Annotated in this window: 103 protein-coding genes, 2 tRNA genes and 13 pseudogenes; 66 read left to right on the top strand and 52 right to left on the bottom strand. The window is 48.3% G+C overall.

All coding sequences use genetic code 11. From position 1 onward, the window contains the following. Nucleotides 1-216: 216 nt before the first annotated feature. Nucleotides 217-426: pseudogene (locus tag LBCZ_RS16665) on the top strand (hypothetical protein). On the opposite strand, the pseudogene LBCZ_RS02235 reads toward LBCZ_RS16665, so the two are convergent. Then, nucleotides 423-1364 (bottom strand): annotated as a pseudogene (locus LBCZ_RS02235) (Dyp-type peroxidase). The pseudogenes LBCZ_RS16665 and LBCZ_RS02235 overlap by 4 nt on opposite strands. 251 nt (nucleotides 1365-1615) lie before the next feature. On the opposite strand from LBCZ_RS02235, the gene LBCZ_RS02240 reads away from it, so the two are divergent. Together LBCZ_RS02240 and LBCZ_RS02245 are read left to right on the top strand one after the other, a co-directional pair. Continuing rightward, on the top strand, nucleotides 1616-2281 hold the full coding sequence (locus LBCZ_RS02240) for an MgtC/SapB family protein (RefSeq protein ID WP_032958545.1): 666 nt from the start codon (nucleotides 1616-1618) through the stop codon (nucleotides 2279-2281). Nucleotides 2282-2381: 100 nt separating this feature from the next. Then, the gene (locus LBCZ_RS02245; protein WP_025012756.1) at nucleotides 2382-4025 is read left to right on the top strand and encodes an ABC-F family ATP-binding cassette domain-containing protein; all 1644 of its coding nucleotides are present in this window, start codon (nucleotides 2382-2384) and stop codon (nucleotides 4023-4025) included. On the opposite strand, the pseudogene LBCZ_RS16670 reads toward LBCZ_RS02245, so the two are convergent. Continuing rightward, nucleotides 3998-4229, bottom strand: a pseudogene (locus LBCZ_RS16670) (hypothetical protein). The gene LBCZ_RS02245 and the pseudogene LBCZ_RS16670 overlap by 28 nt on opposite strands. A 188-nt stretch (nucleotides 4230-4417) precedes the next feature. On the opposite strand from LBCZ_RS16670, the gene LBCZ_RS02250 reads away from it, so the two are divergent. The 8 genes from LBCZ_RS02250 (at nucleotide 4418) to celB (ending at nucleotide 13332) form a co-directional block, all read left to right on the top strand. Further along, on the top strand, nucleotides 4418-6094 hold the full coding sequence (locus LBCZ_RS02250; RefSeq protein ID WP_025012755.1) for a MutS-related protein: 1677 nt from the start codon (nucleotides 4418-4420) through the stop codon (nucleotides 6092-6094). Continuing rightward, nucleotides 6091-6672, top strand: coding sequence for a uracil-DNA glycosylase family protein (locus tag LBCZ_RS02255; protein WP_039639565.1), 582 nt, complete (start codon nucleotides 6091-6093; stop codon nucleotides 6670-6672). The genes LBCZ_RS02250 and LBCZ_RS02255 overlap by 4 nt, the downstream gene beginning before the upstream one ends. Nucleotides 6673-7088: 416 nt before the next feature. Then, nucleotides 7089-8522, top strand: a complete 1434-nt coding sequence (locus tag LBCZ_RS02260; RefSeq protein WP_039639563.1) for a 6-phospho-beta-glucosidase — start codon at nucleotides 7089-7091, stop codon at nucleotides 8520-8522. 58 nt (nucleotides 8523-8580) lie between these two features. Continuing rightward, nucleotides 8581-8895: a PTS cellobiose transporter subunit IIB gene (locus LBCZ_RS02265; protein WP_010493446.1), complete on the top strand. Its 315-nt coding sequence runs from the start codon at nucleotides 8581-8583 to the stop codon at nucleotides 8893-8895. Nucleotides 8896-8978: 83 nt separating this feature from the next. Next, nucleotides 8979-10967 (top strand): BglG family transcription antiterminator, encoded by a 1989-nt coding sequence (locus LBCZ_RS02270; RefSeq protein ID WP_039639561.1) that lies wholly within the window; start codon nucleotides 8979-8981, stop codon nucleotides 10965-10967. A gap of 6 nt (nucleotides 10968-10973) precedes the next feature. Beyond that, nucleotides 10974-11333 (top strand): PTS cellobiose transporter subunit IIA, encoded by a 360-nt coding sequence (locus LBCZ_RS02275; protein WP_025012754.1) that lies wholly within the window; start codon nucleotides 10974-10976, stop codon nucleotides 11331-11333. Next, entirely contained in the window at nucleotides 11308-11832 is a 525-nt protein-coding gene (locus tag LBCZ_RS02280; protein ID WP_025012753.1) for a hypothetical protein, read from the top strand. The genes LBCZ_RS02275 and LBCZ_RS02280 overlap by 26 nt, the downstream gene beginning before the upstream one ends. A gap of 138 nt (nucleotides 11833-11970) precedes the next feature. Continuing rightward, the gene (gene celB, locus LBCZ_RS02285) at nucleotides 11971-13332 is read left to right on the top strand and encodes a PTS cellobiose transporter subunit IIC (RefSeq protein ID WP_025012752.1); all 1362 of its coding nucleotides are present in this window, start codon (nucleotides 11971-11973) and stop codon (nucleotides 13330-13332) included. A gap of 166 nt (nucleotides 13333-13498) precedes the next feature. Here the strand turns inward: celB and LBCZ_RS02290 are convergent, their stop codons facing one another. The 4 genes from LBCZ_RS02290 to LBCZ_RS02305 all read right to left on the bottom strand — a co-directional run bounded on the left by LBCZ_RS02290 (nucleotide 13499) and on the right by LBCZ_RS02305 (nucleotide 18589). Continuing rightward, a complete protein-coding gene (locus LBCZ_RS02290; protein WP_025012751.1) occupies nucleotides 13499-14206 on the bottom strand; it encodes an MIP/aquaporin family protein in 708 nt (235 codons plus the stop codon). 14 nt (nucleotides 14207-14220) lie between these two features. Continuing rightward, nucleotides 14221-16074, bottom strand: a complete 1854-nt coding sequence (glpO, locus tag LBCZ_RS02295; RefSeq protein WP_039639559.1) for a type 1 glycerol-3-phosphate oxidase — start codon at nucleotides 16072-16074, stop codon at nucleotides 14221-14223. A 49-nt stretch (nucleotides 16075-16123) separates the two neighbouring features. Continuing rightward, nucleotides 16124-17641: a glycerol kinase GlpK gene (gene glpK, locus LBCZ_RS02300; protein ID WP_025012750.1), complete on the bottom strand. Its 1518-nt coding sequence runs from the start codon at nucleotides 17639-17641 to the stop codon at nucleotides 16124-16126. A gap of 228 nt (nucleotides 17642-17869) precedes the next feature. Further along, the gene (locus tag LBCZ_RS02305; protein ID WP_025012749.1) at nucleotides 17870-18589 is read right to left on the bottom strand and encodes a glycosyltransferase family 2 protein; all 720 of its coding nucleotides are present in this window, start codon (nucleotides 18587-18589) and stop codon (nucleotides 17870-17872) included. A 355-nt stretch (nucleotides 18590-18944) separates the two neighbouring features. Here LBCZ_RS02305 and LBCZ_RS02310 point away from each other — a divergent pair, with 355 nt between their 5' ends. From LBCZ_RS02310 to LBCZ_RS02360, 11 genes are all read left to right on the top strand, one after another. Continuing rightward, nucleotides 18945-20111 (top strand): galactokinase, encoded by a 1167-nt coding sequence (locus LBCZ_RS02310; RefSeq protein ID WP_025012748.1) that lies wholly within the window; start codon nucleotides 18945-18947, stop codon nucleotides 20109-20111. A gap of 65 nt (nucleotides 20112-20176) precedes the next feature. Beyond that, nucleotides 20177-21172 (top strand): UDP-glucose 4-epimerase GalE, encoded by a 996-nt coding sequence (galE, locus tag LBCZ_RS02315; RefSeq protein ID WP_025012747.1) that lies wholly within the window; start codon nucleotides 20177-20179, stop codon nucleotides 21170-21172. Then, on the top strand, nucleotides 21169-22626 hold the full coding sequence (locus tag LBCZ_RS02320; RefSeq protein WP_025012746.1) for a UDP-glucose--hexose-1-phosphate uridylyltransferase: 1458 nt from the start codon (nucleotides 21169-21171) through the stop codon (nucleotides 22624-22626). Before galE ends, LBCZ_RS02320 begins: the two co-directional genes overlap by 4 nt. Nucleotides 22627-22668: 42 nt before the next feature. Beyond that, nucleotides 22669-23664, top strand: a complete 996-nt coding sequence (locus LBCZ_RS02325) for a LacI family DNA-binding transcriptional regulator (protein WP_025012745.1) — start codon at nucleotides 22669-22671, stop codon at nucleotides 23662-23664. Nucleotides 23665-23934: 270 nt separating this feature from the next. Further along, nucleotides 23935-25116, top strand: coding sequence for an RNA-guided endonuclease InsQ/TnpB family protein (locus LBCZ_RS02330; RefSeq protein WP_041084707.1), 1182 nt, complete (start codon nucleotides 23935-23937; stop codon nucleotides 25114-25116). 175 nt (nucleotides 25117-25291) lie between these two features. Further along, nucleotides 25292-26302: an aldose epimerase family protein gene (locus LBCZ_RS02335; protein ID WP_025013200.1), complete on the top strand. Its 1011-nt coding sequence runs from the start codon at nucleotides 25292-25294 to the stop codon at nucleotides 26300-26302. Nucleotides 26303-26956: 654 nt separating this feature from the next. Further along, on the top strand, nucleotides 26957-27451 hold the full coding sequence (gene agaB / locus LBCZ_RS02340) for a PTS galactosamine transporter subunit IIB (protein ID WP_025013201.1): 495 nt from the start codon (nucleotides 26957-26959) through the stop codon (nucleotides 27449-27451). A 30-nt stretch (nucleotides 27452-27481) separates the two neighbouring features. Next, entirely contained in the window at nucleotides 27482-28288 is an 807-nt protein-coding gene (gene agaC, locus LBCZ_RS02345; RefSeq protein WP_039639554.1) for a PTS galactosamine transporter subunit IIC, read from the top strand. After that, nucleotides 28275-29096 carry a PTS galactosamine transporter subunit IID gene (gene agaD, locus LBCZ_RS02350; protein ID WP_080769577.1) on the top strand — a complete coding sequence of 274 codons (822 nt, stop codon included), beginning with the start codon at nucleotides 28275-28277 and terminating at the stop codon, nucleotides 29094-29096. The genes agaC and agaD overlap by 14 nt, the downstream gene beginning before the upstream one ends. Before the next feature lie 33 nt (nucleotides 29097-29129). Next, nucleotides 29130-29558: a PTS sugar transporter subunit IIA gene (locus tag LBCZ_RS02355; RefSeq protein WP_025013202.1), complete on the top strand. Its 429-nt coding sequence runs from the start codon at nucleotides 29130-29132 to the stop codon at nucleotides 29556-29558. Between the two features lie 113 nt (nucleotides 29559-29671). Next, nucleotides 29672-30151, top strand: a complete 480-nt coding sequence (locus tag LBCZ_RS02360; protein WP_025013203.1) for a hypothetical protein — start codon at nucleotides 29672-29674, stop codon at nucleotides 30149-30151. Between the two features lie 247 nt (nucleotides 30152-30398). On the opposite strand, the gene LBCZ_RS02365 is transcribed toward LBCZ_RS02360, so the two are convergent. From LBCZ_RS02365 to LBCZ_RS02405, 9 genes are all read right to left on the bottom strand, one after another. Next, nucleotides 30399-31166 (bottom strand): sulfite exporter TauE/SafE family protein, encoded by a 768-nt coding sequence (locus LBCZ_RS02365; protein WP_025013204.1) that lies wholly within the window; start codon nucleotides 31164-31166, stop codon nucleotides 30399-30401. Between the two features lie 120 nt (nucleotides 31167-31286). Then, nucleotides 31287-32312: a serine hydrolase domain-containing protein gene (locus LBCZ_RS02370; protein WP_025013205.1), complete on the bottom strand. Its 1026-nt coding sequence runs from the start codon at nucleotides 32310-32312 to the stop codon at nucleotides 31287-31289. A gap of 82 nt (nucleotides 32313-32394) precedes the next feature. Beyond that, on the bottom strand, nucleotides 32395-33075 hold the full coding sequence (locus tag LBCZ_RS02375; protein WP_025013206.1) for a DUF4867 family protein: 681 nt from the start codon (nucleotides 33073-33075) through the stop codon (nucleotides 32395-32397). A 20-nt stretch (nucleotides 33076-33095) separates the two neighbouring features. Next, nucleotides 33096-34034, bottom strand: a complete 939-nt coding sequence (lacC, locus tag LBCZ_RS02380) for a tagatose-6-phosphate kinase (protein WP_025013207.1) — start codon at nucleotides 34032-34034, stop codon at nucleotides 33096-33098. A 126-nt stretch (nucleotides 34035-34160) separates the two neighbouring features. Continuing rightward, complete coding sequence (locus LBCZ_RS02385; protein ID WP_025013208.1) at nucleotides 34161-35162, bottom strand: tagatose-bisphosphate aldolase; 1002 nt, start codon at nucleotides 35160-35162, stop codon at nucleotides 34161-34163. Between the two features lie 57 nt (nucleotides 35163-35219). Beyond that, nucleotides 35220-35738 (bottom strand): galactose-6-phosphate isomerase subunit LacB, encoded by a 519-nt coding sequence (lacB, locus tag LBCZ_RS02390; protein WP_025013209.1) that lies wholly within the window; start codon nucleotides 35736-35738, stop codon nucleotides 35220-35222. Nucleotides 35739-35783: 45 nt separating this feature from the next. Beyond that, nucleotides 35784-36212: a galactose-6-phosphate isomerase subunit LacA gene (lacA, locus tag LBCZ_RS02395; RefSeq protein WP_010493495.1), complete on the bottom strand. Its 429-nt coding sequence runs from the start codon at nucleotides 36210-36212 to the stop codon at nucleotides 35784-35786. A gap of 144 nt (nucleotides 36213-36356) precedes the next feature. Then, nucleotides 36357-37121, bottom strand: a complete 765-nt coding sequence (locus LBCZ_RS02400; protein WP_025013210.1) for a DeoR/GlpR family DNA-binding transcription regulator — start codon at nucleotides 37119-37121, stop codon at nucleotides 36357-36359. A 499-nt stretch (nucleotides 37122-37620) separates the two neighbouring features. Continuing rightward, nucleotides 37621-38247, bottom strand: coding sequence for an HAD family hydrolase (locus LBCZ_RS02405; protein WP_025013211.1), 627 nt, complete (start codon nucleotides 38245-38247; stop codon nucleotides 37621-37623). Between the two features lie 65 nt (nucleotides 38248-38312). On the opposite strand from LBCZ_RS02405, the gene LBCZ_RS02410 reads away from it, so the two are divergent. The 5 genes from LBCZ_RS02410 (at nucleotide 38313) to LBCZ_RS02430 (ending at nucleotide 44168) form a co-directional block, all read left to right on the top strand. Beyond that, nucleotides 38313-39437, top strand: coding sequence for an exonuclease SbcCD subunit D (locus LBCZ_RS02410; protein WP_025013212.1), 1125 nt, complete (start codon nucleotides 38313-38315; stop codon nucleotides 39435-39437). Continuing rightward, nucleotides 39434-42559 carry an AAA family ATPase gene (locus LBCZ_RS02415; RefSeq protein ID WP_025013213.1) on the top strand — a complete coding sequence of 1042 codons (3126 nt, stop codon included), beginning with the start codon at nucleotides 39434-39436 and terminating at the stop codon, nucleotides 42557-42559. The genes LBCZ_RS02410 and LBCZ_RS02415 overlap by 4 nt, the downstream gene beginning before the upstream one ends. A gap of 123 nt (nucleotides 42560-42682) precedes the next feature. Beyond that, nucleotides 42683-43012, top strand: coding sequence for a helix-turn-helix transcriptional regulator (locus LBCZ_RS02420; RefSeq protein WP_025013214.1), 330 nt, complete (start codon nucleotides 42683-42685; stop codon nucleotides 43010-43012). 158 nt (nucleotides 43013-43170) lie between these two features. Further along, nucleotides 43171-43314: a hypothetical protein gene (locus LBCZ_RS16025; RefSeq protein ID WP_005684115.1), complete on the top strand. Its 144-nt coding sequence runs from the start codon at nucleotides 43171-43173 to the stop codon at nucleotides 43312-43314. A gap of 377 nt (nucleotides 43315-43691) precedes the next feature. Further along, nucleotides 43692-44168 (top strand): Hsp20/alpha crystallin family protein, encoded by a 477-nt coding sequence (locus LBCZ_RS02430; RefSeq protein WP_025013215.1) that lies wholly within the window; start codon nucleotides 43692-43694, stop codon nucleotides 44166-44168. Here LBCZ_RS02430 and LBCZ_RS16675 read toward each other — a convergent pair. Then, nucleotides 44162-44388 (bottom strand): annotated as a pseudogene (locus LBCZ_RS16675) (hypothetical protein). The gene LBCZ_RS02430 and the pseudogene LBCZ_RS16675 sit on opposite strands and share 7 nt — an antisense overlap. Before the next feature lie 207 nt (nucleotides 44389-44595). Between LBCZ_RS16675 and mutY the strand changes: the two are divergent. From mutY to LBCZ_RS02465, 7 genes are all read left to right on the top strand, one after another. Next, entirely contained in the window at nucleotides 44596-45711 is a 1116-nt protein-coding gene (gene mutY / locus LBCZ_RS02435; protein WP_025013216.1) for an A/G-specific adenine glycosylase, read from the top strand. A gap of 114 nt (nucleotides 45712-45825) precedes the next feature. Then, a complete protein-coding gene (locus LBCZ_RS02440; protein ID WP_025013217.1) occupies nucleotides 45826-46617 on the top strand; it encodes an alpha/beta hydrolase in 792 nt (263 codons plus the stop codon). After that, nucleotides 46614-47282 (top strand): NAD(P)H-dependent oxidoreductase, encoded by a 669-nt coding sequence (locus LBCZ_RS02445; RefSeq protein WP_025013218.1) that lies wholly within the window; start codon nucleotides 46614-46616, stop codon nucleotides 47280-47282. Before LBCZ_RS02440 ends, LBCZ_RS02445 begins: the two co-directional genes overlap by 4 nt. Beyond that, on the top strand, nucleotides 47279-47458 hold the full coding sequence (locus tag LBCZ_RS02450; protein WP_025013219.1) for a hypothetical protein: 180 nt from the start codon (nucleotides 47279-47281) through the stop codon (nucleotides 47456-47458). Before LBCZ_RS02445 ends, LBCZ_RS02450 begins: the two co-directional genes overlap by 4 nt. Before the next feature lie 78 nt (nucleotides 47459-47536). Then, on the top strand, nucleotides 47537-48061 hold the full coding sequence (locus LBCZ_RS02455) for an HdeD family acid-resistance protein (protein ID WP_025013220.1): 525 nt from the start codon (nucleotides 47537-47539) through the stop codon (nucleotides 48059-48061). A gap of 224 nt (nucleotides 48062-48285) precedes the next feature. Continuing rightward, nucleotides 48286-48561, top strand: coding sequence for a type II toxin-antitoxin system RelB/DinJ family antitoxin (locus LBCZ_RS02460; protein WP_025013221.1), 276 nt, complete (start codon nucleotides 48286-48288; stop codon nucleotides 48559-48561). A gap of 176 nt (nucleotides 48562-48737) precedes the next feature. After that, complete coding sequence (locus tag LBCZ_RS02465; protein ID WP_025013222.1) at nucleotides 48738-49370, top strand: hypothetical protein; 633 nt, start codon at nucleotides 48738-48740, stop codon at nucleotides 49368-49370. A gap of 104 nt (nucleotides 49371-49474) precedes the next feature. On the opposite strand, the gene thiD is transcribed toward LBCZ_RS02465, so the two are convergent. The 3 genes from thiD to LBCZ_RS02480 form a co-directional block, all read right to left on the bottom strand. Further along, complete coding sequence (thiD, locus tag LBCZ_RS02470) at nucleotides 49475-50296, bottom strand: bifunctional hydroxymethylpyrimidine kinase/phosphomethylpyrimidine kinase (protein ID WP_025013223.1); 822 nt, start codon at nucleotides 50294-50296, stop codon at nucleotides 49475-49477. A gap of 63 nt (nucleotides 50297-50359) precedes the next feature. Further along, nucleotides 50360-51421 (bottom strand): hypothetical protein, encoded by a 1062-nt coding sequence (locus LBCZ_RS02475; RefSeq protein ID WP_025013224.1) that lies wholly within the window; start codon nucleotides 51419-51421, stop codon nucleotides 50360-50362. Then, a complete protein-coding gene (locus tag LBCZ_RS02480; RefSeq protein WP_025013225.1) occupies nucleotides 51414-52250 on the bottom strand; it encodes a hypothetical protein in 837 nt (278 codons plus the stop codon). Before LBCZ_RS02480 ends, LBCZ_RS02475 begins: the two co-directional genes overlap by 8 nt. Nucleotides 52251-52425: 175 nt before the next feature. Between LBCZ_RS02480 and LBCZ_RS02485 the strand changes: the two are divergent. Then, nucleotides 52426-53079: pseudogene (locus tag LBCZ_RS02485) on the top strand (NAD(P)H-binding protein). Nucleotides 53080-53743: 664 nt separating this feature from the next. On the opposite strand, the gene LBCZ_RS02490 reads toward LBCZ_RS02485, so the two are convergent. Further along, nucleotides 53744-54796 carry an IS30 family transposase gene (locus LBCZ_RS02490; RefSeq protein WP_041084708.1) on the bottom strand — a complete coding sequence of 351 codons (1053 nt, stop codon included), beginning with the start codon at nucleotides 54794-54796 and terminating at the stop codon, nucleotides 53744-53746. A gap of 368 nt (nucleotides 54797-55164) precedes the next feature. Here LBCZ_RS02490 and LBCZ_RS02495 point away from each other — a divergent pair, with 368 nt between their 5' ends. The 5 genes and pseudogenes from LBCZ_RS02495 (at nucleotide 55165) to LBCZ_RS02515 (ending at nucleotide 62247) form a co-directional block, all read left to right on the top strand. Beyond that, entirely contained in the window at nucleotides 55165-57552 is a 2388-nt protein-coding gene (locus tag LBCZ_RS02495; protein WP_039639548.1) for a beta-glucosidase family protein, read from the top strand. A gap of 443 nt (nucleotides 57553-57995) precedes the next feature. Continuing rightward, nucleotides 57996-58809, top strand: a pseudogene (locus LBCZ_RS02500) (ABC transporter substrate binding protein). A gap of 661 nt (nucleotides 58810-59470) precedes the next feature. After that, a pseudogene (locus tag LBCZ_RS02505) lies at nucleotides 59471-60439 on the top strand (ABC transporter substrate binding protein). Between the two features lie 31 nt (nucleotides 60440-60470). Continuing rightward, nucleotides 60471-61442, top strand: a complete 972-nt coding sequence (locus LBCZ_RS02510) for an ABC transporter permease (protein ID WP_025012269.1) — start codon at nucleotides 60471-60473, stop codon at nucleotides 61440-61442. Nucleotide 61443: 1 nt separating this feature from the next. Continuing rightward, entirely contained in the window at nucleotides 61444-62247 is an 804-nt protein-coding gene (locus tag LBCZ_RS02515; RefSeq protein WP_025012270.1) for an ABC transporter ATP-binding protein, read from the top strand. A 148-nt stretch (nucleotides 62248-62395) separates the two neighbouring features. On the opposite strand, the gene LBCZ_RS02520 is transcribed toward LBCZ_RS02515, so the two are convergent. From LBCZ_RS02520 to LBCZ_RS02540, 5 genes are all read right to left on the bottom strand, one after another. Continuing rightward, nucleotides 62396-63355, bottom strand: a complete 960-nt coding sequence (locus LBCZ_RS02520) for an acrylyl-CoA reductase family protein (protein ID WP_025012271.1) — start codon at nucleotides 63353-63355, stop codon at nucleotides 62396-62398. 87 nt (nucleotides 63356-63442) lie between these two features. Beyond that, nucleotides 63443-66088: a cation-translocating P-type ATPase gene (locus tag LBCZ_RS02525; RefSeq protein ID WP_225421659.1), complete on the bottom strand. Its 2646-nt coding sequence runs from the start codon at nucleotides 66086-66088 to the stop codon at nucleotides 63443-63445. A gap of 213 nt (nucleotides 66089-66301) precedes the next feature. Further along, on the bottom strand, nucleotides 66302-67279 hold the full coding sequence (locus tag LBCZ_RS02530) for a glycosyltransferase family 2 protein (protein WP_025012272.1): 978 nt from the start codon (nucleotides 67277-67279) through the stop codon (nucleotides 66302-66304). 32 nt (nucleotides 67280-67311) lie between these two features. Continuing rightward, the gene (locus LBCZ_RS02535) at nucleotides 67312-69459 is read right to left on the bottom strand and encodes an ArnT family glycosyltransferase (protein ID WP_025012273.1); all 2148 of its coding nucleotides are present in this window, start codon (nucleotides 69457-69459) and stop codon (nucleotides 67312-67314) included. Beyond that, nucleotides 69446-69853: a GtrA family protein gene (locus LBCZ_RS02540; protein ID WP_025012274.1), complete on the bottom strand. Its 408-nt coding sequence runs from the start codon at nucleotides 69851-69853 to the stop codon at nucleotides 69446-69448. Before LBCZ_RS02540 ends, LBCZ_RS02535 begins: the two co-directional genes overlap by 14 nt. Nucleotides 69854-70065: 212 nt before the next feature. On the opposite strand from LBCZ_RS02540, the gene LBCZ_RS02545 reads away from it, so the two are divergent. Next, nucleotides 70066-70761, top strand: a complete 696-nt coding sequence (locus tag LBCZ_RS02545; protein WP_025012275.1) for a response regulator transcription factor — start codon at nucleotides 70066-70068, stop codon at nucleotides 70759-70761. Continuing rightward, nucleotides 70758-72050, top strand: a pseudogene (locus LBCZ_RS02550) (sensor histidine kinase). The gene LBCZ_RS02545 and the pseudogene LBCZ_RS02550 overlap by 4 nt, the downstream one beginning before the upstream one ends. Before the next feature lie 122 nt (nucleotides 72051-72172). Here LBCZ_RS02550 and LBCZ_RS02555 read toward each other — a convergent pair. Beyond that, complete coding sequence (locus LBCZ_RS02555; protein ID WP_025012277.1) at nucleotides 72173-72553, bottom strand: iron-sulfur cluster biosynthesis family protein; 381 nt, start codon at nucleotides 72551-72553, stop codon at nucleotides 72173-72175. Nucleotides 72554-72649: 96 nt separating this feature from the next. Next, nucleotides 72650-74137 (bottom strand): PucR family transcriptional regulator, encoded by a 1488-nt coding sequence (locus tag LBCZ_RS02560; protein ID WP_025012278.1) that lies wholly within the window; start codon nucleotides 74135-74137, stop codon nucleotides 72650-72652. 186 nt (nucleotides 74138-74323) lie between these two features. On the opposite strand from LBCZ_RS02560, the gene LBCZ_RS02565 reads away from it, so the two are divergent. From LBCZ_RS02565 to LBCZ_RS02580, 4 genes and pseudogenes are all read left to right on the top strand, one after another. After that, nucleotides 74324-75184 carry an SDR family NAD(P)-dependent oxidoreductase gene (locus LBCZ_RS02565; protein WP_025012279.1) on the top strand — a complete coding sequence of 287 codons (861 nt, stop codon included), beginning with the start codon at nucleotides 74324-74326 and terminating at the stop codon, nucleotides 75182-75184. 29 nt (nucleotides 75185-75213) lie between these two features. After that, a complete protein-coding gene (locus tag LBCZ_RS02570; protein ID WP_025012280.1) occupies nucleotides 75214-76059 on the top strand; it encodes an acetoacetate decarboxylase family protein in 846 nt (281 codons plus the stop codon). 45 nt (nucleotides 76060-76104) lie between these two features. After that, nucleotides 76105-76764 (top strand): nitroreductase family protein, encoded by a 660-nt coding sequence (locus tag LBCZ_RS02575; protein WP_025012281.1) that lies wholly within the window; start codon nucleotides 76105-76107, stop codon nucleotides 76762-76764. Between the two features lie 50 nt (nucleotides 76765-76814). Then, nucleotides 76815-77834, top strand: a pseudogene (locus tag LBCZ_RS02580) (alpha-hydroxy-acid oxidizing protein); the annotation flags it as partial. Nucleotides 77835-78008: 174 nt separating this feature from the next. Here LBCZ_RS02580 and LBCZ_RS02585 read toward each other — a convergent pair. From LBCZ_RS02585 to LBCZ_RS02605, 5 genes are all read right to left on the bottom strand, one after another. Continuing rightward, nucleotides 78009-78081 (bottom strand) — tRNA-Ala (locus tag LBCZ_RS02585). Nucleotides 78082-78106: 25 nt separating this feature from the next. After that, nucleotides 78107-78179 (bottom strand) — tRNA-Ala (locus tag LBCZ_RS02590). A 100-nt stretch (nucleotides 78180-78279) separates the two neighbouring features. Continuing rightward, nucleotides 78280-79290 (bottom strand): permease prefix domain 1-containing protein, encoded by a 1011-nt coding sequence (locus LBCZ_RS02595; protein WP_025012282.1) that lies wholly within the window; start codon nucleotides 79288-79290, stop codon nucleotides 78280-78282. 34 nt (nucleotides 79291-79324) lie between these two features. After that, on the bottom strand, nucleotides 79325-79645 hold the full coding sequence (locus tag LBCZ_RS02600) for a PadR family transcriptional regulator (protein WP_025012283.1): 321 nt from the start codon (nucleotides 79643-79645) through the stop codon (nucleotides 79325-79327). Between the two features lie 173 nt (nucleotides 79646-79818). Next, complete coding sequence (locus LBCZ_RS02605; protein WP_010493599.1) at nucleotides 79819-80124, bottom strand: SemiSWEET family transporter; 306 nt, start codon at nucleotides 80122-80124, stop codon at nucleotides 79819-79821. 152 nt (nucleotides 80125-80276) lie between these two features. Here LBCZ_RS02605 and LBCZ_RS02610 point away from each other — a divergent pair. Continuing rightward, nucleotides 80277-80576, top strand: a pseudogene (locus LBCZ_RS02610) (hypothetical protein). Nucleotides 80577-80612: 36 nt separating this feature from the next. Here the strand turns inward: LBCZ_RS02610 and LBCZ_RS02615 are convergent. After that, nucleotides 80613-81644 (bottom strand): zinc-binding alcohol dehydrogenase family protein, encoded by a 1032-nt coding sequence (locus LBCZ_RS02615; protein ID WP_025012284.1) that lies wholly within the window; start codon nucleotides 81642-81644, stop codon nucleotides 80613-80615. A gap of 265 nt (nucleotides 81645-81909) precedes the next feature. Between LBCZ_RS02615 and LBCZ_RS02620 the strand changes: the two genes are divergently transcribed. Then, on the top strand, nucleotides 81910-82272 hold the full coding sequence (locus tag LBCZ_RS02620) for a hypothetical protein (protein ID WP_010493605.1): 363 nt from the start codon (nucleotides 81910-81912) through the stop codon (nucleotides 82270-82272). A gap of 88 nt (nucleotides 82273-82360) precedes the next feature. Here the strand turns inward: LBCZ_RS02620 and LBCZ_RS02625 are convergent, their stop codons facing one another. Both LBCZ_RS02625 and LBCZ_RS02630 read right to left on the bottom strand, forming a co-directional pair. Beyond that, complete coding sequence (locus tag LBCZ_RS02625) at nucleotides 82361-82840, bottom strand: hypothetical protein (RefSeq protein WP_025012285.1); 480 nt, start codon at nucleotides 82838-82840, stop codon at nucleotides 82361-82363. After that, on the bottom strand, nucleotides 82833-83999 hold the full coding sequence (locus tag LBCZ_RS02630; protein WP_025012286.1) for an AI-2E family transporter: 1167 nt from the start codon (nucleotides 83997-83999) through the stop codon (nucleotides 82833-82835). Before LBCZ_RS02630 ends, LBCZ_RS02625 begins: the two co-directional genes overlap by 8 nt. 474 nt (nucleotides 84000-84473) lie before the next feature. Here LBCZ_RS02630 and LBCZ_RS02635 point away from each other — a divergent pair, with 474 nt between their 5' ends. Together LBCZ_RS02635 and lexA are read left to right on the top strand one after the other, a co-directional pair. Then, a complete protein-coding gene (locus LBCZ_RS02635) occupies nucleotides 84474-84668 on the top strand; it encodes a hypothetical protein (RefSeq protein WP_010493614.1) in 195 nt (64 codons plus the stop codon). A gap of 126 nt (nucleotides 84669-84794) precedes the next feature. Further along, entirely contained in the window at nucleotides 84795-85421 is a 627-nt protein-coding gene (gene lexA / locus LBCZ_RS02640) for a transcriptional repressor LexA (protein ID WP_010493617.1), read from the top strand. A 99-nt stretch (nucleotides 85422-85520) separates the two neighbouring features. Here the strand turns inward: lexA and LBCZ_RS02645 are convergent, their stop codons facing one another. From LBCZ_RS02645 to LBCZ_RS02670, 6 genes are all read right to left on the bottom strand, one after another. After that, the gene (locus LBCZ_RS02645) at nucleotides 85521-85985 is read right to left on the bottom strand and encodes a hypothetical protein (protein ID WP_171020825.1); all 465 of its coding nucleotides are present in this window, start codon (nucleotides 85983-85985) and stop codon (nucleotides 85521-85523) included. 31 nt (nucleotides 85986-86016) lie between these two features. After that, nucleotides 86017-86964 carry an AEC family transporter gene (locus tag LBCZ_RS02650; RefSeq protein ID WP_025012288.1) on the bottom strand — a complete coding sequence of 316 codons (948 nt, stop codon included), beginning with the start codon at nucleotides 86962-86964 and terminating at the stop codon, nucleotides 86017-86019. Nucleotides 86965-86985: 21 nt separating this feature from the next. After that, on the bottom strand, nucleotides 86986-87603 hold the full coding sequence (locus LBCZ_RS02655) for a flavin reductase family protein (protein WP_025012289.1): 618 nt from the start codon (nucleotides 87601-87603) through the stop codon (nucleotides 86986-86988). 219 nt (nucleotides 87604-87822) lie between these two features. Then, nucleotides 87823-88764: a hypothetical protein gene (locus LBCZ_RS02660; RefSeq protein ID WP_025012290.1), complete on the bottom strand. Its 942-nt coding sequence runs from the start codon at nucleotides 88762-88764 to the stop codon at nucleotides 87823-87825. A gap of 191 nt (nucleotides 88765-88955) precedes the next feature. After that, the gene (locus LBCZ_RS02665; RefSeq protein ID WP_032958305.1) at nucleotides 88956-89516 is read right to left on the bottom strand and encodes a 5-formyltetrahydrofolate cyclo-ligase; all 561 of its coding nucleotides are present in this window, start codon (nucleotides 89514-89516) and stop codon (nucleotides 88956-88958) included. 6 nt (nucleotides 89517-89522) lie between these two features. After that, entirely contained in the window at nucleotides 89523-89879 is a 357-nt protein-coding gene (locus tag LBCZ_RS02670) for a DUF488 domain-containing protein (RefSeq protein ID WP_025012291.1), read from the bottom strand. Between the two features lie 83 nt (nucleotides 89880-89962). Between LBCZ_RS02670 and LBCZ_RS02675 the strand changes: the two are divergent. After that, nucleotides 89963-90898: pseudogene (locus LBCZ_RS02675) on the top strand (magnesium transporter CorA family protein). 79 nt (nucleotides 90899-90977) lie between these two features. On the opposite strand, the pseudogene LBCZ_RS02680 reads toward LBCZ_RS02675, so the two are convergent. After that, nucleotides 90978-91715, bottom strand: a pseudogene (locus tag LBCZ_RS02680) (LysR substrate-binding domain-containing protein); the annotation flags it as partial. Nucleotides 91716-91934: 219 nt separating this feature from the next. Between LBCZ_RS02680 and LBCZ_RS02685 the strand changes: the two are divergent. Then, nucleotides 91935-93602 (top strand): malolactic enzyme, encoded by a 1668-nt coding sequence (locus LBCZ_RS02685; RefSeq protein ID WP_025012293.1) that lies wholly within the window; start codon nucleotides 91935-91937, stop codon nucleotides 93600-93602. Between the two features lie 4 nt (nucleotides 93603-93606). Then, nucleotides 93607-94592, top strand: a pseudogene (locus tag LBCZ_RS02690) (AEC family transporter). A 93-nt stretch (nucleotides 94593-94685) separates the two neighbouring features. Here the strand turns inward: LBCZ_RS02690 and LBCZ_RS02695 are convergent. After that, complete coding sequence (locus LBCZ_RS02695; protein WP_025012294.1) at nucleotides 94686-95183, bottom strand: thiol peroxidase; 498 nt, start codon at nucleotides 95181-95183, stop codon at nucleotides 94686-94688. Nucleotides 95184-95409: 226 nt separating this feature from the next. On the opposite strand from LBCZ_RS02695, the gene LBCZ_RS02700 reads away from it, so the two are divergent. Beyond that, a complete protein-coding gene (locus LBCZ_RS02700) occupies nucleotides 95410-95919 on the top strand; it encodes an NADPH-dependent FMN reductase family protein (RefSeq protein ID WP_025012295.1) in 510 nt (169 codons plus the stop codon). 82 nt (nucleotides 95920-96001) lie between these two features. Here the strand turns inward: LBCZ_RS02700 and pepF are convergent, their stop codons facing one another. Further along, a complete protein-coding gene (gene pepF / locus LBCZ_RS02705) occupies nucleotides 96002-97816 on the bottom strand; it encodes an oligoendopeptidase F (protein WP_025012296.1) in 1815 nt (604 codons plus the stop codon). A gap of 135 nt (nucleotides 97817-97951) precedes the next feature. Here pepF and LBCZ_RS02710 point away from each other — a divergent pair, with 135 nt between their 5' ends. Next, the gene (locus LBCZ_RS02710) at nucleotides 97952-98302 is read left to right on the top strand and encodes a hypothetical protein (protein WP_010493644.1); all 351 of its coding nucleotides are present in this window, start codon (nucleotides 97952-97954) and stop codon (nucleotides 98300-98302) included. 104 nt (nucleotides 98303-98406) lie between these two features. On the opposite strand, the gene ndk is transcribed toward LBCZ_RS02710, so the two are convergent. Both ndk and LBCZ_RS02720 read right to left on the bottom strand, forming a co-directional pair. After that, nucleotides 98407-98847 carry a nucleoside-diphosphate kinase gene (gene ndk / locus LBCZ_RS02715; protein WP_025012297.1) on the bottom strand — a complete coding sequence of 147 codons (441 nt, stop codon included), beginning with the start codon at nucleotides 98845-98847 and terminating at the stop codon, nucleotides 98407-98409. An 88-nt stretch (nucleotides 98848-98935) separates the two neighbouring features. After that, nucleotides 98936-101284, bottom strand: a complete 2349-nt coding sequence (locus LBCZ_RS02720; RefSeq protein ID WP_025012298.1) for a cation-translocating P-type ATPase — start codon at nucleotides 101282-101284, stop codon at nucleotides 98936-98938. 166 nt (nucleotides 101285-101450) lie between these two features. Between LBCZ_RS02720 and LBCZ_RS02725 the strand changes: the two genes are divergently transcribed. From LBCZ_RS02725 to LBCZ_RS02745, 5 genes are all read left to right on the top strand, one after another. Next, nucleotides 101451-102374: a proline iminopeptidase-family hydrolase gene (locus LBCZ_RS02725; RefSeq protein ID WP_025012299.1), complete on the top strand. Its 924-nt coding sequence runs from the start codon at nucleotides 101451-101453 to the stop codon at nucleotides 102372-102374. A gap of 52 nt (nucleotides 102375-102426) precedes the next feature. Then, a complete protein-coding gene (locus tag LBCZ_RS02730; RefSeq protein WP_025012300.1) occupies nucleotides 102427-102774 on the top strand; it encodes a hypothetical protein in 348 nt (115 codons plus the stop codon). 157 nt (nucleotides 102775-102931) lie between these two features. Continuing rightward, nucleotides 102932-103456, top strand: coding sequence for a GNAT family N-acetyltransferase (locus LBCZ_RS02735; RefSeq protein WP_025012301.1), 525 nt, complete (start codon nucleotides 102932-102934; stop codon nucleotides 103454-103456). 24 nt (nucleotides 103457-103480) lie between these two features. Next, the gene (locus LBCZ_RS02740) at nucleotides 103481-104635 is read left to right on the top strand and encodes a cation:proton antiporter (protein ID WP_039639540.1); all 1155 of its coding nucleotides are present in this window, start codon (nucleotides 103481-103483) and stop codon (nucleotides 104633-104635) included. Between the two features lie 82 nt (nucleotides 104636-104717). Beyond that, nucleotides 104718-105389, top strand: coding sequence for an HAD hydrolase-like protein (locus LBCZ_RS02745; protein ID WP_025012302.1), 672 nt, complete (start codon nucleotides 104718-104720; stop codon nucleotides 105387-105389). Between the two features lie 88 nt (nucleotides 105390-105477). Here LBCZ_RS02745 and LBCZ_RS02750 read toward each other — a convergent pair whose 3' ends face one another. After that, complete coding sequence (locus tag LBCZ_RS02750; RefSeq protein ID WP_010493661.1) at nucleotides 105478-105936, bottom strand: MarR family winged helix-turn-helix transcriptional regulator; 459 nt, start codon at nucleotides 105934-105936, stop codon at nucleotides 105478-105480. A 123-nt stretch (nucleotides 105937-106059) separates the two neighbouring features. Here LBCZ_RS02750 and LBCZ_RS02755 point away from each other — a divergent pair, with 123 nt between their 5' ends. Then, entirely contained in the window at nucleotides 106060-106992 is a 933-nt protein-coding gene (locus LBCZ_RS02755) for an alpha/beta hydrolase (protein ID WP_025012303.1), read from the top strand. 8 nt (nucleotides 106993-107000) lie between these two features. Here LBCZ_RS02755 and nrdI read toward each other — a convergent pair whose 3' ends face one another. Both nrdI and LBCZ_RS02765 read right to left on the bottom strand, forming a co-directional pair. After that, nucleotides 107001-107474 (bottom strand): class Ib ribonucleoside-diphosphate reductase assembly flavoprotein NrdI, encoded by a 474-nt coding sequence (gene nrdI / locus LBCZ_RS02760; RefSeq protein ID WP_025012304.1) that lies wholly within the window; start codon nucleotides 107472-107474, stop codon nucleotides 107001-107003. 235 nt (nucleotides 107475-107709) lie between these two features. Further along, nucleotides 107710-108534, bottom strand: a complete 825-nt coding sequence (locus LBCZ_RS02765) for an aldo/keto reductase (protein WP_039639538.1) — start codon at nucleotides 108532-108534, stop codon at nucleotides 107710-107712. Nucleotides 108535-108752: 218 nt separating this feature from the next. Here LBCZ_RS02765 and LBCZ_RS02770 point away from each other — a divergent pair, with 218 nt between their 5' ends. Continuing rightward, nucleotides 108753-109550 carry a hypothetical protein gene (locus LBCZ_RS02770; RefSeq protein ID WP_171020826.1) on the top strand — a complete coding sequence of 266 codons (798 nt, stop codon included), beginning with the start codon at nucleotides 108753-108755 and terminating at the stop codon, nucleotides 109548-109550. A gap of 155 nt (nucleotides 109551-109705) precedes the next feature. Next, the gene (locus LBCZ_RS02775) at nucleotides 109706-110551 is read left to right on the top strand and encodes an alpha/beta hydrolase (RefSeq protein WP_039639536.1); all 846 of its coding nucleotides are present in this window, start codon (nucleotides 109706-109708) and stop codon (nucleotides 110549-110551) included. A gap of 8 nt (nucleotides 110552-110559) precedes the next feature. Here the strand turns inward: LBCZ_RS02775 and LBCZ_RS02780 are convergent, their stop codons facing one another. Together LBCZ_RS02780 and LBCZ_RS02785 are read right to left on the bottom strand one after the other, a co-directional pair. Next, entirely contained in the window at nucleotides 110560-111207 is a 648-nt protein-coding gene (locus tag LBCZ_RS02780) for a DUF421 domain-containing protein (protein WP_025012306.1), read from the bottom strand. A gap of 9 nt (nucleotides 111208-111216) precedes the next feature. Next, on the bottom strand, nucleotides 111217-111678 hold the full coding sequence (locus LBCZ_RS02785) for a DUF3290 family protein (RefSeq protein WP_025012307.1): 462 nt from the start codon (nucleotides 111676-111678) through the stop codon (nucleotides 111217-111219). 489 nt (nucleotides 111679-112167) lie between these two features. Between LBCZ_RS02785 and LBCZ_RS02790 the strand changes: the two genes are divergently transcribed. After that, nucleotides 112168-113301: a vitamin B12 independent methionine synthase gene (locus tag LBCZ_RS02790; RefSeq protein WP_025012308.1), complete on the top strand. Its 1134-nt coding sequence runs from the start codon at nucleotides 112168-112170 to the stop codon at nucleotides 113299-113301. 111 nt (nucleotides 113302-113412) lie between these two features. Beyond that, nucleotides 113413-113886 (top strand): S-ribosylhomocysteine lyase, encoded by a 474-nt coding sequence (locus LBCZ_RS02795; RefSeq protein WP_025012309.1) that lies wholly within the window; start codon nucleotides 113413-113415, stop codon nucleotides 113884-113886. Nucleotides 113887-113991: 105 nt separating this feature from the next. Here the strand turns inward: LBCZ_RS02795 and LBCZ_RS02800 are convergent, their stop codons facing one another. Continuing rightward, complete coding sequence (locus tag LBCZ_RS02800; RefSeq protein WP_010493681.1) at nucleotides 113992-114588, bottom strand: TVP38/TMEM64 family protein; 597 nt, start codon at nucleotides 114586-114588, stop codon at nucleotides 113992-113994. Between the two features lie 89 nt (nucleotides 114589-114677). Here LBCZ_RS02800 and ruvA point away from each other — a divergent pair, with 89 nt between their 5' ends. Beyond that, entirely contained in the window at nucleotides 114678-115274 is a 597-nt protein-coding gene (ruvA, locus tag LBCZ_RS02805; protein WP_025012310.1) for a Holliday junction branch migration protein RuvA, read from the top strand. Nucleotides 115275-115343: the final 69 nt, after the last annotated feature.

Below are 115343 nucleotides of genomic sequence, written 5' to 3' on the forward strand. Positions count from 1 at the left end.
GCGTTAGGTTATGTGACACCAGAACTTGACGGTCGATGGGGACAATTGATTTTCGACACATTGGTCTATATAAATTTGAGGTAAAAGAACGAAATTGCTAGGAAAGTGGCTGGGGCAGAATTCAAAATGGCAATATAAAACGAACATACTCCATTGGTGAGCTGTGAGTATGTTCGCTATTTGTTTCACTAAGAGTAATTCGTTAGGGACATCGCTATGTCAGCGCCAAAGCGGAGCAATCGTAGGCCAGAGGGGGCTCAGCTGTGAAATTGGTCTTAAACGGGTGGTTTTCCCTTTTTAGGCCAAGGCCGAGCTTTGAAACCGCGGTTTTTGCGGGTTCAAAGTCGTGCCCACAGCGTTCCAGCCCCCTCTGGCCGGAGATTGCGGAGTTTGGCACGGCAAGGATTAAAAAATTCAGATTTTTAAAGCTCACCATCCGCAATCTGCCCAAGCACGGATTTAGACGGAATAAAGAACAGTTCACCGGTCAATGGCGTCGAGAAGTCGAGTAAGCGGTCGGAGTTGTCGAACATACCTTGCAACATCCGCTTGGTGACGGCCCAGTGACGGGCATAGCCGATGAAATAAGTACCGTTGATTTTTTCGGCAGGATTGCTGAAGGGGACGTTCATGCGCACGATCTTATGCTCCACGCCGCCTTCGTTGTCTTGAGACACAACGTTGTGCGAGTTGACCAGTTTCTCTTCATCGGCTAACTCAAAATCATTGAACTTCTTACGACCGATGGCTTTTTCCTGATCCTCCGTTTTGAGTTTGTTCCAGGCATCGAGGTTATGTTGGTATTTCTGGGCGAAGGCATACGAACCATTTTCAAACGCCGGATCTTCATCGCCGATCACCGCGTATTCCGGTGTGTCCAGTGCACTGGGATTTTACGTGCCGTCGACAAAACCAATGATGGCGCGCCCTTCAAAGTAGCGGAAGCCATGGGTTTCATCGAGGGTGACTGTGTTGTCGCCGATGATTTCCATGATTTCGGACATCAATTCAAATGGCACGGCGGAGTTTTGTGACCGGATATGGAAGAATAGATCCGCCGGGGTGGCAACAGCGGTGTATTTAGGTCCCACAATTGGCTGGAATGCTTCTAACTCTTTTGGCCGTTCGGCATCGGGGAAAAGATAATCCCACGCCTTCCGCGAAAAGCCGAAAGCCGTTGCCAGTTTTGCATCAGGATAACGAATATTCAGACTATTAATGAACGCCGACAGATGATCCGCCAAATTGGCAATCATCTCCTTGTCGCTTGCGACGTCTTCCCGCTTAAGATCAAACGTTGCAAAGATAATGTCTGACCCTGCATCTTTATACACATCCTGTACATCCCGTAAATCAATTGCCATTCTTTCTCCTCCAAACTAGAATCATTTTAATCTGGTTTTAGTTTAGCATAGCAGGTAGGGATTGCAACGATTTTCACCTGGACAGGAGGATTTGGTTAAGAAGCTGTAGTGACGGTCGTGAAGGCTGTCAGTAGCCGCTATCATTGAACTTTTTTCGTTAAACGTCCACGCAGAGTCGGGGGCCCCATTCGTGCGTTTTAAACCGTTGCCATGGGTGGTAAAGTAAGAACAAAGGTTGTGATGTTTTGACAATGACAATAATGGATCAAGTCGAACTCGTCATTCGACTGCTGGTCGCAGCGTTTTGCGGGTTTGCCATTGGGTTTGAACGCAAAAATCGCTTTAAAAATGCCGGTATCCGAACGCACATGATTGTCGCGCTGGGTTCGGCACTGATTATGATTGTTTCTAAGTATGGTTTCTTTGATATTTTGAATTTGAAAAATATTGCGTTGGATCCTTCCCGGGTCGCGGCGCAGATCGTCAGCGGTGTCAGCTTTCTTGGTGCCGGCGCGATTCTGGTGCGGCACAACAACGTCAATGGCTTGACGACCGCTGCTGGTGTCTGGACCACGGCTGCTGTCGGGATGGCGATTGGTGCCAAACTGTATATTCTGGGTTTGTCGGCGACGGCGCTCGTCTTGGGCATTCAGGTAGTCCTGCATCACCATTATCGTTGGCTGCCAAGTGGCGACAATGGGGTTTTGACGATTCGGATTCGCAATGAAGGCTTTGATATGGAACACATGCGCCAAACGCTTGGCAAGTATCATATCAAAGTCTTGAATGTCTCCATCAAGCACGAAGGCGATGAAGTGAAAATGAGTTTACATGTTGAAAGCAGGGCCAACGAAGATATGCGGCGACTGCTGATGTTCTATGCTGACAACCCTAATATTATTTCCATCGAGTTTTAGCCAGTTGGCCGAACTGATAGCGTTTGGCGAAACAGCGTTATTTGTGAAACCCGCGATAATCTGATAATATATGTAGAAATCTTTTAAGCGAGGTATGAAATTGCTCACAGTAAACAATGTTTCGATGACGTTCTCGGACCGGAAGCTGTACGAAGACGTTAACCTGAAATTCACGCCCGGTAATTGTTATGGCATTATTGGTGCCAACGGGGCGGGAAAATCGACTTTTCTCAAAATTCTTGAAGGCGAGCTGACGCCGACGACCGGATCTGTCAGTCTATCACCTAATGAACGCATGAGCAGCCTGAAACAGGATCACTTTGCGTTCGATGATCAGACTGTTATGAACACTGTTTTACAGGGTTGGGAACGCCTGTACCAAGTGATGACGGAAAAAGACGCGCTTTACGCTAAAGCGGACTTCAGTGAAGCAGACGGGAACAAGGCTGCCGAACTTGAAGGCGAGTTCGCGGAAATGGACGGCTGGAACGCGGAAAGCGACGCGTCGCAATTGTTGCAGTCGCTGGGTATTCGGGAAAGCGAACACCAGAAACTCATGGCCGATCTGCCTGAAGGGGAGAAGGTCAAGGTGCTTTTGGCGCAAGCGCTGTTCGGTAAGCCGGACGTCTTGTTGCTGGACGAGCCGACTAACGGTCTTGATCCCCAAGCAATTAGCTGGCTGGAAGACTTTTTGGCGGACTATGAGCATACCGTGTTGGTCGTTTCACATGACCGGCATTTTCTGAATGCGGTTTGTACCATGATGTGCGATGTTGATTTTGGCAAGATCGAACTTTACGTCGGCAACTATGACTTTTGGAAGCAGAGTTCCGAGCTGGCGTTGCAGCTGCAGAGTCAGGCTAATGCCAAAAAAGAAGAACAAATCAAGCAACTGCAGGAATTCGTTGCCCGCTTTTCGGCCAATGCATCCAAGTCGAAGCAGGCTACTTCGCGTAAGAAGCAGCTTGAAAAGATTACCTTGGACGATATTCGGCCGAGCTCCCGTAAGTACCCGTATATCAAGTTTGAACCTGAGCGGGCGATCGGGAACGACTTGTTGCGGGTGGAGAATGTTTCCAAGACGATTGACGGCCAGCAGGTACTGAAAGATGTCAGTTTCATTTTGCGGCCGGGTGATAAAACCGGCATTATCAGCCGCAGCGATGTGACGGCAACGGTGCTGATGCAGTTGCTGGCAGGTGAGATGGAGCCGGATAGCGGCACGATTACCTGGGGTGTCACAACCAGCCGTGCGGCGATGCCTAAGGATTTAAATCCTGAATTTGATCACGCTGACCTTAATATTCTGGATTGGTTGCGCCAATTTGCGCCGCAAGATGAGCAGGATAATACGTTCTTGCGCGGGTTCCTCGGGCGAATGCTTTTCTCCGGTGATGAGGTGCTTAAGCAGTTGAATGTCTTGTCTGGTGGCGAAAAGGTGCGGTCGTATCTGGCGAAGATGATGCTGAGTAAAGCCAATGTGTTGATCTTGGACGATCCGACCAACCATCTTGATTTGGAAAGTATTACTAGCCTGAATGATGCGTTGATTGATTTTAAAGGTTCCGTGATTTTCACTAGTCATGATCACCAGTTCATCCAGACCATTGCGGATCATATTATCGAAGTCGGGCCATTGGGTGTTGTTGATCGGGCTGACACGAGTTATGACGAGTTTATGCAGCATGAGACGGCGCAGAAGCAAGTGGAAGCTATTTATCCGGAGTCGTTGCGGCAGGCATAAGGTTTAGGCAATGAGTTCCGTGTCGTGCCAAACTCCGCAATCTCCGGCCAGATGGTGTGGCGACGCGAAGCTAGAGCGGAGACGGCGCTTTGAGCCAGAAAACCGCTGTCTCAAAGTCGCCTAACAACATCAGCGACAAAATCGGTCGCTGTGTTGTTTCCACTGCTGAGCCCCATCTGGCCTCCGATTGCTCCGCCTTGGCACTGTTGCTTTTTAGGAACACAACAAAATATTCTTTAGGAACAGACGAATTAACCCTCCGCAAATATTAGCGGAAGTTGATTCGTCTATTTTTTTGTCTTTTATCTTTGCACGAGGGATAATATCATTAGATTTGTGTGATAATGACCGGCATAGACCCGTGACCTGGTGCATAAGAAGGGATGATCGATATGACCCAACCCGTGATAATCTTGCTTGGTGTTGGCGGCTTTGCTGTTGCCGTCGTTGTGCTTAATCTGCTGTTGGCGTGGCGGCGTCAGGCGAAGTTGAAGCAGCAGCTGCTTGCTGACTGGGGGACGTTGCCGGTTAAGCGTGGTGGTAGCGAGCGTTATTTGAAGGCGGCGTATCTTGATCACGAGGCGCAGGTTGAGCATGACTGTCTCATTGATGATTTGACGTGGCGGGATTTGGACATGTTTGAGGTGTTCAAACAGCTTAACGCCACGCAGAACAGCGTTGGTGCGGAGCGGGTGTATGCCCAGTTGCGGGCTTACGACTTGGGCAAGCCTGATGTTAACGAAACGTTGATTGACTTTTTTCGGACGCACGCCGAGGAGCGGCTTAAAGTTCAGCTTGCGTTTGCCGGTTTGGGCACGGAAGCGGCGAATAATAGTCAGCATTATCTCCGCACCACGACACAAGCGGCCCTGCCTCATGCTTGGCGCTTTAAGGTTTTAGGCGGGCTGCCGGTTGTGGGCTTGCTCCTGATTCCGTTGTTGCCAGCAATTGGGGTGGCACTGGCGACGTTGAGCCTCATGGTGAATCTTTTTTATTACGTTTTGAAAAGAGAGGCACTGGACGCCGAAGTGATGGCGATGGAGTATCTGGTGCGCACGATTGTGACGGCCGAGCATCTCGTTAAAATTACCCAACCAACGCAGGCTGCTTTGCGCACCGCGTTGAAGCCGATGCGCGGAATCACGCGGCTTGCCTTTGTTTTCCGCACGCGTGATAACAGCAGTGCCGATATGATGACCGAATATTTTAGTAGTATGTTTATGCTGGGGTTTATTGCCTATAACAACGTGCTGACGCATTTGCACAATCGGCATGCCGAGGCGTTAACTTTGTGGCAGGCGTTAGGTGACTTGGAGTTGGCGATTGCAATTGCTAATTTTCGCGAGGCGCACGCTAGCAGCAGCCAACCTGTTTTTGCGGATGGCGGGCTGACGGCGAAGGAGCTGGTCCACCCGTTGCTCAAGCATCCGGTGGCTAATCCGGTTGATTGGCAGAAGAACGCCTTGATTACCGGTGCCAACGCGTCTGGTAAATCAACGTATGTCAAAAGCATCGCCGTCAACGCGATTCTGGCGCAAACGATCAATACAGTTTTGGCGAAGGACTTCTCGATCCAACCGGGTTTGGTGATTACGGCCATGGCGATTCGGGATGATTTAAGTGAAGGCGACAGCTATTTTGTGGCTGAAATCAAGGCGATTCATCGGCTTTTAAATGCGGTTGCCACCAACAAGCGAATTTACGGCTTCACTGACGAAATTCTGAAGGGCACCAACACGGTCGAGCGGATTGCCGCATCGGCCAGTGTGATCAACTGGTTGAGCCACTATCCCAGTTTGGTGGTGGTCGCGACGCATGATAACGAGCTGACCGATATCATGGGCGAACAATGCGTCAATTGGCATTTTCAGGAAAAGGTAACCAAAAAAGATGGCGTTGTCTTCGATTACCTGCTGCATCAAGGCCCGGCAACCTCGCATAATGCGATCACCTTATTGGCCACAATGGCGTATCCGGAGACGTTGATCAAAGACGCGCGGACGCTTGCGGCTGATTTTGAACGGACCAAAGCATGGCCGAGATATCGACAAGGAGGCATTCAGGCGTGACAATAGCCAATCAAATTTTTGAAGCAGTTCGGCGTGATCCGGCCAACGCAGACTTCACTGCGCAGGGATGGGATCCGCTTTACCACATCGAGCCAGACGCAACCATTCTGATTGCGAGTCAGGCGCCAGGACGGAAAGCGCAAACCACGAAAACTTATTGGAATGATCCAAGCGGTGATCGTTTGCGCACTTGGATGGGCGTGACGAACGACCAATTTTATCACAGCGGCAAAATCGCCGTTCTGCCGCTGGACTTTTATTATCCAGGAAAAGGCAAGTCAGGGGATTTACCGCCACGTAAAGACTTTGCGGCTAAGTGGCATCCCCCGTTGTTGGCACTGATGCCACACATCCAATTGACCATTGTGATCGGTGCCTATGCGCAGAAGTACTACCTAGGCAAACGCCGGGAAAAGACGCTGACGGCGACCGTCAAAAACTTCCGGGCATATCTGCCGACCCACTTTCCCATCGTCCATCCTTCGCCGTTGAATTACGGCTGGGTGAATCGCAATCCGTGGTTCATGGATGAGGTCGTGCCGGCGCTGCAGGAGCGGGTGGCGCGGTTGATGAAGTGATTCGGAACTCAAAAAATGACAGCAAGTACCGAAAATGATAATGTGTTTTTAGAGTAAAGTATAAGTGCCATTTGAAGATCACCGCGGCTTAGTCACCCGCAATGTTGACAAGATCGTTCGAACGGTTGGCGGCTCCCTTCTAGGAAGCCGTTTTTTAGTGCCAAAAACAAGATTATAATGTGGTCAGACTAGTTGCCTAATATTATTTTTCGCCATTGAGGAACATAGCTAAATGCCTAGGGCCGATTCTTAGTGGCCGTAACACGCTTCATTCACAGATGTGGGGCAGAAGAATCGTTTAATAATACGGCAGTTTCATTTTCAATCGGCTTTTTCCTCATCAATGCGGAAAAAGCCGATATGGTCGTGAAACCGGTTACATATTATGCTGGTTCATGTAAGGAGGAGGATCAAACATGACAACAGGGTTGCCTAAAAACTTTTTATGGGGCGGTGCAGTTGCTGCCCATCAGCTGGAAGGTGCTTGGCAAGAAGACGGCAAAGGGGTCAGTGTTGCCGATGTTATGACGGTGGGTGGTCCGAAAAAAGCGCGGACAATCACGGACGGCGTGGTTCCGGGAGAATACTATCCGAACCATGATGGGATCGATTTTTATCATCGCTACAAGGAAGATATTGCTTTGTTTAAGGAAATGGGCTTCAACAGTTTTCGAACCTCGATTGCGTGGACGCGGATTTATCCAAATGGAGACGAGACTCAGCCAAACGAAGCAGGTTTAAAGTTTTACGATGATCTCTTTGACGAACTATTGAAGAACGGCATTGAACCGGTTGTTACCTTGTCACATTTTGAATTACCGTACCACCTTGTAACTGAATATGGCGGGTTTAGAAATCGCAAGTTAATTGAATTTTTTGTTCGATTTGCTACTACCTGTTTCGAACGGTATAAGAACAAGGTTAAGTACTGGATAACATTTAACGAAATTAACAATCAGGCAAATTTTGTCGATGATTTTGCACCATTCACCAACTCGGGTTTACGTTATCAACCTGGTGATGATCGGGAGGCTATCATGTATCAGGCGGCCCACAATGAATTGGTTGCCAGTGCAGAGGCCGTTCAAATCGGTCACGCGATCAATCCAACGATGCAAATCGGCTGCATGATCGCGATGGGTCCGATTTATCCTTACAGCATGAATCCTGAAGACGTGTTGTTGGCGCAAAAGGCGATGGAGCACAATTACTACTTTGCTGACGTACACGTGCATGGTGACTATCCGGCAACGTTGCTCAAGTATTGGGAGCGCAAAGGCATTACGCCTGAGATCAGTGCTGAAGACCGCCAGATTCTGAAAAATGGCACAGTCGATTATATTGGGCTTAGTTATTACATGTCGCACGCTGTTAAAAAGGACTCTGCTAGATCCTTTGACGATCTCGATTTAAAGCAAGTGGTCAAAAATAATTACCTGAAGGCTAGTGATTGGGGTTGGCAAATTGATCCGCGCGGGTTGCGTCACGCGCTGAATTGGCTGACAGATCGGTATCGCAAACCGTTGTTCATTGTTGAGAATGGCTTCGGCGCGTATGACAAAGTTGAAGCGAATGGTCAGATTCACGATTCATATCGCATCAATTATTTACGCGCACATATTGAACAAATGAAACTGGCAGTGGCTGAAGATGGTGTCGATTTGATAGGTTACTTACCGTGGGGCCCGATTGACCTAGTTTCTGCCGGAACCGGCGAAATGGACAAACGTTATGGCTTCATTTACGTTGATAAGGATAACCAAGGCGAAGGAACGCTTGCTCGTAGCCGTAAAGATTCATTTTTCTGGTACAAACAGGTCATTGCGTCAAACGGTGAGAATCTGAATTAAGGTAATGGCGGTCGACAGTGTGATCGCTGGCCGTCAAGTAGGGAAGGAAGACTGTATCGTGAAAAAAGCATTGATCATCTGTGCAGCAGGAATGTCGTCATCCATGATGGCAAAGAAAACCACAGATTACTTTAAGGCACACAGCAAAGACATTCAGTTAGATGCTGTCACAGCAACTGAAGGTGAAGATGAAATCCGCAACGGCGACTTCGATCTTTTCCTGATTTCACCACAGACCAACATGTATCTGGATAACTTCCAGAAAGTTGGCAAAGAGGTAGGAAAACCAGTTGTCAGCATTCCATTTGATGCTTACATTCCAATTCCAATGGGGATCGAGAAAATGGCAAAGTTGGTTGAAAAAAATCTCTGAAGTTATCTTTTCTTCAGGTCGGCAATGACAACACGCTTATGTAAAAAGCCGCGAAGCAAAGACTGGATTGAGGAGGCGTCAGTATGAAACAGAAAGAGCGCGAGTTATTGCTTTATCTCGTTGAGAATCAGGATCAATATGTCACGAGTAAAGACTTGGCAAACACACTTTTGATGACGCCTAGGACGGTCCGAAGCTATGTTAAAAGTTTAAAAGCCATGATTGAGAAATATGGTGCGAGTCTTGAAGCGAAGCCGAGTTTCGGTTATCGCTTACATATTCTCCACCCGGTCGCGTTTGATCTGTTTTTAAATCAGCATAAGGTGTTAAGTCCAAAAGTCAATGATACTGTGACGGCCTCCGAGTCGATTGATCGCCAGAATTATATTCTCAATAAGCTGCTAATCGAAGACGAGGCCTTACTCATGGATGATCTCGCTGAACGGCTATTCGTCAGTCGCTCGACGCTTTCAAAAGACTTGATTTCTGTTCGTGAAAAGTTGGAGCCTTATGCGCTGCATCTTGAGAGTAGGGCGAACAAGGGCTTTTATGTTGTCGGAACGGAACGCAATCGCCGGCATTTCATTCTGGATTATTTCTTTAGCCATGGCCAGAATAACTTTCAACGGTTTATGGAAAATAAGTCTTTCTTTGCCGATGTCAGTTTTGAACAGCTGACGATCGTCGTGATTGATGAATGTCGGGAAGCTAGTCTGCGTTTGTCGGATTTTATCATTCAAAATATTGTCTTGTACCTGGCACTCAGCATCGAGCGGGTCCGAAAAGGAAACAGTTTGCCTCCTGTAAAGGTTGAACAAGCGCCAGAACATCAACGGCATTATGCGGTGGCTGAGCGGATCATGGAACGGATCGCCAGAAGTACCGGGTTGCAGTTTTCGGAAAGTGAAGTTGCCTATTTAGCGATTCAGCTTGTTGCGATGGCAAAGGGAAGCCCGCAAGACTCGAACGACCAGGCTCTTTGGAAGGACATGGATCAAGTACTCAGGCGAATCGAAGCCGAGACAGGTTATCCGGTGAGCACGGATTATTCATTAAGAAAAAGTCTGGCCGAACACATCAAGCCGATGTTAGTACGGCTGCAGCAAGGCATTCAGCTAAAAAATCCATTGTTAAAAGAAATCAAGACCCACTGTCCGCAATATTTTGCTGACACCAAGCGCTTTCTAGGAATGTCAAAAATATTGTCTGCGTACACGATTAACGATGACGAAACGGCCTATATGGCAATGCATCTCATGGCAGCAGTCGAAAAGTATCATAATGCTCATAAACTACGGACCTTGATTATCTGTGCCACCGGTTATGGCAGTGCGGAGTTACTTAACAATCGCGTGCAAAAGGAGTTTGGCGAGACGCTGAATATTGTCGGGGTCAAAGGTTATTACGAAGTCGATGACGAAAGTTTGGCTGACGTTGATCTGATCATTTCAGCGATTGATTTATCGACCCAGGTGCTGCGTGTCCCAGTCATCCAGGTCAGTGTCTTCTTGGGTGAAATGGATGTCCGGGCGATTCGTCAATTTTTGGAGACGCATAATCGCCCACATGGGAAAGCAACTTCAAAAGTCGAGGCTATTGCTGCTGTCGATAAAAGCATTTTTGATCAATTTACAGATTCTAGTCGATTTGTACGGTGGACAGAGCCAGTTAATCGAGAAACTGTTTTAAATCGACTCTGCGCCCAAGTAGCGCTTCTTGAGCCGGCTAATTTTGCAGACGAGTTAAAAGCTCAAGTACATCAACGCGAACAGATGAGCAGCATTACATTTAGTCAAAAAATCGTTGTTCCTCATCCGGCGATGCCAATCGGCCAATTTACCCAAATTGCCATTGGCATCATTCCTGCGGGATTAAAATGGTCCGAAAGCTTCCCAGCTGTCCAGCTCGTGTTTCTTCTGTCACCTTCTTATTTGGGGAATCGAGGGCTGACCTCAATCACCCAGACAATTGTTGCGTTGACTGACCATGCGGATTGGCAAGCGTCATTAGTGGCAGCCTCAGATTTCAAAAGTTTTCGTCACCGCTTTTTACAAATGATGGAGGAGGAATAAGTGCCGATGAATTCAGATGATATTCAATTAATTGCATTTGAAATTATTTTGCATAGCGGTAATTCACGAACCATGATTCATGAGGCGTTCGCGGCTATGCGTGTTGGCGATTTTGACAAAGCCGATGAACGATTGAAGGCTTCAAATGACGAATTATTACTAGCACACCAATCACAAAGCGATCTCTTAAAGAAATATGCCGGTGGCACAAAGATCGAGATGGAGATCATTTTAGTTCATGCCCAGGATCACTTGATGACCACGATGACATTACGCGAAGTTGCGTTGGAAATGGAGCATCTTTATCGTAATCAGGCTGCTGCAGGGGAGTTGAAAAACAATGAACCGGAAGATAAAGGCAAGTGAGAACGTACAAACACAAACAACGACTATTGATAAAAATCGCCAAGCACTTAGTTTGCAAAGTATGCGGTTCAATCGATTTTTGGGTATTCGCTATCTAACCGCTGTGTTCTTCTTTGCTAATCTTTGGTGGGCAATTATTGCTAACAATCTTTGGAGCAAGTGGCTGCCAGTGGGGTTGATGATGCTTGCAATTCCGGTGATTTATGAACAAATTAAACTCTTTGGAACCCCTACGCATTACTTGCCATATACCACGCTTTATTTCTGGTGCCAAACAGGGGTGAACATTGGCCTCAGTATTTTGATCGTGACGCCACTATTTAATGCGTTATACCCCTTCATTCGCGATACGAATAACAATCGCGGTGTTGTTCTTTTGATTTTGATGGTCGGTATTGGCCTTGGCGGCTGGTCTTTACGGCGACTGAATTTGATTAAACAGGACAAGGATCGATTTTATGGTCGCTTGAAGGCTTATCAAGCAACACTTCACAAGTAACAAACTTTGCGGCGCAGAAGCTTTTCAACACAAGATGGTTAAATGTCGGTCATGAGATTTAGGACCATTAGGTGTCATTCTTGATGCCACCGCAAGTGTCACCGCGTTGGCTCGCTCATAAACGAGGAGGAATCAGTAATGGAAAATAACGGGCGCTTTTTCAACTTTATGACGAAGACCTTACTTAAACCCATGTCGAAGGTTGCCCAGTATCGGATTGTACGTGCGGTCATGGCAGCCGGCATGGCAAGTATTCCTTTCACAATTGTCGGCTCAATGGTATTGGTTCTTAATGTTATTCCCTTAGTTTGGCCGGTGACAGCCGGTTTTTGGAATGCCACCTTTATGAAGTTCAGTGATCTTTATATGGTTATCAACACAGCGACCATGGGCATCTTAGCAATGTACTTTGCACTGGCGATCGGCTATGAGCTGACCAGAATCATTCAAACAGAGGATAAGCTAAAAGTTGCACCACTAAATGGTGCGTTCTTGTCACTTTTTGCCTTTTTCATGTGTTTACCTGAACTGGTTGTCAAGGGCGGAAAGATCATTCTACTCAACTCTATTACTTCAAAAGAGAAAGTGATCAATGGGTTTCGAATGACGGCAACGATCGATCGTTTGGGAACTTCAGGCATTTTCACAGCAATTATTATGGCGATTGTGGCTGTCTATTTATACAAGTTTTGTGTCAAGCATAATTGGACGATTAGAATGCCGGAAGCTGTCCCTGAAGGTGTTTCCCGTTCTTTCACTGCTTTGATTCCAACCGCTGTCATTGCCCTTGTTGTGATGGTCATCAATGGTTCGCTTGTCTTGTTGGGGACGGATATTTTCAAAATGATTTCAATTCCGTTTAGTTTTGTCACCAATCTGACGAGTACATGGATCGGCGTCATCATCATCGAATTCTTGATCCATGCCCTGTGGATTGTCGGTATTCATGGTGCAAACATTATCAGTGCCTTTATCACTCCAATTTTATTGACGAATATGGCCGCTAATGCAAAAGGTGCACATATTCCGTTTGCCGGGGAATTCAACAACTCATTTGCCATTATGGGTGGCTCCGGTGCCACACTCGGCCTTTGCCTTTTCATTGCCTTTGCTGCACGCTCGGAACAGCTGAAGGTTTTGGGGAGAGCGTCTTTGGCACCAGCATTTTTCAACATCAACGAACCGCTGATTTTCGGCTTGCCAATTGTTTATAATCCATATCTGGCGATTCCATTTTTCTTGGCACCGATGGCAAGTGCTTCATTGGCCTACGCCGCCTTTTATTTCCGATTAATCAATCCGATCATCACACAGGCACCATGGCCATCACCAATTGGCTTCGGCGCATTGATCAGTACCGTTGATATACGAGCGGTGATTGTAGCCATCTTGTGCGGCATCGTGGCATTTCTCATTTGGTTTCCGTTTATTAAACTGTACGATGCTAAATTGGTCAATGACGAAAAGCAGGTTGCTGCTGGAAAAGAGGCTGAAGCATAGCACTCTCAATCGCATGACTATCGTTGTATAGCCAAAAGGAAGCTGTTCGCAAGATGCTGGAACAGTTTCAGCTTATTAGGAGCATGCTTTTTAGATGATTCAAACGTATACAAAAAACCGACATCAATCGCGATGTCGGTTTTTGTGGTTCAAATCAAGTGATAGATTATGGCAAAGCTGCAAAGATCAGCGCGCCAGCCACGCCGCCTGCCAGTGGGCCTAAAACCGGTACCCAGGCATATGGCCAGTCGGAGTCGCCTTTGTTGGCAATTGGTAAAATGGCGTGCGCCAACCGCGGGCCAAGGTCTCGGGCCGGGTTAATGGCATAACCGGTGGTGCCGCCAAGTGATAAGCCAATCGCGGTGATCAGGATGCCGACGCCGATTGGATTCAGACCATCTGTCCATTTGCCTTTGGTGAAGGCTAACAGTCCGAAAATCAAGACGGCAGTTCCAATGAACTCGGAAATGAAGTTGGCCGCGTAACTGCGAATGGCCGGACCGGTAGCAAAGACGCCTAAGGTTGCTGCGGGATCCTTGGTGGCTGCCCAGTGCGGGTAGTAATGCAACCAGACAGCAGCTGCTCCGAGCAACGCACCCAGTAACTGGGCGATGATAAATGGCATGACCCATGCCCAGGGGAATTTGCCAATCGCAGCAAATGCTACGGTGACTGCGGGGTTAAGGTGTGCCGGTCCTAAGAAAGCTGCGGTATAAACGCCCATGGTCACGGCCAATCCCCACCCTAAGGTAATGGCAACCCAGCCAGCACCATTAGCTTTGGATTTGTTCAGTGACACGCCTGCGACGACACCATCGCCGAGGAGGATTAAAACGAAGGTACCAATGAATTCACCTAATGCTTGTGTCCACATATGCGTGCCCCTTTCTAGGCTTGAGGAGCCGAAGCCGGCGCCTTCTTCAAGTCATCCAACCGACTCTCACTGATCGCTTGTTCCAAATCAGCCAACTGTTGTGCCTTTGTGGCTTCGTCCCAACCCAAGATGCGGGCCATTTCGTCTACCACCGGCTGTTTCAAGTCAGCCAGCGTTTCGGCATGGAAAAGAATGGCATTGGTCCGGCGCAACAGGTAATCAACCGGCGTCAGCGTCATTTCTTCATTGATTGAATAGCGCAGACTCATGGTTTCCTTGAGACTCAGACCCGGTGCCGGCTGGCCGTCAGCATACGTGACCACGCGACTGATGTTGGAGCCGTAGCGATTGGCAAGGTCGGCTGCGTCTTTTTCCGGCATTCCGGCGTCAATTCCAATCCGGGTGTAGAAAGCAATCGTATCGTCAACGTTGGTCGGATCAAAATGACCGCCGGAGACTTGAAGCTTTTTAGAATCAACGGTGCGGGTTTCGGTCGCAAATTTTTCAGCCAAGACACGACGAATCAAGGCGAGGGCGCCAGCCGCCATTTTCCGGTAGTCGGTAATTTTTCCACCGGACAGCGTGATCATGCCGTCATCGGCTTGGTGAAGCGAACTGCCGCGGGAAATCTGGGATGGGCTCAAGGACGCTTCGGCATGGGCGGTTTCTAGTTTGGAAATGGCGTGCTCAACATCGGAGCGGGTTGCCTGGTTGTCTTCGTAATCGTTAACGACTTTGACCAAGGCTTCGAACGAATCATCGGAAACTTTACCGGTATTGGCGCCACCGCCGTTATAATCGGAGCTGCCGTTATTGGCAATCAGTGGACGCAGACCGGCCCAGCTGGCTTCGATGTCGTCAATTGTAATGTGGCTTTCCGGGAAGCGCTTGTTGATCACTTTCAGCAGATAATCCACATCGGCTTGTTCTACGCGTGGATGCTTGAAGTCGCCGGTATAATCGGTATCGGTCGTGCCAAAATAAGTCTTGCCTTCACGTGGTACCACGAAGAACATCCGGCCGTCATTCAAACCGGTATCCATGTAGGTCGGTTGCGGTACCGGCAGACGGGAACCATCGACAACCAAATGAACCCCTTTAGTTGGGCGCAGGGTTGGGGCCTGATTTTCGTTCTTATCGAGCGCTTTAAACTTGTCGGACCATGGCCCGGTGGTGTTGATCACGAGTTTGGCATGAATATCGAATTCGCTGTCATCCAAAAGATCCTTAACACGCAAACCGATGACTTGGCCAGCATCATTGTGCAAGACGCCGATCGCCTTCACGCGGCTAGCCATGAGCCCACCGAGTTCAGCCGCTTCTTTGATGTTTTCGATAACCAGGCGAGCATCATTGTTTACGAAGTCGAGGTAAACGCCACCGCCTTGCAGGCCATCTTTTTCCAGCTGCGGTTCACGCTGTAGAATTTCATCTTTCGTAACGGTGTAGTTGGCGTATTGCGAGCCTTCAACGTTTGCCAGTCGATCATAAAGATCCATTGCGATTTTGATGCTGAACATGTCGAAAGTGCTGCCAGGTTCTTGGAAAATCGGCAGTAACATCGGGAATGGCCGTGGAATGTGTGGGGCAATGCCTTGAACAACCGCGCGTTCCTTGACAGTATCGGCAACCACACCAACATCAAACGTCTTGAGGTAACGAATGCCGCCATGGACCAGTTTGGTCGAACGTGAGCTAGTTCCTTCAGCAAAGTCCTGCATTTCGATCAAGCCGGTCTTGATGCCACTTGCGGCCGCCTGAATCGCAACCCCAGCACCGGTAATGCCGCCACCGACAACCAGAAGATCCAGTTCGTTTTGCTTTAATTGTTCAATCGTTTGTTTGCGGGTTTCACTTGAAAATGCCATTTTAATAAGCTCCTTTTGAATAATGATTGAATGATATTTTTAAAAAGAATTAGTTGTGTTTGTCCGTATGCTTGTACATCTGGGTGGCGGCAACGGCTTGCTTCCAGCCTTCGTACAGATAATCACGGTCGACGGCGTCCATTTGTGGTTCGAACCGCTTGCCGACCTTGACAATGCTTTGCAGTTCATCGGTGTTGTTCCAGAAACCTGTGGCTAAGCCGGCAAAGAAAGCAGCGCCCATCGCGGTGGTTTCAAGGTTAGCGGCCCGTTCGATCGGAATCCCTAGAATATCGGCCTGGAATTGCATCAGGTAATCATTATTGGCAGCCCCGCCATCAACGCGCAGTGCCGGAATCGGCATACCGGTATCGGCGTTCATTGTGTCGACAACATCGCGGGATTGATATGCAAGCGATTGCAAAGTTGCCTTAATAAAATCTTCGCGGGTCGTGCCGCGGGTAATACCAAAAATGGCACCGCGGGCATCGGAATCCCAGTAAGGAGCCCCTAAGCCGGTGAAGGCAGGAACCACATAGACTTCATTTTGACTTTTTGATGCCAAAGCGGCGGCTTCCGAATCACTTGAGCGTTCAATCATTTTCATCGCGTCGCGCAGCCATTGAATGGCACTTCCGGCAACGAAGACCGAGCCTTCAAGTGCGTAAGTGACTTTGCCATCAAGACCATAGCCAATAGTGGTCAGCAGGTTGTGATTGGAAAGGGTTGGTTTGTCGCCGGTGTTCATGACAATGAAGGCACCGGTTCCGTAAGTGTTCTTGACCATACCTGGTTGAATCGCCAACTGACCGAACAAAGCGGCTTGCTGATCCCCGACCATGCCGGCGATCGGAACCGTGCTGCCGAAGAAGTGATAAGCAGCGGCATCGCCATAAATTTCCGAGTTACTGCGGACTTCCGGCAACATTTGCTTAGGAATGTTTAGAATGTGCAGAATCTCGTCGTCCCAATCTAACTTATGAATGTTAAATAGCATGGTTCGGGAGGCGTTGGTGTAATCCGTCACGTGAATAGCACCACCGGACAGCTTCCAGGAAAGCCAGGTGTCGATCGTTCCAAAAAGCAGTTCACCTTTTTCCGCACGTTCCTGGGCACCCGGAACGTGATCCAGAATCCAGCGAATTTTGGTTGCTGAGAAGTAAGAATCAATCAGCAGGCCTGTAGCATCGTGAATAAGATCGTCGTATCCATCGGCTTTGAGCTGATCAGCAATCTCGCTGGTTTGCCGTGATTGCCAGACAATGGCGTTATAAATCGGTAAGCCCGTTTGCTTATCCCAGACAACCGTGGTTTCCCGCTGATTCGTGATGCCGATTCCGACGATTTGCCGCGGCTGAATATGTGATTCAATGAAAGCCGTGGCGATCGTTGATAGGGCAGCGTTCCAGATTTCGTTAGCGTTATGCTCTACCCAACCGGGATGCGGAAAATACTGCGGAAACTCGCGTTGTGCATCCGCCACTTTTTGCCCATTATGGTCGATGATGATGGTCCGGGTGCTGGTCGTTCCTTCATCAATCGCTAAAATATATTGTTGTTCGTTTGTCACGATTAGCTACCTCCAGTGAAATATAATTGCACACAATGAAAACGTTTCCGGTAATAGTTATACCCGATCGCCGGGACGAATGCAAGTATTATGCTTATATAAATCATAAGTTATTTTAACCATAAGACCTATATTCGCTATTGAGAATATAGATTGCTTGTTTTTCGGTGAAACTGCGCCCCGACTAAACAGAAAACCCGGCATGGCGGCCGGGTTAGGTAGGGCTGATTAGATGAGTTGTTTGAGTTGATAAATGTGATCAAAAATCTTGTCTTCCTGTCGCCGGTCGTCCCAAGAGAAGTTGTGCATGGTGCTGTTCGGCCGGTTGATTTTTTTGTACAGAACCGTTGGATTGTAAGCATACTTGCCGCGGGTATGGGCAACATATTCGGCGGTGAAGTCATAGTCTTCAGCAATCCGAAACTGCTCTTTGTAGCGAATGTTGCCGGCGTCCAAAGCGGTGTGGGAAAAGGCTTTGTTCCAGATATACCCGCCGATTTCCGTTCCGTGATGGGAAACCTGTTCAAACATTTCGGCCTGGGACAATAAGCGGAAGCGATCAGGACCGCCGCGGCTGCGATGCCACCAATCGTAACCAACCGCGGTCGCAACGACGCCTGGGGTGAAACCGCGCACGAGTGTCTCGGCAAAAGTCGGCGCGATCAAATCGTCACCATCAACGAAAGCAATAAACCGACCACTGGCATGATCAATCCCAAAGTTGCGGGCTGTGCCAATACCACGATGACGATCAAAAGCCGTAGCATGGTAATTTGGCACGCCGCGCACAAAATCGGCCGCTGTTTGAGCCGTCCGATCTGTTGAAGCATCATCGATGAGCCACAGTTCCACATCAATTGTTTGTTCCTGAATGGTTTTAAGGGTAGCCGGCAGATACCGGCCAAGATTGTACGTTGGCACAATGATGGTTAAATCCAAATTTGTCATAAAAACCAAAACCTCTTTGGCGGCACCGCAATCATTCACGGCGCCTAAGCGGTTGAATCATTGCAATATTGGATCTTTGCTTTGATCATTATCGTCAGATTTTGGTAGGCGTCAATTAAAACGACTTGGTTGCCCGCAAGCACGCTGATCAACTTGGCATAAGCAGCAGTGGGATATTAAAATTTTAGTAAAACACAACTAGATAACACAGCAAGGGACGGACATATGCCTCAATCCAAATAAAATATTTTGACAATAGCGCTTCCATTTGCGCAACTTTTTTAGTAAAATAAAAACGGTTACAAAAATCGCGAACAAATTGACTTATCTGTTTTAAATATAGGAGGAATTCAGAGTGAACAGTACAGATGTCACGAAAGGTTTTACGGAGCAATTTGGTAAGCAGGCGGAGCATACGTTCTTCGCGCCGGGACGGATTAACCTGATCGGCGAACATACCGATTACAATGGCGGGCACGTTTTCCCTTGCGCGATTTCGCTTGGTACTTATGCCGCAGTTGGTGCGAATGAAGACAATGCGTTCCGGTTGTATTCAGCTAACTTCCCGAAGGTTGGTATTATCGACATTCCGTTCCCGAATCTTTTCCAGGAAAAGCGCGGTTTGTGGACGGATTATTTCCAGGGTATGGCGCGCGTGATGAAGACGGCGGGGATTAATTATACCCACGGCCTGAACGTTTATATTAATGGTAATTTGCCGGATGGCGCCGGCTTGTCGAGCTCAGCTTCATTGGAAATGCTGGTCGGCACGATTCTGAACAATCTTTTTGATGGCGGATTCGCCCCGTTGGATTTGGTTAAGTTCGGTGTGAAAGTCGAAAACGATTATATCGGCGTTAACTCCGGGATCATGGATCAGTTTGCCATCGAAATGGGCCGCGCCAACCAAGCAACCTTGCTGGACACGAACACGATGAAATACGAGTATCTGCCGGTTGAAATGGGCGATAACGTCATCGTCATCATGAACACCAACAAGCGTCGCGAATTGGCTGATTCCAAGTACAACGAACGCCGCAGTGAATGCGAAAAGGCTTTGGCGATGCTGCAAAAAGGCATCAAAGTAAAGAGTCTAGGTCAGCTGACTGAAGACGAATTTGACGAAAATACCTACCTCATTTATGACCCGATTCTGATCAAACGTGCCCGCCATGCGGTTTTTGAAAACCAACGGACACTGACGGCAGCACAAGCATTGCAAAAAGGCGACCTGACGACCTTCGGCAAGCTGGTTTCCGCCTCTGGGGTTTCCTTGGCCTTTGATTATGAAGTTACCGGCGTTGAACTCGATACTTTGGTAACCAACGCCTTGAAACAGCGCGGCGTCTTAGGGGCACGGATGACCGGTGCCGGTTTTGGCGGCTGCGCGATTGCGATTGTCAACAGCGCTGACGTTGAGGACTTTATTAGTAACGTTGGCAAGGCTTATACTAAAAAGATCGGCTATGATGCCCACTTCTATGTGGCAGACATTGCCGACGAAGCTAAGCAGTTAAACTAGCGCTGACAAGATATCAGTCAACGCAGACGGATGCGGAAGCAAAAAGTAAAGGAGAAAATATTAACATGACAATTGCAGTTTTAGGTGGCGCAGGCTACATCGGTTCACATACGGTTAAGCAACTATTGGCTGACGGGGAAGATGTTATTGTTTTAGACAACTTGATTACCGGTCATCGCAAGGCGGTTGATCCGCGCGCCCGGTTTTATCAAGGCGACATTCGCGATTACCACTTCCTGAGCCAAGTCTTCAGCAAGGAAAAGATCGACGGCATCGTGCACTTTGCGGCCTTTTCGATTGTGCCGGAATCCATGAAAGATCCGCTGAAGTATTTTGACAACAACACCGGTGGCATGATCACGCTGCTTGAAGCGATGAACCAGTTTGGCATTAAAAAGATTGTCTTCTCATCGACCGCTGCTACTTATGGCGAACCGAAGCAGGTGCCGATTAAGGAAACCGATCCGCAAGTGCCAACCAACCCATACGGCGAAAGCAAACTGGCCATGGAAAAGATCATGCATTGGGCCGACATTGCTTATGGTCTGAAGTTTGTTGCGCTGCGGTACTTCAATGTGGCTGGGGCAATGCCGGATGGTTCGATTGGTGAAGATCACCATCCGGAAACGCACTTGATTCCAATCATCTTGCAGGTTGCGGCAGGTACTCGTACCGGTCTGCAAATCTATGGCGATGATTATCCAACCAAGGACGGCACCAATGTTCGTGATTATGTGCATGTCGTTGATTTGGCTGATGCGCACGTGCTGGCATTGAAGTATCTGAACGCGGGCAATCAGTCATCGGCCTTCAATATCGGCTCCGCTCATGGCTTCTCGAACTTGGAGATTTTGAATGCTGCCCGTAAAGTAACCGGACAGAAGATTCCGGCAACCATGGCACCGCGGCGTGCAGGCGACCCAAGTACCTTAATCGCCAGTTCAGACAAGGCCCGCGATATTTTGGGCTGGAAACCGAACTATGACGACATCGACAAAATTATCGAGACTGCCTGGAACTGGCATGAGAATCATCCGGAAGGCTTTGGTGACCGTAATTGACCGCAATTACCAATCATATTGAGACCATTATTAAGCTGAATCCTGATTATACCCACATGGACGCCGTGTACCTGACCAACAAGTTGCTGAACCTAATCGGGGATGCGGCACTGGACCTGCCAGGTGATGAGGATCCGTTGAAGAATCTGGATTTGATGGTTCAAGCTGCCCAGGATAACGGTAAAATTCCGGATTCACAGTCAGCCCGCCAGATTCTTGAAGCGCAGCTGATGGATTTTGCCACACCGACTCCGAGTCGCGTCAACCAAATGTTCTGGGATAAGTATCAGGCGGGTCCACGGGTCGCAACTGACTGGTTCTTTGCTTTAAGTCGGGCGAATAATTACATTCAAACCCGGGCGATTGCCAAGAACCTGGTCTTTCCGGCCAAAACCGAGTATGGCGATCTGGAAATCACGGTCAACCTCTCCAAGCCGGAAAAGGATCCGAAAGATATTGCCGCAGCAGCGCATGCTCAGTCTGGTTATCCGGCATGTGCGTTGTGCCTGCAAACGGAAGGTTATGCGGGTCGCAGTAATTTTGCCGCACGTACCAACCACCGGATTATCCGCTTCCTGTTAGGTGGGAAAACCTGGGGCTTCCAGTACTCGCCTTATGCGTATTTCAATGAGCACGCGATCTTTTTGGATGCCATTCATGAACCGATGGTGATCGATCAGAGCACGTTTGAAAATCTGCTGGCGATTGTGGCCATGTTCCCGACGTATTTTGTCGGCTCCAACGCTGACTTGCCAATTGTTGGCGGTTCGATGCTGGCTCACGAGCATTATCAAGGTGGCCGGCATACGTTTCCGATGGCTAAGGCACCGATTGAGACCCAAGTCGAGATTAGTGGACATCCACATGTTTTCGCCGGTATCGTGAAGTGGCCGATGAGCGTGATTCGCTTGGTCAGCGCTGATCGCGAAGAACTGGTGAATGCTGCAGAGCATGTTCGGCAGGTATGGGATCAGTATACGGATGAATCCGTTGACGTACGGGCGTTTGTGGACGGTAAGCCGCACCACACCGTAACGCCGATTGCCCGTCGTGTCGGCTCCGAATACCAGTTGGATTTGGTTTTGCGTGACAATCAGACCAGTAAGCAGTATCCTGACGGTATTTTCCACCCGCATCAGGATGTCCAACATATTAAAAAGGAAAATATCGGACTGATTGAAGTGATGGGACGTGCCATTTTACCGGCACGGCTCAAAACAGAATTGGCTGAAGTGCAAAAATATTTGTTGGGTGAAGCCAACGACATGAAGCCGATGCACAAAGCCTGGGCGGACCAGCTCAAGGCCAAATACCAGTGGACGCCGGAGAATGCAGAGGCCCAGCTGCAAGAAGCCGTGGGCCGCGTCTTCGCCCGCGTGCTGGAAGATGCCGGCGTGTTCAAACGCGATGAAATCGGCCAGGAAGCGTTTGGCCGCTTCTGCCGCACACTTTAAGCGCACCTTTTGGCAGCACAGTCAGGGAAACGGAGGGAATCGATGACCACGATTACAGATATTGCGAAGGCGGCGGGGGTGTCGATCGCTACGGTTTCGCGAATTTTGAATTATGACGCGACGCTGGCTGTGACGCCAGAAACGCGGCAGCGCGTTTTGAAAACCGCTGAGAAACTAGCGTATAAACCGCGACGACGCAAACGGGTGCCCACTCAGACAACGATAGCCCTTGTCCAATGGCGCAGTGAGCAGGAAGAACTGAATGATCTTTATTACCTGCAAATTCAATATGCGATTGAAGCCAAGGCGGCCGGTGTCGGCTACCATTTGCAGAATTTTCACCTTGAACAGCTGGATAGCGACAGTGTTGCCAACATCCAAGGCATCATTGCTTTAGGTAAATATGATGCAGGCGAAGTGGCTAAAATGAAAGCATTGGGCTTTCCGGTGGTCTTTGTCGATCAGAACATGCTAGCGTTCGACTGCGACTCGGTCACCGCCGATTACGCCGGGCCGATTAAAGAGATCATTGAGCATTTTCGTAAAGTCGGCATTGACGATATTGGCTTTCTCGGCGGACTTGAGACGAGTCGCAGCGGCCGCGAGCAGTTTCAGGATGTACGCACGGTAACGTTTGATCGTGTGGCGAAGGACGCCGAACTCGCACGCCCTGAGTTTCGGTTAATCGGCGAATTTACGCCGGATTCAGGCTACCGCTTGATGAAAAAGGCGATCGAAACGTTAGGCGATCAATTGCCGCACGGCTTCATTATCGCCAATGACACCATGGCGGTCGGCGCGTTGCGGGCGTTGAACGAGGCTGGCTTAGCAGTGCCGCAACGGGTGTCTGTCATCAGCTTTAACGATGTGGCGGTCGCCAAGTTCACGACCCCGCCACTGTCCACGGTTCATGCGGCCACGGATCAAATGGGACAGACTGCCGTTGAGTTACTGCAGGCAAGGCTGAGTGATGCCAAGCGGGTGCCGCGCCAAGTCAATTTTAAGAGTGAGCTGGTGATGCGGGCTAGCAGTTTGTAGCGTCTGCATCACTGATTAAGGAGGGTGTTAACAGCACTCAAATATGTCGAATAGTATGGAATCAAGCGGTACAACATGGACAGAATAATTAAGTGGAAGCTGTTCGTGTGTTCAAACCAAGCTAATCTGCGAAATGTATTGACAAGAGCCTGAATCGGTAATGTATGATGGTTCTTACCAAAGTTCCGCAGCTAGCATTGGCTTGAACGCTTACTCTGAGCTTTCTCTCAAGTGGCGTTTAACCAACTAATTGAGAGGAGGTGACAACTTTTGATTAAAACGCATAAGATTAAACTCTATCCCAACGCAACCATGCGGCGTGAACTGGAACGATTGTTTAACTATCGCCGGTTTTGCTGGAATCAGGCCCTCGAAACTTGGAATGCCATGTACGACGCATCTCTGGTGATGGTGGACAAAACACTGCGACCTAATGAACGTAAAGTACGGGACGAACTGGTTTGGAACAAAACCGACTGGCAGTACGAACAGTCAGCCCGAGTTTTACAGCTCGCCGTTAAAGATCTAGATAAGGCTTGGAAGAACTACTTCAATCCGAAGATGCCAGATCACGATAAGCCCAACTGGAAATCTAAGAAACGATCTCGCAAAACTTTCAAGACGGATCGCGCGCAACTTGTGACTGGCAAGTTACGTTTAGATAAACCTCATGGTGCTGGTGTCTGGTATGACATCAAACTGGCCGAGCAACCGCGTTGGCAGGGCGAACTGAAACAAGTTTGTATCGTTCAAGACGCTGACGGTTACTATGCTTCCTTTTCAATTGAGGTTCAGACTTCTGTTGAAAAGCGGCCGGTTCTAACTGTCACTGGGGTTGATGCCAACATTGGCAAGTTTGACTATCAAACGTCAACTGGCTATGCGACTCAACCCACCTTGCCTGACCGTCTGCCATTGCTTTACACCCGCATTGCTCATTATCAGCGCCAATTAGCCCGCAAACGGAAAGTAAATCCCAAGCATTTTAACTCCGCGGCTTATCGCACAATGAGAACCAAGTTGAAGCGTCAGTACCAACGAGTTGAACGGATTCAAACGGATTTGCTGCAAAAGTTTACGACGAGGCTTATCACTGATTATGATTTAATTGGGATTGAGGATCTGGATAATCGCCATATGCGCATGAATAAACGTCTCGCGAAGAACCTGCATCGATCATTGTTTGGTAAGTTCAAAGTGATCATGCAGTACAAGGCTGACTGGTATGGCAATACGTTGGTGCTGGCGGATCGTTTTTACCCCAGCACCCAGCGTTGTTCACGATGTGGTTATGTGAAAACCGCTGATGAACGCATCACGCTGAGAGGCAACTTGAAACATCGTACCGGTCACGATGACTATCATTGTTACCGGTGCGGGGTGAAGCTGCGGCGAGACGAAAATGCGGTTGAAAATCTAACTGCTTATGCGAAATCGAAGGTTACGGGGTAGGCTATACCCTTAAAGTTCAGGAGACGGTCACTGTCGGGCTGATTTATTTCAGTGTGGGAATACCGTTGTTGACGGGACTAAATGAAATGTAGGATTGTCAATCAAGAAAGGAAATATGTAAAACCTTTATTGGTGTCAAAGAGACATTCTTCCACGTTTTATATAGCAGGGTATGATGGACGTTTCAGTTGAACAATACGGTCAGTACCAAGGACACGACTTGTATGAACTAACCTTGACCAATGATCAGGGAATGGTAGTCAAACTGTTGAACTACGGCGCTACTTTGGAAAAAGTGCTGCTGCCGGAAGCTGACGGGTTGCACAATATGATTCTTTCGCTGCCAAGTCGTGAGGATTACTCAAAAGAGCGTAATTTTCTAGGAGGGACGGTTGGCCGCATTGTCGGCCGGATCCGCGGTCACGTTTGGCAACATGGCGATGTCAAAGTCGACTTGCCCATGAATGAAGGCAACAACCATATTCATGGCGGGGATGACGGCCTCGATCGGCAAGTTTACAATTTTCGCATCGAAAAAACGGCAACGACCGCCAGCGCCAGCTTCACGTTTGTCGATCCGGACGGTCACAACGGCTATCCCGGCAATCTCAAGTTGCAAGTCACTTACACGCTAACCAACACGAATGCCTTAAAGTATCGGGTCGATGCGCTAAGTGACACGGAAACGCTCTTCAATCCGACTAACCATACTTACTTCGCGTTGGATCAACCAGCCACGATTGATGACACGACGTTGACGATTCCAGCTGATGACTACAAGCCATTAGACGCCGAACACCTGCCATATCAAGGCTGGCAGCCGGTATCCGGCACCGTGTTCGATTTTCGGCAAGGCCAAAAACTCGGCGATGTCATCCACACCCGCGCCGATCAAATCACATCTGAACGCGGTATCAACCATCCATTTCTTTTGAAAAACGGCAAAACACTGGCGGCCAAGCTTCAAACAGCCAAGCACACCATGACTTTAGTCACAACCGCGCCAAGCATAGTTGTTTACACCGCCAATCACTTCGATGGTACGGGTATTCCTCACAACATCAAACAATTCGACGGTGTGGCCCTTGAATGCCAGTTTGCGCCGGTTAGCGGGGATGACCTCTCGGCGATTACGTTGTTGCCGGGGGAGCCATTTACGTTGGCGAATACTTGGACGTTTGAATAAGACATAGTGGTTTTTAACTAGTGGGTTATTTGCACAGGAGGAAGCTTTCCTTGATTAGGAAGGCTTTTTTCTTGTGCTTAGGTGTTAATGGCATCAGGTTATGCATCATAGATGACAAAAAGCGAAATCAATGGTTGCCAATTAAATTGAGGTCTATTTGTTTTAATTTGTTCTTTTTTGTTAGGGAAAATTCTGCCGTAAATAATCTACGTCATTAATTTGCAAAGTTTTATAGATTGTCTAAGTACTTGCACAACGAGGGGTTAAACTCTCGATAAAATTTATTCAATAATTTGCCAACCTTTTTGAGGATTTTCTTGACTACTGAAAACGCTTGTTTATAATTAAAAGTGAACAGGAACAAACAATAGTTAACAAGTGGCTGACAAATGATTAAGCGGTGGCCGACGTAACTTTTTCATTCAAAATTGGCATTTCCCCAGATGTTGTTCATTTAAAAAATGCCCGATCGATTTTGTAATGCCGCTCAGTCAGACTGGTTTTTGATCTAGTTTTTGAAAGCGCTATAAAAGGCCTATCCAGGTTTACTTTGTGAGGAGGATCAGGTTTACAAATAGCATGACGCAGAGCAAAAACACACCGTCAGTTTCTGTTCACGCTGCGAATAATATTTTTTTAAGGAGGTGAAAAGTGATGGCTGCAAATATTGTTTTTACACGAATTGACAACCGTTTGGTTCACGGCCAGGTTGGGGTTACATGGACACGCGCCGTTAATGCAAACTTGATTCTGGTTGCTAACGATCAGGCTGCTAATGATCCGCTTCAGCAGAAATTAATGGCAACGACAGCTGATTCGTCAGGTGCAGGTATTCGTTTCTTCACGGTGCAACATACTATCGACATTATTGGTAAAGCCGCTGATCGTCAGCACATCTTTATCGTCATTAAGACCCCAGCTGATGCTCGTAAGTTAGTTGAGAACGGTGTGCCAATCAAAGAAGTCAATGTTGGTAACATGCATTTTGCTCAGGGCAAGACAGAGATTACTAAGAAAGTCTATGTCGATGAACAAGACAAAGAGGATCTGTTAGCAATTGTGAACGCTGGCGTCAATATTTTCATTCAGGACTATCCGGGTGATAAGAAGACACCAATTACTGCTGACTTGTTAAAGAATGTCAAATAGTCAATAGATTAAATTGGAGGTGTCAGGTTCATGGATGTTACCTTAACTCAAGGGGTGTTAATCGCGCTTTGGGCAATGATATCAGGTCTTGACTGCTGGCTACAGGCGTTCTTCATTTTCCGCCCGATTATTGTCTGCACAGTCACTGGCCTTATTCTGGGCGATTTACAGCTCGGAGTCATTGCTGGCGGGTTAACTGAACTAGCTTTTGCCGGATTGACTCCTGCCGGCGGGACACAACCGCCGAACACGGTTCTTTGCGGGATTATGACGGTGGTTATTGCGGCAACTAACAAAACAGCTCCAGCAACGGCAATTGGTCTTTCATTACCGTTCGCGATGTTAATGCAATATATTCTGCTGTTCTTCTACTCCAGCTTTTCACTGTTTTTGCCGAAATTCGATCAATATGCCGCAGAAGGAAATGCAGGGGCGTTTAAACGTCTGAATTTCATTCCGCTCACGATCGTTACATTGTCCTTCGGGATCATGGCTTTCCTGAGTGCATATGCAGCACAGGGCCCAATGAAGGCACTTGTTACTTCAATGCCTCACTGGTTAACACATGGTTTTGAATTAGCTGGCGGTATTTTACCAGCTGTTGGGTTTGCAATGTTGTTGAAGGTTATGTTAAAAGGTCAATACTTTGCATATCTGCTTTTGGGATTCGTTATGGCTTCAATGATCCCATTCTCAAATGTTCTGCCAGTTGCTTTGGTTGGCGCAGTATTTGCACTGATCGAGTTCTATCGCAGCCGTGATCAGATCAAGTTAGAGAAGCAAGTTAAGGAAGTTCAAAATCAATCTCAAGGAGGAGGCATGAATGATGGCATCTGATGACAAGAATGATAAGACACAAAAGAAAAGCTTGTTTACCAATCATGAAATCTCCATGCTTGGGATTCGGTCTAACTTAGTTCAGGCATCCTTCTCATATGAACGAATGCATTCACCAGGTTGGACTTGGGCGCAGCTGCCATACTGGCAAAAGATCTATAAAGATGATCCTAAGGGCCTTAAAGCCGTTATGACCGATAACATGGAATTCATCAACAGTTCACCGCCACTGTATCCTATCCTGATGGGATTGCTACTGACGATGGAAGAAGGCCATGTTGATCGGACAACCATTAAAGGTTTAAAGAACGCATTGTTCGGTCCTATGGCCGGCATTGGTGATGCGATCTTCTGGTTCACCATTATGCCGATTGTCGGTGGTATTTCTGCCTCAATCGCGAAGAACGGGAACGTTTTTGGACCAATTCTGTTCTTCCTGGTTTACCTGTTCCTATTCTGGTCTCGTATTCCATTGGCACACTTGGGTTATAACCTTGGTACGCGAGCGATTGATGTCATTCAGGAAAACTCTCGAATCATTTCACACGTTGCTTCTATCTTGGGCTTGACCGTTATCGGTGGTTTGATCGCCAGTTATGTCAAGATGTCACTCACCATTAAAATTGGTGCCGGGAATACGGTTATCAACTTGCAAAAGCAGTTGCTGGATAAAATCTTCCCGAACATTCTGCCATTTGCCTTTGTCTTCTTGCTGTACTGGCTGTTGAAGAAGAATGTTAACCCAATTTGGTTAATTGTCGTAACCTTTGCACTTGCCATTGTTATGGCGGCCATCGGTTGGATGTAGCTGTTAGTAAATGATTTGAGGAGGAATTAGACATTGAGTAAAGTTCAAGTGATCGTCACCGGGCATGGTACTTTTGCCGATGGGTTCAAAGGTGCGCTACATCTTCTGGCTAGCGTTCCAGACAACTGGTCGTTCGTAAACTTTTCAGAAGGTATGAGTGATAAACAACTTCAAGCTAAGTTTGAAACGATTCTTGGATCTGATCCCAAGCCGACACTGTTTTTTACAGATTTAGCTGGCGGAACCCCGTATAAAGTGGCGGCAACTCTAGCAAGCAAAAATCCGCAATTGGCGGTTGTCTCTGGCTGTAACCTAGGGTCGTTACTTGAATCTGTATTCAGTGACTATGACAATGCCGATGCCTATGCTGATGCGATTATTGCTGCATCAAAACAAGGCACGCAAAAGTTTACGCTGGATATGCCAGACAATATGGCTACTGGCTCTGATGACGGTATCTAGTTGTCGCTGACTTATCTAGGAGATACAGTTATTGAGGAAGGGGCGTGGCTTTCTAGTCACACCCCTTTTCTTACAAATTTGCATGGTAGAATCAGTTACATGAGGTGAATGATATGGCGACTAACATTTCGATTCTTGTTTTAGCAATGATTGCGGCCGGTATGGGCATTATGCTCTACCAACGACGTAAGTACTTCTATTTGGGAACATTCTTCATAGGACACGGTATGACAAGCACTGTCATCAATTTAAAAAACAGTGGGCATTACGTCATCAATATCACTAATGTTAGTGAAAATCCCCAAGCGCCTGCTAGCTTTAAAATAGAAGAGGGATCGTTCCGCAAAGATGGAACAGTCATTGACTTGAAGCCGGAAAAATTATCAACTTTTACCTATCCAAATTCGCAGGCTTTAATGACAAATGATTGGGGTGGACATGAGGAGTCGGAATCAGAAAGTCACCAGATATCATTGCAAAACCATGCTCTGATGCTCTCTGGAGAAGAACTTCAACCACTTAATCAGGGAAAAGTCGTGACAGTTAAGCAATTTATGCAGAATAAGAAGAAGCCAAAGTCTGCTAAAGTGTGACTGGTTGAGTCAATGCTTTGGGGTCTGCGTTTGTCAGTAAGATGGAACGAAAAAACAGCTAATCTGTCTATGCGGATTAGCTGTTTGCGTATGGTTTCCTTTGTGGCGGCTTTTGAGGCTTGAAGGGATCAACTTGTAAAAGTGAAAGTACCTATCTTTCCTGAATCTGATGCTGATTGCCTGTAACGCCTCCGTCTGGCTTAAGTCTAATAGCGTATTTTAATTAATTGCTGGCTCAATGGATCAACTAAAAATAAGCCTGCACAAACAAATCCACCGCCAACCCAAACGCAGCAAACGCAATTAAAATCCGAAGTAACTTAACCGGAACATGCCGCACAACGATCGGACCACAGTAGCCGCCAATCAGAAAACCGATACCGAGTGGGAGGACGACGAGCCAATCGATTTTACCGGTCCATGCGTAAATAATTGTCGCCACTGCATTAGCCATGAAAGCCATGACGTTCTTGAAGGCGTTGAGAACTGCAAATCTTTGGGGTAGGCTGAGCGTTAAAATTGCGAGGATAATGACGCCGCCTGCCGCACCGAAGTATCCGGTGTAGGCACCGATCAAGAAGAGACCGATAGCTTTTAAAATCAGGCCGAACTTGTTCTGATCGCGTAAGGCAGGTACATTCTTCCGGTCCGCTTGGTGTCCGCTGACTAAGAGGAGAACACCGGCTGACAGAATGAAGAAGGGGACGACGTGTTCGAATGTGGACGCCGGTTCAATAAGTAAAAGTGCAGATCCTAGAATGCCGCCTGCTAGCGTGAGGGCGGTTAAGCCGGTGACCAGTTTGCCTTCACCACGAAGTTCGCGGGATGATGATGCGGTTGCGCCGATACCGGAGAGCACGAGTCCGGCTGTATTGGTTACGTTGGCAATGACTGGCGGGATGCCGGCTATGAGGAGTGCTGGGTAGGAAACCAACGAAGCTAAGCCAGCAATCGAAGCCAATAAGCCACCGAGGATGCCGGCGCCGATAAAGTAAATGAATAACCAAAATGTCATGGTTGCGTCCCATCTGATTTCAAATTTTTTCTTTGTCAGTGTCTCGCTAAATTGTACTGAATGTCAAGAAAACCCCGGTTGAAGTTGGTGGCTTCAGCCGGGGTTTCTTGTCTATGAAGTTTAAAGCTCTTGTGCAGCCCGCTGAATTTTATCAACGAATTCTGTCATATCAGCTTGCGGCTTTAGAACATTCGTCAGGGCGACCGCAGCCTTTTTCTGCTTGCGGTTGATGCTGAGTAAGCCGGTATAACCGAGGACACTGCCACTGTTGCCTAACCAGCCGTCAGCAAGCTTGTGCCAGCCGAATCCGTAGCCACCTTCAGCAGCCTTGAAGATGGTTTCCCAGCTTCCTGCTTTGAGTAACTTGCCTTTCAACACAGCTTGCGCAAACTTTTCAAGATCGTCGACTGTTGTGACTAAGCCGCGATCTGCCTGATTTTCGTCACCTTTACCAGCGAGGTTCGGGTTGCCGGCAATCCAGTGATAGCTTTCCGCAAAAGCGTGTGAGGTGCCGATTTTGGTATGTGTCAAAGCCAAAGGATCGTAAATGCTTTCCTTCAAAATGGCTTCAAGCGTGCGTTCCTCAGTGAGCCGATCAAGCACTTCGCCTAGCAAAATGGCGTTGGTGGCGCTGTAAGCAGTCTGGCTACCTGGCTTGAAGGCTAACGGTTGATCATCAACGACATCCAAGACTTTGGCCAGATCCATGTCCGCGGCATTGTGTTGGTTGATTTGTAAGGCTAGGCGCTCACCTGGTAAGGTTGCCGGAGCGTTCGCCTTGAATGGTTCAGCCATGAGCGTTAAGTAATCGGGAATCCCACTTTGCATCGTGGCGAGCTGGCCGATGGTGATTTTGTCAGCTTGCTTATATTCAGGCACGTATTGTGATAGTTTGTCGGTCAGTTTTAGCGCGCCTTTTTCGACAAATTGCATGAGCAAAACGCCAAAGAATTGTTGCGTGACAGTTCCGGCACCGCTGAGTGTATGTGATGCGAATGGAACCTTCATATCGATATGGGCAAAGCCTTGCGAATCTGCTGCTAACTCTTTGTCGGCAGTCACCACTGCGACTGCGCCGTTATAGTGTTCGGTTTGTAAGGAACGACTTAATGGTGATTCATCTTTAACTGATTCTAGTTCTACCATGTATAAACGCCTCCAAAAATGAACGATCGGTCGAGTCTTAGCTTGTGCTTGTTGGGGCATCGGCGTCGTCGGCCATGATTGATTAATCTAGATGTGCCACTTTGACGAGCTCGCCTGTCACGCCGACTTGGATCCTTTGCTTGATTTTATCGGTGCGGGTGGCATGAACGACTTGGAACTTATTTTGTTTAACGATCAGCTTGTTGTCAGTGTGGTAATCAGCTGGTAAGGGTTGATTACTGCCGCGGATCAGCATCACGATAAACTTGAACCCACTGGCATGGGCTTCACATGGGCTGTAGTGCAACGTGTCGCTGAAGAATTCAACCACGGTGCCAGCTGGAACGAAGAACAGTTTAGCATCCTTTTCCGCGTTGAATTTGCCAGCGTGCATTTGGCCGCGCTTGCCGATGACCATGACGACATCTGTGAAAAAGACGTTCACTTCACTGCCTTGGTGGAATTCCACGGCGGTTAAAGCTTCGGCGTGGCCAGCACATTCGCCTGCTTCGATTGGCAGGCCAGCGAAAACATCGCGGCCGATTTGCTGAACAACCGGAATCTTTTCCATGTCCGGGTTTGACGGAACATAGAGGTTGGCTGCGGTTGGGGCAGGAATCTTGACGTTTTGGTCCATGAACGTTTTGAGCTCACTGACGTCGTATTGCGGGTAAGTGACGCCGTAATCGGCAAACGCCGGATCCGTTAGCTGATGAATCTGCTTATCTGGATTCAACTGCTGAATCTTTTCAAAAGTTGACATTTGATGGCTTCTTTCCAAAATTAGTAATTTTCAATCGTGACTTTGGCAAAATAGGTATCGAACTTCGCCGGGTTGACGAAGCCGGTTTCTGCTTCCATCGTGTTGAGCATCCCAGTGGTCATCGCCGTCTTCATAATGTCTTCGTCAGACTTGCCATCGTGAATGCCCATGGCGAGCCCGGCTAAGGTTGAATCACCAGAACCAACCGGATTGACGACCTGAATCTTAGGAATGGCGGCGTGATAGAACTTGTCTTGATGCTTAACAAAGGCGCCTGCCGATCCCAAGGAAACGACAATCCAATCAACGCCATCAAAAATCGGATCCTGGAGGTCTTGTTTCAACGCGGCATAATCGGTTTTATCGACTTCGCGGTTAAGCAAGCCGGCAAGTTCTTCTTCGTTTGGTTTGATCAAAAGGGGCTTCACTGGCGCTTCGAGTGCGGACTTCAAAGTAGCGCCGGATGTATCAAGCAAGACTTTAACGTTTTTGGCGCCGGCGTGGGCGATCATTTGCGTGTAATAGTCTTCCGGAAGTCCTTGCGGCATGGAGCCGGAAATCGTCAGCAGATCGGCCTGATCCAGCAACTTGTCAAAGTGATCGAGAAACTTTTGTGCATCTTCAGGGGTAATTGTTGGTCCGGCTTCAAGAATCTCGGTTTGCTTGCCGCCATCATGAAGCATCGCGATGGAACTACGGGTTTCCGCATCGATCGGCAGAAAATCATGGGCGATGCCATCGCGATCCAATTGATTCTCCAACCATTTGCCAAAATAGCCGCCAATAAAGCCAGTCGCAGTAAGATCGTGATCCAGCATGTGAATTACCCGGGAAACATTCAGCCCCTTACCGCCAGCGGTCTTGCGAACATTTTTGACGCGATTCACCGTGTCGATTTTAAGATGTTCGAGTGGGTAGGAAACGTCGATTGAGGGGTTTAAAGTGACGGTTAAAATCATTTGTTCTTCTCCTTCTGAGCGAGAGCTGGCGTGCATTCATTCAAACGTAACACTGCACTGCCGCCAGTCGTTCATTTAATAAAAGCCGATTCCCTGGGGAGTCGGCTTTTATGGCCTACACACGAACTAATCGTGAGTAACCTTGTCCGTCCAAGGGGTGGCAGTCTCAGCCAAAACCTTGTTCAAACGATCGATGTTAGCTTTGCCTTCGGTTTCCAGCCACTTCTTGCCGGCAGCTTCGCCTTCAGCAGCAAATGGCTTAACGCCTGGCTTCCAGGTTGCCCGACCGCAGAGAACACCATTAAAGGTTGAGCCTGCTTCCTTAGCGAATTTGAGTTCTTCGAGGAATAATTCATTTGAAACGCCTGCCGAAAGGAAAATAAACGGCAGATCGGTGGCATCGGACTGCGTCTTGTAGTACTTAGCGGCTTCTTCCTTGGTATAAACTGGGGTTACACCTTCATCAGTAAAGCCTTCAACAAACTTCTGGTCAACCGGAACTTCAACTTTGAGGACAGAAACGTTGTACTGTGGCTTGCTGAATTCCTTGGTGATCTTGATAACCTTTTCTGGCTTGGCCTTGGCCCATGCAGCAGTGCCGGTTTCGTTGGTCTTGCCATCATAGGAGACCAATTCAAGGAACAGCGGCAGGTCGTTGGCCTTAGCTTCAGCACCGACACGTTCAACGAAGGCATATTTGCGATCGTTGATTGAGTCTGGTTCGTCTGGATCAATGTACAGCAAGAACTTGACCGCGTCGCCGCCTTCGTTCTTGATGCGCAAGGCACTCTGGTTGTCGATCAAATCAGGGAAGCGGCCAGGTTCGGTGGCATCGTAGCCAGTCTTTTCGTAAGAAAGCAACAGGCCGGCTTGAGGTGCCCGAACTTTTGCAGCTGGCAAGCCATATTCCGGATCCAGCAAAATGGAGCTAGCGTACTTGGTTAATTCTTCAGATACAGCTTTTTTGAAATCAACAATCGTAGTTTCGTCAGCCGGTTTGTTGGCAGCAGCTGCCAGCATTTTCTTCAGGGAACCACGTTGGTCAATGGCCAAAGCGGAGATAACATTGTTGTCATCGGAAAGTTTTTGTAAGTGCTTAAATTGACCAGCAGTAAGGGTAACAGTCATATGAAAATTCCTCCATTAGTAAGGGCTAGTGAGCGCGTTAACGCTCATGAAGCCAAATTAATCGTGATAAACGCCTTCGTCCCACTTTTCGAGTTCAGCATCGAAGAAGTGCGGATTGTCTTTTTGTTCTGGGTTAGGCTTAGCAATTTTGTCAATCTTGTCGATGATCTTCTTGTTTTCCGGAGTTTCCTTGTAAGTTGCGTCAAGGAAAGCTTTAACCGTATCTTCAATCAAGTGGATACCGGTAACGGCACCGCCAATGCCTAACACGTTGGCATTCAATTGTTCACGTGCATAAACTGCTGAAGTTGCGTCATTGGCCATCGCGGCACGGACGCCTTCGTTTTTATCGGCAGCAGTTGAGATACCGATGCCGGTTCCGCACATTACGATACCTAAATCTGCGCGCCCATCAGCAACGTCTTCGGCAACGCGTTTGCCATAAATTGGGTAGTGGGTACGGTGCGTGTCATAGGTACCTTCATCAATTACCTTGTAGCCCATGTCTTTCAGCATGTTGGAGACTTGGATTTTTTCATTGGTGACAATGTGGTCATTTCCGATTGCAATAATCATTAGGATGAAACTTCCTTTCTTGGCTTAAATAAACGGAGACGTAACTTAGATCATTTTTTCCAACATATCTAACCGAATCTGATGACGGCCGCCAGCATATTCGGTGTCGAGGTAACGTTGAACGATCGCAATGGCACGATCAGGGCCGGTGATGCCGGTACCGATCGCAATTGCCTTGGCGCCATTGTGTTCAGCGGTCATGTGCGCCGTGTTTTCTTCTTGAACAACGGCAGTGACCATACCCTTAACCTTATTAGAAGCCATAGCTGAGCCAACGCCATAGCGGTCGAACATAATCGCTTTGTGAGCGTCGCCGTTCAGCAACTTCTTTGTAACTGCCAAAGCAGATTCAACAAAATCTTCAGCAGGTTCAGGGGTTACATCAGCAACTTGATACTGATGATCCTCCAAATACTTCTTAACCTGTTCCTTCATTGCAAATCCGTCTTTGTCTGCACCAATAATGACATCCATGATATACTATTCTCCTTCTTTGTTTGTGAGCGTGAGCTGGCACGGTTAGGAGCCGGACTATAAGTGGCCTTGGGCGTGTGATGGCCGGGCTTTGGCCATTGCGACCCAGGCTCTTATACGCAGGCTTCTGTGCCAGCGAACGCGTTATGATTTTCCTACGATAACAGAGGTATACTCGCTAAAATGCTGCTTATCGTCAGCGCTGATACCATCATCCGTGATGAGGCCATCAGTCTGATCGAGGTCATAGAAGCTGTAAAAATCTTGCCGATTCAGTTTAAAATGATCCGCAGCAACAAACTTCATGCCGGCATTGTTGAGGGCAATCCGCTGGGTCTGCCCCTCTTCAGGACTGGCATTGCTGATATGGTTGTCGGCAATCCCGTTGACACTGATAAACGCCTTGGTAGTCGTGAGGTGAGCTAACATCTCATTAGCCAAGCTGCCAATGAAAGCACCGGAGCGCTCTCGCAGCTGCCCACCAATCAGTTTCAGTGAAAAATAATCTGCACGATCCTGAAAACTCTGAAAAACAGGAAGGCTATTGGTAATAATGCGTACTTCCGGTTTTTTGAGGTACTGGGAAATGAGTTCCATGGTCGTGCCGGGGCCGATGTACACCGTATCTCCTGACGTAATGATGTTTGCGATGGTCGCAGCAATTTTGCGTTTTTCGTTGACATGAATGGATCGCTTCTCGTTTCGGGATAATTCGGTTAGCGGCTTAAAATGCGTGCTTTGGGCACCGCCGTGAATACGGATTAACTCATTTCGATCGGCGAGCTCTTCCAGATCCCGGCGCACGGTCATGGTTGAAACACCTAAACTATCACCAATTTCGTTAACGGTCACAATCCCCTTGCGATCCACTAAGTTACGGATTGTCAGCAAGCGCTCGTCTTTTAACATTGAATCACCTCACATGATCTGTTCGTTGTTGTTTGTTTTTGTTCCTTATTACAGTTTTAAGTTACCACCGGGGACATCATTCGTCAAGCTCATAATGACAATGTTTTCCGTTGGCTATATGGTTTTGACGACTTGTTTGAATCTTTAAGAAATTGGTTATTACCTGAATAAGCTCACAAATTGCACGAAAAAGTGAACAGAATATAACAGATTTTAACGTTCGGTATATACCGTTCGAGTAATTCCTGCTTGGCATACGGCTGCGATAGGCTAGAAGCCATTTAAAAATGAACTTTTCTGGTGAAGGAGAATGTGCGTCATCTGCTGCACCAATCAGTTGATAAAGCCAAAGAAAAGTCGAACCCTACGGACAAAGTTTGTCGCGGGTCGGCTTTTCCAAAAGTTCATATATAGTAGTGATCGATTTTATGTCCATTTTTTGGGCCTTTTAAAATGATGTTAGCGTAACAAATGCGTAGTATATAATAGAAACAACCGTCTATCCTAAGTCCGGAAGCTTCAGCAAATCGTCAGCTCGCTGCAAGACGGCGATGCGTGGGGCGACAGCTGGTGAAGGCGGCGTTGTCCACCCAGCGAGTGCAAAAGCGACATTCGCGTTGGCAGCTGCTTGGGCATCGGTCGAGGTATCGCCGATATAGACCGTTGTTTCTGGGTTGCCACCTAGACGTTCGCGAGCCAATGTAATCGGATCGCCAAATGGCTTGTTGCGTTTGGCTTCACCAGCGACAACTACCGTCTGAAAATAAGGACTGAAGTGATATTTCTTGTCCTCTTCAAGAAACTGCGGTTTATCTTTTGATGTGACAAGACCGAGTTTATATTGCCGACCTAGCTGTTTAAGAACGGCTTGCATATTAGGAAACCAGCTAACGTCAGTCAAGAAAGCCTTTGAATCTTCCCGCCACTCTTCGTGAACCACGGGAACTTCTTCATCGCTGAAGCCTAGTTCTTTCAAGCTATCAACGCCTGCACGGCCATTGGTCCAAGTCAGATCCTGGATAGGGACCTTGCGACCGTGCCGCCGCAGCGTTTTCTGTAAACCGTAAAGATAACCCTCCACATTATCGAGTAAGGTTCCATCGATATCAAAGATAAACGTGTTCATAAATTTTCCTCCTAAACAACCAATATTATTGTAGCAAGTAAGCGGTAACAAAGAAAGGCGGTCAAATGCGATTCTTACACACAGCCGATTGGCATATTGGCAAAAAATTAAATGATTTTGACTTATTAGCAGACCAACAGGCGGTTTTTGAACAGCTGGTGGCGGTTGCGCAGGCGCAACAGGTAGACGCCATCGTGATTGCCGGCGATTTATATGATCGGGCACTGCCGAGCGAAGCAGCGGTGGCGGTGCTGGACCAGATGCTCGTGAAGTTGAATCGCGACTTGCATTACCCGTTGTTGGTGATCTCGGGCAACCACGATTCGGCGGTGCGTTTGCGGACGGGCCGTTCCTGGTTTTCCGCCACCCAAATGTTTGTTAATACGCAGTTAGCCGAAGCATTCACGCCGATTGAGCTGGATGGCGTTCAATTTTTCCTGCTGCCGTATTTTGAGCCGTTTGCGGTGCGCGATTATTTTCATGATCAGACCATTACGAACGTCGCGCAGGCGATTCGGCCGATCGTTACCAAGATGAAGACGCTGTTCAAACCGAACATGCGGCATATTTTAGTGAGTCATTTCTTTGCGGCTGGCAGTGACCATAGCGCTTCAGAAACGAAGGTGAATGTCGGCGGCTTGGACGCGGTACCGATCGATGATTTGGCGGCGTTTGATTATGTTGCGCTGGGACATTTACATAATCACAATGCGCTGCATGGCGAGCCGAAAATTCAATACAGCGGCGCGTTGCTGAAGTATGCAGACGGCGAGGCGAAGCAGGAGAAAGGTGTTTATATTGTCGACACCGAAACGATGCAGCGGGAATTTGTGCCGCTGAAGCCACAGCATGACTTACTGGAATTAAAAGCCAGCTATGCTGATTTGACCGATCCGGTGTATTACCAAAAGCAGGATCGAGATGCCTACATCGGGGTTGATTTAACCGATACCCAGGTGATTCCCAATGTGATGGCTCAGTTGCGGCAGATTTATCCACGCATCATCAGCTTACGCCGCGAAAATGGCGTCCAGGCAGTGAAGCCATTACAACAGCGGCAACGTGATCTGGATCCGGTCAGCTTGTTGAAGGCTTTCTATGAAGAACTGATGCAAACCGAGCTGACGGCTGATCAACTGAAGTGGGCAAAAGCCGGTCTTGCCGCGGCAGAAAGCGAGCAGAAGCAATGAAACTAAAACAATTACACATGCAGTTTTTTGGCCCATATGCAGATGAGACCGTTGATTTTGATGATTTTCAGACCAGCCCCTTGTTTCTGATCAGCGGTCCGACCGGTAGCGGGAAAACCACCATTTTTGACGCGCTGGTGTATGCCTTGTATGGCGAAACTTCTGGCGAGCGGGATGGCGTTCAGATGCGGTCGAATTTTGCCAGCCATCATGATTTGACGAAAGTGACGTTGACGTTTGAACATGATGGCAAACATTACTCGGTCACGCGGCAGCCGCAACAGTTGCAACAAAAAAAGCGCGGGGATGGGCTTACCGAGGTTAAGGCTAAGGTCGTGCTGGCGATCGCGGATGGCGATAAGCAGGTAGCGGAATATACCAAGAAGAATCAGGTGCAGGCGCAGTTAGATGCGGTTTTGCATCTGGATGCCAAACAGTTTCGCCAGATTGTGCTATTGCCTCAAGGTGATTTTCGGCACTTTTTGGATGCGGACAGCAATGCTAAGGAAGATTTACTACGTGATTTATTTGGCACGCAGCTCATTCAGCGCTGGCAGACAGCGATGTTAGCCAAAACCAAAGAGCAGGGCGCGGAAATTCAGGATCAGGAACGCATGCTCAACTTGCTGACATCCCAATTTGACTTTGAAGTTGAGCCGGATGAAAATGCCACCCCAGCGGACAAGTTGGACTTGATGCGGGAAAATGTCGAAAAACAAGCGGTGACAGTTGCGGCACGACAAAAAGCTGCCGATAGCAGTCATCATGCCTATCAGGTTGCACAGGCAGCGCTTCAAGCAGGCAGACAGTTGGCGCAAGCGTTCAAAGATCGCGAACAGACCACCGCTGCCCTGACGGAACTCGCTGAGCAGGAACCGGCTCAACAAGACCGACTGAAACGCATGGCTCAATTAACCTGGGTTCAGCAACATGAAGCCGCTGCGCAACGGGTCGAAACCACAGCCCAGGACTTGACAGCCGCGCGGAAGCAAGCAACGCAGACCCAGGCAACTTTGGTGACGATCCAACAGTCCATGGATCAGGCTAAAGCAAGCTTAGCCGAGCTGCAGCAACAAGAGACGGCGATCAACGCGAAGCAAAAACAGCTTGATCAGCTGCAGGCGGTTCGCGAACAACTTGTCAACATGACCGCGCAAAAACAGCAGGTAGCAGTCCGAACAAATGCGGTCACGAAAGCAAGCGCTGCACTGGCGCAGGCACAGCAAAGACTAGCAGACGATCAACAGACCCTTACCCAGAAGCAGACTGAATTAGCCGACTTGTCAGTGACCGACTTAGCAAATCAAGCAGCCGAACATAAACAGTTATTGGCGATCCTGACACCAATTGCGGCGAACTACCAGGAAGCGCAAAAAGATGCCATTACTTTTGGAGAAAAGTTAGCAAAAGTTAAAGCTTCGTTGGAAAAAGCGACACAGACCAGCAAAACGACAGCGCAACAACTAAATGACCTGCAACAAACCCAAATTAAACAGCAAATTGCCCGGCTGGCGGCTAGGCTGGAACCAGGGACACCTTGTCCGGTATGCGGCAGTCTCAAGCATCCCCACCCAGCCGTTGCCACGACCGAACCATTGGTAACCGAGGCGGCCATTAAGCAGGCGGAACAAGCGCGTCAGCAGGCTGCGGCAAAAGAAACAACTCTTCAAACGCAGCTTAAAAATCTTGAAGAGCAACAGGCAACGGCGACCCGAAAAGCTAGTGTTGCCCAACGTGACTTTGTGGAAAAACTGGCCCAGCAGTCAAATCTCATGAGTTCTAGTGCTGACAATGCCGATATTTTAGCTCAATTGGATGCGTTTGAAGCTGAGACTACTAAAATCGTGAAGAAGCTGGCAGTGGCCGAGGCAAAACAAACAGCGCTTGAGACAGCATTGAAATCGGTGCAAACCGCTGTCACGAAGGATACGGACAAGGTTCAAGCCGCTCAAGATGCAGTTAATACTGCCAAACTTGAGGCCGCTACGGCTACGAGTGCGCTGACAACGATGCAAGCGGCGCTGCCTGAAGGGACCAGCGATTTGGCAACTGTGACCGCACAGTCAGCGGAACTGACCCAAGCGGTTGACACCTATCAGAAAAACCGCCAAGCCGCACAAGACAAAGTAAGCGACTTGGATCGCCAGCTGGCTGGACTACATGCTGATGAGCGCCACGCCACAGAGCAAATTGCCAAACTGGAAAAGGACCATCAGGAAGCAGCGGCGGCCTTTTTACAAGCAGTAACAGAATATTTTGGTGCAGATGGGTCCAAACAATTTACTGCACTAAAAGAACAGTTGGATCAGTTGCCGATTTTGCAGCAACAGACTCAAGATTATAAGGATGCGGTTTTGAAGCAAAAGACGTTATTGGAATCCAGCAATAAAACCATTGGCGATCAGTCCGAGCCAGCGCTTGATCAACTTGAAGAACAGGCTGCTTCGACGGAAGCTGCAGCAACCAAGGCCCAGACCGCATTGATTGAAGTGCAGCAGGCGCATGACACGGCCAAGAAGCTGTTGAAGCAGGCTGCGGACATTTTAGCAAAAAATCAAGCTGCTTTGGTTGCATATGCTGACTTACAGACGTTGACAACAGTGATGAACGGCAATGGGCCGAAGAAGCTGAGTTTGGAGCGGTATGTTCTGCAAGCCTATCTTCAACAAATTCTGGACGTCGCCAACACGCGGCTGCAGGTTCTATCAAATCAGCGCTATCAGTTTGTGCTGCACACCGATCTGGGTACGCAGAAAATTCATTCCGGTTTGGAAATCGATGTTTATGATGATCAGGTTGGCGAACAGCGCGCGGTTCAGACGCTATCCGGCGGTGAAAGCTTCATCGCAGCCCTTAGTCTGGCGCTAGCATTAGGCGAGGTGATTCAACAGGAAAGTGGCGGCATCAACATTGATGCGTTGTTTGTTGATGAAGGATTCGGCAGTTTGGACACCAATAGCCTTGATGTGGCCATGAACGCCCTTGAGTCGTTGGAAGGCGAATCGCGGCTGATCGGGATTATTTCTCACGTCACGGAATTACGCGATAATATTCCCGATCAACTCCAGGTACAACCGGCAGGCACTGGGCGCAGTCGGCTGAAAGTGTTGCATATGGCTTAGTTAAGGATGTTGAGCGCGGTGCGACAAAAGTTTTACTTGATAGGAATATACCCATATGGTAATGTTCAGTGAAACGATTGGTATTTTTGCAAGCACTGAACATGCTCATTAACAGGGGGATTTATGTTTGAAGTAGACTTTAATGATTCAGTACCTATGAACATTGTGCCAACGACTTCGGCAGCTGATGCGCTGAAGGAATTGATGGCGTATCACAATATTACGCAGTCTGAGTTTGCAGAGCACATTGACGTTTCACAAAAGCAGCTCTCATTTATTTTGAATCGGCATGCGTATATGAGCATCAATGTTGCGCGGAAAATTGAGCAAGCCACTGGTCTTAGTGCTAGATGGCTTTTACAGCTTGACTTTAATTATCGGTTGTCACAGGCTGAGACCGATGACCTTGCTCAGGTTAAACGGTTTGAGTGGGCGAAACCCCAAAAGAATTAAGCTTGAAAAACATATGCTAGAAGGCCAAAAATTCATTTGTTCTTCTCCTGAGTCGGTGATCAGATTAAAATTTGGTGTGTCAAGGTGCCATTTAAGTGGTATAACAGAAGTTGAAAGGGTCAAACCTTCTAACTCACACCAAAAAGAGGCGACATCACATGGCATCATTGAGCAAAGAACAGAAGAAAGCTTTGATCGCTAAGGTCGAAAAGGAGCGCCAAGAACATCCTGAAAAGAAACCTAAGAAGTCAGGTTTCGAAACGATTGACGAAGAAGCAGAACGCCTTGAAAATGAAAACTAATTTTTAGCTAAGTCACGGATCCTAAACAAGAAATTGTTTAGGGTCTTTTTTTGAGCGCGTTATAGAAAACAACAGTCCAAACTATGTTTACAGACAATAGAACCAACACCGAACGCCGCCAAGATCACTTGCCGCCAAAAATACAGGCACTTCGATCCAACAAAGGTATAGGTAAATACACAAGCTGAAAATACAATAATGACACCTAACAACAACCGCTAACCAAAATTTTTTCAAAAAACTTTAGCACTCGGCGTTCACAAGTGCTAATTTGTGGTATAACTATAGGTGGAGCGAGGGAGAAGGAACAAAGGCTCCGGAGCTAAGATCGTTCTCCTGAATCCCCAAAGTCTCTGATTGAAAGGAAGTTATCTGTTATGGCTAATGAAGTTATGAATCGTCGTAATAATGAGTTGATGAATGATGTTAATGATCCGTTCTTTGACAACTTGGCGCGTCGGTTCTTCGGCCCGGTATCTGACTGGATGGATTGGGCAACTCCTTCCATTGCCAGCACGGCCGTCAACGGATTGCTGACTGACGTTAAGGAGACCAAGGACGCTTACGAAGTTCATGTTGATGTTCCTGGGATCGATAAGAACAACATCAAGTTGAACTACCATGATGGTATTTTGAGCATCAATGTTCACAAGGATGACATCACAGATCACGCCGACAAGAGCGGCAACGTCATGATGTCCGAACGCAGCTATGGCACGATGAGTCGGAGCTATCAACTGCCAAACGTTGATGACAGCAACATCAAGGCAAACTACAAAGATGGTGTTCTTAACATCACATGCCCAAAGTTGACTGAATCAAAGGAGTCTGGTCACAACATTGAAATTCAGTAATGGATTGAGTAGTGTTTGTCGTCAGGCGGCTCAAGACTCACGAACTGCATTGCAAGCATGATCAGAAGCGGCACCACTGTCGTTGATGGGCAAAACCCAGTAGTAAGCAAAACGAATCGATGAGAATTGCAGCAGTTGCAGTGATCATTGAACCGTAAAAAGGAATCACCTCTGCGATACGTATGATCGTAGGGGTGATTTTTTTGTGAGCGTAAGCCAGCCCGCTTAGAAACCGGAGTGTAAGTGGTCTTGGGCGTGATGGCGGTCTTTGCCATTGCGTCCAAGGTCCTTACACGCAGGTTTCTGGGCTGGCGAGCGCGTTATAGAACGCGAAAGTCAGCCATTCAATTGCCTCAAATAGAACAATCCCGATCAAGCCACCAAACAGTTTTCCAACACCAAACTCCATGGTAAGCTAACTTCTATGATGACAAACAACAAATTAATGGATTGGCCGCCAGAAAAAGTAGCGGCATTTCAACATGCACTTTTAGATTGGTATGACGGACACGCGCGAACGCTACCGTGGCGGCAAGACCACGACCCTTATCATGTGATGGTGAGCGAATTAATGCTCCAACAGACGCAAGTGCAGACAGTCATTCCGTATTACGAACGCTTCATGACACAATTTCCAACTGTCGAGGCACTAGCCGCGGCGCCGGAAGCCACAGTTTTGAAGGCTTGGGAAGGTTTAGGTTATTATTCACGGGCACGGCGCCTACAGCAGGCAGCGAAACAAATTGTGAACGATTATGGCGGAAAATGGCCGCAGACGTCAGCCGAGTTACAAACATTGGCTGGCATCGGCCCTTATACAGCCGGCGCGATTGCTTCCATTAGTTTTGGCGAAGTTGTGCCCGCCATTGACGGCAATGCGTTTCGGGTATTTGCCCGCTTGTTCAAAGTAGATGCCGATATTGCACGGCCGCAAACGCGCCAAGTGTTTTACGATCTGATTCGCCCATTAATCCCCAAAGATCGTCCTGGTGATTTCAATCAAGCCGTGATGGATCTGGGTTCAAGCTATATGTCCGCCAGTCACCCGGATCCCGAGCACTCGCCTGTGCGTGACTTTGATGCAAGTTATCGCGATGGCGTTGTGGCAGATTATCCGGTTAAAACGAAAAAACCGCGACCAGTTGTGCATCGCTATTTTGCTTTGGTCGTGCGCTCTGATGCCGGTTATTTGTTCGAACAGCGTCCTAGTACCGGGATGTTGGCAGATCTATGGATGTTTCCATTGATTGATATGGCAGATCTCGAAGCAACCATGATGAGCGATCAACTAGATGAAGTGAGCCGGATTTTTGCCGCATCATCAGGCTTGGCCTTAACTTTCGCCGATCTTGGCGTCAAACAGGTTCAGCATACGTTTACCCACCAACGCTGGCAGATGACGTTAATCGGGGCCGATGCCAAGGCCGAGGAGCTGAAGTTTATCCCTGCACGTTGGGTGGCGCCTAAGGATTTTGGCAAAATAGCACTGCCAACCGTCCAGAAGAAGTTGAATCAGGCGTTAGGACTGGGTGATTGGGATTAGATTTCGGGCCGTTTATGTCAAGCTTCGCAGCAAGCTGAAGCGGGCCAATTTTTAGCTGTTTTATAGAAAAGGGCGTTATACTGTGGTCATCGTGATGATTGAGAGGCGATTATTTTGACATTTAAAGTCACCAAAGATATTGCTTATGGCGATGCTCCTTTACAGAAACTCGATTTCTATGAGCCGGACAAACCAAATGGTGCCGCGATTCTTGATATTCATGGCGGCGGTTGGTTTCGCGGTGAAAAGAACAAGGAAGGCAGTATGGCCGAACGTTTCGCGGCGCTTGGCTATGCGGTTGCCGTTCCGAACTATCGATTAGCGCCGGAAGCCTTTTTCCCGGCAGCGCGGGATGATGTTTTAGCGGCTTTTTCGTGGTTGCGTGATCATGCCGAAACAAAAAAGCTCGGCGTGTTCGGATCGAGTGCCGGTGGTTCTCTATCGGTTGACGTTGGCTTGGCTGAAGGCGTGCCGATGGTTTCATGGTCGGGGATTTTTGACATTCAACAGTGGTTTGCGGCGCATCCAAACGTCGTGGCGCAACCTGATACCAAAACCGATTTTGTGAACACCGCGAGCGCTAAAATTGACCAAGGTGGCCGGAATGATCCATTTTACAAGTGGTTCATTTTGAATTATGTGGATGCAGATGAGACCAAGTTTCCGCAAGTCGAACCGTTTGAACGCTTGACAGCGCAGGCCGGTCCGATGTATCTGGCTAATTCACAAGAAGAGATTATTCCGGTGAGCGGCATCTATCAGCTTGGCCAGGCGGCTGCGACGTTGGGCGTGCCGGTGACATTGCAGGTCATCCCCGGCGGCCAGCATGCAGAAGGTTATCTTGCCGAAGCGTGGCCGGAGACAGTCGCATTCTTGGCGCAACATTTACTGAAGGGGTCAAATTGAAGACATTAGTGGTTGTTAGCCATCCGAATATTGAAAAAAGCGACACACAGCAGTTTCTAAAAGCCAGTGCCGCTTCTTTGTCGCAAGTTGTGTGGCACCATTTAGATGCGAACTTGCCGTTTGATGTCGCCGCCGAGCAGCAAATGATTCAGGAAGCTGACCGGATTGTCTTGCAGTTTCCGTTGTATTGGTACATGGCGCCGGCAAGCTTGCATCAGTGGTTGACAGAAGTTTGGGTGAAGCAATTCGTTTATGATGCACATGGTGGCCTTTTGAAAGGAAAGTCGTTGGGTCTCGTGGTGAGCTTTAGCCAACCGGAATCGGCGTATCAACTTGGCGGCCAGGTAGGGTTTAGTTTGAGCCAATTTTTGGCACCTTATGCCGCGTTGGCAGAAAAGACCGGCTTGCGGCTGTTGGCGCCATTGGCCATTGCCCGATTCGCCAACCAAAATGATACGGAACACCAGCAATTACTGATCCACTATCAGCAATATTTGACGTTGCAGCATCCTGATAACTTTGAAGCGCAGGCGCAGTGGTTTATCAATCGGCTGCAGGAAGACCCCAAGACGACCATGTTAGCTGACCAACTGGCTACACAAACCGATGAAATCGACCGCTTGCGTTTGACACTGCATGAGTTGAAGGCAGGTGAGTCTGAGTGACTACCGACGAACAATGGCTGATTAACGCGGCTGCCCAGCATGAAAAAGACGCCGTATCTTATGAAAAGGCGGCGTTCTTTGCGGCTTTGCAGACCTTTGTCGCGCAACAAGCCGAGCGCCGCGAACAACTGGAAGCAGAAATCGACGGTCGCAGCTGGAATCATGAACAGTGGTAAAGTTCGGTCTGACGACGGAGGGGCATTGCCGGGCAATATGCTATGCTTTAAGCAGCAAAACAAGGGAGCATCGGATATATGCAAGCAATGTTTGATCGTCTTCAACGGTGGTCGTGGTTACGCGGCCTGCTTATGATTCTGATCGGAGCTTGGATTTTAATTGAACCCAATCAGGTTTATCATAGTTTTCTATGGATCGTGGCCGCAGTTTTGATAGTTGCAGCCATTCCCAAGCTGGTCGACGGTTTTTCGGCTAAAAAACGTTCCGGAACTTATAGCACATCGCTTTTTACAGGCATCGTCTATCTGTTAGTAGCCCTGCTATTACCGGCGATTGTCATGCCACTGATGAGCATGGGGCCGTTTATCATCGGCATCGTGTTGATCGTTTATGGCATCAATAAAATTATGAGCGCCCGTCATCAGCAGCAATATGTAAATGTCGCACCGTGGCCAACTGTCGTCTATGGGGTTGCCCTCATCATTATCGGGGCGATCATGGTGATTAACCCATTCAGAACTGTGATGATGGTCTTCTCGCTGTTTGGCGGATTGCTGGTTGTGATGGGGATTCTGCAGTTGTTTGGTAGTAAGCAAAAATAAAACCTATGCGTAGAAAAGTCGCGGATCATGATGTCCGCGACTTTTTGTTTACGATCAGAATTTATTAGCCATTGTGGCATGCACATGCATGATCGGGGTGCGTATTGCTCACAAACAGAATTCTTCATCAACTCAGTATCACTTACGATTGGCATTTGTTATTGTAGTCTAATAAGCATTGTGCAGTGTATGTGTATCAGGGGGAACAACGTGGAGGTGAAGGTTTGCAAGATAGTGGGAAAAAGAAAGTGACCATCGCGGTTAAGGTTAGCCAAGCCGATCAGCAGCGAGCTGCAGGAATATTTGAAAGTCTAGGCCTTGATTTAGCAACAGCTATAAACATTTTCATCAAGAAGAGTATTGATGAAGGTGGATTTCCTTTTGAGATCAAGGATCCATTTTATAGTGAAGCTAATCAGGCGGAACTTAATCGCCGTTTCAAAAAGGTCGCCAACAATCAGGGTATCCATTCTCGTCAGCTATCGGAAAATGAGGACTAATGATTGAGGTCAATCGTGTGCTTACGCGAAATAAGAGGCGCTTTTTACTTTTTGTTTCACTAGCAACCAAAACCGCACTAACTCAATCCCCAGACAAATTAATTGTGTTTCACCGCCAACATCGCTAAACTCTGTGGCAGGAATGTGATGAGCGCTTACAGAGAGGGGACAATAAAATGAGTGAATTCAATTGGGAGGAAGTCGAACAGGACGAATATTCACGTTCGGCAACACCAAGTTTTGTTAAATTAACCACTCGGAGTTATATCACGGCGATGGGGGTTGCACCGAATCGGTTGGCCGATGCAACATTCACCGATTTAGCAGCGGCGGTTACGGCAGTAGCCAAGCAAATCAGCGAAGGTCCTAACGTTGGCATCAAGATTCCGAATTTTAAGGCATACCGGCCTTATCCGTTGCAGGCAGTTTGGTCAGGCGGTGACAAAATCAGCAATCGCCATGTTTTCCGGATATGGCTCAAACAACCGTTGTTTATTGAAAAGGCACAATTTACGGATGCCTTGGCGCAACTTGATTTTGATCCTGCCATCGCTAAACAGCTGCATTTTGAACAATTGGCAGAAGGCTTTGAGATTCAGAGTTTCAGTGACACGCCGCTGGACGATAGCGCAGCTGCTTTGAAGCGGATTCAAACAACGATTGCGGACAATCAGCTGGTGCCGAAGTACAATGATCGTCATCGTGAAGTATATGTGGCGGGGTATTCGAAAACAGCACCTGTCCTTTTGCGAGTGGCGTTAGACGAAAACTTTGGACAGATTGATGAAGAGCATGTCGTCTATAACTAATCGATAATTGTGGTATTAAACGGTTAAGGTGGCCAAACTAAAATCGGTGCAGGAAACTGTTTGAGTTTCCTGCACCGATTTTGTTTTGCCATTCTGCGTTTTGATCATTTTTGCGGATAAACGATCTGATTGGCCCAGTGATTAATCGGACCATATTGGTGACCAACGGCAATGGGATGACCGATCGCCTGGTTCGTAAAGCGTTTGGCAATGCGAATGGCGTCTTCGATCGTGTTACCCTTACCGATTTCGGCGGTAATGACGGCCGACAGTGTATCGCCGGTGCCGTTGACCCGATCGGTATTGTGGTAAGGTTCGCTCAGCCAGAAGGTTTTGCCGCTTTCCAGCAACACGAAGTCGCGAACTTCTTTTTGCTCAGGATTATCGTGTGCGCCTTTTAGAACAACATTCTTAGCTCCGGAATCTTGCAGTTGATGCGCGGCTGCCTCGATGTTGGCGTCCGTATCAAGCTTCATGCCGGTCAGGTGCTCGGCTTCGTAGTGATTCGGCGTCACAACAGTTGCCAGCGGGATGAGATCATTTTTGACGGCGTCGTACGCGTCTTGTTCCAGTAACATGGCACCGTGTTTGGTGATAATGACTGGGTCAACTACCAACGCGCCAAAATCATATTGCTGCCAGTTCTTGATAATGTCCTGTACCAAAGCGCGATCAGCCAACATCCCGGTTTTGGCCGCGCGGATCTTCAGGTCAGCGGCCAAGGACTTGAACTGGGCATCAATAAACGGCAATGGCATCACCATGCTGTCCTGAATGCCATAGGAGTTGCCGGCAATAGCAGCGGTCAAAACGGTAGCACCATACACACCGCGCATAAAGAAACTATGCAAATCGGCTTGAACGCCGGCACTGCCGTCGCTATCCGTACCGCCAATCGTCATTACTTGCGGAAATTCATTAGCCATGGAAAAACCTCCCAACAAATTGTGAGCGAACACGTTAAGCTGCTTGATTTGTGATGATTAACCTTAATTAAACGCCCGTTTCTGCGGCAACACGGCTTTGAGCCATTCGCCAATAAACGGATATTGCCGGTTTAATTCAATTACCTGAGTTTCCGGATCCGGATACTTCAGATAAACCATATTATTATCAGGATCAATCAGAACTGTAAAGAGTTTTTGATTTGGCAGCGGTAATTCGTAGACACCTTTTTGTTTGCCTTGCCGCATTAAAATCGCATTGTTTGACGCAATGACAAATAGTTCGTCTAAAGCAGGAGAGTTATTGCCGGCAGCAACCCGCACGACTAATTTGAGATGGTGATTGACCAGTTCTTCCGGAATTGTCGTCGATGCCCATTCGAAGCGATCACTTTTCACATCTTCCGAACCCAGATCTTTCCAATCGTGGCCGTCCTCATCCAGAATCTGATAATCGAGCACTTTGCTTTCAAGATCTAAGGTGACATTAATGCTAAAGGCGCCTGCTTTGACAACCGTCTTTTTGGCAACTAATGGCTTGAGGTTGTCAAAACGGGTCTTAAAGTGTAGCCCGTTGACAGGTTGTAAAACTGTTTCATCAATTGATGAGAACTGGTAGCCACCTTGGTTAAGTGCCTTGGTCAACGCAGAAAGTGCCTTGACTTCATCGTCATCGTACGGCAACGCATGGCTGTCGCTTGCGGTTATCTGCAATAAGGTTGGCAGATTGACCGCTTTGAGCGTCGCATCGGCGCTTAAAGGATTCACAATCGTCAATAAGGTGTTATTGTCGTTTTCGGTTGCCTGAATGAGAGTGATTTCGCTGTGCTGTGAATCGGTCGTTGTATCTTTGAACCACAACGTTTGCAAAAAGTTGGCCGGAATTGACGCCATGTTTTGCAACGTCTGATAGAGCTTATCGCGCATGAGGCCGGTGTAGCTGGCTAATAATGCCGTCAAAGCGTCGTCATTGGCGCCCCATAGTGGGGAATCAGCCAGACGGTCGGTTTCGGTTTGATAAGCGGTACTAATTTGTTGCCGTAATTGGGAAACAGATAAGGGCTTAGCAATTAAGGCAGCCAGATGTGTGTCATTCAGATTAAGCATTCGTGCGGCCTCCTTCAAGCTTTAATGACTGCATGAAATCGTCCTTTAGATTGGCAAGGACATTTTCAAATTCAGCAACGGAACTGTAAGTATTCATGACGGCCTGATATTCATAGCGCGTGATGGCTGCAGAAACTTCCAGTTCACGTTTGCGCTTGTCGAAGGTGTCATCAGCGGCCAGCTTTTCTTTGTCAAAGCGGGCTTTGAGTTGTGAAGCGTCTGCGGCTGAGGTTCGGGATGTCGGTGCCGGATCATCGTCGTCGTTTGGATCGATGAAGTTCTTCAGCAACCCCCGGAATCCGCTGCCGCCTTGTGTGGGCTGGTCGCGTTCCGGCGCAACTTCGGCTTCGAGATTATCGATTTGCGTGTGCAGCGAATCAACATCGCGATACACTTCCTTGCGCATCGCGTCTAGTTGTCGATCTAAATAATGATCAGGATCAGCGGAAAAGGCTTCTAATTGCGGCAGAATTTTGCGCTGCTCATCGGTCGACTGGGTGATAGCGCGTAAAATAACATTGATATGACCGAAGTCACGACGGTGGTACCAGTTACCAAAATAGACGGTTCCTTGGTCGTTGACCTCAAAAAAAGGGATGTGCTGACGCAAAAAATCAATGAACCCGATTTGTAAAAAGTCGTGCAACTCGGCTTGGGCGCTTTTGTCGTAGGCTAAGATGTAACCAGGGGCTTCTTCGATGTCTAGCCGCAAGTTTTCGGCGGTTGCATCGATTCCCTGATATAAGCGATAACGTGATTTTTTATGCCAGGCATCGGTAAAATCACTGAAGAATTTTTTTTGGTAAGTTAGACTCGTTTCGATTGACATTTAATATCCTCTCACATTCTATCCGGTTATTTTAAGTGTACCGCATAAACAGGCATATAAGGAAGTTTTATTCTCATTTTTGCCACAGAGAAGGTTGAATCAGCCGCTTTCATCAAATGCATGCTAGAATGAAATCAAATCTGGTTGGTAAGCGTAAACGAAATGAGGTAGGAAGATGAAAATAGCTGTTTTAGGTGCGACTGGCCGGGCTGGGAGCGCGATCGTTGCCGAGGCGCAGCGGCGTGGCCATGAGGTGTTGGCAGTCGTTCGGGATACGCAAAAAGCGGCCAGTCGACTTGGGCAAAATGTCCCGACATTGGTGAAGGCGCCGCTTGAATTGACGGAAGCCGATTAAGATAACGTTGATGCCGTTGTGGATGCGCTGAGTGTACCGTGGGGATCCGGTCGCGGGTATTTGCATTTGGACTTTACGACCCACCTGATTAGTTTGTTACGGAATACGGATACTTTAGCGGTTTTCATTTTGGGTAGCGCAAGTCTGTCGATGCCAGGTGCGGATCATCCCATGATTCTTGATTTTCCTGAGAGTGCTGCAAGCCAGCCGTGGTATGACGGCGCTAAATATCAGTATTATGAATATCGCTTCTTACAGATGACCGATAACGTTAACTGGATCGGGATTTCAGCGAGCGAGGCGTTTCCGACTGGGCCGGCCACGAGTTATGTTGCCGGTAAGGATACCTTGTTGGTTGGCGAAGATGGACAGAGCCACATTACCACAGGGAATATGGCATTGGCGATTCTTGATCAACTGGAACGGCCGACTGCGCTGCAGGATCGGATTACGGTGCGTGATGCGGATGCGTGATGGTGTGGTTGGTTGTTTGGGTGAGTAAAACAAAACACGATCCTTGGTTCGATGGTTGGCCATATGGTGTGGCTGGTCATCGGGCGGGAGTCGTGTTTTTTGGTTTGTAAGTATGTAGGGGGACTGTTGTGTTCTGCAAGGCGGTTGCTGGTGTAGGGGCTGCTTGTAAAGGCTTCGAATGGTTGAAGCAGCGTTAACGGGGGAATGCTTTCTATTATGGGCAAGTATGTCGTCAGAGTTTCGTGTTCTATAACGCGCTCACCAGCCCAGAAACCTGCACATAAGGACCTTGGTCGCAATGGCAAAGACCGCCATCACGCCCAAGGCCACTTACACTCCGGCTTCTAATCGCGCTGGTTCGCGCTCACATAAAAAAAGCCCCACGCATTGGGGGTGCGCGGGGTTTCCGTGTCAGTGCCATTGGGGGTGGTACTGACTTATTTTTACTTTGGAGGAGTAAAAATGAAAAAAGTTGGGTTGGGGTAGTAGTAAGAAGGGGGTAAACTTCCTTGCTACGGTTAAAAGAATAATCCGTAAATGTGAACTTTTTATGACGATCTGACACAAAATTTTAGAACCGTAAATTGCAAGAACAAGTTAGCCAGTCGTTGAGGACAATCCCAGAACAGGCCGTTATCAAATAGAAGTTGTGGCGCTAGAGAGACTACTGGGCCATGCGGCGAACGCGCCGAGCTTCGGCCTCAAAGTTTTGCTGGGGTGTGCAGTAGCCCTGTTGTTTGCGAGGCAACTGATTCAAGCGGTCTTGCGTGGCCTGCACTTGACTAGGGCTAATGTCATCTAGGGACATGCCCTTAGGGAAGTCCTGGCGGATCATCCGGTTATGTGCCTCGTTGGTGCCACGGTCGCAGGACGTGTAAGGATGGGCGTAGAAGATCTCAGTTTCCGTCCCAGCAAAAGCAGTATTTAAGGCGGTGAACTCGGGTCCGTTGTCGGCTGTGATGGTCTTGATGCAAGCTCCCCATTCGCGCTTGATTCCACGCAATGCATAGCTCACAGAGTCTGCATCTCGTCCTTCGATCAAGCGGAGAAGTTGGCAACGGGTCTTGCGCTCAATCAGAGTCAAGATGACGCTCTCCTTGCCATTGCGTTTACCGACAATGGTATCCATCTCCCAGTGACCGAACTGCCTGCGTCGTTCAACGACCTTAGGCCGTTCCTCGATACTGCGGCCAGCCAGGCGCTTAGCCTTGGTGTGGTGCTGGTGAGAGGTCTTCCGCTTAGTCTTCTCCAACAGGTCGATATTTCGAATCTCTAGGCGTTGGTCGTCAATGTACTGGTACAAAGTCGAGGCACAAACAAGCTCTTCAGGAGTAAACAGCTTGTGTCGCTTGGCATAGCCGAATGAAGCATCCGGCGACCATTTGTCCTGCTTAGCTCGCTGTACGTACCAGGCTAAGAAGACCTGTACGCTGGCGAACTTGTCAGGACGATGGCAGCTCAAGCGTGCAGTCTCGTAACGAGCCTGAGCAGCCTCTGGCAGGTATTGTCGATGGTAGACGCGCTTGCCATTACTCTTCTTGACCTGATCTACTGTACCTCGCTTGATTTCATTATTAATGGTCTGCGGGCAGACGCCAATTTCAGCAGCAATCCAACGATTGGACTTCCCAGCTTGGCGGAATCCGGCCACTTTTCCGCGCTCGAGTGATGTTAAGTGCTGACCTTTTTGGCGGTGTGTGCTATCCTGTTTCTGCATCAAGACAATATCCTCTTCCATTGTTTGGGTAGGAACTTCAATGATACAGGATATCTGTTCTTGATGTTTTTTATTGTCCAAAAAATTTTGAGACAGTGGCTAACTTGATTCTAAAATGCGCGAAAATTTTAGAACACGTGTTTTTTCGCTGGTTTTTTGGTAACCACCAGCGTTTATTTGGGAATAAGCGGCAGATTGTCACTTTCCGTCAAAAATAGTCAATTAATTCGATAAGCCTTGGCAAACGTGACATTTCGCTGGCCTTTTTCCCCAAAAATGAGGCCATTAACGGGAAATTTTGGGCGAAAAACGTTAATATTTAAAGAAGACAAAGATGCCAGTTAGAAATTTGAAAATGGGGTAATTTGATGGATCATTCAGTGTCGCCAGTTAATCTTAATAGTCTGACTACTGAAGAAAAAGTGAAATTGACTTCAGGAAAAGACTTCTGGTCTTCCGAAGCGTTTCCTGAGCACGGTATTCCTAGCATTCGGATGAGTGACGGGCCGCATGGTTTGCGTTATCAAGCTGCGGAAGCCGATCACTTGGGCATCAATGACAGCGTGCCGAGTACTAGTTTTCCGACGGCTAGTGCCAGCGCTTCGTCTTGGGATCCTGAACTCATTGCCGCAATGGGTGAGGCGATCGGACTCGAAGCACGGAGTCTGGGCGTTGATGTTGTGTTGGGGCCGGGCGTGAATATGAAGCGCAATCCTTTGTGTGGCCGAAATTTCGAATATTTTAGCGAAGATCCGTTCTTGGCGGGGAAACTCGGTGCGGCTTGGATTCAAGGTATTCAAAAGCAGGGTGTGGCGGCTTGCCTGAAGCATTTTGCGGCGAATAATCAGGAAAATGGCCGCCTGTCGTCTAATTCGATGATTGATCCGGTTGCGTTGCACGAAATCTATCTGGAAGCCTTTCGCATTGCGGTTACTGAAGGGCATCCGGAATCGGTGATGTGTTCTTACAATAAAGTAAATGGTCGTTATGCCAGTGACAATCATTATTTGATGACGCAGGTTTTGCGCAACCAGTTTGGTTTTGACGGCGCCGTCATTACGGATTGGGGCGCACTTAACGATAAGGTTGCTTCGCTGAATGCCGGTACGGATTTAGAAATGCCCGGGGATCAGCACCTTTTTGACAAAGAGGCGTTGAAGGCTTATCAGACCGGCGAGTTGCGGCCTGCCAGTCTGGATCGCGCCGCTGCCAATATTGCCAAAATGGCGCGTAAACAGCGACCTAAGTTCACTGGCTCACGTGAGGACTTACTACATCAGCATGCCCAATTAGCGCAAAAAATTGCGGAAAGTGCCATCGTGCTGTTGAAAAACGATGACGGAATTTTGCCTTTAGCTGCTAATGAGCAAGTAGCAGTGGTCGGCGAGTTGGCCAAAGAGACCCGATTCCAAGGTGCCGGTTCATCGCATATTAAGGCGGCGGAACAGGTGCCGATTTTGACTGGACTCAAGCAAGCTGGCATCGCTTATGATTACGCGGCGGGCTATCGACTGGATGATCAAGTCGATGAGGAAGCAATCGCTCAGGCACTGGAACTGGCCCGCACCCACGACAAGGTCATTTTTGTTGCCGGATTGCCAGATAACTATGAGTCTGAAGGTTTTGATCGCCAAAACATGGCCTTGCCGAAAGTTCAAAATGATTTGCTGCAGGCGATTGCTGCAATTAATCCGCATGTCGTCGTTCTGTTGGTTGCCGGCGCACCGGTTGAGCTGCCATGGTTGGATCAGGTACAGGCGGTTTTGGATTTGTATTTAGGCGGTGAGCAAATCGGCGCGGCAACTGGTCGGGTGTTAACCGGGCAGGTGAATCCAAGTGGTAAGTTGGCCGAAACTTACCCGATTCATTATGCGGATATACCATCTGCGGAGCTTTGCGATCACCGGACGCGCTCCGTACCCTACGTCGAAAGCACGTATATTGGCTACCGTTACTTCGACAAAGCTCAGGTGCCGGTGGCATTTCCGTTTGGCTTTGGCCTAAGCTATACCTCTTTTGCCATTAAAAATGCGCGCCTCACTGACGATCACGTCACCGATGACCAGCCAGTGACGGTACAGGTGGAGTTGACGAATACCGGCAGTCGCGATGGTGCAGAAGTGGTCCAGGCTTACGTTCAGGAACAAACCGCGCGTCCTTTGCGCCCAATCAGAGAACTGAAAGCCTTCAAAAAGGTGTTCGTTAAAGCTGGTGAAACGGTGACGGTTACGTTGGCACTTCCAGCGCAGGCGTTTAAAGAGTGGCATGAACAAACCCAGACATGGGAATTGCCTGATGCCGCAAAAGCCGTGGCCATCGGGACAAGTTCTGCGGATATTGTCAGTGTCTTGCCGGTTCAAGTTCACGGACAGGCCTTTACGAATTTTGAAAATGTCCCTGATTGGTATACCACACCGTCTGGCAAGCCGACCGTGTATGATTTTGAACAACTCATTGGTCAAAAGGTACCGCCGCATCATGAGTTTGTTCCTGGTGAGTTCACGCGTCTGAATACGCCGCGGGAAATGCAGAAATATTCGTGGCTGCTGCGCTTGGTCGCACGGACGGTCATTAAAATGCGTACCAAGGATTACATTGACAAAGACGGTCCAGAGGCCAAGTTCCAGCAGGCGATCGTGTTGGACACACCGCTTATTCGGTTGGCCCAACAAGCAAGTGGCGCACTTAGACTAAGTATGGTAGATCGATTGGTAGCGGCCGCCAATCATCAGTACCTTAAAATGATTTTTAGATAACAAACGTATTGTAAAAAGATTAAAAATTTTTCTTGACGAACGTATCTTCCATTCGGTATTCTTAATTTCATACAAAACCGAAGGAAGTGTTGACCGTGATGAATCATCGGCAAACACAACTGAATACCTTTTTTGGCAGCTTTTTTGGATAGCGGTTTGCAGTCAGATGCAAACCGCGCAAGCAACGGTTTGCATCCATAAGGCTGTCACATTAAATGTGTCAACAACGCCGCATGGATGAACAATAATCCATGCGGCTTTTCTATACCGAAAACACGGGCCAGTCGCATGGAAAAAATGTGACTGGCCCGCTTTTTATTAGGCGAATGTGTTTACGGGCAGGCCAAGGTCAAACTTCCGTGTGTACCCAGTCATCTGCTAAAAAAGGTCTTCACGGTTTTGTCACAGGGTAAGTACGCAACGTCACTTCAAGGAGGACTATCATGAAAAAACATCTTTTACTCGCATTGGCTGGCATGGCGCTGATTGGCTTAACGTTAACGGGTTGTGGCAAGCAATCGAAAGCTGCCAGCAAAGAAACTGTTAAAGTCGGTATTTTGCAATTAATGGATCAGACCGCGTTGACCGAGGCACGCAAAGGGTTTGAGGCGGAACTCGCCAAGGCCGGCTACAAAGGAAAGCGCATCAAGATCGATTATGTGAACGCGCAAGGCGATCAGGCGAATCTCAAAACCATGAGCGATCGGCTGGCGCGCGGGAAGAATGACGTGAATCTCGCCATTGCCACTCCGGCCGCCCAAGCGTTGCAAAAAGCCGACAAGAAGACACCGCTGCTTTTCACCGCTATTACGGATCCAAAGTCAGCCGGATTGGTGACGAACCTGACGAAGCCGGACAAAAATGCCACTGGCGTTACCGATTTAGTTGCCGTTAGCGACCAGATTGACTTACTGCACAAAACATTTCCGCAAGCCAAAACGATTGGGCTGATGTACAACGCCGGCGAGCCCAACTCGGTCTATCAGATCAAGCAAGCTAAAGCACATCTCAAGAAGCTGGGCCTGCGTTACCAGATCAAGACAGCCGCCACGACTACCGATGGTCAAAGACGGTGGCACGATTACCAAAGGCATTGATTATCGCGATCTTGGTAAACAAACCGCCAAAATGGCAATCAAACCGCTGAAAGGCACTCCGGTCAAAAAACTCGCCCTCGAAAAACCGGCCAATGTTAAAACCGTGAAAAATGACGCCATGTTAAAAGTGGTGAAACAAAAAGTTAACTTACCGAAGTAACCGGTATAACAACCTTCTTTGACATTTTAAACCGAGCAAAACCTGAGATAGTCAAAATAATCGTGAAAATATGTGTTGACAAGATGAAATTATGAGGATACCCTTAGAAACTAGCCAGAAGGAACAAACTTTTGGACACAAGGAGTGTTGATCATGAGACAAAGCAAAACAACACAACTTAATCACGCGTACTATTACGGCTATTTCGGATAATGGTTTGTATCTCATGGATACAAGCCAATCAGGTTTGTATCCATGATGGCCGTGAGTATTTCACTTGCAATTAACCGCCACATGGACGAATTCATCCATGTGGCTTTTTCTTTCCCGGGAAAAAAGTAAGAGGCCCGCCACACGGATGAGTAAATCCGGTGGCGGGTCTCTTTTTAGAGCAGAGCGAGAGCGTGGCCGGTTAGAAACCGGAGCATAAGTGGCCTTGGGCGTGATGGTCCGGGCTTAGGCCATTGCGACCAAGGCCCTTACACGTAGACTTCTGCGTCAGTGAACGCGTTTCAAATTAGTGTCGGCGCCTTTGCAGTGTTTTCTATATGTACTGCAAGCCAGAGCCCGACGCTGTCCTGCTCACAACCGTGCGCGGGTACCTTAACCACCCGCCCAAACCAGCACGTCGATTCACCAAACATCTCAGGAGGAAGAAAAAATGAAACTCAAACGAATCGCTGCCGTCGCAGCAACCGCACTAGCCATCATGACGTTAGTTGGCTGTGGCAAGTCAACCAAAGCCGCGGCTGACAAGAGTCAGGTAAAGGTCGGCGTTTTACAGCTCATTGACCAACAGGCTTTAACTGCGGCCCGCAAAGGTTTTACGGACGAACTTGCTAAGGCCGGTTACAAAGGCAATAAGATCAAGCTGGATTACGTCAATGCCCAAGGCGACCAATCGAATCTTCAAACCATGAGTCAGCGTCTTGCCCGCGACAAGAATGATCTTAACTTGGCCATTGCGACTCCCGCTGCTCAAGCGTTGCAAAAGGCGGATACCAAAACGCCAATGCTGTTTACGGCGATCACTGATCCTAAGTCAGCTGGATTAGTCACTAATCCAGAGAAACCAAATAAGAATGCCACCGGCGTCACCGATAAAGTCGATGTGGCGGGCCAGATCAAGTTTATTCATAAGGTCTTTCCGAAGGCCAAAAAGATCGGCCTACTCTTCAACGCCGCGGAGCAAAACTCGCAAGTTCAAGTTAAGCTAGCCAGAGCTGCGATTAAGAAGCTCGGGCTGACAGCCGTTGAAAAAACGGCAGCGACAACCAATGATGTTGAGCAAAGTGCATCGGCATTGATGAAACAAAGCGATGTCATCTACATTCCAACCGACAACACGATGGCAGCTTCCATGGCGACGATCGGTAAAGTCAGCACCAAAGAAAAGATTCCCGTGGTTCCGGCAGACGCGACCATGGTTAAGCTGGCTGGAGTTGCCACTGTGGGCATCAACTACGAAGATCTTGGCAAGCAAACCGGCAAACTAGCCGTGCAGTTGCTGAAGGGTAAGAAGGTTAAAGATTTGTCGGTTGAATAACCATCCAAGACGCGATTGGTGATTAATCCGGAACGGATGCGGCAATTCGGGCTGACAAAAGCCATGTTAGAAGAAGCAGAATAAACAAACGATTTAAAAAACGAGGGGATTCGTTATGGACATTGTGACATCGAGTATTGCCCAAGGATTATTATGGTCGGTTATGGCAATCGGCGTGTATCTGACTTTTCGTATTTTAGACATTGCAGATATGACAGCAGAAGGGAGTTTTCCTTTAGGGGCAGCGATTACCGCCCATGCCATTGTATCGGGGACAGGACCGATTGTGGCAACACTAATGGGATTTGTTGGTGGCGCTTCAGCTGGGGCAGTTTCCGGATTTTTGACCACCAAGCTGCATATTCCGGATTTGTTAACCGGTATTTTGACGATGACGGGCTTATATTCGGTGAACCTGTTCATTATGGGCAAGGCGAATATCAGCTTAATTGGCACCGTCAAAACAGTTTTCAATTTGACTGACAGCGGTGACGCGACGACGATCGGCATCATGGTTGGGGCGATCGTGGTAGCAATGGTCATCGGCATCTTGGTGTTCTTTTTCCATACTGAAATGGGATTAGCGGCGGCCGCAGTTGGTAACAATCAGGATATGGCGGCGGCGAATGGGATTAACAATGACGCCATGAAGATCATCATTTATATGCTAAGCAACGGGCTCATTGCCTTGTCGGGCAGTCTCATGGCGCAAACCAATGGCTATGCCGACTTATCGATGGGGATTGGCACGATTGTCATCGCCCTTGCTGCCATTATCATTTCAGAGATTCTGGTTCGCGGCGTCCCGCTGTGGGCCCGGTTGTTGATGATCATTGTCGGTGCTGTGATTTATCGGTTGATTATTGCGGTGGTATTGGACATGGGCGTGGATCCGAACTACTTGCGCTTCTTCTACGCACTTATGTTGACGGTCTTCCTGTCCTTGCCATTACTGAAGAAGAAACTTTTCCAACTAAAAGTGCGGCATGGCAATCGGCGTCCGGTCAAGCAAAGTCAGACAACGACATCAAAGGCGGCAGAAACGATGACCGTTTCGCCGCTGGAACAGCAAAAGGAGGCGCGGTAAGATGGCAGTTCTTGAAGTACACGGTTTGCATCAGTATTTTGAACAGGGAACCGTCAATAAAAACCACGCATTGAAGGGTATTGACTTGAGCCTGGAACGTGGCGAGTTTGTGGCGATTATCGGAGGTAACGGCGCGGGCAAATCCACGTTACTTAACAGTATTGCCGGTACCTTGCCAGTTAATCAGGGACAGATTCTCATTGACGGCAAAGACGTGACCTACCAAAACGTTGCCAAGCGTGCTAAATTAATTGCCCGGGTTTTCCAGGATCCCCGATCAGGCACGGCTTCGTTGTTGACGATTGAACAGAATCTGGCTTTGGCGGAAAAACGCGGTGATTGGCGCAACTTTTGGGCGAGTGGCGTGAAGCGGCGCGATCGCCAACACTTTCAAGAGAAACTTGCGACACTGGGATTGGGACTGGAGAAGCGATTAGGTGCTGAGATGGGCCTGCTTTCCGGCGGTCAACGTCAGGCGGTCACGTTGTTAATGGCGACGCTGAAAAAGCCGGCGCTGTTGCTGCTAGATGAACACACGGCAGCGCTTGATCCGCAAACCAGCGCAACCGTCATGGCGTTGACCGATCAGATGGTAAGAGCGCAGAAGATCACCACGTTGATGATCACCCATAACATGGCGAGTGCCTTGAAATATGGCGATCGGCTGATCATGCTGGACCATGGCGAAATTGCTGTGGATGTCCGCGGTGAGGAAAAGCAAAATCTGACGGTTGAAGACTTGCTGACGCTGTTCAAAGAACGCAGCGGGCAGGAGTTTGCTGATGATGCGGTTTTATTAAGTTAATGGTTTGGATGTGAACCAGCTAGTTAGTGAGTGAGTGCTAAAAAGTGGCTTAATTGAAAAGACACCTGAATTCCCAACACGTCTATCGTTGGGAGTCCAGGTGCTTTTTAATTTTGACAGATAGCTGACTTTGCTCCTCTAAATATTCTCAAGCCATACTAACAACCGTTCTGACTGGATGGTGCGTAAAGTGGTTGTTTAACGCTTGCGGAAGATCAGCTAGGTTGATTTTTTGGAAGGGAACAGGGTTTAACTTTGCCAGCGCCGTCCATGCTTCTTGACGTAATTCATTCGGGGCGCTGACGGAATCCACGCCTAACCAGCTAATATTCCGTAAGATAAACGGAAAGACTGTTAGCGGCAAGGAAGTACCGGCCGCGTTGCCGCATAACGCGACTGCACCGTTGTAGCGCATGCTTGGCAGTAGACTGGACGTGAAGCTGCCGCCGAGTGGATCAATGGCGTAATCAAATTGTTGGCGGCTCAGGGCTTTGCCTTTTGGTAATTCGTCTAACGCCAAGGTTGCGGTGGCTCCCAGATCGCGAACTTGCTGTTGCTGATCAGGGGTGCGCACAACCGCAATTCGATTTGAAAATCCGGCATTTTCTAACAATTGTAAGGCAATGCTACCGACGCCACCCGTTGCGCCGCCCACTAAGATCTGGGGATTTTGTTCTGGCGTCATGCCAGCTTGCATCAACGCATTGACGCATAATGCTGCCGTTAACCCTGCCGTCCCGAATGCCATGGCCGTTTCAAGCGTCATGTTCGGCGGTAGTGGCATGGCCCAACTTGCCGGGATGCGGGCATATTGGGCATAACCGCCGCCTTGACTGACGCCTAAGCCATGGCCGGTTGCCAGAATCTGATCGCCTTTTTTAAATTGCGGATCCTGACTAGCTACAACCGTGCCGCTGAGATCAATACCGAGAGTTTGCGGGTATTGCCGAATAATTTGGTTGTGCGGCTGGTAAGCTAAGGCATCTTTATAATTAATGTCTGAATAAGCGACGCGGATTAAAAGTTCGCCCGCGGACAGATCATCTGTGGTGATCGTTTGTAGTGTCGCTTTTTGGCCGTCGTGAATGAATGCTTGAAAGAACTGCATCGAGCTACCCCCTCGTAATAAGAATCACATCTATGCTCAATTATTAACTAAATCATAGCAGTTTCATTCGTAATAACCAAACGCTCGTTATTCGTTGTCGCTAACCAGATTCGGTTGGTGCCAGGCCGCCAGTTCGTGCCGATGCTGCCAACGTTTGTAGCTTTCGACAATCAGCATTGGTAACCAGACGGCTACGAACACAATAAGCCACTGGCTGAGAGTTAAAGGAGCCAGCTGGAAGATTTGTTGAAACGGTTGAAGGATTGCTAGCAGCAGAATGATCGCCATGGTCCCCAATAGGCTGACGGTTAAAATCGGATTACTGGTCAAAGCAGTCCGGTTGAGCCGCGCCCGGGTTTTGATCGGGAAGACATCAAGCATGGAGCCAATCGCCAAAGTCAGGAAGAGCATGGTCATGCCGACAATCGGTTGATCAGGGCTGACAACGAATCGCCCGATCGCATAGATACCGAGGATCAGTCCCACATAAGTCACCGTGCGCACAGCGACGCGTTTGCCGAGGCCATTGGCAAAAATACTGGCTTTTTTAGGAATCGGCTTGAGGTGCATGATGCCGGGTTCAGCCAGTTCGCGGCTCAGGAAGAATCCCGGGATCCCGTCGGCAAGCACGTTGACAATCAACAGTTGTTCCGGTGTCATCACGGCGCCCCAGCCGATTAAAACGGCGATTAGCATGGTGAAAATTTGGGCGAAATTGACGGAAATCAGAAATTCAACGGCTTTGAGAATATTTTGGTAAACTGTTCGTCCTTGCGCCACCGCGTCGATAATCGTAGCAAAGTTGTCGTCGGTCAAAATCATATCGGCCGCGTTTTTCGCCACGTCAGTTCCGGTGATGCCCATCGCAATGCCGCCGTCTGCAGCTTTCAGCGCTGGCGCATCGTTGACCCCGTCACCGGTCATGGCGACAACGGCTTGTTGCTGTTGCCAGGCTTTCACAATGCGAATTTTGTCACTCGGGGTCGTGCGGGCAAAAACGCGAATCTGGTGAATGGTGGCAGCTAAGGTTTCATCACTCATTTGGTTTAACTCGTGACCGGTAATCGCGCGGTGACTGCCATCAAGAATCCCGATATCCCGGGCAATGGCGGTGGCAGTGTCAAGGTGGTCACCCGTAATCATCACGGTGACAATCCCGGCATCTTTTGCAGCTTGAATCGCAGCCGGAACTTCCGGGCGCGGCGGATCGATCAGCCCAATGAGCCCCAGTGGCTGAACCTCTGTAAGCTGATTCTCCCAATCAGCTCCGGGATCGGCTGTGAATTCTTGGTAGCCGGCAGCTAGGACGCGCAATGCCTGTCCTGTCATCTGATCATGAACCTCAGTGGCTTCGGTTTGCCAATCCGGCGCTGAAAAGGCAATCCGATCCACAGCGCCTTTAATAATAGCAAGATAGTGGCCTTCCGGAGTGCGGTGTAACGTCGCCATGGTCTTTTTAGCTGATGAAAAAGGGGCCTCAGCGATGCGTGGGTAACGGGTTTCAAGATCGTCGCGGCTTAAGCCATAGTGGGCAAGCAACCGCATAATGGCCAGCTCGGTGGCGTCACCGATGTCTGGTTCGTCCTGATCGGTTAACTTGGCGTTGGTGGCGAGTCCTAAATAGGATAGAAAACGGCGCGCGTCAGTCGTTAGCGGTTCGGCTGTAGCCTTTTGAATATTAGGCTGCCCGAATGACCAAAAATGCGTCACGGTCATCTTATTTTGCGTTAAGGTACCGGTTTTGTCCGAGGCGATGACGTTGACATTGCCGATGGTTTCGACTGCGGTAACTTGACGAATGATCGCGCGGCGCTTGGCCATTTTCTGAACACCGTGTGTCAGACTCAAGGTGACAATGACCGGCAATGTTTCCGGAACTGCCGCGATGGCTAAGCTGACACCAAGCATTAGACTGTCTGCCAAAGTTTCCTGATGATACAGCATGGCTAATAACATGGTTAACGCGCCGCCTAAAACTGCAACTAATGATAGCCGTTTGCCAAGTGCGTCGAGCCGTTTAGCGAGTGGAGTGACCTGCTTTTTGGTTTGGTTTAATAGCGAGGCAATTTTTCCCAGTTCGGTATTCATCCCAGTCGCCGTGACGATCGCGGTTGCTTTTCCGCTGGTAATTGCGGTGCCGGAAAAAATGCAGTTAGCCGCATCGCCGAGATTTTCAGGAACTTCAGCTAATGGGGCAGCTGATTTAGCAACAGATTCGCTTTCGCCGGTTAAAACGGCTTCGTCTGCTTCAAGTTCCTGACTTTCAATCAGCCGGACATCTGCAGCAACGGCATCGCCAGCATTGAGCAGCATTAAGTCACCTGGAACTAAATCCGCCGCTTGAATGGTTTGCGTTTTATCATCGCGAATCACGGTAACAGTGTGAACAGTCATGGCTTTTAACGCAGCCAATGCTTTTTCGGCGCTGTGTTCCTGATATAAGGCAATGACAACGTTTAAGATCACAATACTGCCAATGACAATCGTCTTGGTCCAGTTACTGTCCGTCGTCAATGCAAGATAAGCGGATAGGCCGACAGCAAAGAGCAAGATCAATGACGTGATATCGCTGAGGTGGTGGGCGATTTGCCGAAACAAGCTAGGCTTTTTGGCAGCGGTCAATTGATTGGAACCATTTTGTTGCCGGTGTTTGACAACTGTGTCAGTTGTCAGACCGGTGGTGAGGTTAGTGTCAAATTCAGCGGCCAAATCGCTCGGCGTCAGAAGTGTCAAGGCTTAGGTCGTTGTTGGCATACACTCAGTCCTTTCTGGGTTGGGTGGGTCATGTCAATACTTACTTATAATAACCGTAACATGACAAAGTGTCGTCTGTAAAATTTTGAATCGGCACGCCGGTTTCTAACCGGGCTGGGTCACGCTCACAAAAACAGGACTGCCGAGTGATGACCAGCAGTCCTGTTTTATCAATGGTGAATAGAGCTTTCTTTAGTTTTGCAACGCATGATAGCGATAATGCGGCTGTTGCGCTGCTTGGGTTTTGAAGCCATAGGTGTCGGCAACGATGTAAAGCGGTCGATGGCGACTTTCGGCAAACATTCTGCCGATGTAATTGCCAAGTAGTCCGATCGTGAAGGTCACGCCGGCGCCGACAAAGAAGGTGGCACTAATGACCCAAGTCAATAAACTGAGGCGGCCGAGGAGAAGGTTGACGAAGGTGGTGGCAACGGCTATTAAGAGGAAGAAGCCACTTAACCAGTTGGCAATCGTCAAAGGGACAGTCGAGAAGCTGGTGATGCCATTCATGGCAAGATGCAGCATTTTCCGCAACGGATAGTGGGTTTTACCAGCCGTGCGTTCTTGCCGATCGTATTCTACGGCGACTTGTTTATAGCCGACCCATGAGACCATGCCGCGAACATACGGATCTTGTTCGTTCATTTGTTTTAAAACGTTGACAACACGACGGTCCATGAGTCGAAAGTCGCCGGTGTCAACCGGAATATCGATACTCGTAACAGCTTTCAGCACCCGATAAAATGTTTCGGCGGTCAGCTTTTTAAACCAGGTTTCACCGCTGCGTTTGCGGCGCTTACCGTAAACAACATCATAGCCTTCCCGCCAGCGCGCCAGCATTTCGGGAATCACGCGGGGCGGATCCTGCAAGTCAGCGTCCATGACGACAACCGCGTCACCGCTGGCGTAACGGATGCCGGCCGTAATCGCCAGTTGATGGCCAAAGTTGCGTGAAAAATCCACCAGCCGAATCGTCGGGTTTTTGGCCACAGCAGCTCTTATCTGATCGGCGCTATCGTCGGTCGAGCCGTCGTTGACAAAAATGAGCTCATATCGTTCCGGTCTTGCACGGACGTAATTAGCCAATTCCTTGATCGTCTCACCGATACCGGCGCTTTCGTTATAGACTGGCAAAACGATTGAGATGAAGGGATCCTTTTCTTGTCGCATAGCGCATCTTCTCCTTTCAAAATGATAATGGGTTACTTGACCATGCTGGCGTCAAGCTCATACAGGGTGCCGCCACCCATGTCACCGCCCATCCCCATACCACCTGGGGACTTGGTGCTTGAGCTGCTTTGACTACTGTATTTGTTTGAAGAAACCTTTTTACCGACTTTGGTGACCCAGGATTCAATCTTGGAATTACCTGAGCGACCTGAGGACAGGTAATATTTCATGTCGCCTTTTTTAACGAGGGCTTTGAATTGTTTGAGGGTAATGGCAGGGTCGGTACCATTAAATCCGCCGATCGCCATGACTGCTTTGCCGGACTTAATGATGTAAGGCGCGGCCGTGCTGGCGTTGCTGGTAGCAAACAGGTATTTGGCGCTGCCTTGATGTTTTTCAACATACTTCAGCAATCCGCTGTCAACGCTGCCGCTACCAATACCACCGCTGTTACCGCCGGAGGTCAGAAGTGAAGGACCGGCAGACGTAATCGCAGCTGATGAACCGGCAAGCGTCGGTGTAAGTGACCAGAAGCCCGGCGCTACCAAAATAGCGGCAATGGCAACGCCCAGGGCTGATTTGAGCCAACTTCTGGTTCGGCCGATGAAAAGAAGCGCTAAGCCGATTAGACCTGCACCAACCACAAGCCATGTCTGCCACTGATAGTACAAGCTGACATACCAAGCCTGGAGTGCCGTTGTTGTCACGATGGCAAGTGGCAATAACCAACTTTGCCAATGCTTGAAGCCCAGCTTGAATTGCTTAAACATTGTGACAATCCCGATGCCGAACAAAGCAGCAATCGGCGGTGCGAGCATAATCATGTAGTAAGGGTGGAAGAAGCTGGCAATTGAGAAGAAACCGGCGACTGGTACGAGCCAACCCATCCAGAAAAGTAAATGATTTTGCTGAGAGGTTGTTTGATACCATTTACGCTTGCGATCAAGATAATAGGCAAATGCACTGATGAAGCCGATTAAAGCAGCTGGGACTAACCAACTGATTTGCGGGCCAAGGTCGGATTGGAGCAAGCGTAACGGGCCAGCAGTACCAATGGAAAAGGCACCGCCGCCACCGCCACCACCTTTATGGCCGCCCGGAGCACCGCCGCCTGTACCAGGTCCGCCTTTAAAGTTACCTTTTTTGAAGTTGGCAGGCATTTTCCCGCCGGTAGCTTTTTTGGTTTTGACAGTTGCCTGCTGCTTTTTAGTCCCAGTTGGTGGTGTTCCGCCTTGGGTGTTGCCGGTACCTGGTTGACCGGACGTGCCTTTAGTTGACTTGCCACCTGGTGGATTGCCGGTCTTACCGGTTGCGCCAGTTGGTGGGGTGCCACCGGTCTTGGACTTGGCATTATTCCCCATGCCTGGGAAAGCTGCGCCAGTACCGGTTGTTTGACCTAGTAAGCGTTCAGTACCGTTATAGCCAAAAGCCAATTCCATTTCCGAGTTCGTTTCAGAACTGCCGACATAGGGTCGCTGAGTCGCAGCAGTCGAATCAACCTGCATTGGCCAGGCTAATGTAGTAACCGCCATGGCGACAGCCGCAATGCCTAGTGTGGTAAGGCGGCGCCAAAGTTTCTGGTTCGAGGCGAGCCAGTAGAAAAGCAATAGGGCCGGCAAAATCATAAAGGCCTGAAGCATTTTAATATTGAACGAGACGCCAATTAAGGCAAAACTGACAACCACCAACCATGGCTTGCGGGTGCTAATGGCCTTCATGAGGCACCAGCTAGCAAGCAGTAGGAAGAATTGTAAGGTGGCGTCCATATTGTTTGTCCGCGAATCCGCAACCACAATCGGCGTCAAAGTGAGTGCCAGTGCGGCTAGTCGCGCTGCCCAGGCATTAAAGCGTGGCTTGATCATGTTGTAGATTAAGGCAACGCTGCCGATGCCGAACAAAATGGATGGTAGGACGACTGACCAGCCATGAACGCCGAAAATTTTGGCGGAGATGGCCATAAACCACAGTGCGACCGGTGGTTTATCAACTGTAATAAAGCCAGCGGGATCAAAAGCGCCGTACCAGAAATTGTGCCAACTTTGAACCATACTGGTAATGGCGGCGGTGTAATAATCATTGGCATTGCCTGCTTCCCAGATGTTCCATGCATAGAGAAATGCTGCGAGAATTAAAATGCCAATGAGCCACCAATCAACCGTCCATTGTCTAATTTTTTTCATGTGCCGTGACTCCCTTTTCTCGGAATACCCAGAACTTACTTAAAAGGAAGTTCGTCGGGACAGTAACCATAAGCGAAAACATCGGTGCTAAAGGCTTAGGTAAACCCAAAGCATCATTCCAGAAGCTGGTCAGCACCAGACTTAAAATAAATGTGAGGCCATAAGAGAAATAGTATCGCGGCGCTACACTTTTAAGCTGGCGATGATCTTTGACTTTGAAAACCCAGGTATCATTGAGGAAAAGTCCCAAGATGGACGTTAACCCATAACCGACACCCATTGCAGCGGTCGGATTGATCAATTGGTATAATATCAGATAGATCAGATAAGTCAAAATGGTGTTGATCCCTCCGACGAGACTGAAGCTTATGAATTGTTTCAGCTTTAGGCGCATCGTATCGCTCCCTTCCTGATGAATGGGACTAGTATGCGATGTGCAGCATAAATTAACCTTAAAGGCGATCGGATTTTTTCTTAAGAAGGTTTTATGGTTGGCGTGTTAGGCTGAAATAGTGGCTGAAGTGATTGAAGTATAATGCGGCTACTGGCGCAGATTTCTAACCGCGCCAGTTCACGCTCACGCTCAGATTAGTTGGGAGTATAGAAATGACGGTTAAACCAAAAATTCTTGTTATAGAAGACGATCCGGATTTGAATGAAAGCATCGTTGACTTCATTCGAGACTTTGCCGACCCTGAAGCCGCGTTAACTGGGGCGGATGGTTTGTATCAGGCGGAGGAAGGGGTGTTTGATGCGATTATCCTGGATATCATGCTGCCGGAATTGAATGGCTTCGACTTGTTTAAACAGTTGCGCGCCAAGCAGGTGAAAACGCCGGTGCTTATTTTGACGGCTAAGGATGCGCTTGCCGATAAGTTGCGCGGGTTTGAATTAGGCGGGGATGATTACCTCACCAAACCGTTTCACCGCGAAGAACTCATTATGCGGCTCAAGGCGTTGTTGAAACGCACAGGACACTTTTTTGATGCTGATGGCTTAACTGCTGGGCCATACGAAGTGTATTTAAATCGCCATGAAGTGCTGATCAATGGGCAACCCGTTTCGTTAAATGGTAAGGAATTCGACTTGCTCGTGTATTTGCTGCAGAATCAAAAAACCATTATCACGAAAGATCAGATTTTCGATCGACTTTGGGGCTTTGACTCCGAAACCGCTGTGAGTGTGGTTGAAGTTTATATGTCGAACTTACGCAAAAAGTTAAAACCGCTGAAAGTTGACGGCTGGATTAAAACCATTCGCAATGTTGGCTATATTTTTCAAGAACCGGAGGGCCGTGAATGAATGCAGATAAAGGAATTAAGCGGCAGCAGCGGCGCTTGTTTGTCGGTCAGTTGCTGAGTTTCGCCGGACTTTTCCTGGTGCTGGGATTGATCGTCTTTTTTCTGTATGAACGCTCGGTTTATCAAGACATTGACCATACGTTAGAGCAGTAAAAGACCATGATCATCAAACCGGCGACAGGGATGACCACCCCCAACGCCCCACGGCAGCCGGGAGGAAGTCGGCCGATTTTGTTTCGGATGAATATGGTGGTCTTCAATAAAAAAGGCAAAATTATTAATCAAGCCATGCTGGGCGAACGCTTTTATGCGTATTTCAAGAAACTGAAATTGGATCGGCAGGCGCTTAACAAACTACAGACTTTAGCGACCTCGACTGGCACATTTCGAACATTGTTGGTTAAAGTGCCGCAGACGGCCGCTGATCCGCAATATGCCGGGCATTATGTATTGATTTTGCAGAACACCGATGCCCAGGAAGCAGCTATTCGCTCGTTTCGGCAGGTTTTGATTGTGATGATTATTTTATTCTGGGCGTTGGCATTGGGATTGTCTTATTGGTTGTCGACGCGGGCAATGCGGCCGATTGTGCGGTCGTGGCAACGGCAACAGGATTTTGTTGCGGATGCCGCCCACGAATTGCGGGCACCGCTGGCCGTGATTCAAAGCAAACAGGAATCTCTGCTGACAAAACCGCAAGCGACAATTATCGATGAAAGCGAAGCGATTGCGACTTCGTTAGGCGAGACCAAGCGTTTGCGGCAATTGACCGATGATTTGTTGACGATTGCCAAAGCTGACAGTAACACCATTGAAATCGAGTTAACTGACTTGCGCTTTGATCAGGCTTTAGCGCCACAGTTGGCGTCTTATCATGACATTGCCAAAAGTCAGGACAAGTCCTTCACGACCAAGCTGCCGCCAGATGGCCATGCTTGGTTTGATGCAGCTCGGATCAAGCAATTGCTGGTGATTCTGCTAGACAATGCCTTCAAATATACGCAGGCAGGTGATTCGATTTGGGTCGAGGTCACGCAAACGCCGCGGGACTGGCAGCTGATTGTCGGCAATTCAGGACCGAATATTGCCGATGCTGACAAATCTCGAATTTTCGAACGCTTTTATCGCGAAGATGCCTCCCGCAGCCGGCAAACTGGCGGCAGCGGCTTGGGATTGGCCATCGCCCGGTGGATTGTGACGATTCATCATGGTCACATTGAAGTCAAAGACGTCCATCCCCACGGTGCTTTATTTGTTGTGACGCTACCTAATAAACCACGTGGGGCTTAGTTGTCAAATGATGGCAAACGAAAAGCAGTCGTTCCGAAGCTTGAAATAGCTTTTGGAACGGCTGCTTTTAAATTTCAATCACTTTTTAAACAACGCTTGGTGACAAAACCCTGATACGACGATTAACGGGCAGGATTATTGCGAACCCCATTGGCTTCCGTGAAATCGATAAAGCCCATGTTCGTATCAATATCGCCGCCATCACCACTTAAAATCAACGTATTAAGTGTCTTATTAAAGTGAACGTTCATATTTGCATTTAAATCTTCTTGTGAGTAACCCTTGATCAGAATCGGCCCGAGGTTGCTATCAATTTTCGTATCATAGTCGGTTGCCGGATCACTGGCTTTGACCACATTCAGTGAAAACTGCACCTGCATATGGATCATCGCGTGTTGTGAATAAGGACCAACGCCGTCTTCAAAGGTCAAAAGCAGTTTCTTGTCCGGATCCAAATGAGGCTTGATCTTGTCGATGGCACCTTCGTCAAAATGAATTTGCATGCAATCAACTCCCTTCGACGTAAACATAGGCTGATTAGGAAGCAAAAGCAACTGATTCGACGCGGTGATTGGCTCAACGACGCTATGGATGCGGTGTTATTTGGGATGATGGGTGAGAAGTTGCCGGTGTTCTAAATAGCATCGGACCTTAAAGCTGGCACCGAGCTTAAAACAGGTTTCAGCGTCTTTTAGATTCAATCCAGTCAACTCGCTTATGTGATTAAGACGATAGCGCAATGTATTGAAGTGAATGTAAAGGTGTTTTGCGGTGTGAGTAAGATTTTCACCATATTCAAGATAGGCATCCAGCGTCCTCACTAATTCGGTTTTGTTGTCCGCATCGTAAGCCATTAAAGTTTTGACCGCGGGATTGATGAAAAAAGGCAGAATTTCAACATGGTCTACCTGTCCTAGTAATAAGTCAAAGAACGCATCTTCGCAAAAAGTAACCGGATCGGGCGGCAGTTTGAGTTTAGCGGTTCTGCGGAAAACCGCGTAAGCTGCAATGGTATCTTCTGGACGTGCATATTGATTCGAAACAATTAGGCGGCAGTCTGCGCGATTGGCAACATCGATTAACTTGGCTTTGAATGGGTAGCTATTATAAGTTGGTAAATCGATTGAAATAAGCACTAAACAGTGATGGTGGTAGATAGTGATGAGCACTTGGCTGAAGAGCGGTGTTAGGAGATACTTTAGCCGTTCTTTCAAACTTGCCAGGGACTGACCGGCTTGCGGTTCAGCTTTGATTAAGACCATACTCGCAGGCAGTGTTGCATTTTCGCGCGCAAATTGAGCGGCAAATGTTGTGGTTTGCTGCTCAGTTAACAACATAGTCAGCAAGTAATCACGTTTGGAAGCTGCAGTTGGCATGACCCTATTTTTGACCAGCGAGCTGATAATGACTTTTATTTGGCCGTTTACTTTTGCAATCTGGATGGCATTGATAGCTGTCGTTAGCGCTGGCATGATCAGATACCCGAGCGCGTCATTATGATATGCGAGTGGCATAAAGAGCAAAGGAAGATGAAGGCCATTGCTGGTGGGCATTATGATCTGGGAACTGTTTGAGACAACATGAAGATGCTTGAGCGGTAGAGACAACTGGCTGGCGTTCAAGACTGTTGTAAGTTGCTGCCGATTAGCAGGGTTGGGCACTGCTTTTAAAACGACTTGGCCTAGAAGGTTAACGATGACTAACGGATTATTTAGTGCACGGGCACTTTGTTCAAAAATCGTTTTAAAATCGGCGGTGATCGCTTTAATTGCCAACTGAGTTAGTTGATCTTGCAATTCGGCTGTTGGTGCTAATAAACTGCTGGCGCGATCAAAGAGTTGTGTCAGCTGCTCCGCAGAGGCATTTGGCAACTGCGCACAAGTGACTGGCTTGATGTTGCCATCAAGATAGATGGCCATTTGTATTTTGTTTTGCGGTGAAACAGTTACGTGAATAACGTCGGGCGCGCCTTGACTAACGGGTATCGGATCGAGATACATGTTGGTTACTTCAGGGTTCGCCGCAATATTATTAACGATAATGGGCATCGTCGTTTCAAGCCGATGCAAAAAAGTTTTTAGTTTCATGTATTTTCCTTAAAGTGCAGCATATCCACACTTTTGACAATTGGCAAAAACTGACAAAACTACTTGCTCATTCCTGTGCAAACTACCTCTTCATCATACTTTTTGAAAGCGCTATCGTAAAGGCATATTCGGAAATGCGAATATTACGATTTGCTTTTTAAGAAAGTCATGGGGAGGTTGTCAACATTGAAAGAATTTAAAGGTAAAGTCATGTTCATTACCGGCGCAGCTCACGGATTTGGTCGGGTGATTGCTGAGGAAGGTGCTAAGCGGGGGATGAAGCTGGCCTTGATCGACATTGATGATGCGGCACTTAACGAAACTTATCAAATGGTGATTGCCCGTGGTGCAGATGCCATCATGGTTCCAGCAGACGTGACCAAAGAATCAGCGGTCAATGAAGCAATTGACCAAACGCTACACGCTTTTAAACAAATTGATTTACTGATTAATGATGCCGGTATTGCTTTACCTGGTCGAATGTGGGAATTACCAACGCGCGATTGGGAATGGATCCTGCACGTCAATGTTATGAGCCAGGTTTATGCCATGAAGCGAATCATTCCAATCATGATGGCACAGAAAACGCATGGCGTTATTCTGAACGTTGCTTCGATTGCCGGATTGGTCGACACGCCAGGAATGCCTGCCTACCACGCTAGTAAATTTGCTAGCGTCGGTATGACGGAAGCGACAGCATATGATTTGCAACGCGCCGGAGCCGATATTGAGATGCACGTCATGTGTCCGGGTTTTGTCCAAACCGATCTCTACCACACAGAACAACATCGTCCTAAACAATACAGCGATCCAAGTGACCCTTACTATCAAAGTGAAGCGTTTTTGAAAGGACAGCAATTTGCCAAGTACGTGATTACGAACGGCATGCCAATTGATACTATTGCGGCGACTGTTTTCAAAGCACTTGAAGACAATCAGTTCTATATTCTGACCCACCCGCAATTCAATCCACTGATTTTGGATCGGGTTAATCGCATCGTGAAGAATGGTGCGCCAGATGTTCACGTAATGGACGGCATTATGTAACTTGCGCTTTTTGAAAGGAGTCGTTAAACATGTCGAGCTATGTTGTGTCACAGACAGACGTTAAGAATTTTCTGAATTTACCAAGCATGAATGACCAAGAAGGGATCAGTTTTGCTTATGCTACCGATGAAAAAGTACTAGCTAAACTCATTCCGAAACCGTTGAAATTGGTTGCACCGATCGTTTGCGGATATGTAGTTCAAAGGGGGAAACCCAGTTTTGGTGGACCTTATCTAGAACAAACACTATTTGCGCTTGTCAGTTATCAAGACAAAATGGTGGGATCTTACCCGTTGACGCTATTGTTACATGGCCCTGGTGCCGAATCAGGATTGGTCGCTGGACGTGAAGGCGCGGGTATTCCTAAGAAGCTGGCAGATCGCATCGAACTGCGGCGCAACGACAATCAAGCAACTGCTTCGGTTGATCGCCATGGTAAAACCTTATTGACAGTGGACTGGGAAGCAGGAGACGTTAACGATCCGTCAATACTGAAAACTTTTGGCAGCCAGTTTGCGTTGAATAAACCCTCGGAAATGAATAGCTTTTTCTTCACTTATGATCTAAATCAAGACGATCATGGAGCAAATCATTTTACAAATGTTGAGCTTGTTGCGACGCAAATGCAGTCACTAGCTGATCGCGTTGAACCCGGTAAGTTGAAAATTAAAGTTGATTCAACTGAGGATGATCCATTCGGTGAATTACCTGTTCTCAAACCACTCGGCGCTATGTGGTACCATTTTGCAACGTCAACGATGGTCAAGACGCTGCACTTGGAGAAAGTCGATGCTGAAAAAACAGCTCCTTACCTGATCACAGGCCGTTATGACCGCAGCATGATGAATCCGTTAGCGACCACCTATATTATTTGAATGAAAACGATTAATATATTTATATAAGAAATGAGGTAATTCAAAATGACAGACACAGTAGCAGCACCAAAGTTAACAAACAACGATTTGGCCAATGTGATGTTTGACCGCCATTCGGTCCGGAAGTTTGATCCCAACGTCAAAATCAGCCGGGATGAATTGCAGGAAATGATCAAGGAGGCAACCACCGCACCCTCAGCATGCAACTTGCAATCGTGGCATTTTGTCATCATCGATACACCGGAAGCAAAAGAAAAGTTGAAGAAAGCGGCCATGAAGTTCAACTATCCGCAAATCGATACGAGTTCCGCGATTATTTTCATTGCAGGGGATACGCAATCGCACGAAGTTTATCGCGATGTCTGGACCAAAGTTTTCAAGGCCGGCAAGATCAGCAAAGAGAAACTTGATCAGATTTTCAATACGTTCTTGCCACTTTATGAACACGCCTCGCCGGAGTTCCTGACCCTAGACGCAACCATTGATGGTGCGATGGTCGGCATGCAACTGCTTTTGCTGGCGCGCGCTCACGGGTATGACGCCAATCCTTGGTCTGGCTACGACTTTAAAACGATTATTCCAACGTTGGGACTGGATCCGAAACGGTTTGTGCCGGTTATGGCGATTGCGATTGGGAAAGCAGCGGAAAAGCCACTGAAAACCGACCGTTACGATGTCAATCAGTTAATTGACTACTTGGCATAAGTCGTTGACAAACCAAACGATCCGATCTCAAGGGAAAAGAGGAACAAACAATGATCGATGCAGTTAAAACCGATCCTTTCGGTGAAGTAAACGCGATTGACGTGTTGGATCTGGCAAGTCTGGAAGGCCGCGCAGAGAAGGTGCTCGGTCGTGGCGAATTTGGCTACATTAGTGAAGGCTCCGATGATGGCTATACAATGCGCCGGAACACCACCGCGTTTCAAGATGTGGAGATGCTCCCGCGTGTCTTGCAAGGCGTTGAAAAGCCGGATCAGTCAACGACTTTTATGGGTGTTAAGCTGGCCTCGCCGTTAGTAACAGCACTCATTGCCGGAAACACGCTGGCCCATTCGAGTGGTGAACTGGGTTTGGCAAAAGGTGCAAAAGAAGCTGGTATTATGATGTCGCAAAGTACTTTTGCTTCCAAGCCCATTGCCGAAACCGCTGCAGTCAGTGATGGTGCGCCTTATATGTTTCAGTTATATATGCCCAAAGATTGGTCATATTGCGAATACTTGCTCGATGAAGCCAAAAATGCCGGTGCATTAGCAATTATTTTGACAGCGGATTCAACGCTAGGCGGGTATCGCGAAAAAGATGTCATGAATCATTATCATCTGAAAGGCCGACTAGCCAATCTAGAAGGCTATAATAGCGGTCAAACCGGTGTTGGCGCAGGCGGATTGTTCAAAGAATCCATGCAAAAACTGGATTTGGCACTTATCGACAAACTTGCCAGTTACTCAGGCTTACCCATTATTATCAAAGGCATTCAGCATCCTGATGACGCGGCTGCTGCGATAACTGCAGGAGCTGCCGGCATCTATGTCTCCAATCACGGCGGCCGCCAAGTCGACGGAGCACCCGGGGCGATTGAACAATTGCCGGCGATTGCAGCTGCGGTCGATCATCGGGTACCGATTATCTTTGACGGCGGCGTTCAGCGTGGAACGCACGTGCTCAAAGCCCTGGCACTTGGCGCAGATCTTGTCGGCATTGGTCGGCCATTCAGTTATGGCTTGGCGCTTGGCGGCTGGCAAGGCGTCAAAGCAGTCGCCGATCATCTAAAATAAGACGCGGTTTGCTTAATTGATTAGGGTGGCCCCCTTACGATTAGGCCTCAGCAAGCACGTTTAGATGAACATGCGTTGCCATTTTTTGAGAGCCCGCACCCATCGCAAATTTCACACCATGTAAAAAGCGCCACACACGAAAGACATAACTTTCATGTGTGGCGCTTTTTCTGGATCTTAACGGACTTGAACCGTCGACCTCCTGCATGCCATGCAGGCGCTCTCCCAGCTGAGCTAAAGACCCGCTAATTAAGTAGCTTCAAAGCTAATGGATCCAAACGGACTTGAACCGTCGACCTCCTACATGCGAAGCAGGCGCTCTCCCAACTGAGCTATGGACCCAAAACACAAAGACAATTGTACTGAACTTCTGCGGTTGTGTAAAGAGGATTGTCCTTGATACATGACATAGGATTGCCAGCCTTGCTATAAACGACGAATTTTACAAGGATTCATCTCGCCGAGCGAGCAGTGAAATAATGATATTTTGGCATACACCGCCGATGATGAAGATGACCCAAGAATATGTCCATGTGTGAAAAAAGAATGAAACTAGGAAGTAGGTCACCAGGATAAGGGGCCAGTAAACTTGGCGGAAAAGCGCGATGTCTTGGCTAGCGCGTTGATTGCGGTGGTGCTGTAACGTATGGAAGTTATCGCGATGGCTATGATGAAGGTGTGGCTCAGGATCCCGCACAGCTGTTACGTCAGTGTAGCGCTTTATTTGCGAATAATTGATGGCGACATACACAATTAAGTAGGTTCCTAGTCCAGCAATGATGAGGAACAAGGCACCACCGGCATCGTCGCTGATAAAATGTGATAAGTAGGTGGACAGAATTGGTGGGATCAACGCGACAATACAAATCATTATGCCCACGATTAAACTCGCAGAAAATTGCCGCTGATACGTATCGGTTGTTTCTTGGGCAAATCTTTTGGCGCTTTCAGACAAGGGCCGGCCATTGAGTCGCTTCTTTTGGAGGTTAAACATGGTGCCGGCCCAAATGAAGAGCCCTACTGCGACAGCATCGAGCAGAAACATGCCGATGATGCCGAAGACCTCAAGCGAGGAATCCGTTGTATAGGCGGGCAAGGCGACGCTGATACAACAAAGCAAAACACCGAAAGCAATTTGCGTTGCAAACCGGTCGGCAATGTGCCAAAAATGACTGAGCTCCGTTTCAGAAACTGCATTATCAGGTTCCGCAGTTGCGTCGGTATTTGCTTGGTCAGCCTGAGGAGCTAGTCCTAGATCCTCCCGTAATTCATCAACGGAGCCAAAAGCACGAATGACGGCACCAATTGCGGTTTCTTCGCTTTTACCCTCGCGCAACAAATCGCGATAATAATCGCGCATATTGGCAAGCATGTCGGCTTTGGCTTGGCGCGTTTTCGGGTGATCCGGAAAAGAAGCAAATAGACTGTCTAAATAAGCTGTAATTGTATCCATGGGCGATCCTCCAAGGTTCAATTTTGACAAGTAATTAGTTCAAAAATAAATCGACCACATGCTTAACCTGATGCCATTCCTCGACCTTCATAGCAAGAAAAGCGCGGCCACTGGGGGTGATGCGATAATAAGTGCGGGGTTTACCGTTCGTAACATCACCCGGATAAGCTTCAATATAGCCGTTTTTGCTCAAGCGAGTGAAGGCGGCGTAAAGTGTGGTTTCGCGAATCATATACTGGTCATAGGTGCGCTCGCGGATTTCTTTGCCAATTTTGTATCCATAGGAATCACCTTGTTGCAAAATGGCAAGGACGAGTGCGTCGTTGTAACCACGCATGGCATCACTACTGATCACGGCGCTCCTCCTTTTGCGAGTTTTATACTGGTGTCAGTGAGATGCAGATGAGGTTCGTCTGAAATTTGCCGGCCGATTACTTCATCTGTTGGAGTAATACTAACATGATACAATCATTAGGTAAAGCAAAAAAAACACCTTCACATCAAGAAGGTGTCGTCAGATTTACTTGATTAGTGAACAAAAACCGTGACAAAGGTGATTAAACCAAACAGGATCCCGGGTACATTGGCGATGATGATCGGCCAATCTTTGGCAGGTTTCATCCAGCCATAACCGGTCCACAGGGTAGCGTTGATCATTGCCACCAACGGCTGAATCGGATTCACCGGTGTTCCAGAAAAGTTAGCCATGATTTCGGGAATGTACGAAACATACATTAAAATACAGGTAAAAGTTGCCAGCCTGCTGAGGAGATTCAGTCGCTTTGCTTTAACGGGGTCAATACCACTGTGATATTTTCCATTGTCAGCTTGCATCAAAAATGCCTCCTTTTGGAATAAAATAACCGTAACACGATCGAACGTGAAAACCAAGGAAGACATTAACGTGTGATAGAACCAAATAGGCGGCCTGACTTAAGTTGGCAGCTTTAGATTTTTTCTGAAAATGAATGAAATGAGGGAACATCATGGCAGAACAAGAAGCAGATACGGTCACACGCGTACAAAAACAAGAAGGCGCCGATGCCATCATGGATAAGGGATTTGTGACCGAACGGGATATTCCCGAAATGATGGCGGCGTCTTGGAGTGAAAAGCTATTGGCGGCGATTAATGACGAATTGCGGTTGCGTACTGTTAGCAATCGCGCTGTATTATAACGGTTCCATTATTATATGGGCGATGGCTCCATTATTTATGATCCGGGACAACTTAACTCGGAAGGGGCCAAGATTGCGTTGCAACACGCATTAGGTTTCCGGAAGTAGTAGCCCTTTAACTGGTGCCTGTCTAGCATTTTGAAACTAGTTTTCGGCGCTGAAGGTTCCGGTTAAAACAACCTTGCCGACCATATGACCCTCTTCGACGAGTTGGGTGGCGGCCTTTAGGTTGGCAACATTAATGCCGGTAAATTCTTTGGTCACCGAAGCTTTGATCTGTCCGTCTTGATACAGCGTCAAAAGCTTGCTTAGAATCGCACCTTGTGTGGCAACGCAGTAGTCGAAGTCAGTTTTGGCAAACATGTACTCGTAGTCAAAACTGGCCGCTTTGTCTTTGACAACGGCCAGATCAAGACCGCTTTGGGGACCGACAATGCAGCCGATGTGGCCAAAAGCACGAATTAACTGACTAGCGGTGGCAAGATACGGTTCCGGATGATAAAGCAAGGCAACGCCGTCAACGGTTTGAACGCCAGCCTGGCGAACCTGATTCACAAGATCTTTATGATAATCAAGTGGCGTTGCGACACCGTGAGTCCGCAACCAGTCATGATTTTTAGGACTGCTAGTTGCCAAAACATTTAACCCGCTCCATCGCGCCAGTTGACTCAGCATCGAACCGACGCCACCGGCACCGTTAATGATCAACAAATGCTGGCCTTTGTTGGCATTATATTCCGGGATGAAGCCCATTTTTTCAAAAAGCAGTTCCCACGCGGTCAAACCGACAAGCGGCAGTGCTGCGAGATCAGCGGTGGGTGCTTGTTTTGGCGCTAATGCGATCAGATCGGCGTCAACTGCCTGAAATTGTTGATCACTGCCGGGCTTGCGGGTAGTTCCGGCATAGATGACGCGATCGCCAACGTGGAAGGCAGTGACGGCAGAGCCAATTTGGGTAATGGTACCGACTGCATCATACCCAAGAATCTGTGGCGTTTTTTGTCGTGGTGCGGTTTGGCGGCGTTTGGTGTCAACCGGATTAACCGAGACCCCAGCCACTTGTACAATGACTTCATTGGGTTCCGGTGTTGGTACTGGTAGCGTGAAGCTTTGAAAGCTGTTGGGTTCAGTAATGGGTAGGCCTTCAGTGAAGCCGATGGCAATATTTTTTGGCATCTGAATTGTCCTTTCGTTTGATCGGTTATCTGTTGCTATTGTAACCTTTTTATTAAGAGAGTTGGAAATGCAGTGGTTATTTGGTAAAATGTGCAGGATATTGTAGAAAATGCGTTCGCAGTCGCAGAAATCTACATGTAAGGACCTCAAGCCTAAATGGCCACAGCCCAGCCATTTAGGCTTGAGGCCACTTACACTCCGATTTCTAAACGCTCCTGCCCACGCTCTCATAAAAAAGAACGTTCAATGACGAAGGAGGCAGCTCGTGAAAAAATTGAGTACAAAGCGTGAATTGATCGGCCTGATCGTTGTTTTGGTTTTGGCAGCGGCAGGCTTTGCATTCTTCGCGTGGTATACGATGCGGCCGGATGATGTCATTGGTACCATTGCAACGATTAGTTTCGGCATTGTTTTGGCTGCCTTGATTGGTATTGCGTTATTTTTGGATGCGGCGGCGACAACTCGGTGGCGCCGATTCTGGGTAGATCTTTTGTTTGCGGCGCTGATGTTGGCGCTCATCGACTACTTCTTCCTCGATACGACAACGCCGTGGCAGATGCTGATCGCCGGTGCCGGATTGGCATTAGCACTGGTTGCACTGCTGGCCATTAGAAAATTAGATGAATAAACGGGCTTTGTCCCGGCTGATCAATGATAAAAACGCCTCGGAAAATTTCCGAAGCGTTTTTTAAGTGGCAGCAATGGTTAGTTCGCGATTAGTTCATCCGCTGCACAGTAACCGGGACTGTTTTAGGAAGTACTTTTGTCAATTCAGTCATCAGGTTCTGAAGACTTGCCTGAAACGTTAGCCGGACCATGCGGCGCTTACTAAGGGCGAAAACCGCAACGACCAATTCCTGGCCATTAGGCAGACTGACAGGTGTCAACGTGATACTGGACATGTTGGTGTACGGAATAACCCGGGCCAGCAACCCATTTGCAATGAGTCGCGTTGGGGCCAAGCCACCTGTGCCCGCCATAATGGACAACACTAGGAAGATTGAAATGAACACAATGTACGGCATGTTGTTAACGCGGGTTGTCATGAACCAAAAACCAAGCAACACCGCCCAAACAAGTTGCGAAACCGCATAGCGTGAGGCAAAATTAATTTTGTGTTGCCAATATAGATAATAACCAGCGAGGGCTAACAACACGATGTCTAAGCCGATCAGTAAGACATTAAAACTATTCATGAGAGACTCCTTTTTGATCAACGTCATCAGTCGGGCTGTCGGTTTCATACAAACCGGAAACCTGCTGGTACCAACTGAAGAATCGGGTCACGACAATTTTCAAAACGGCAAAACCCGGGATGCCGAGAATAACCCCGACTAAACCGAAGAGATTGCCGGCCGTGAGCAAGACCACCACGATGGTAATGGGATGCAATTCGAGCTTGCTGCCCATTACCAGTGGTGAAATAAGTTGCGTTTCAATTAACCATTCAATGAAGAAAACGATAATGACCGCCAGAATCATTTTTGGCGACGTCAACGCGCCCATGATAAGTGGCGGGATCATTGCCAGTGCCGAACCAAAGTAAGGAATTAGGTTCAATGGGCAAGCCAACAAGCCGAAAATTAAGCCATAACGCAGGCCAATCACCGAATAACCGATCATGAACATGATGGCCACGCACAGCGCGACCGTGATTTGGCCCTGAACATATGAACCGACTTTTTCATTCATCTCGTGCAGCATTTGTTTCACGGATCCACGGAACTTGGTGGGGATAATATGCAGCACCATCGGCGTGAACTTGTCGCCGTCTTTAAGCATGAAGAAGAGAATGATCGGTGCTGTCGAAATCGTGATGACAACATTGCCGACAATGCCAATCAGATTTTGCAGCTGCGAGATAGTACCGGTGACGAAAGCACCTTGCTTGCCGGTGAAGAATGTTTGGACTTCGCTGGCGATGTTGTTGAGGTCATGTTGCGATAAAACATTTTGCTTATCATTCAAGTCATCCAGCCATTTACCGATTTCCGTAAAAATTTGCGGTGCCGAATCGACAATGCTGGTAATTTGGTTGCTTACCGCCGGAATGAAGCGCAATAGCCCCCAGACGAGAAGACCGATCAAAACGACGAATAGTAACGCAATCGCCCAACCGCGATGCAGCCCGGTTTTCTCAAGGCGATTAATGATCGGAACTGTCAGATAGAAGAGAATGCCGGCAAAAATGAACGGCGGCGCGATGATACCGAGAAAATCGACCACAGGCTGGAACACCCAAGCAATTTTGGTAAAAACAAAGATAACCAGCAGGGCCAAAAGCAGGTCAATTAAGAAGACCATGAACTTGTTGTTGATGAAGCGGCGGTAGAACCATGAGTCGGTACGTTTCACAGGTGATCCTCCTCTAAGGACGTTAAAGGTTATGACGCGATTTAATCAGCGGTGTCATTGGTAACCTTTACAAAAGACGACAAGTTGAGCATGAGATCTGTGGTGAACCAAGAAAGCTTCGACGTGCAGTTGCCGTTTTTTACAAGTCAGCTGATTGCACACGAGTCATTTTTTTCGAAGTTTCTACCCGCCAGACGTCGGATGCTTCTGTATAACAATGATACTAGACTAGCCATGATTTTTCGAGGCTAGGGTTAACTAAAATGGTTCGAAGAAGGTATCGGCGCCGTTACAATAAATTTACAAAAACACCGATTAGCCGTTACAAATATTAAAAATGCCTAAATAATGGCATCAAATGTAAATTTTACATATACAAAAGCTTTACAAATAAAAAAAATCAGGTATGATAAAGTCACAACCAAAACGGTGAGTCAATGTCGGTTTTACCGATACGGAGAGGAGTGACCCCATATGAATTTACTTCGCGGGGCTAAATGGACATTAATAACTCTGACCCTGGTCGCAACATTGCTGTTATTTAGCAACTATGCGACGGCCGGCATCTTGTTGATGGCTCTGGATATTTTCCTAAGCTTCTTCTATGCAGTCATCAAGAGCAGATGTGATCGGCGTCAGATGCATAAGATGCCATTATTGCATAACTAATTTGATGAAATGATCCGCAGCCATGATGACTGCGGATTTTTTCGGGTAACGACGGCGAAAATGATTGCAAACGTTCGTTCGGTTTGGTATGCTGAGTGTAACAAATGAGAACGGAGCGGTGAGCGGATGCCAACACAAGCGAGTCAAAAACGTTGGAAACAGATTTTACAAACCATCTATGACGCGATCGAGGATCATGGGTATCCACCCACAGTTCGCGAGATCGGCAAGTCAGTTGGCCTTAGTTCTTCCAGTACCGTTGCAGCATACTTAGAAAAACTGCTGGCGGCCGGATTGATCGCTAAAGACCCGTCTAAGCCGCGAACAATCGAAGTGACTGCAGCAGGGCGCGATTTTATCGGCGTGCAGGCGGAAGGTATTCCGATTGTCGGTACCGTTGCGGCCGGGGTACCGATTACTGCCATTGAGAATATCGATGACTATTTTCCGGTGCCGGATGACCTACCATACTCGGCTGATGAGCTGTTCATGCTTCGGGTTCAAGGCAGTTCCATGATCAAGATCGGCATCCTTGATGGCGATCAGATTATTGTGAAGAAGCAAAACGACGCCGAAAATGGGCAGATTGTCGTGGCAATGACTGAAGAAGATGAAGCCACCGTCAAGCGCTTTTACAAAGAAAAGAACGGTATTCGCCTTCATCCGGAAAATGATGATATGGAAGACATGTTTTTCCCGGATGTGACGATTCTCGGCATTGTTGTGAGTTTGTATCGTCCTGCGCTTGTATAAGTGCTACTAATAAAGCCAGCTAAAAAAGCATTTGCCGCGTACATTCAATCGAGTGTGCGTGGCAAATGCTTTTTTTTGTTGAGCTGACAGTTGCTGCCATCAAGGATGGTTAAGCTGATCAAGATCATCTTTTGGTACCTTTTTGTAAAATGGACCATCCGGAAGCTGCTTCAATAATCCTTTTTTGGTAAGTTGGAATTGAACCGTGTTGCTGGTGGCCTGTGGTTGGGCTTTGCCGGTGAAGGTGAAGATTCGCCCTTTTAAAGTCAGTTGGGCCGCAAAAATACCCTGATCCTTACTTTCAAAATCGCCGTCTTGGTTCGACAGCGTTTCGAGGTAATAGCCACTGGTTGACGACAACACGCGAATCGCTTTCTTTTGATCATCCTGCTGGACAAATGCGTGACCGACCAAGGTGGACAAGGTTGCTTTAGGCACGGCCTTTTTTGCCTTTTTCCGGGATTTTACCGGCTTTGATGCCTGTTCACTGGTGGCTGATCGCGTTGATGATGATTTGGCAGTCGGCGTGCCTTGAGAACAACCACTCAGGATAAGTAATAACATGAGCCAAACTAATTTTTTCAATGGCGATCTCCTAGTGAATGAATTGAATGCAGGTCATGACGATGGGAATGACGATCATGGAGAGAAGCGTGGTTTCCGTGACCATGATCGCAGCATAGTCAGCGTCGGCGTCATAAAGTTTGGCAACAACCGGCGCATTGGTCATGACCGGCATGCAGGATTGCAGGATGAAGATTTGCTTCATCAGCGTCGGAACCGGGGCAAAGGCGACCAGTGCTGTCATCAACAGTGGGGCGAAAAGAAAGCGGCCGCTGAAGATGCCGAGTGCTTCCTTGCTGAGGCGCAGTTGGCTCCACCCAGCTTCGTGTAAGGCAATGCCGATAAAGAACATGGAGCCTGGAACCGTCAAATCGCCGATATAAGTCAGATCAGACATCAAAAAAGCCGGCAACTTGATATTCAGTAAAACCAACACAATTCCCAGCATGAAACCCAGTAAAGGCGGGGAGAAAACCTTCCCCAAAGCCTTTTTAAGGTTAAAGCGGGCTGGTTTGGGGCCATCGCCTTGAATAAGGTAGACGCCGATGGTCCAAAAAATCGTCGTGTTGGCCATGTAATAGACCAAGACATAAGGTAAACTGCGAGGACCGAACAAGGCCAAGTTAACTGGCAGGCCGATAAAGACCGTGTTGGAGTTGAAAAACATGGACTTAAAGGTGCCTTTTCGCGACTTTGGAACCTTTAACAGGTAACACACCAAAAAGGACAACGCGAAAAGCATCATCATGGACAAGACCGGAAACAACAAGTTTGGGAGTAACCGCAGCAGCATGTCAGCCGTGAATTTCGATGCGATGGTCACGATCATATACGCTGGCAGGGCGACCTGGGTGACAACTTTGGCAATTACCTTGCTCGAATGGTTATTAAACCAGCCACGTACGGTCAAAAAATAGCCGAGAATGATCAAAATGAGAATTTCCAAAACGCCAAAGACGCTTGAGATAAATGCGGTCAAATACTAACACTTCCTTATAAATTATTTTGGCCGCCGTAACGTAAAAGTTTGACCAAGTTCGGCATAAGTAGGACCGGCGAGACGGGCTACCGGTGCTAAAGCGGCAGGATTAACGTGTAAGCTTGGCAAATCAAGCACCGTATCGGCAAAGTGGAACTGTCGAATTTCCAGAATAAATAGATCGGTGATGATCACCCCGGCACGATCACGAATCGGTACATATTGGTAAAGTTGCGTTTCAAAGCGAATACGCGCGGCTTGCAGCCCGGGTACCTGAATCTCGGTACTGGCCACTAATGGCAGATCAATTAAGTTCAATTCACTTTGATCAGGGGTTAATCGGGCCGCAGTTTGATTCATCGCTTTGGTGAGATCAATGCTGACCATGTGGACAACTGCCTCATGACGGGCCAAAAGATTCGCCGCCGTGTCTTTTGGCTGCTGGCCGTCCCGCAAGATCGACACAGATAGTAATGGCAGCTGATTAGAAATGCCGGTTGTGAATGAAAATGGTGCAAGATTGATAACGCCGGCCGTGCTTTGTGTCGTGATCCACGCGATGGGGCGGGGAATGATGCTGCCAGACAGCAGTTTGTATTGCTCGCGAGGTGATAGCTTATTGGCAGATAAGTTGATCATAATAGCCTCCGATGGCTGGTGAATAAGAATCATGAAAATGGTGGGAGACCTAAAAGGCACGCCATGACTGCAAGTTTAGCGCAGGCGCGGGGTGGCGTCAAAAGCAGTGCGTTTTGCCTTGTTAGATGACCATGACGTGTTGACGAAAAAAGCAGTGTTAGAGATGAATGTGATCTCAAACACTGCTCGATCGAAACGTTTAGCCAGTTAATTTGTCTTTCATTGCGATTGACTGCTGGAAGAAGAGCTGACCTGTTGAGCCGGGGAAGGTGCTTGGCTACTGGGTTCGCTGTTCGGTGTTGTCTGGCCGTTATTGCCAGCACCATTATTATTTGATGTGCCATTATTACCAATACTACCACCGGTCTGACTGGTGCTATTGCCTTGGCTGTGCTCACTTTCTACACTCGGTGCAGTAGAAGGTGTTGGCGTTACGGGAACTCTTGAAGATGGTTCGCTGTATTGCGATGGTTGATAAGTTGACGTTTCACTCGTCGCTGAGCTTGATTCAGAGCTTGAAGCGGTCTGCTTCGTCTTGAAATCATCAAGGCTAAGAAGCTTCTTCTTTGACCGTTGCAACGGCAGGCTGGTTGTTAGGTAACGATAATTGTGCGGTGTTTTGCCTTTTAAGGTGATACTGTTGTTGAGCTCCTTTTTCAAGGCCTTCGTGTAATTATGCACAGTGCCGGTTGCCCCTTCTGCGGCATATTCGACCGTTGTTGTCGGCTGATTGTGCTTGTAAGTTTTCGCACTGGCATACGTATAAACATTGGCGTGCTCCGAGCTGAGCGTTAACTTGCCTTTTTTCTGTTTGACATCGCCAGTATCGTTAATAATTTGCGGTTGGCTTCCCGCGTCAAGAATGATTAAGCGCGTATAGGTTTTTGACGAGGTTAACTTCACATAAACCGTCAGATCATGGTGATCGCCATTCGTATCCGTGACATCTCCGGAAGCGGTGTAAGTGCCACTTTTAAATGAGCGGGTGACCGTTGATGAAATGGAAATGCTGGTGGCGGAAGACGAAGCTGTCGGTCCTTGAACCTTGGCGCCGCGCAACACCAGCCAAACGAAAACGCCGATGAAAATAACGACCGCACCAATGCCGGTTAATGTGAGGTAAAGCCTCCTTCGATTCTTTCGAATACGTTCACGTCGCATGAAATGCCTCCTGAAATATGGTGAAAGCCTTTCCCCAATATTAGGGTAAGCAGGTTTGAAACACAAGCAGAATTAAAAAGGCTGCCGGCAAGCAACTTGCCTGGCGCCTTTTGACTGGTTAAAACGAAACTGCCAGCCACTTGATATCAAGTGCAGCCAAATGCCGCTCAGTCAATCGATTAATACAATTGTTACCTAATCATGTCCCCGTTAGCCAGTATTAAGGTTTCAATCGGGACATCAAACGGATCAACTGGCCAATCAGGCTGCGGAAAGGCCATGACTGGCGGAACCAGTGTTAAGGTGTGGCCGGAATATTCGGCTAAAAAGCGATCAAAGTAGCCGCCGCCAAAACCGATACGATATCTGTCTGCCAATGAGAAGCCGATTCCGGGCACAATTAAAAGATCCGGAGCCGGCTCAACCAAGTCGGCTTGGTAGGCAGGTTCGGGAATACCAAAAGCACTTTTGACGAGGTGCTCATGGCCGGGATCTGGCAGAAAGACCATCTGGCGTTTTGGCATGACGCGCGGTAAGAAAACGGCTTTAGCAGCTGCATGTGCTGCAGCAATAATTGGAGCTGTGGCGACTTCAAAAGGGTCGCTGACCGTGATGCCGATGCTTTTAGCCTGTTGCCAGACGATTGTCTTGATTAAAGTCGCCATTAGTGTTTCGCTAGCTGCCTGAGTTTCATCGGCAGCTTCCTGAAGGCGTTTAAGCTGGCGGGTGCGGAATTCGGCTTTTGTGGCCATGGGAACTCACTTATCTTTAAGAAATTCGCTTAAAACAACGGCTTGGTTATGGGTCTCGTCTTTGGCACCGTATAACATGATAATCGGATCCTGTTCATGCGCTTTTAGCGTCTTGATGAAATCCGGCAAATCAGGATTAGCAGCAAGTTCCACTAAGTAACGCTTTTTGAATTCAGGGTATTTTTCCGGATCGTGGCCAAACCACTTCCGCAGTTCTGCTGTCGGTGCAATGGTTTTGGCCCACAAATCTAAGGCAGCATTGACTTTACTGATGCCCCGCGGCCAAACTCGATCAACGAGTACTCGGAAGCCACTTGCTTGCGGTTTTTGATAGATGCGTTCGAGTGTTACTTTCAAAATCATCACCTCATAATTATCATACCAGTTTTGACAAGTCGTGAATGTTCAAATAGCGATACGGTATACTAGTCAAAAGAGGTGTCAACATGATTACGTGCTATCAAATTCAAAAGCAGCGCAATGTGCAGGTGGCGACGGATGATCAGGCTAATTGGATTCGGGTCCAGTCGCCATTGCCCCAGGAGTTGCAGACGCTGGCTACCAAGTATGGTCTGCCCAAAACATATGTGGACGCGGCACTTGACCAACATGAAAATGCCCGGGTTGAGGGACTGAATCCCGCCGATGACGTTCCAGGGTTAATCGTGTTACGCTATCCGATCGAGATGACGAATGAGATGGGGTTCCGCCAATTTAATACGGTGCCGTTAACCATGATCTTGTTGGCCGATCGCGTCATTACGGTCATGGACCATCCCTTGCAGGCGTTTGACGACTTGGCGGAGCAGAAGCTTTCACCCAAGCCGGAAGAGTTTGCGTTAGAATTGCTGTGGCGGGTTTTACACTAATTTGTGATCGATATGGACAAGTTGAATGATGAAACGAAACAGATTGAAGGCAGTTTAGGCAAAGCCGCTAAAAACACGCAGCTTTATCAACTCATGGCGATGCAGAAAAGCCTGGTGTTCTTTGATGCCGCACTTGATCATTCCGGAAACTTGTTGAAAAGCTTACGGGCAGGCGAACGCTTTTTCAACACCAATGGTTACCTTCGCCGGCTACATGATGTCGAAGTCGAGGTCGTCGAGGCGCAGACGATGGTCCGGATTACCAACAAGTTACTGGATCAGTATTCAACCACTGTTAGTGCGATCGTTTCAAATAACTTAAACCTCATCATGAAGGTTTTGACCAGCCTGACCATTATTTTAACGATTCCTACGATTGTCGGCGGCATTTACGGCATGAATGTCCGCCTGCCATTTGCCAATGCCTATTGGGCGTTCTGGTGGTTAATTGGCGGTACGGCGGTCTTGTGCGGAATCGCTGCTTGGTGGTTATGGCGGAAGGATTATTTTTAATTGAGCGAAGACTTTTCGGTAAGCAAAAACGGTCGAAGGAAGGCAACTTTCTTTTCGGCCGTTTTTACTTGTTTGAAGTCTAAACCACTTTTGGCGCGCTCAGAATCTGCGCAAAGCGGTTCATGGTGGGTGTCAAGACGCGATCCTGGCGATAGACAAACGAGATGGTGAAGGCCGGCTGCTTGGGATCGTCGATTTTTAGCGATGCGAGATAATCATCGGCGTGAATGGCGATTTTGGTTAAAAAGCCGATGCCTACGTTCTGGGTGACCAGGCGTTTTAGTAGCAAAACATCGCCAGTACGATAAATCACGTTTGGCGTGAAGGTATGCTGTTGTTGGAACCAGGCAAAGGCCCGTGTGTGGACGAAGCCTTCGTTTAAGGTGATGAACTGGCGATCAGCAAGTGTCGCGAAGGAGACATGCGATTGTTGCGCCAACGGATCATTTTCGGCGGTAATGATGACGAATGGCGCCGTATCGATTTGGATGACGTGCAACTCTGGATCGACTAACGGACCGCTGGCACCCAGTAAGGCAAAGTCGAGATTGCCGTCTTTAATTTGATCAAGAAGTGCGGCCGAGCCCGCTTCAAATGTTTCCAGTTGCGGCATCAGCCCGGCAGCAATCAAGTCGACCGCAATTTTTGGAAACAGATAACTGCCGATAATCGGTGGCAGACCGAATCGAATCTTGCTCTTTTGGTCCCACGCAATGTCCTGCTTGGCCAAATCCAGCTGATGCAGAATAATCGCGGCGTGACTGGCAAGCTGTTCACCAGCTGGCGTCACACTGATTTCGTGGTGCCGGCGAACGCGTTAATGTGGGCGTGAGCCTACGCACGTTAACGTAAAGAAAATAATAATCATGAAAGCATATAAAAATATTTTATCACTCCTGCCAAGTTTGACTATAAGATTGGGCGCGGCGTAATGTCTGGTCTTGTAATTAAAAGTTGTGTTTTGCTTCACGGCATATTAGCGCGAGCCAGCTAAAAAGAGTTGCCCCATGTTTAACACAAAAGAGGAGTGTTGAATTTGAAATATACACCAGAACAAATCTTAAATAATCCCTTTTTAAATAAAGGGACAGCCTTTACCCAGGAAGAGCGGGACCAATATGGCTTAAATGGCCTGTTGCCGCCAGCCGTTCAGACATTGGATCAGCAAGTCAAACAGGCGTATGCACAATTGCAGACAAAGCCGACCGATTTGGCCAAGCGGCAGTTCCTGATGACTTTGTTTAACGAAAACCATGTGCTGTTTTATAAGCTTTTTTCCGAGCACATTAACGAATTCATGCCGATTGTGTATGATCCGACGATTGCTGATACGATTGAAAATTACAGTGCGCTGTTTGTAAATCCCCAAAACGCCACTTATCTTTCGATCGATGATCCGGATCGCATTGAAAGCGCGTTGAAGCATAGTGCTGATGGCCGTGATATTCGGCTGTTGGTGGTGAGTGACGCGGAAGGCATTCTCGGCATTGGTGACTGGGGTACCCAAGGTGTTGACATTTCTGTGGGTAAGCTGATGGTTTATACCGCTGCAGCCGGCATTGATCCGAGTCAGGTCCTGCCCGTTGTCTTGGACGTGGGTACCAATAATGAAGCGCTACTGAATGACGAGCTTTATCTGGGTAATCGTCATAAGCGCGTTTATGGCCAGAAATATCATCAGTTTGTGGATAAGTTTGTAGCAACTGCCGAGAAGTTATTCCCGAATTTGTATCTGCACTTCGAAGACTTCGGTCGCAGCAATGCCGCTGATATTTTGAATCAATATAAAGATAAAATCACGACCTTCAATGACGATATTCAGGGCACGGGCATCATTGTGTTAGCCGGACTTTTGGGTACCATGAATATTTCCAAGCAAAAACTAACCGATCAAGTTTATTTGAGCTTTGGGGCCGGAACAGCAGGCGCTGGCATTACGGCACGCGTGTATGAAGCGTTTATTGAAGAAGGATTGAGTCCTGAAGAGGCTAAGAAGCATTTTTACCTCGTCGATAAGCAAGGCTTGCTGTTTGACGATATGACCGATTTAACCCCGGAGCAAAAGCCGTTTGCCCGTTCGCGCAGTGAATTTGCCAATGCGGATGAGCTCACGAATCTCGAAGCGGTTGTCAAAGCAGTGCATCCAACAGTGATGGTCGGTACTTCGACGGTTCCCGGCACTTTCACCGAAAGCATTGTGAAGGAAATGGCTGCACATACGGAACGGCCAATTATTTTCCCATTATCAAACCCAACCAAGCTGGCTGAGGCTAAAGCGGAAGATTTGATTAAGTGGACCGATGGACGGGGCTTGATTGCCACTGGCGTTCCAGCCGCAAATGTTTCGTATAAGGGTGTTAGCTATGCGATCGGCCAAGCTAATAACGCGTTGGTTTATCCGGGATTAGGTTTAGGTACGATTGCGTCCACGGCCAAGCTGCTCACCGATTCAATGATTTCTGCTGCAGCGCACAGCTTAGGCGGCATTGTGGATCCTGATCAGCTAGGCGCAGCGGTTTTGCCGCCGGTGTCGAAACTGGATCAATTTAGTCAGACGGTCGCGATTGCGGTTGCGGAAGACGCCATTAAAAATGGACTGAATCAAGAACCGATCAGCGATGCCAAACAGGCCGTTGCTGACATGACTTGGAAACCGGAATATCGGCCACTGCCGAATTCACTCGAACTAGACTTGGAGGAATAAAACTGTGACTGCATTAAGTACATCGATTCAAAGCGTGCTGACCATCGTTTTACTGATTGCCCTGGGTTATGTCTTGCGGCGGCAAGGGCGGTTTGATGATCAGTTTGGGAAAACTATTTCTGACTTGTTATGAAAATTGCCTTGCCGGCGTCAATCTTTATCTCTGTCTTGCAACGATTGACCCTCGATAAGCTGGTAAGCCTGTCATCAGGGTTGGTTTATGGCTTTGGTGCCGTGATTCTGGGCTATCTGATCGCCTTTTTACTGGTCTGGTTGCTTAAAGTTCGGCCAGGGCGTCGTGGAACGTTCATCAACATGTTTGTGAATGCCAATACCATTTTCATCGGGTTACCGCTGAACCTTGCCTTGTTCGGTGATAAAGCGGTGCCGTACTTCCTGATGTATTACGTGGTGAACACAGTCTCAACCTGGACAGTCGGCGCCTTTATCATGGCATGGGATGACCCGACGCAGGAGAAGGCAGAAAAAAGCGGTGCAGCCTTTAACTGGAAGAAATTGTTGCCAGCGCCACTGGTTGGTTTCTTGGTAGCCTTGGTCTTTCTTTTGCTGAAAATTCCGTTCATTCATGTTGGTTGGCTAGGATTTGCGGTTAACACATTAGATTACGTTGGTAGTCTGGTAACACCGCTATCGCTGATTTATATCGGAATTATTTTGGCTGATGCCGGCTTGAAAGCGATTCGGTTTGACCGCGATACCATCGTGGCTTTGATCGGCCGGTTCGTCATCGCTCCGGCATTGATTACCGGATTGATTCTGCTAGGCATGAAGGCTGGTTTCAATGTGCCAAGTCTCGAAGCGCAAACCCTGATCATTCAAGCGGCTGCACCTGGTCTTGCCGTCCTGCCGATTTTGGCAACGGAAGCCCACGCCGACGTGAAGTACGCCACCAACGTTGTGACGACTTCGACAGTCCTGTTTGTGATTGTTGTTCCGATTTTGATGATGCTGGTTCAAGGATTGGCATAATGTTTTTTGAGCGTGAGCCGGTTTTTGCGCCGACGAACGTGTTGTGGCAGCAAGAAAAAAAGAGCCCGAAACGGCTCTTTTTTTTGCCCGAAATTAAGCTTGATGCGCTTCTAAATAAGCTAAGGCGCTGGTGTAATCAGGCTCATGTGTTTGTTCGGTGATGAGTTCGCGATATTTAACCGTTCCTGTACCGTCAACGATCCAAACACTGCGGGCATCGGTGTGGTTGTCGGCAACGAATAGCCCCATCGCCTTGCCAAAATTAGCGTTCTGGTCGGAAAGTAGCTGCATTTTTGTCACATTTTCCGCCGCGCACCAGGATTGTTGTTCTTGTGGGGTATTGGTTGAAATCGTATAAAAGTCAACATTGTCAAACTCATCCATATCCTGGTTAAAATGTTTGGTTGAGATGCTGCAGACCCGTGTATTGATGTCGGGAACAACACTGATTAATGTCAGGCGGTGACTGAGATCACTAGTCTTAACCGGCTGTCCCTTGGCATCGGTTACCGTAAATGCCGGTAGTTTTTCGCCTAGTGCCGTTGGATTGCCATTGGTCGTGATGACTGTGCCGTGTCGGGTAATTTCCATAAAAAAACACTCCTTTACCTGTATACGCGAAACAGGTGAGATTTAAGACAACACAGTCAGTGTATCATGCTTAAGGGATAAGTGACATGGACACAACTTAATTGGCAAAAATTTATCAGCATATACATTGACGCTAATATAAATATTTATGTAAGCTTAAATTAACGGAGATATTTCAACCGTAATAATGCATCTTAACGTTCACGCGTTCAAGGAGGGTTGCCAGATGCAGCAAACATTAGTCGTTTACACATCCGAAACCGGTTTTACCCAGCGGTTTGCGTTGAGTATTGCGCAAACCTTACATTGCGAAGTGATTGATGTTCAGTTTTTGACAGCCTCGGACTTAAAAAACCGCACCTTGATTATTTACGACGGTCACCTTGTGGGAAATAAGGTGCTCGGCTTGAAATCCTTTTTCCGTCAATTCAAGGATATGCTGCCTGATATGGTTATTGTGTTTGGCAGCGGCGTGGTTCGGCGTGACAATGTGAATTGCCAGCAAATTAAGCAATATCAGTTTATGCATGATTGTCCCGTAACCAGTTTTTATTATGTGCAAGGCTATCCCAAGCTCAGCCAAATGAATTTTCTCCGGCGGCTGCGAGCAATCCGAGCGTTAAAGCACTGGGGAACCGAGTCATATCCTGCCGTTCAAGAGGCGATTCAGCCACTAGTTGCCGATGTGACCAGCCTACTGAACGGTCCGTTTACGCATGGTGCCGTTCAGATTTGATTGGCAAAGTGCGCGAAGACCAATAAGTGCGTTAAAAAACCGCATCTCCGAAAAAAGATGCGGTTTTTGCATAGTTCTATGACTAATCCTGATCAATTTCCTTACTCAAAGCCACGACTTCATCCACCGTATCACCTAAGAAACTGATAGCGTGTTTCAGGGCAGCATCCGTGGTGACATCGACGCCGGCAACACGAGCTGCGGCAGCTGGATCGAGTGAATCACCCAGACTTAGATATCGGAGCCAGCGGTCAACAGCAGGCTGACCTTGCTGCTCAATAGCTTGAAAAGCCTGAGTGGCCACGGTCAAACCGGCAGAGTAGGAATATGAGTACAGCCCCATGTAGTAGTGGCTTTGCCGCATCCAAGTTAGCTCAGCGCCTTCTTCAAGCTCAACAGCCGGGCCCCAAAAATCGGTCAATACTTTACGTGTAATCGCATCAAGGCGCGCAGCATCAAAACTCTCACCCTTATCGATCAGCGTATAAACCTCACGTTGAAAAGCCGCTTCAAGCAAGTGGGTGACAAAGTTGTGGAAATAGGTGTTATTCAACAAGCGTGACAAAGCAAATCGCTTCATCCGCGGGTCTTTGGCAGTTTCTTCCAAATAGTGGGTCAATAATAATTCATTGAAAGTCGAAGGACTCTCGACTAAGTAATCATTGAAATCCGCATCAAGAACATTGTGCGCTTGCTGCGAGCGGACCATTTGCGCCGTGTGTCCCAGCTCGTGAATCAGTGTGTACACTGCTGGCAGCGTGTTACTCCAGGTCATTTCAACATATGGATGGACACCGTAAGGCCCGGCCGTGTACGCGCCTGAGTCTTTACCCTGATTGGCGGGAAAATCAATCCAGTGATCCGAAAATGCCTGCATCATCTGATCTTGATAATCTTTGCCCATCAACGCCGTCGCGTTTTTGATCATTTCCTGAGCCTGTGCCAAGGTGATGGTCGGTGCATAGCTCGGGTCAATGTCGATTTGTAAGTCGGTATAACCGATGTGATCCAGTCCCCAAAGCGTTTTGACGTGGGTCACATATTTGCGCATGACAGGTGCTAGGTCGTGCATAATCACATCGATTTGGCGGTTAAACATTTCCCGATTGATTTCCTGGTCAGCGAGCAGGTAATCGATGACGGAATCGTAACCGCGCATGGTTGCCGTAATTTTTTCGCGGGTGACTTGTGCTAAGTAGCCGGCAGCCATGGTGTTTTCATAGCGGCGCAACGTCTTGTTGAACTGAGCATAGGCGGCGCGGCGGATTTCGGTGTCGGGATGCTTTTGGTAATTCTCTTCGTACATCACGAATGAAAGCGGATAGGTTTTACCGTGAGCCGTAAACGTGCCGAAGTCCATGTCGCCGAAAATCGTTTGGTCGCGAATGTTGCTGGGTGCCTGAAAAACCGGGGACAATTCCGCTAACACCTTTTCGGCAGCAGGCGGCAAGGCGCCTTTCTTGGCCACTTTGATTTGGCGAATGAAGCCGGCATAATCGGGTGCTTTTTCGACCACGGCGTCAAGCACGGTTTCGGATAATTGGGTGAGTTCGGCTTGAAAGAAGCTCAATTGACCGCCAATTTCGCCGCCCAGTGCGGTAACTTGTGCCTGGCGTTCGCGCAATTTGGGGTCGGTGGTATCAGTCGAATACGGCATGAATCCCCAGTGGGCAATTTTGCTATCGAGGGCCACAATCGTGCCGTAGTCGGCCAACGCATCGACAATCACGGCCGGTTCCGTCAATTTTCCCTGATACATGCGGACAAAATCCTTGGTTAAGGCGCGGACCTGTTTGACCGCTTCATCGTAAGCAAAGTCGTCATGAAAAATCGGGGTTAGATCCCAAGTCAGCTTCGGATCAACCGCCTGGCGTTTAGGTAACTCGGTTTCGCTCATAAAAAAACCTCCTTCACATGGTGGCTAAAGTATAGCATTGATCGCGCTTAAGATGCGTGTCGGCCTCCTGTTGAACCGATTATTTCTTTCGGCTAACTGCTCATGGTAGAATTATATAAAAAGGATGTGTTATGAATGGGTATCGACAACAATCAGCTAGTGGCGCGCTACTTTGATCGAAAAGCCGACCATGCGGATTTTTTCAAAGCTTTAGAGACCTATCTTGACGATAAACTGGGACAATTATACGCGACTTTGGAAACGACCTTTGCCGACACAGTGGTATTGTCCGTTGACGACGCTATTGCCCAAGCGCATCAGGCCGGGGCAACGATTGATGATCCTGCTGCTGAAGAAATTGCTGCCGCGAATTACTTGTTCAAGGAATTGGCTTCGCGCGGCCTGTGGATCCAGTCGCCGGATCAGACGGAGCCGAATACGATTATTGCGAAGCTGAATTTTGGTAATCGGCGTACGTATTATTAAGCTTGCCTGCCGTCAACGTGTTGGCATAAAAAAACCGCGGTGCGATCGTTACAAAGATCGTACTGCGGCTTTTTTCGGTTATTAGTTATGTACCCGCCTGGTGGTTATGACTTAGGCGCGTATTGCTTGTTCGCAAACCAAATCGGAATTTCCCGCCGTGCGCTTTCCTCACTATCAGAGCTGTGAATCACGTTGCGGATGGTTTGGTCGGCCCATTCCCGGCCAAAATCGCCGCGAATCGTGCCTGGCGCAGCGTCTGCCGGATTGGTCGCACCAGTCATTTTCCGCACGGCTTCAATCACATTAAAGCCGCTGACAATCATCGCCACAAGCGGGCCGCTGGTCATAAAACGTTCAACTTTTGGGAAAAAAGGTTTGTCGACAAGTGCGGCGTAATGCTGGTGCAGTTGAGCAGTTGTTGTTTGAGTGACTTTTAAGGCTTCAATGGTGAAGCCACGCCGCTCAATACGGGTAATGACCTCACCAATGTGCCCGTTCGCGACGCCATCGGGTTTGACCAAAACTAAAGTTTGTTCCTCTGCCATGCGTGTGCCTCGATTCCTAAATATTTTCAGAAAATTCATCCAAATTCAGTATACACGAGTCAAACCAAATGGCGGATGGAATTTTTGTCTAGCGCCAATTGATTTTTGATAACACTCGCCGACCAAGGAATTCCTGGATGAGCAGATAAAACGGTACAGTCGAGACCATGAGAGGTACATAAATCAATGCTAGCTGCCACTGCCACAGGCTGGCGTGCGAAAAGACATGGTTGAAAATAAAGAATACCAGGAATAACGCTGCGCTTAGACCAGCCAGCAAGCCGACCTTGAGCCGATTGAAGGGACGGGCAACGACCAGTAACACATTAAGGGAAATTGTGCCGATCAACATCGCGACCATTGTTGAGGTGGCATCGAAGCTGAGGTTCAGGAACGACTCCATCCAAGTTAGCAATAAGGTATATACGACCACGCTGATAGCGGCTGGCGCGGCAACCGTCATGACTTTTTGCATGAATTGCCCAGTGACGCGCTCAAAGTTAGGCTCTAGCGTCAGGAAGAAGGATGGGATGGCAACGCCGATGGCCGAGACCGGCGTAAGGTTAATCGGCACGATCGGGTAGTCGAGTGGCAGGAAAACGAAAATGGTGGCTAAGATGACTGAGTACATGGTTTTGACCAGATACATCGATGCCACCCGTTCGATGTTGTTGATAACGCGGCGGCCTTCGTTGAGCACACCAGTCATGGCATCGAAGTTAGAATCAAGTAAAACGAAATCCGCAATCGAGCTGGCGGCATCGGCACCGGAAGCCATGGCAATGCTGCAGTCACTTTGGCGCAAAGCAAGGACGTCATTGACCCCATCACCGGTCATCGCAACGGTATGGCCTAATGCTTGGTAAGCCATAATGAGTTGCTTCTTTTGATCCGGGGTGACGCGGCCAAAAACGTTGTATTGCTTGACCAAAGCCTGAAAGTCGGCTTCAGTGGCATCCGCAGCGATTGTACTCATGTCGACACTGCGATCGGCGCCTTCAGTGTGTGCCTGTTTGGCAATATTGGCGACCGTGATCGGGTCATCACCGGAGATCACTTTTAATGCCACGCCTTGACTCTTGAAGAAATCAAAGGTGTTAATGGCAGTCGGGCGTAATTCGTCGGTGATCAAAATGAGCCCGAGCAACTCTGGGTTCACAAGCGGCTGAGCAAGTGTTTTGACGGTCCCCACCGCTAGAACACGGTAGCCGTTTGCAGCGGCTTGTTTGATTTGGGTCGCGATATCGGTAGGCAGCTGTTCGCCAAAAGTAAACTGCGGGGCGCCCATAAATAAAGCACGTCCGTCAACCACGGCACCGGACCATTTGCGCGCAGATGAAAACGGCATAGTTTGCGTGACCTGCTGGTTGGCGTCAGCGTCGATTGCGGCTTTGATGGCTAAGGCGGTTTCGTTATCATCATTGAGCGCATACACGATGGCTGCCGCAGCACTAGTGACATCTTCAGCGGTGTGGCCAGTTGCTGGCAATGTGTTAGCGACTTTAAGTTTTCCACTGGTGATGGTACCGGTTTTATCGAGGCAAATCGTATCGACACGCGCCAAGGCTTCGATGGCGGGTAAGGCCCGAACCAGCACGCGTTTGACAGCCAGGTTGCGGGCAGAAACAGCCAGCGCCACATTGGTCAGCAACACCAAACCTTCCGGAATCATCCCGATCATGGCCGCACTGGTGGTTAAAATAGCCCGATTATAATTGCCGCGACGAATCATGGAAACGGAAAAAAGAATGATACCGATCGGAATGAGCACATAGGTTAAAACCCGAATGATGCGGTTAATCGTTGCCAGCAATTGACTTTGACTGGCTTTTTCGGCTTTGGCTTCCAAGGAAAGTTTAGCGGCAAAGGTATCTTTGCCGACAGCAGTCACTTGCATGGTAGCTTGCCCGGAAACCACAAAAGAGCCGGAAAGCAACGGATCGCCCACTTTTTTAGTGATTGGCCGCGATTCACCGGTTAACGGACTTTCATCGCTTTCAAGCCCGTTGGTGGCAACAACGGTACCGTCAACCGGAATCTGATCGCCGCGTTTGAGAAGCACCATATCATCCATGACCAGCTGCTCGAGATCGATTTTTTGTTGCTGGCCGTCACGAATGACGGTGGCATGAGCAGCGGCGAGGATGGACATTTTATCGATTTGCCGCTTAGCCTGAATTTCCTGAATGGTACCAATGGCAGTGTTAATGATGGCCACGCCAAGGAACAACAGGTTTTTGTAGCTGCCGGTGGTGATGATGAGCGCACCCAGAACAACATTGACCAAATTAAATAAAGTAAACGTGTTGACTTGGATAATCTGGCCAATGGAACGGGTCAGCGGCTTAAGCGGAAGGTTGTGCTGACCGTTGTCAAACCGCTGCTGAACCTGTTGTGCCGATAAACCTTGATCAGGTGAAATGTTTTGCGCTGCCATCGCATGCCCTCCAATTCTTTTAATTTATTTTACCAATCTATGCAACCAGATGCCGAATATCACACTTGTTTTTACGAATATTTGAAGTTCTGCTGGCCACATGCTATTGTCTGAGCCCGCAGCAACCGTCATAATAAGGGCTAAATGACAGGAAAGAAGCGATCGCATGGTAAAACTAAACCCGAACGGAACCCGCTTTGTAACGTTGCCAAACGGTTATCATCTATGGACCCAAACGCAAGGCCAAGGCCAGATTCGGCTGATGACCTTGCATGGCGGACCCGGCGGCACCAACGAAGTGTTTGAAAACTTTGCGCAAGAACTGGCGCCGTATGGTGTCCGCGTCACCCGTTACGACCAATTGGGTTCATTCTTTTCCGATCAACCCGTCTTTTCGGATCCGGCCAATCAAAAACGGTTCCTCAACATCGATTATTACGTCGATGAGGTGGAAAATGTCCGGCAGCAGCTGGGGATTGATCACTTTTACCTGCTTGGTCAATCTTGGGGCGGCGTGTTGGCGATCGAGTATGCGTTGAAATATGGCGAACACCTTAAGGGACTGGTCCTAAGCTCGATGATTGATAATCTGGATGAATACCTAGTGAACATCAACAAAATTCGCGAAAAGATGTTTTCACCTGAAGACGTTGCGTATATGCAGCAAATCGAGGCCCGCCATGCGTTTGACGATGCTAAATACCAAGCATTAGTGAGCGAACTAGGTGAGCACTATCTACACCATGCCGCCGATCCCCAGCCACGGCACTTAATTTCAACACTGGCAACGCCGGTCTATCACTATTTTCAAGGTGACAACGAATTCGTGATGGTCGGCGCGCTTAAAAATTGGGATCGCCGGGCCGATATGCACCGAATCACGGTGCCGACTTATTTGACATTTGGCGGCCATGAGACCATGCCATTGACCGCGGCGGAACGGATGGCCCAAACGATCCCACATGCCACGTTGCATGTTACCCCAAACGCCGGGCACGGGCAGATGTTGGACAATCCGACCGATTATTTCAGCCATTTAGGCCAGTGGCTCACGCAAACCGACGCAAAAGCACCTTTAAGTGACAATTAACGTTATAATAAAAGTGGTAATTTAAAGTTGCTTAGGTAATGGAGGTGCTTTCATGGCTAGCATTGATGAATTAAAAGATGATCTATTTGAACCGGTTCATGCGTTTGATAAGGCGATTGAGGAACAACCGGAATTAATGATCCCGATGGCCGTCGTGCATTTGATTCCAATTGCGTTGGCATTAGGCGGCGGCATCATGATCATTCGCGGTCACCAGAAACTGCGCATCGAAAAAGAGCGAACCAAACAGTTGAGTCTTAAGTTACAAATGCACAAGCATCATCACGGTCGCCACAACTGGCGGTTGGCGCCAGAACATCGCGGCGCCCATGACGTCTTTGCACCGGAGTATGAAGAGGTGCCTTTGAAAAAGAAGCATCATATGCATCACCGACATTAAGATTGTTAGCATCGAAAATGACCCTCGCAGTTTATTTTGCGGGGGCGTTTTTGTCACTAAATTTGAGCAAGGGTCTTAACTTTTGACGGGCAGATTGAAACTTACGGTCAGATGCGGGAAAATAGGGCAATACAATTATTTTTTGGAGATGAAGCTGATGTCAACCATTTTCATGCGCGCGGCGACGACCAATGATATTCCTGATATGATGCGGGTGATTGTGTCTGCTCGCAGGTTTCTAGGCGATCAGGGCATTCCTCAATGGCAAGGCACTTATCCGGATCAGGCAGCCATTGAGCAGGACGTTGCCACCGGGATCGGCCGGGTGCTCGTGGTTGACGGGAAGGTGGCCGGACTGGCGGCGCTGGTTGTGGGGCCGGACCCGCACTATCTACGGATCGACGGGGAAGGCTGGCTGGCCGATGTGCCATACCTGGCCGTCCATCGATTTGCGCTTGACGGCAGCATTCGCGGCAAGCAACTGAGTCGGGTTTTCTTCAGCAACATCATGAGTGAAGCCTATCGCCGCGGTTTTACCGACTTACGGGTCGATACGCACGCACAAAACGTGATTATGCAACATGCGATTACCGGGATGGGCTTTGATTTTCGCGGGATTGTGTACATGGATGAGCCGGTGCCGGAACGGAATGCTTACGAGGTGCGGCTGACAACGGGTTGACGATTTTCAAAATGGAGGAGAAATATGCAGGATATTGGCAACTTAGCACTCATCTTGGTAACAACATTGATACTGGCGCATATCAGTCGCTTGCTGAAAATGCCAGCCGTGATCGGTGAGTTGTTAGCGGGAATTTTGATAGGACCGGCATTATTGGGTTGGCTGACGCCTAGCCATACGATTTCATTATTTGCCGAAATTGGCGTTATTATTTTGATGTTTTTGGCCGGGCTCGAAAGCGATTTGGATTTGCTGAAAAAATATTTCAAACCCGGCATGCTGGTAGCGGTGATTGGGGTGATCGTGCCTGTGGTCGTCGTGTTCGGCTTTGCTCACGTTTGGGGATTCAATTTGACCAGCAGCCTTTTTCTCGGCATCACTTTTGCAGCAACATCCGTCTCGATTTCCGTTGAGGTTTTAAAAGAACTGCATGCACTGGACGGCCGCAACGGGGCGACCATCTTGGGTGCGGCGGTGGTCGACGATATTCTGACCGTTTTGATTTTGAGTTTCACGGTTGCGGTGTTAGGGGAACAAAAGACAGCCAGCGTGCCGTTCTGGCTGCAAATTGTCGAACAGTTGCTGTACTTCATCGGGATTTATCTGGTGGTTCGCTGGGCGGCGCCGTACTTGATGGGGCTGGCGGAAAAACTGTTCCCGGCTTCGGCTATTACCATTATGTCGCTGCTGATTTGCTTGGGGATGGCCTATGTGGCGGATCTTGTCGGGATGTCCGCGGTTATCGGCGCCTTTTTTGCCGGAGTCGCGGTTGGGCAGACCCATTATCGGCAGGAAGTTGACAGTAATCTGAGTGCGATTGGCTATGCGGTGTTCATTCCGGTTTTCTTTGTCAGCGTCGGCTTGAACATGCGCTTTGATACGTTTGGCAGGGATATCGGGTTTATCGTCATTTTGACCTTGCTGGCTTTGGTCACCAAGTGGGTCGGGTGCGGCCTTGGCGATCGCTTGGCTGGGGCCACTTGGTTGCAAAGTAACGTGGTCGGCGCCGGCATGGTGTCCCGCGGTGAGATGGCCTTGATCGTGGCTCAAATCGGTTTTGAGGCTAAGTTGATGGATGCCGAGTATTATTCGGCGGTCATTGTGGTCATTGTCCTCACAACGTTAATTGCGCCGGTGATTCTAAAGGACGCCCTCCATCGGGAACAGGAACTTGTATAATGTAAGTGGTAAGCTCACCAAGACATAAGCGATCATGACGGTTTGAGGCGCTTATGGGCGGTTGAAAATAAGGAGGATTTCAATGGCAACTTTATTTTTTGATTTTGATGGGACCGTGGCAGATTCGGAAGCCGGCATTGTCGCGGGATTAAAATATATGGTTCAGGATCGCGGCTTGCGGCCTTTGGATAATTCGGCGTATGTGCAATTTATTGGTCCGGCACTGGTGGACATGTTACCGAAAGTCTGGCCGGAATTGGATGATGTCGAAGTTAAACGAGCAATTGACGCTTTCCATCATTACTATGAGGAAGAAGGACTGTATCAGGCAAAGCTCTATCCTAAGTTTCTGGATACCATGGCTAACCTGAAGCAACAAGGCGATCAGCTTTATATTGCTTCGGCAAAACCAGAGACCATGTTGCATCGTTTGGTTAAGCATTTTTCACTGGATCAATATTTTGCCGGTGCTTACGGTGCCAGCGATGATGAGCAGACGCGAGTGACAAAGACCGATGTTTTGGCCTATGCGCTGAAGGCGACCCAAACGGATCCGGCTGTCAGTGTCATGATTGGTGATCGGGCAAACGACATGACCGGTGGCTTGGATAATCATGTTCAGCTGCTGGGCGTTACCTATGGCTTTGGTTCAGCCAAGGAGTTGCAAGATGCCGGCGCCAAAGTCTTGGCCGACAAGCCGGAAGCAATTCCGGAAGGCTTGAAAAAGGTTGCCAAACTTAGCGCCAAATCCTGAACGTGTGGTACATCCGCAGGTAACAAAACGACGCCAGAGTTCGGTGTTCCGAACTTTGACGTCGTTTTTATATCCAGACGGTGGCAGCCTACTGCTCTTTTTTTGCCGCTTGCCGGGGCTGGATGACTTTTGTGCCGATTTCATTTAAAAGTTTCACAAATTGCTTGGCTTTGCGTACGCCTAAAGCGTTCACCCATTCGTTGAAGCGCTCGCTGGCTTCTTTGGTAATCGCGGCTTCTACCTGCTTACCAAGCGGTGTTAGCTGCAATGTATTACGCCGCCGATCAGCTTCGAACTTGGATTGCGTCACGTAATTCAAATTACGCAACACGCGTATTTGCCGCGCAACAGCCGGCTTGGTTACGCCGCGTTTGGCAACAATGGCAGTCAAGCTGATGGTGGGATCATTGGCAATGTCGGATAAAATCCGGTATTGCTCGAAACTCAAATGGTATTGGGCCATGGGCTCTGAGATCAGTTCGTTGATATTTTTGAATGTTGAAAAATAAGCATCCACATATGCCTCTAGTAAGGGTTTATCAGTCATTTTTCTTCCTCCAGACATTATCTTAACAAAACACAGGCTACATGTAACTTGAAATTCTGAAAAGTTGCGGTACACTTTTTTAGTTATGTAAAGGACTTGAACTACTTATGGAGGTTGTAGAACGTGCGAAAACATAAAAAAGCGTGGTTGATCGGGCTACTATCAGTTGTTGGGGTTATTGTGGTGGGCTTGATCGGTGCCAGTCTTTACTTTTACCAATATGCCTTCGTGCCCTCAAAGAAGTCTTTTTTGAGTGGCAAAGAGAGTCGCATCATTACGGACGGGAAGGCGTGGCTTAAATCCGTACATAAAGAAACTTGGACGCAGCAGGCGGTGGGCGACAAGCTTAAGCTGGTGGCGGATTATGTTCCGGCGGCTAAACCAACGACCAAAACCGTTGTGGTGGCGCATGGCTATATGACGAACAAAGAATATATGGCGCCGCAAATCAAGATGTTTCATGATGCCGGCTTCAATGTTCTGGCTCCTGATGATCGTGGCCAAGGCCAGTCGGAAGGCAATTATATCGGTTATGGGTGGCCAGACCGGCTAGATTACCTGAAATGGATTAATCAAATCATCAAAAAACAAGGCAAACAGAGTCAAATTGCCTTGTACGGTGTCTCGATGGGCGGCGCAACGGTGATGTATATCAGCGGCGAGAAGCTGCCGCCGCAGGTCAAGAGCATTGTCGAAGATTGCGGCTACATCAGCATTATTGACGAACTTGCTTATCAAGCCAAGTCGATGTTCAATTTGCCAAAATGGCCGCTGGTACCGGCAGTGGCACTGACCGCAACGCTTAAAGCCGGTTACAACCTCTTTGATGCCAGTGCGATCACGGCTTTGCACAAGAATACACGGCCTATTCTTTTTATCCACGGAGCCAAAGACACATTTGTCCCGACTAAAATGGTTTACCAGAATTATCGCGCAGCCACCAAGGCGAAAAAAGCGCTCTGGGTGGTTAAGGGTGCGGCTCATGCGCGGAGTTTTCCGGATCATCCCCAGGTTTACGCCAAACGCGTAGTCGGCTGGTTTAACGCCAACTGGTGAGTGTGCGTTTAATGCTGCGCTTCATTGGCGGCAACGCGGGCGAGAATCGTGTAAATCTTTTGCGCATCGCTTGGTGTGCCGCGAAGTTCGTAGTCGGCTAAAAACGGGGCGTCGAATTCTTTAGCGTAGCGTTTGGCAGTGAGGCAGTATTGTTCATTAAAATTCCGATTGCCCGAACCGATGATGCCTAAGCAATACTCGGCATTTTCGCCTTCAGCAAGGTAGTCGCCCATCGCATTGGTCATCAGTTCCTTGACACCATTGTCGATACCGTTGCCGCCGTCAAGATACGTGGGCACCATGACAAAAAATGGCTTGGTTTCTCCATCGCTCTGGGTGGCTTCAGAAATTTCTTTCAGCTGAATCGGTGGATTGTCGGGATTCTGCTGGTGCTGGGCATCGGCATAGTCAGCCAAGCGATGAGCAAAAGCGCGGGTGTTGCCGGAGATTGAAATGAATAAAACGCGAATAGGTTCAGTCATGATGATTGCCTCTTTCGTTTAAAAGTAAAATTGCTGGTTAGTAGCCATAAAGCCAGAAAAAGGAGTTGCGGTGTCGTCTTTAGCGAAACGCTGCGACTCCTTTTGAGTGAGCGTGAGCCGGCGCGGTCAGAAACCGGAGTGTAAGGACCTTGGACGTGATGGCCGGGTTTTGGCCATTGCGACCAAGGTCCTTACACGCAGGCTCCTGCGCCGGCGAACGCGTTATGGAAACAAATTAAAACTCCTGATAAACAGCCGGATCCTGATCCCTTAAGCGGCCATCAGGCTTGCTCAACTGATCAATGGCTGTCATTTCTTCCTTTGTCAGGCTAAAATCAAAAATATCAAGATTAGTGCGCTGCCGGGAAAGATGAGCCGATTTTGGAATTGGCAAGACACGGTGTTGGAGATCCCAGCGCAGGATAACCTGCCCGACATTTTTACCATGTTCCGCAGCAATTTGCTTGATGACAGGTTCTTTTAAAACGGCACCGCGACCTAAGGGACTCCAGGCAACTGTTTGAATGTTATGGGCGTCATCATACTCACGTTGGGTTTGCTGGTTAAAGTAAGGATGTAGCTCCACTTGATTAACCGCTGGCGTGACGCCGGTTTCTTTAATCAACCGATCAATGTGCCCCGGCAAGAAGTTGGAAACACCAATTGAGCGAATTAAGCCGAACCGTTGTGCCTGAATCAGCGCCTGCCACGCTTCAACGTAAAGTCCTTCTTTCGGATTAGGCCAATGGATCAAATAAAGGTCGTAATAATCCAGACCAGCGCGGTATAGACTTTCTTCGATGGTGTCAATGGCTTCCTGATAACGGTGATGACGGCCGGGTAACTTAGATGCAACGATCAATTGGCTGCGGGGAATGCCACTTTGGCGAACCGCTTCGCCCACAGCACCTTCGTTTTCATAATTAAACGCTGCATCGAGCAGGCGATACCCTAAGTAAAGGGCACCGACCATGGCTCTGACGCCGTTCGTGCCATTTAATTTATATGTCCCAAACCCGACTGCCGGCAAGACGTTGCCGTCGTTTAACGTATAGTGCATGCAAACAACCTCCTTGTGAAATACGAAATCGCTGGTGGTTTATCGTGCAATAACAGGTGATGTCGTTGCCACTTCATTTAGTGTAGTCCAAATGTCAGGATGCGTACAAGTCACGATGGTGCATCGTGTATAATGAATGCCATATAAGGAAGCAGGTGGTCAAAACGAGAACACAACAATGGCGAGCCATTTCCCGAAGTTGGTTTGCATTTTTCACCATGATTTTCTGGGTGCTTCTTTTTGTTGAAGCCTTCAGCACGGGAATGATGCTGACGGTTGGGACACCGGCACGTACTGAACAGGTGATTGTTAAAAGTAAAGGGTTGGTGCAGATGACCCAATCCCTAAATAAAGAATTAATCGACACGGCGAACAAGAATGGCGCCACTTTGAATCCGCAATCGACGCTGGTGACCATTGATGACACCCAACGATTGGCTTCAAAAATGGTGACTGCCAGTGCGGACAATCAAATGCGTGTGTCACTGGATACGATTAAAGAGAGCATAGCAAGTCGCCTGCAGAAAGCTGCTGCCGATCAAGGGCAAAATTTTGATCAAAAGAAAGTGCTGACGAGCCTCACAGCCTTCCTTGATCGCGAAATCAATCAGCTCGTGATGTCCGAAGGCTGGGGACGGGCTTATCCGTTACTGGTGCTCATGACGCAAACCGCGGTCATTGTGGCAGCGATCCTAATGGTGATCGTTTTATTGATTATGCTAAAAACCGCCCACTCTTGGCGGCAATTTTTGGTGGTCACGGGTCGCTCCACTTACATTATGGGGTATATGGGCGGATTTATGGCAGTCTTAACAACCGCTAGCCCGTTTTTAGGTGCCATTAGTGCCCGAATGCCGGTCAATACTGAACTGGCGCGCGATTTGCTTCTTGCGTATTCACCGTTGTGGCAGCGCGTGGCCGGTTGGACCATTGTCATTGGGTTGGTGATCGCGGCGCTGAGTCATTTTCTGCCAAGGCCGGCCGTCGATGAAAATGAGTCGGTGAATGCGGCATGACGGATTTATTGAATCGCATTAACGCGTTCGCCAGCCCAGAAACCTGCGTGTAAGGACCTCAGTCGCAATGGCCAAGGTCGGGCTATCACGCCTGAGGCCACTTACACGCCGGTTTCTAACCGGGCTGGCTCACGCTCACTAGAAAGGGAGGTTTCATGAAACGAGATAAGTGGCTTTGGTTGGCGTTATTGGTTGTGTTGCTTGTTGCCGGTGCCGGGTGGTATTGGTATAACAACCAGGCCGATACCCCGCCAACTAAAGAAGAAACCACGATTGGACGCACGGCGACGCTTTATTTGCATGGCTATTCTGGCGGTGCCGGGTCGACGAATACACTGATTCGCCGGGCTGAGGGGACCGGTGCGACCAAAGTGCTGACGGCAACGGTTGCTAAAAACGGCAAAGTTCAGTGGACCGGTGATCCGCATCGTGTCAGCAAGCCCATTGTTCAGGTGATCTTTCAAGACAACAAGAATCCTGACGTCGTGAAACTGGCAGATTGGTTGACGACGATTAATCGGCAGCTTTACCAGCGCTATGGTGTGCGCAATGTTAACTTTGTGGCACATTCAATGGGCAACATGGCGGTGATGTTTTACGCGGTTCGCAATCAGGATCAAGGCAAACTGCCGAAAATGAAGCACTATGTTGCCATTGCTGGGCATTTTGACGGCATTATTGGCATGGGGGATCAACCGCACCAGATTAAGCTGGCGGCTAACGGTTACCCGTCACCCATGGACGAAAATTACGGCGAATTGGCGCGTTTACGGGATCATTTTCCTAAAGGCGTTAAGGTGTTGAATATTTACGGTGATATTCACGATGGCAGCGATTCGGATGGTCGCGTAGCCAATAACTCTTCGCGATCCTTGCGTTATCTTGTCAGCCCCCGGGCAGCCACTTATCAAGAAAAGGAATACTTTGGCCGTGATGCTCAGCACAGCGCACTGCATGAGAATCCGCAAGTAGCCAAAGCTGTCGATTCGTTCATCTGGTAAACTCGCGACTAGTCACGGTCATAAGGCGCAATGACGACTTTACCACCCAGAAAACTTGCCATATACACGTCTTCTGGTTTATAGCCTTGTTCGGCAAGGCGGGCTTTGAGCCAGTCCTCATCGTGGTCAATCGCATCGAGTGCTGCCGGGTCAATCTGGCCGTCTAAAATAAGCGGATACTTGATGGTCTCATCGCCTTTGAAAATAACATTCAACTGTCCGTTCTGTTCAAGATAGGCTTGGCGAACATCGCGCAGATCTTTCACACCAGCGGTACGTAAGCGATAGGCGAGGTCGTTGGCTGACAAACCAACCTGCGTGGCGGTTTCGACGCGAATGTTCCCGTGTGAGACCACTAATAGCGGCTCGCCATCGATAGCCCGTTTGAGCCAGTGATTATGATTCGTCAGGTATTTCGAGCTGAAGACGATGAGTGTCCAGATTAGTAAGACGTTGACAAATTGCAAAATGCTGACGTCGGTATTATAAATGACACCCCCGATAATGCCGCCGAGGACATAGTTTTGCATCTGGTCAACAATCGTGGCCGGGGCAAGATTGCCTTTACCGGTGAGCTTAATCTGGACAACAAACACGATGAAGCCTAAAAGCAGCTTCATTGCGGTCACAAAATATAAATCCTGAAAAAGTGCCATGAGTGCCTCCTACTTAGTGACGAATTGGACTTGCGGGACAATTAAGGTTGTTTTGGTGAGCTGGTAACTATTGTTATCGGCGTTGATCGTGACGGTGTACATTTTTTTCGTGGACCGTCCAATCGTCACCAGCATCCCCGTGTGAACCGTGCTACTGTTGGCATACAGCTGATTGACGGACACCTGTTTCTGCGTAGCGACACTGCGCAATAAAGTAGCGACTGCCTGTGAATTAACGGTGGCAGTGCGGCTTGCCTGAAGATCGCGAATCTGAATGCCGATGGTCAACAACTCGATGAGAGCCACCAGGACTAAAAGGTCACGATATTTGTTGCTGCGCTTGTGACGGAGAAAATAAACCAGGTAGGCAATGATCGCCACAGCTCCGATGATGATGATGCCGTAACGCAAGGTGTTTTGCCAATTGTCTTGATGAGTCAGCACTGAATACGCAAAAAAAGTTGTTCCCATGAGACGCCTCCAAAAATAATAGTCTGGTCAAATCATAACAGAATGATAACCTGTTTGAAGTTATTCTTGACACGAAACATGACGGTGTTATGATAATCGCAACTCAAAACAGACAACATTGCTTTGCGGAGAAGAGTATCTGAAGCGCGGATCCCAAGCGAGCCTGGACAGTGGAAGCAGGCGATCGGTTAATCGGAGAAGATGAGCTCCAAATAGCTTTTCAGTGGTTCACGCCATTGAAACGGGTGCATCCGTTACCATGCCAGGTATCGAATTTGGTACTGGTGAGGTGTTGGCACTATGCCGACACGAATAAGGGTGGTAACGCGCGTCAGGCGCCCCTTGATCTTTAAAAGGATCAAGGGGCGCTTTTTTTTGAGCGTGAACTGACGCGCCAGAGAATGCGTTATCGCGATTGCCGCCTCTTTCGTTGCCGTGTGGTCAATGTTGTTTGAGGATCGTCATTTTCATAATACGGGAGGAATTCTCATGACAGAAGAAGTTAAAATCAAAGCACCATTTCGCGCTGATTTAGTTGGCAGTTTGTTGCGTCCGGAACGATTGAAAGTGGCGCATCAGCAACTGGACATTGGCGAGATTCAGCAGGATCAGGAGCTGGCGATTCAGCACGAAGCGATTGATCACATTGTCAAAAAGCAGGTTGAATTAGGCTTTAATGCGGTCACGGATGGGGAGTTTTCCCGCCGGTACTGGCATCTGGATTTCTTCTGGGGCTTAAATGGCTATGAAAAAGATGATTCCTGGAAGTATGAACATGATTTTAAAGGCGGCATCAATGCGGCGGCGAACGTTCATTTGGCGGGAAAGGTCAGCTTTAACCCACAGCATCCATTCTTTGCGGCATTTGAGTATCTTAAAAGTATCGTGCCGGAAGGGGTACTGCCAAAACAGACGATTCCCAGTCCAGCCTTGCTGTTTCGGGATCATCGTAGTGACAACTGGCCGAAGTATTATGACACCTTTGATGACTATTTAGCCGATATTGTCCAGGCTTATGTCGATACGATTCAGCACTTTTATGATTTAGGCGATCGTTATCTTCAAATCGATGACACGAACTGGGCATATCTGATTCAGAACTTGAGGGACACCGAAAACGATCCGAAGAAACATGAACATTTTGTGGCATTAGCTAAGCTGGCCCACCGCGTGATTAAAGCGGTTTTGGTGAAATTGCCGGAAGATTTGACGGTCACCTCACATATCTGTCGCGGCAATTTCCAGTCGACGTTTTTGTTCTCCGGCGGCTATCAATATGTGGCTGATGATATTGGGGACTTGCCATACGACGGGCTGTTTCTTGAATATGACAGTCAACGGGCCGGGTCGTTTGAACCGTTGCCGCAACTTTGGAACGGGGATCCCAACAAACGAATTGTATTAGGTTTGATCACCTCGAAATTTCCGGAATTAGAAGATGAAGAAGCGGTGATCGAACGCATCAACGTCGCAACTGCTTACGTGCCGTTAGACAATCTGGCTTTGTCCACTCAATGCGGCTTTGCGTCGACCGAAGAAGGTAATAAGCTGACAGAAGACGATCAATGGGCCAAGTTGGCGTTAGTTCAACGCATTGCCCATCGTGTTTGGGCTGATGCCTGACTGACAAGTCCTTAGGGTGACACAAGCCGAAACGTGACAGATTTTTACGCACCATCGGCGATTGTGTTATATGATGAATACGTAAACGATTGAGAAGGAGATCTTTGAGTTATGGCAAAAGTCGAAAGCTTCACATTGGATCACACGGCAGTCAAGGCACCTTACGTACGTTTGATTACGACTGAAAAAGGTACCAAAGGCGATGAAATTTCGAATTATGATCTGCGGTTGGTTCAACCTAACACCGCAGCCATCGATACGGCTGGTTTGCACACGATCGAGCACTTGTTAGCATCGTTGTTGCGCGATCGGATGGATGGCGTCATCGATTGTTCACCATTTGGCTGCCGAACCGGATTCCATCTGATTACCTGGGGCACGCACAGCACCACTGAAGTAGCCAAGGCTCTCAAGTCCAGCCTGGAAGCAATTGCCAATGATATTACCTGGGATGATGTACCGGGCGTTGATATCAAGAGTTGCGGCAATTACAAAGATCACAGTCTTTTTTCGGCCAAGGAATGGGCAAAGCTAATTCTGAGCCGCGGCATTTCCGACGACCCATATGTGTGTCAGGTTGTCTGAGTTTGTCAAAATGATCGACGAATGATTGAGCGTTCGTGTGCGCAAAAAAGGCGCTGTCCAAGTTTGTGAAGCGAACTTGGCAGCGCCATTTTTATGGCAACTAGTTTAACTGAATAAATCGATCAACCAGCGGCCACCGTAAAGAAGGCTCATACTGTAGGCGAAAATCGTAATGGGCTTTCCAAGGATGATAATCCAGAAGAATTTTGTGAACGTCATTTTGGTTAAACCAGCCAGCAGACACAATACATCATCAGGTGCGACCGGTAACACAATCGCCAAGGTAAATAACCGGTCGAAACGCGTTTGATTTTTTGTATATCCGATGTATTTGTCGTAAGTTTTTTCCGATATCAAATAAGTCAGCAGCGGTTTACCATAGCGTCGCGCGAGGAAAAAGTTGATGAACGAGCCAATCGCAATGCCGACATAGTTGTAGAGAAAACCAAACCACGGGCCAAAAAGAATGACCCCGGCTGCTGTGCTAATGCCGCCGGGAATGATCGGAATGACAACCTGAATAACCTGAATGATGACAAAAAACAGAACACCGGTCAGGCCGAGTTGAGCGATATAAGCTTGCAGGACCTTGACATCGGAGAGAATGCCGAGGTCATACCAGTAGATAGTCACAGCAATTAAAGCGATGACAACAGCAACGGTTGCCAGGTTAATCAAATGGCGGATATTTTTGGGAGTCATCATTAAGCCTCAAAACGATTTATCATCAAGAAAACATCTATGCTACAATGAATCAAGCGTACCAAACATATGTACTGAATGGAGAGCTTATGTACGAATACTTTGAAGGCACGATTCAGGCCATTACCCCTGCGTACATCGTGATTGATGTCAACGGTATCGGATTTCGCTTGCTAGTCGCCAACCCATATGACTTTGAAGCCGGTAAGCAGATGCGAATTTATGTGCAGCTGATTATCCGCGACAATGATCAAGCCTTGTATGGTTTTGAATCTGCCGCGGATAAGCGCACGTTTAACCAGTTGCTGACCGTCACCGGGATTGGCCCGAAATCGGCGCTGGCTATTTTGGCGAATGTCTCCAGCGGCGGCCTGGCAACTGCCATTGCTCAGAATGACGTTAAGTTCCTGACCAAGTTTCCGGGTATCGGCAAGAAAACCGCAGCTCAGATCATTCTCGATCTAAAAGGAAAAATTTCAGCGGATGCCCAGCCGTCGCCCGCTGCCATCACGCCGACAGCTAGTGACGTGGCACCGGCGCTGGCCGATGCATTGGCGGCTTTAGTCGCTTTAGGATACACCCAACGGGCAGTCGACGGTATCACAGATGCTTTGAAGGCATTTGATGCCACAACAACTGATGCCTATTTGCGCGAAGGCTTGCGATTATTAAGCGGACGTGCGTAGCATTGATTATACTGGAGCCATTCAATGCCGACAACATGAAGGCATTTATGAATGGTTTAAGAATAGGGG

It is taken from the genome of Lacticaseibacillus casei DSM 20011 = JCM 1134 = ATCC 393 (genome assembly GCF_000829055.1).
GTDB lineage: Bacteria > Bacillota > Bacilli > Lactobacillales > Lactobacillaceae > Lacticaseibacillus > Lacticaseibacillus casei.

Coding starts and splice junctions, on each gene's coding strand:
- LBCZ_RS02240 (WP_032958545.1), top strand. CDS start 1,616: ATGACAATAATGGATCAAGTCGAACTCGTCATTCGACTGCTGGTCGCA.
- LBCZ_RS02250 (WP_025012755.1), top strand. CDS start 4,418: ATGACCCAACCCGTGATAATCTTGCTTGGTGTTGGCGGCTTTGCTGTT.
- LBCZ_RS02260 (WP_039639563.1), top strand. CDS start 7,089: ATGACAACAGGGTTGCCTAAAAACTTTTTATGGGGCGGTGCAGTTGCT.
- LBCZ_RS02270 (WP_039639561.1), top strand. CDS start 8,979: ATGAAACAGAAAGAGCGCGAGTTATTGCTTTATCTCGTTGAGAATCAG.
- LBCZ_RS02275 (WP_025012754.1), top strand. CDS start 10,974: ATGAATTCAGATGATATTCAATTAATTGCATTTGAAATTATTTTGCAT.
- LBCZ_RS02280 (WP_025012753.1), top strand. CDS start 11,308: ATGAACCGGAAGATAAAGGCAAGTGAGAACGTACAAACACAAACAACG.
- celB (WP_025012752.1), top strand. CDS start 11,971: ATGGAAAATAACGGGCGCTTTTTCAACTTTATGACGAAGACCTTACTT.
- LBCZ_RS02290 (WP_025012751.1), bottom strand. CDS start 14,206: ATGTGGACACAAGCATTAGGTGAATTCATTGGTACCTTCGTTTTAATC.
- glpO (WP_039639559.1), bottom strand. CDS start 16,074: ATGGCATTTTCAAGTGAAACCCGCAAACAAACGATTGAACAATTAAAG.
- LBCZ_RS02305 (WP_025012749.1), bottom strand. CDS start 18,589: ATGACAAATTTGGATTTAACCATCATTGTGCCAACGTACAATCTTGGC.
- galE (WP_025012747.1), top strand. CDS start 20,177: ATGACAATTGCAGTTTTAGGTGGCGCAGGCTACATCGGTTCACATACG.
- LBCZ_RS02325 (WP_025012745.1), top strand. CDS start 22,669: ATGACCACGATTACAGATATTGCGAAGGCGGCGGGGGTGTCGATCGCT.
- LBCZ_RS02335 (WP_025013200.1), top strand. CDS start 25,292: ATGGACGTTTCAGTTGAACAATACGGTCAGTACCAAGGACACGACTTG.
- agaB (WP_025013201.1), top strand. CDS start 26,957: ATGGCTGCAAATATTGTTTTTACACGAATTGACAACCGTTTGGTTCAC.
- agaC (WP_039639554.1), top strand. CDS start 27,482: ATGGATGTTACCTTAACTCAAGGGGTGTTAATCGCGCTTTGGGCAATG.
- agaD (WP_080769577.1), top strand. CDS start 28,275: ATGATGGCATCTGATGACAAGAATGATAAGACACAAAAGAAAAGCTTG.
- LBCZ_RS02360 (WP_025013203.1), top strand. CDS start 29,672: ATGGCGACTAACATTTCGATTCTTGTTTTAGCAATGATTGCGGCCGGT.
- LBCZ_RS02365 (WP_025013204.1), bottom strand. CDS start 31,166: ATGACATTTTGGTTATTCATTTACTTTATCGGCGCCGGCATCCTCGGT.
- LBCZ_RS02370 (WP_025013205.1), bottom strand. CDS start 32,312: ATGGTAGAACTAGAATCAGTTAAAGATGAATCACCATTAAGTCGTTCC.
- LBCZ_RS02375 (WP_025013206.1), bottom strand. CDS start 33,075: ATGTCAACTTTTGAAAAGATTCAGCAGTTGAATCCAGATAAGCAGATT.
- lacC (WP_025013207.1), bottom strand. CDS start 34,034: ATGATTTTAACCGTCACTTTAAACCCCTCAATCGACGTTTCCTACCCA.
- LBCZ_RS02385 (WP_025013208.1), bottom strand. CDS start 35,162: ATGACTGTTACCCTTACTGCTGGTCAATTTAAGCACTTACAAAAACTT.
- lacB (WP_025013209.1), bottom strand. CDS start 35,738: ATGATTATTGCAATCGGAAATGACCACATTGTCACCAATGAAAAAATC.
- lacA (WP_010493495.1), bottom strand. CDS start 36,212: ATGGATGTCATTATTGGTGCAGACAAAGACGGATTTGCAATGAAGGAA.
- LBCZ_RS02400 (WP_025013210.1), bottom strand. CDS start 37,121: ATGTTAAAAGACGAGCGCTTGCTGACAATCCGTAACTTAGTGGATCGC.
- LBCZ_RS02405 (WP_025013211.1), bottom strand. CDS start 38,247: ATGAACACGTTTATCTTTGATATCGATGGAACCTTACTCGATAATGTG.
- LBCZ_RS02410 (WP_025013212.1), top strand. CDS start 38,313: ATGCGATTCTTACACACAGCCGATTGGCATATTGGCAAAAAATTAAAT.
- LBCZ_RS02415 (WP_025013213.1), top strand. CDS start 39,434: ATGAAACTAAAACAATTACACATGCAGTTTTTTGGCCCATATGCAGAT.
- LBCZ_RS02420 (WP_025013214.1), top strand. CDS start 42,683: ATGTTTGAAGTAGACTTTAATGATTCAGTACCTATGAACATTGTGCCA.
- LBCZ_RS16025 (WP_005684115.1), top strand. CDS start 43,171: ATGGCATCATTGAGCAAAGAACAGAAGAAAGCTTTGATCGCTAAGGTC.
- LBCZ_RS02430 (WP_025013215.1), top strand. CDS start 43,692: ATGGCTAATGAAGTTATGAATCGTCGTAATAATGAGTTGATGAATGAT.
- mutY (WP_025013216.1), top strand. CDS start 44,596: ATGACAAACAACAAATTAATGGATTGGCCGCCAGAAAAAGTAGCGGCA.
- LBCZ_RS02455 (WP_025013220.1), top strand. CDS start 47,537: ATGCAAGCAATGTTTGATCGTCTTCAACGGTGGTCGTGGTTACGCGGC.
- LBCZ_RS02465 (WP_025013222.1), top strand. CDS start 48,738: ATGAGTGAATTCAATTGGGAGGAAGTCGAACAGGACGAATATTCACGT.
- thiD (WP_025013223.1), bottom strand. CDS start 50,296: ATGGCTAATGAATTTCCGCAAGTAATGACGATTGGCGGTACGGATAGC.
- LBCZ_RS02475 (WP_025013224.1), bottom strand. CDS start 51,421: ATGCTTAATCTGAATGACACACATCTGGCTGCCTTAATTGCTAAGCCC.
- LBCZ_RS02480 (WP_025013225.1), bottom strand. CDS start 52,250: ATGTCAATCGAAACGAGTCTAACTTACCAAAAAAAATTCTTCAGTGAT.
- LBCZ_RS02490 (WP_041084708.1), bottom strand. CDS start 54,796: ATGCAGAAACAGGATAGCACACACCGCCAAAAAGGTCAGCACTTAACA.
- LBCZ_RS02495 (WP_039639548.1), top strand. CDS start 55,165: ATGGATCATTCAGTGTCGCCAGTTAATCTTAATAGTCTGACTACTGAA.
- LBCZ_RS02510 (WP_025012269.1), top strand. CDS start 60,471: ATGGACATTGTGACATCGAGTATTGCCCAAGGATTATTATGGTCGGTT.
- LBCZ_RS02515 (WP_025012270.1), top strand. CDS start 61,444: ATGGCAGTTCTTGAAGTACACGGTTTGCATCAGTATTTTGAACAGGGA.
- LBCZ_RS02520 (WP_025012271.1), bottom strand. CDS start 63,355: ATGCAGTTCTTTCAAGCATTCATTCACGACGGCCAAAAAGCGACACTA.
- LBCZ_RS02530 (WP_025012272.1), bottom strand. CDS start 67,279: ATGCGACAAGAAAAGGATCCCTTCATCTCAATCGTTTTGCCAGTCTAT.
- LBCZ_RS02535 (WP_025012273.1), bottom strand. CDS start 69,459: ATGAAAAAAATTAGACAATGGACGGTTGATTGGTGGCTCATTGGCATT.
- LBCZ_RS02540 (WP_025012274.1), bottom strand. CDS start 69,853: ATGCGCCTAAAGCTGAAACAATTCATAAGCTTCAGTCTCGTCGGAGGG.
- LBCZ_RS02545 (WP_025012275.1), top strand. CDS start 70,066: ATGACGGTTAAACCAAAAATTCTTGTTATAGAAGACGATCCGGATTTG.
- LBCZ_RS02555 (WP_025012277.1), bottom strand. CDS start 72,553: ATGCAAATTCATTTTGACGAAGGTGCCATCGACAAGATCAAGCCTCAT.
- LBCZ_RS02560 (WP_025012278.1), bottom strand. CDS start 74,137: ATGAAACTAAAAACTTTTTTGCATCGGCTTGAAACGACGATGCCCATT.
- LBCZ_RS02570 (WP_025012280.1), top strand. CDS start 75,214: ATGTCGAGCTATGTTGTGTCACAGACAGACGTTAAGAATTTTCTGAAT.
- LBCZ_RS02575 (WP_025012281.1), top strand. CDS start 76,105: ATGACAGACACAGTAGCAGCACCAAAGTTAACAAACAACGATTTGGCC.
- LBCZ_RS02595 (WP_025012282.1), bottom strand. CDS start 79,290: ATGGATACAATTACAGCTTATTTAGACAGTCTATTTGCTTCTTTTCCG.
- LBCZ_RS02605 (WP_010493599.1), bottom strand. CDS start 80,124: ATGCAAGCTGACAATGGAAAATATCACAGTGGTATTGACCCCGTTAAA.
- LBCZ_RS02615 (WP_025012284.1), bottom strand. CDS start 81,644: ATGCCAAAAAATATTGCCATCGGCTTCACTGAAGGCCTACCCATTACT.
- LBCZ_RS02625 (WP_025012285.1), bottom strand. CDS start 82,840: ATGAATAGTTTTAATGTCTTACTGATCGGCTTAGACATCGTGTTGTTA.
- LBCZ_RS02635 (WP_010493614.1), top strand. CDS start 84,474: ATGAATTTACTTCGCGGGGCTAAATGGACATTAATAACTCTGACCCTG.
- lexA (WP_010493617.1), top strand. CDS start 84,795: ATGCCAACACAAGCGAGTCAAAAACGTTGGAAACAGATTTTACAAACC.
- LBCZ_RS02645 (WP_171020825.1), bottom strand. CDS start 85,985: ATGTTATTACTTATCCTGAGTGGTTGTTCTCAAGGCACGCCGACTGCC.
- LBCZ_RS02655 (WP_025012289.1), bottom strand. CDS start 87,603: ATGATCAACTTATCTGCCAATAAGCTATCACCTCGCGAGCAATACAAA.
- LBCZ_RS02660 (WP_025012290.1), bottom strand. CDS start 88,764: ATGCGACGTGAACGTATTCGAAAGAATCGAAGGAGGCTTTACCTCACA.
- LBCZ_RS02665 (WP_032958305.1), bottom strand. CDS start 89,516: ATGGCCACAAAAGCCGAATTCCGCACCCGCCAGCTTAAACGCCTTCAG.
- LBCZ_RS02670 (WP_025012291.1), bottom strand. CDS start 89,879: ATGATTTTGAAAGTAACACTCGAACGCATCTATCAAAAACCGCAAGCA.
- LBCZ_RS02695 (WP_025012294.1), bottom strand. CDS start 95,183: ATGGAAATTACCCGACACGGCACAGTCATCACGACCAATGGCAATCCA.
- LBCZ_RS02700 (WP_025012295.1), top strand. CDS start 95,410: ATGCAGCAAACATTAGTCGTTTACACATCCGAAACCGGTTTTACCCAG.
- pepF (WP_025012296.1), bottom strand. CDS start 97,816: ATGAGCGAAACCGAGTTACCTAAACGCCAGGCGGTTGATCCGAAGCTG.
- LBCZ_RS02710 (WP_010493644.1), top strand. CDS start 97,952: ATGGGTATCGACAACAATCAGCTAGTGGCGCGCTACTTTGATCGAAAA.
- ndk (WP_025012297.1), bottom strand. CDS start 98,847: ATGGCAGAGGAACAAACTTTAGTTTTGGTCAAACCCGATGGCGTCGCG.
- LBCZ_RS02720 (WP_025012298.1), bottom strand. CDS start 101,284: ATGGCAGCGCAAAACATTTCACCTGATCAAGGTTTATCGGCACAACAG.
- LBCZ_RS02725 (WP_025012299.1), top strand. CDS start 101,451: ATGGTAAAACTAAACCCGAACGGAACCCGCTTTGTAACGTTGCCAAAC.
- LBCZ_RS02730 (WP_025012300.1), top strand. CDS start 102,427: ATGGCTAGCATTGATGAATTAAAAGATGATCTATTTGAACCGGTTCAT.
- LBCZ_RS02735 (WP_025012301.1), top strand. CDS start 102,932: ATGTCAACCATTTTCATGCGCGCGGCGACGACCAATGATATTCCTGAT.
- LBCZ_RS02740 (WP_039639540.1), top strand. CDS start 103,481: ATGCAGGATATTGGCAACTTAGCACTCATCTTGGTAACAACATTGATA.
- LBCZ_RS02745 (WP_025012302.1), top strand. CDS start 104,718: ATGGCAACTTTATTTTTTGATTTTGATGGGACCGTGGCAGATTCGGAA.
- LBCZ_RS02750 (WP_010493661.1), bottom strand. CDS start 105,936: ATGACTGATAAACCCTTACTAGAGGCATATGTGGATGCTTATTTTTCA.
- nrdI (WP_025012304.1), bottom strand. CDS start 107,474: ATGACTGAACCTATTCGCGTTTTATTCATTTCAATCTCCGGCAACACC.
- LBCZ_RS02765 (WP_039639538.1), bottom strand. CDS start 108,534: ATGCACTATACGTTAAACGACGGCAACGTCTTGCCGGCAGTCGGGTTT.
- LBCZ_RS02770 (WP_171020826.1), top strand. CDS start 108,753: ATGATTTTCTGGGTGCTTCTTTTTGTTGAAGCCTTCAGCACGGGAATG.
- LBCZ_RS02775 (WP_039639536.1), top strand. CDS start 109,706: ATGAAACGAGATAAGTGGCTTTGGTTGGCGTTATTGGTTGTGTTGCTT.
- LBCZ_RS02780 (WP_025012306.1), bottom strand. CDS start 111,207: ATGGCACTTTTTCAGGATTTATATTTTGTGACCGCAATGAAGCTGCTT.
- LBCZ_RS02785 (WP_025012307.1), bottom strand. CDS start 111,678: ATGGGAACAACTTTTTTTGCGTATTCAGTGCTGACTCATCAAGACAAT.
- LBCZ_RS02790 (WP_025012308.1), top strand. CDS start 112,168: ATGACAGAAGAAGTTAAAATCAAAGCACCATTTCGCGCTGATTTAGTT.
- LBCZ_RS02795 (WP_025012309.1), top strand. CDS start 113,413: ATGGCAAAAGTCGAAAGCTTCACATTGGATCACACGGCAGTCAAGGCA.
- LBCZ_RS02800 (WP_010493681.1), bottom strand. CDS start 114,588: ATGACTCCCAAAAATATCCGCCATTTGATTAACCTGGCAACCGTTGCT.
- ruvA (WP_025012310.1), top strand. CDS start 114,678: ATGTACGAATACTTTGAAGGCACGATTCAGGCCATTACCCCTGCGTAC.